General features: G+C 57.8%; 115 protein-coding genes (1 of these 115 only partly in view). 32 read left to right on the forward strand and 83 right to left on the reverse strand.

What is annotated here, in order from left to right; all coding sequences use genetic code 11:
• Window positions 1-112: 112 nt before the first annotated feature.
• Window positions 113-256: a hypothetical protein gene (locus G3574_RS19680; RefSeq protein WP_163967090.1), complete on the reverse strand. Its 144-nt coding sequence runs from the start codon at window positions 254-256 to the stop codon at window positions 113-115.
• 817 nt (window positions 257-1,073) lie between these two features.
• On the opposite strand from G3574_RS19680, the gene G3574_RS19685 reads away from it, so the two are divergent.
• Window positions 1,074-2,501 (forward strand): N,N-dimethylformamidase beta subunit family domain-containing protein, encoded by a 1,428-nt coding sequence (locus G3574_RS19685; protein WP_205609855.1) that lies wholly within the window; start codon window positions 1,074-1,076, stop codon window positions 2,499-2,501.
• Window positions 2,502-2,719: 218 nt separating this feature from the next.
• Here G3574_RS19685 and G3574_RS19690 read toward each other — a convergent pair whose 3' ends face one another.
• A complete protein-coding gene (locus G3574_RS19690) occupies window positions 2,720-2,983 on the reverse strand; it encodes a hypothetical protein (protein ID WP_163967095.1) in 264 nt (87 codons plus the stop codon).
• Window positions 2,984-3,038: 55 nt separating this feature from the next.
• Window positions 3,039-3,317, reverse strand: coding sequence for a hypothetical protein (locus G3574_RS19695; RefSeq protein ID WP_163967097.1), 279 nt, complete (start codon window positions 3,315-3,317; stop codon window positions 3,039-3,041).
• A 166-nt stretch (window positions 3,318-3,483) separates the two neighbouring features.
• Between G3574_RS19695 and G3574_RS19700 the strand changes: the two genes are divergently transcribed.
• Window positions 3,484-3,864 carry a hypothetical protein gene (locus G3574_RS19700; protein WP_163967099.1) on the forward strand — a complete coding sequence of 127 codons (381 nt, stop codon included), beginning with the start codon at window positions 3,484-3,486 and terminating at the stop codon, window positions 3,862-3,864.
• Window positions 3,865-3,867: 3 nt separating this feature from the next.
• Here the strand turns inward: G3574_RS19700 and G3574_RS19705 are convergent, their stop codons facing one another.
• The 17 genes from G3574_RS19705 to G3574_RS19780 form a co-directional block, all read right to left on the reverse strand.
• Window positions 3,868-4,164, reverse strand: coding sequence for a CopK family periplasmic copper-binding protein (locus G3574_RS19705; RefSeq protein WP_163967101.1), 297 nt, complete (start codon window positions 4,162-4,164; stop codon window positions 3,868-3,870).
• 341 nt (window positions 4,165-4,505) lie between these two features.
• On the reverse strand, window positions 4,506-4,868 hold the full coding sequence (locus G3574_RS19710; protein WP_163967326.1) for a TFIIB-type zinc ribbon-containing protein: 363 nt from the start codon (window positions 4,866-4,868) through the stop codon (window positions 4,506-4,508).
• 170 nt (window positions 4,869-5,038) lie between these two features.
• Window positions 5,039-5,170 (reverse strand): hypothetical protein, encoded by a 132-nt coding sequence (locus G3574_RS28705; RefSeq protein WP_268958898.1) that lies wholly within the window; start codon window positions 5,168-5,170, stop codon window positions 5,039-5,041.
• A 134-nt stretch (window positions 5,171-5,304) separates the two neighbouring features.
• Window positions 5,305-5,499 carry a hypothetical protein gene (locus G3574_RS19715; protein WP_163967103.1) on the reverse strand — a complete coding sequence of 65 codons (195 nt, stop codon included), beginning with the start codon at window positions 5,497-5,499 and terminating at the stop codon, window positions 5,305-5,307.
• Between the two features lie 80 nt (window positions 5,500-5,579).
• Window positions 5,580-6,119 carry a DUF2846 domain-containing protein gene (locus G3574_RS19720; RefSeq protein ID WP_163967105.1) on the reverse strand — a complete coding sequence of 180 codons (540 nt, stop codon included), beginning with the start codon at window positions 6,117-6,119 and terminating at the stop codon, window positions 5,580-5,582.
• Window positions 6,112-6,699, reverse strand: a complete 588-nt coding sequence (locus G3574_RS19725; RefSeq protein WP_163967107.1) for an SIS domain-containing protein — start codon at window positions 6,697-6,699, stop codon at window positions 6,112-6,114. The genes G3574_RS19720 and G3574_RS19725 overlap by 8 nt, the downstream gene beginning before the upstream one ends.
• Window positions 6,700-7,354: 655 nt before the next feature.
• Window positions 7,355-8,302, reverse strand: coding sequence for a cation diffusion facilitator family transporter (locus G3574_RS19730; protein WP_163967109.1), 948 nt, complete (start codon window positions 8,300-8,302; stop codon window positions 7,355-7,357).
• Window positions 8,303-8,430: 128 nt separating this feature from the next.
• Window positions 8,431-8,862: a hypothetical protein gene (locus G3574_RS19735; protein ID WP_163967111.1), complete on the reverse strand. Its 432-nt coding sequence runs from the start codon at window positions 8,860-8,862 to the stop codon at window positions 8,431-8,433.
• 64 nt (window positions 8,863-8,926) lie between these two features.
• A complete protein-coding gene (locus G3574_RS19740; RefSeq protein ID WP_163967114.1) occupies window positions 8,927-9,466 on the reverse strand; it encodes a DUF2846 domain-containing protein in 540 nt (179 codons plus the stop codon).
• Between the two features lie 97 nt (window positions 9,467-9,563).
• Window positions 9,564-12,782, reverse strand: coding sequence for a CusA/CzcA family heavy metal efflux RND transporter (locus G3574_RS19745; protein ID WP_163967116.1), 3,219 nt, complete (start codon window positions 12,780-12,782; stop codon window positions 9,564-9,566).
• A gap of 18 nt (window positions 12,783-12,800) precedes the next feature.
• Window positions 12,801-14,381: an efflux RND transporter periplasmic adaptor subunit gene (locus G3574_RS19750; protein WP_163967118.1), complete on the reverse strand. Its 1,581-nt coding sequence runs from the start codon at window positions 14,379-14,381 to the stop codon at window positions 12,801-12,803.
• Window positions 14,378-15,694, reverse strand: coding sequence for a TolC family protein (locus tag G3574_RS19755; protein WP_163967119.1), 1,317 nt, complete (start codon window positions 15,692-15,694; stop codon window positions 14,378-14,380). The genes G3574_RS19750 and G3574_RS19755 overlap by 4 nt, the downstream gene beginning before the upstream one ends.
• A gap of 90 nt (window positions 15,695-15,784) precedes the next feature.
• A complete protein-coding gene (gene czcI, locus G3574_RS19760; RefSeq protein WP_163967120.1) occupies window positions 15,785-16,144 on the reverse strand; it encodes a cation efflux protein, CzcI family in 360 nt (119 codons plus the stop codon).
• Window positions 16,145-16,655: 511 nt separating this feature from the next.
• Entirely contained in the window at window positions 16,656-16,871 is a 216-nt protein-coding gene (locus G3574_RS19765) for a hypothetical protein (RefSeq protein ID WP_163967121.1), read from the reverse strand.
• 244 nt (window positions 16,872-17,115) lie between these two features.
• The gene (locus G3574_RS19770) at window positions 17,116-17,325 is read right to left on the reverse strand and encodes a hypothetical protein (protein ID WP_163967122.1); all 210 of its coding nucleotides are present in this window, start codon (window positions 17,323-17,325) and stop codon (window positions 17,116-17,118) included.
• 142 nt (window positions 17,326-17,467) lie between these two features.
• Window positions 17,468-17,746, reverse strand: coding sequence for a hypothetical protein (locus tag G3574_RS19775; protein ID WP_163967123.1), 279 nt, complete (start codon window positions 17,744-17,746; stop codon window positions 17,468-17,470).
• A gap of 433 nt (window positions 17,747-18,179) precedes the next feature.
• A complete protein-coding gene (locus tag G3574_RS19780; protein ID WP_235953524.1) occupies window positions 18,180-20,666 on the reverse strand; it encodes a heavy metal translocating P-type ATPase in 2,487 nt (828 codons plus the stop codon).
• Window positions 20,667-20,748: 82 nt separating this feature from the next.
• Between G3574_RS19780 and cadR the strand changes: the two genes are divergently transcribed.
• Window positions 20,749-21,183, forward strand: coding sequence for a Cd(II)/Pb(II)-responsive transcriptional regulator (cadR, locus tag G3574_RS19785; protein ID WP_163967124.1), 435 nt, complete (start codon window positions 20,749-20,751; stop codon window positions 21,181-21,183).
• A gap of 53 nt (window positions 21,184-21,236) precedes the next feature.
• Here the strand turns inward: cadR and arsH are convergent, their stop codons facing one another.
• The 5 genes from arsH to G3574_RS19810 are packed head-to-tail and all read right to left on the reverse strand — an operon-like array spanning window position 21,237 to window position 24,074.
• Entirely contained in the window at window positions 21,237-22,001 is a 765-nt protein-coding gene (gene arsH, locus G3574_RS19790; protein WP_163967126.1) for an arsenical resistance protein ArsH, read from the reverse strand.
• Window positions 21,994-22,425 carry an arsenate reductase (glutaredoxin) gene (arsC, locus tag G3574_RS19795; protein WP_163967128.1) on the reverse strand — a complete coding sequence of 144 codons (432 nt, stop codon included), beginning with the start codon at window positions 22,423-22,425 and terminating at the stop codon, window positions 21,994-21,996. Before arsC ends, arsH begins: the two co-directional genes overlap by 8 nt.
• Before the next feature lie 3 nt (window positions 22,426-22,428).
• The gene (locus G3574_RS19800) at window positions 22,429-23,160 is read right to left on the reverse strand and encodes an MIP/aquaporin family protein (RefSeq protein WP_163967130.1); all 732 of its coding nucleotides are present in this window, start codon (window positions 23,158-23,160) and stop codon (window positions 22,429-22,431) included.
• Window positions 23,161-23,197: 37 nt separating this feature from the next.
• Window positions 23,198-23,692 carry an arsenate reductase ArsC gene (locus G3574_RS19805; RefSeq protein ID WP_163967132.1) on the reverse strand — a complete coding sequence of 165 codons (495 nt, stop codon included), beginning with the start codon at window positions 23,690-23,692 and terminating at the stop codon, window positions 23,198-23,200.
• Window positions 23,693-23,735: 43 nt separating this feature from the next.
• On the reverse strand, window positions 23,736-24,074 hold the full coding sequence (locus G3574_RS19810) for an ArsR/SmtB family transcription factor (RefSeq protein ID WP_163967134.1): 339 nt from the start codon (window positions 24,072-24,074) through the stop codon (window positions 23,736-23,738).
• A gap of 119 nt (window positions 24,075-24,193) precedes the next feature.
• On the opposite strand from G3574_RS19810, the gene G3574_RS19815 reads away from it, so the two are divergent.
• From G3574_RS19815 to G3574_RS28965, 5 genes are all read left to right on the forward strand, one after another.
• Window positions 24,194-24,508 (forward strand): ArsR/SmtB family transcription factor, encoded by a 315-nt coding sequence (locus G3574_RS19815; protein WP_163967136.1) that lies wholly within the window; start codon window positions 24,194-24,196, stop codon window positions 24,506-24,508.
• A 48-nt stretch (window positions 24,509-24,556) separates the two neighbouring features.
• Window positions 24,557-26,041 (forward strand): NAD(P)-binding domain-containing protein, encoded by a 1,485-nt coding sequence (locus G3574_RS19820; protein ID WP_163967138.1) that lies wholly within the window; start codon window positions 24,557-24,559, stop codon window positions 26,039-26,041.
• A 33-nt stretch (window positions 26,042-26,074) separates the two neighbouring features.
• Window positions 26,075-26,971, forward strand: coding sequence for a sterol desaturase family protein (locus G3574_RS19825; protein ID WP_163967140.1), 897 nt, complete (start codon window positions 26,075-26,077; stop codon window positions 26,969-26,971).
• 1 nt (window position 26,972) lies between these two features.
• Window positions 26,973-28,211: an MFS transporter gene (locus tag G3574_RS19830; protein ID WP_163967142.1), complete on the forward strand. Its 1,239-nt coding sequence runs from the start codon at window positions 26,973-26,975 to the stop codon at window positions 28,209-28,211.
• Between the two features lie 89 nt (window positions 28,212-28,300).
• Window positions 28,301-28,417 (forward strand): GNAT family N-acetyltransferase, encoded by a 117-nt coding sequence (locus G3574_RS28965; protein ID WP_407941687.1) that lies wholly within the window; start codon window positions 28,301-28,303, stop codon window positions 28,415-28,417.
• A gap of 36 nt (window positions 28,418-28,453) precedes the next feature.
• Here G3574_RS28965 and G3574_RS19835 read toward each other — a convergent pair.
• Window positions 28,454-29,700 (reverse strand): IS3 family transposase gene (locus G3574_RS19835; RefSeq protein WP_235953525.1). Its coding sequence is split into 2 segments (ribosomal slippage): window positions 28,454-29,415 and window positions 29,415-29,700, totalling 1,248 coding nucleotides; the frame shifts between segments, so codons are not numbered across the junction.
• 62 nt (window positions 29,701-29,762) lie between these two features.
• Between G3574_RS19835 and G3574_RS19840 the strand changes: the two genes are divergently transcribed.
• The gene (locus G3574_RS19840; RefSeq protein ID WP_163967145.1) at window positions 29,763-30,137 is read left to right on the forward strand and encodes a GNAT family N-acetyltransferase; all 375 of its coding nucleotides are present in this window, start codon (window positions 29,763-29,765) and stop codon (window positions 30,135-30,137) included.
• 109 nt (window positions 30,138-30,246) lie between these two features.
• Here G3574_RS19840 and G3574_RS19845 read toward each other — a convergent pair whose 3' ends face one another.
• The 10 genes from G3574_RS19845 to G3574_RS19885 all read right to left on the reverse strand — a co-directional run bounded on the left by G3574_RS19845 (window position 30,247) and on the right by G3574_RS19885 (window position 42,439).
• Window positions 30,247-30,618 (reverse strand): copper-binding protein, encoded by a 372-nt coding sequence (locus tag G3574_RS19845; RefSeq protein ID WP_163967147.1) that lies wholly within the window; start codon window positions 30,616-30,618, stop codon window positions 30,247-30,249.
• Window positions 30,599-33,787, reverse strand: a complete 3,189-nt coding sequence (locus G3574_RS19850; RefSeq protein ID WP_163967150.1) for an efflux RND transporter permease subunit — start codon at window positions 33,785-33,787, stop codon at window positions 30,599-30,601. Before G3574_RS19850 ends, G3574_RS19845 begins: the two co-directional genes overlap by 20 nt.
• A complete protein-coding gene (locus G3574_RS19855; RefSeq protein WP_163967152.1) occupies window positions 33,784-35,331 on the reverse strand; it encodes an efflux RND transporter periplasmic adaptor subunit in 1,548 nt (515 codons plus the stop codon). The genes G3574_RS19850 and G3574_RS19855 overlap by 4 nt, the downstream gene beginning before the upstream one ends.
• Window positions 35,328-35,507 carry a hypothetical protein gene (locus G3574_RS28460; protein ID WP_235953526.1) on the reverse strand — a complete coding sequence of 60 codons (180 nt, stop codon included), beginning with the start codon at window positions 35,505-35,507 and terminating at the stop codon, window positions 35,328-35,330. Before G3574_RS28460 ends, G3574_RS19855 begins: the two co-directional genes overlap by 4 nt.
• Before the next feature lie 93 nt (window positions 35,508-35,600).
• Window positions 35,601-36,644 (reverse strand): TolC family protein, encoded by a 1,044-nt coding sequence (locus G3574_RS19860; RefSeq protein ID WP_235953527.1) that lies wholly within the window; start codon window positions 36,642-36,644, stop codon window positions 35,601-35,603.
• Between the two features lie 72 nt (window positions 36,645-36,716).
• Complete coding sequence (locus tag G3574_RS19865; RefSeq protein ID WP_163967153.1) at window positions 36,717-37,100, reverse strand: hypothetical protein; 384 nt, start codon at window positions 37,098-37,100, stop codon at window positions 36,717-36,719.
• A 29-nt stretch (window positions 37,101-37,129) separates the two neighbouring features.
• Window positions 37,130-38,785, reverse strand: coding sequence for a hypothetical protein (locus G3574_RS19870; RefSeq protein WP_163967155.1), 1,656 nt, complete (start codon window positions 38,783-38,785; stop codon window positions 37,130-37,132).
• A 3-nt stretch (window positions 38,786-38,788) separates the two neighbouring features.
• Window positions 38,789-39,781, reverse strand: coding sequence for an ATP-binding protein (locus G3574_RS19875; RefSeq protein WP_163967157.1), 993 nt, complete (start codon window positions 39,779-39,781; stop codon window positions 38,789-38,791).
• Window positions 39,782-39,794: 13 nt separating this feature from the next.
• Complete coding sequence (locus tag G3574_RS19880) at window positions 39,795-41,798, reverse strand: transposase family protein (RefSeq protein WP_163967159.1); 2,004 nt, start codon at window positions 41,796-41,798, stop codon at window positions 39,795-39,797.
• Complete coding sequence (locus tag G3574_RS19885; protein WP_163967160.1) at window positions 41,795-42,439, reverse strand: hypothetical protein; 645 nt, start codon at window positions 42,437-42,439, stop codon at window positions 41,795-41,797. Before G3574_RS19885 ends, G3574_RS19880 begins: the two co-directional genes overlap by 4 nt.
• Before the next feature lie 403 nt (window positions 42,440-42,842).
• Between G3574_RS19885 and G3574_RS19890 the strand changes: the two genes are divergently transcribed.
• The 7 genes from G3574_RS19890 (at window position 42,843) to G3574_RS19920 (ending at window position 52,869) form a co-directional block, all read left to right on the forward strand.
• On the forward strand, window positions 42,843-43,790 hold the full coding sequence (locus G3574_RS19890) for a site-specific integrase (RefSeq protein ID WP_163967161.1): 948 nt from the start codon (window positions 42,843-42,845) through the stop codon (window positions 43,788-43,790).
• Window positions 43,791-44,021: 231 nt separating this feature from the next.
• Complete coding sequence (locus G3574_RS19895) at window positions 44,022-45,251, forward strand: PDDEXK family nuclease (RefSeq protein WP_163967162.1); 1,230 nt, start codon at window positions 44,022-44,024, stop codon at window positions 45,249-45,251.
• 12 nt (window positions 45,252-45,263) lie between these two features.
• Window positions 45,264-46,037, forward strand: a complete 774-nt coding sequence (locus G3574_RS19900) for an endonuclease/exonuclease/phosphatase family protein (protein WP_163967163.1) — start codon at window positions 45,264-45,266, stop codon at window positions 46,035-46,037.
• A gap of 15 nt (window positions 46,038-46,052) precedes the next feature.
• A complete protein-coding gene (locus tag G3574_RS19905; RefSeq protein ID WP_163967164.1) occupies window positions 46,053-47,213 on the forward strand; it encodes an ADP-ribosylglycohydrolase family protein in 1,161 nt (386 codons plus the stop codon).
• 68 nt (window positions 47,214-47,281) lie between these two features.
• The gene (locus tag G3574_RS19910) at window positions 47,282-47,635 is read left to right on the forward strand and encodes a hypothetical protein (protein WP_163967165.1); all 354 of its coding nucleotides are present in this window, start codon (window positions 47,282-47,284) and stop codon (window positions 47,633-47,635) included.
• Between the two features lie 36 nt (window positions 47,636-47,671).
• Window positions 47,672-48,235 (forward strand): site-specific integrase, encoded by a 564-nt coding sequence (locus G3574_RS19915; protein ID WP_163967166.1) that lies wholly within the window; start codon window positions 47,672-47,674, stop codon window positions 48,233-48,235.
• Window positions 48,236-48,465: 230 nt separating this feature from the next.
• The gene (locus tag G3574_RS19920) at window positions 48,466-52,869 is read left to right on the forward strand and encodes an AAA domain-containing protein (RefSeq protein WP_163967167.1); all 4,404 of its coding nucleotides are present in this window, start codon (window positions 48,466-48,468) and stop codon (window positions 52,867-52,869) included.
• Window positions 52,870-53,010: 141 nt separating this feature from the next.
• On the opposite strand, the gene G3574_RS19925 is transcribed toward G3574_RS19920, so the two are convergent.
• The 3 genes from G3574_RS19925 to G3574_RS19935 all read right to left on the reverse strand — a co-directional run bounded on the left by G3574_RS19925 (window position 53,011) and on the right by G3574_RS19935 (window position 55,655).
• A complete protein-coding gene (locus tag G3574_RS19925; RefSeq protein ID WP_163967169.1) occupies window positions 53,011-53,397 on the reverse strand; it encodes a hypothetical protein in 387 nt (128 codons plus the stop codon).
• 349 nt (window positions 53,398-53,746) lie between these two features.
• The gene (locus G3574_RS19930) at window positions 53,747-54,628 is read right to left on the reverse strand and encodes a hypothetical protein (RefSeq protein WP_163967170.1); all 882 of its coding nucleotides are present in this window, start codon (window positions 54,626-54,628) and stop codon (window positions 53,747-53,749) included.
• A gap of 448 nt (window positions 54,629-55,076) precedes the next feature.
• Window positions 55,077-55,655, reverse strand: a complete 579-nt coding sequence (locus tag G3574_RS19935) for a hypothetical protein (RefSeq protein WP_163967172.1) — start codon at window positions 55,653-55,655, stop codon at window positions 55,077-55,079.
• A 671-nt stretch (window positions 55,656-56,326) separates the two neighbouring features.
• Between G3574_RS19935 and G3574_RS28970 the strand changes: the two genes are divergently transcribed.
• From G3574_RS28970 to G3574_RS19945, 3 genes are all read left to right on the forward strand, one after another.
• Window positions 56,327-56,545: a transposase gene (locus tag G3574_RS28970; RefSeq protein ID WP_407941688.1), complete on the forward strand. Its 219-nt coding sequence runs from the start codon at window positions 56,327-56,329 to the stop codon at window positions 56,543-56,545.
• Entirely contained in the window at window positions 56,520-56,765 is a 246-nt protein-coding gene (locus G3574_RS19940; RefSeq protein WP_163967174.1) for a site-specific integrase, read from the forward strand. Before G3574_RS28970 ends, G3574_RS19940 begins: the two co-directional genes overlap by 26 nt.
• A gap of 237 nt (window positions 56,766-57,002) precedes the next feature.
• The gene (locus tag G3574_RS19945) at window positions 57,003-57,623 is read left to right on the forward strand and encodes a hypothetical protein (protein ID WP_163967176.1); all 621 of its coding nucleotides are present in this window, start codon (window positions 57,003-57,005) and stop codon (window positions 57,621-57,623) included.
• Here G3574_RS19945 and G3574_RS19950 read toward each other — a convergent pair.
• Window positions 57,620-58,264, reverse strand: coding sequence for an IS630 family transposase (locus G3574_RS19950; protein WP_163967330.1), 645 nt, complete (start codon window positions 58,262-58,264; stop codon window positions 57,620-57,622). The two genes, G3574_RS19945 and G3574_RS19950, sit on opposite strands and share 4 nt — an antisense overlap.
• A complete protein-coding gene (locus tag G3574_RS19955; protein WP_163967178.1) occupies window positions 58,153-58,578 on the reverse strand; it encodes a helix-turn-helix domain-containing protein in 426 nt (141 codons plus the stop codon). Before G3574_RS19955 ends, G3574_RS19950 begins: the two co-directional genes overlap by 112 nt.
• 83 nt (window positions 58,579-58,661) lie before the next feature.
• On the opposite strand from G3574_RS19955, the gene G3574_RS19960 reads away from it, so the two are divergent.
• Together G3574_RS19960 and G3574_RS19965 are read left to right on the forward strand one after the other, a co-directional pair.
• Window positions 58,662-58,952 carry a hypothetical protein gene (locus G3574_RS19960; protein WP_163967180.1) on the forward strand — a complete coding sequence of 97 codons (291 nt, stop codon included), beginning with the start codon at window positions 58,662-58,664 and terminating at the stop codon, window positions 58,950-58,952.
• Between the two features lie 36 nt (window positions 58,953-58,988).
• Window positions 58,989-59,318 carry a Rap1a/Tai family immunity protein gene (locus G3574_RS19965; protein WP_163967181.1) on the forward strand — a complete coding sequence of 110 codons (330 nt, stop codon included), beginning with the start codon at window positions 58,989-58,991 and terminating at the stop codon, window positions 59,316-59,318.
• A 220-nt stretch (window positions 59,319-59,538) separates the two neighbouring features.
• Here the strand turns inward: G3574_RS19965 and G3574_RS19970 are convergent, their stop codons facing one another.
• The 16 genes from G3574_RS19970 to G3574_RS20060 form a co-directional block, all read right to left on the reverse strand.
• Window positions 59,539-59,985 carry a lytic transglycosylase domain-containing protein gene (locus tag G3574_RS19970; protein ID WP_163967333.1) on the reverse strand — a complete coding sequence of 149 codons (447 nt, stop codon included), beginning with the start codon at window positions 59,983-59,985 and terminating at the stop codon, window positions 59,539-59,541.
• Window positions 59,985-61,034, reverse strand: coding sequence for a type IV pilus twitching motility protein PilT (locus tag G3574_RS19975; protein ID WP_163967182.1), 1,050 nt, complete (start codon window positions 61,032-61,034; stop codon window positions 59,985-59,987). The genes G3574_RS19970 and G3574_RS19975 overlap by 1 nt, the downstream gene beginning before the upstream one ends.
• Window positions 61,035-61,447: 413 nt before the next feature.
• A complete protein-coding gene (locus tag G3574_RS28125; RefSeq protein ID WP_205609856.1) occupies window positions 61,448-62,194 on the reverse strand; it encodes a hypothetical protein in 747 nt (248 codons plus the stop codon).
• Between the two features lie 896 nt (window positions 62,195-63,090).
• Complete coding sequence (locus tag G3574_RS20000; RefSeq protein WP_163967183.1) at window positions 63,091-63,813, reverse strand: hypothetical protein; 723 nt, start codon at window positions 63,811-63,813, stop codon at window positions 63,091-63,093.
• Window positions 63,810-64,259, reverse strand: a complete 450-nt coding sequence (locus G3574_RS20005) for a hypothetical protein (protein WP_163967184.1) — start codon at window positions 64,257-64,259, stop codon at window positions 63,810-63,812. The genes G3574_RS20000 and G3574_RS20005 overlap by 4 nt, the downstream gene beginning before the upstream one ends.
• Window positions 64,260-65,183 carry an ATPase, T2SS/T4P/T4SS family gene (locus G3574_RS20010; protein ID WP_163967185.1) on the reverse strand — a complete coding sequence of 308 codons (924 nt, stop codon included), beginning with the start codon at window positions 65,181-65,183 and terminating at the stop codon, window positions 64,260-64,262. It abuts the gene before it with no gap.
• A gap of 27 nt (window positions 65,184-65,210) precedes the next feature.
• A complete protein-coding gene (locus tag G3574_RS20015; protein ID WP_163967186.1) occupies window positions 65,211-65,798 on the reverse strand; it encodes a prepilin-type N-terminal cleavage/methylation domain-containing protein in 588 nt (195 codons plus the stop codon).
• 31 nt (window positions 65,799-65,829) lie between these two features.
• On the reverse strand, window positions 65,830-66,885 hold the full coding sequence (locus G3574_RS20020; RefSeq protein ID WP_163967187.1) for a type II secretion system F family protein: 1,056 nt from the start codon (window positions 66,883-66,885) through the stop codon (window positions 65,830-65,832).
• On the reverse strand, window positions 66,882-68,654 hold the full coding sequence (locus G3574_RS20025) for a GspE/PulE family protein (protein WP_163967188.1): 1,773 nt from the start codon (window positions 68,652-68,654) through the stop codon (window positions 66,882-66,884). Before G3574_RS20025 ends, G3574_RS20020 begins: the two co-directional genes overlap by 4 nt.
• Window positions 68,626-69,948, reverse strand: coding sequence for a type 4b pilus protein PilO2 (locus G3574_RS20030; protein WP_163967189.1), 1,323 nt, complete (start codon window positions 69,946-69,948; stop codon window positions 68,626-68,628). Before G3574_RS20030 ends, G3574_RS20025 begins: the two co-directional genes overlap by 29 nt.
• 13 nt (window positions 69,949-69,961) lie before the next feature.
• Complete coding sequence (locus G3574_RS20035) at window positions 69,962-70,480, reverse strand: hypothetical protein (RefSeq protein WP_163967190.1); 519 nt, start codon at window positions 70,478-70,480, stop codon at window positions 69,962-69,964.
• Window positions 70,467-72,071, reverse strand: coding sequence for a type II secretion system protein GspD (locus G3574_RS20040; RefSeq protein WP_163967191.1), 1,605 nt, complete (start codon window positions 72,069-72,071; stop codon window positions 70,467-70,469). Before G3574_RS20040 ends, G3574_RS20035 begins: the two co-directional genes overlap by 14 nt.
• A complete protein-coding gene (locus G3574_RS20045) occupies window positions 72,058-72,768 on the reverse strand; it encodes a TcpQ domain-containing protein (protein WP_163967192.1) in 711 nt (236 codons plus the stop codon). The genes G3574_RS20040 and G3574_RS20045 overlap by 14 nt, the downstream gene beginning before the upstream one ends.
• Before the next feature lie 50 nt (window positions 72,769-72,818).
• Window positions 72,819-73,601, reverse strand: coding sequence for a bactofilin family protein (locus G3574_RS20050; protein ID WP_163967193.1), 783 nt, complete (start codon window positions 73,599-73,601; stop codon window positions 72,819-72,821).
• A 12-nt stretch (window positions 73,602-73,613) separates the two neighbouring features.
• The gene (locus G3574_RS20055; protein ID WP_163967194.1) at window positions 73,614-75,278 is read right to left on the reverse strand and encodes a hypothetical protein; all 1,665 of its coding nucleotides are present in this window, start codon (window positions 75,276-75,278) and stop codon (window positions 73,614-73,616) included.
• A 150-nt stretch (window positions 75,279-75,428) separates the two neighbouring features.
• Window positions 75,429-77,519, reverse strand: a complete 2,091-nt coding sequence (locus G3574_RS20060; RefSeq protein WP_163967195.1) for a DNA topoisomerase 3 — start codon at window positions 77,517-77,519, stop codon at window positions 75,429-75,431.
• Between the two features lie 58 nt (window positions 77,520-77,577).
• Here G3574_RS20060 and G3574_RS20065 point away from each other — a divergent pair, with 58 nt between their 5' ends.
• The 3 genes from G3574_RS20065 (at window position 77,578) to G3574_RS20075 (ending at window position 79,732) form a co-directional block, all read left to right on the forward strand.
• Window positions 77,578-78,357: an SAM-dependent methyltransferase gene (locus G3574_RS20065; protein WP_163967196.1), complete on the forward strand. Its 780-nt coding sequence runs from the start codon at window positions 77,578-77,580 to the stop codon at window positions 78,355-78,357.
• Window positions 78,358-78,466: 109 nt separating this feature from the next.
• Entirely contained in the window at window positions 78,467-78,973 is a 507-nt protein-coding gene (locus G3574_RS20070; RefSeq protein WP_163967198.1) for a hypothetical protein, read from the forward strand.
• 420 nt (window positions 78,974-79,393) lie between these two features.
• The gene (locus tag G3574_RS20075; RefSeq protein ID WP_163967199.1) at window positions 79,394-79,732 is read left to right on the forward strand and encodes a hypothetical protein; all 339 of its coding nucleotides are present in this window, start codon (window positions 79,394-79,396) and stop codon (window positions 79,730-79,732) included.
• Between the two features lie 47 nt (window positions 79,733-79,779).
• Here G3574_RS20075 and G3574_RS20080 read toward each other — a convergent pair whose 3' ends face one another.
• Window positions 79,780-81,057, reverse strand: a complete 1,278-nt coding sequence (locus tag G3574_RS20080) for a hypothetical protein (RefSeq protein ID WP_163967200.1) — start codon at window positions 81,055-81,057, stop codon at window positions 79,780-79,782.
• Between the two features lie 264 nt (window positions 81,058-81,321).
• On the opposite strand from G3574_RS20080, the gene G3574_RS20085 reads away from it, so the two are divergent.
• Window positions 81,322-82,905 (forward strand): hypothetical protein, encoded by a 1,584-nt coding sequence (locus tag G3574_RS20085; RefSeq protein ID WP_163967201.1) that lies wholly within the window; start codon window positions 81,322-81,324, stop codon window positions 82,903-82,905.
• 69 nt (window positions 82,906-82,974) lie between these two features.
• Here G3574_RS20085 and G3574_RS20090 read toward each other — a convergent pair whose 3' ends face one another.
• A complete protein-coding gene (locus G3574_RS20090) occupies window positions 82,975-83,535 on the reverse strand; it encodes a helix-turn-helix domain-containing protein (RefSeq protein ID WP_163967202.1) in 561 nt (186 codons plus the stop codon).
• A gap of 32 nt (window positions 83,536-83,567) precedes the next feature.
• Between G3574_RS20090 and G3574_RS20095 the strand changes: the two genes are divergently transcribed.
• The 3 genes from G3574_RS20095 (at window position 83,568) to G3574_RS20105 (ending at window position 87,291) form a co-directional block, all read left to right on the forward strand.
• Window positions 83,568-83,882, forward strand: coding sequence for a hypothetical protein (locus G3574_RS20095; RefSeq protein ID WP_163967203.1), 315 nt, complete (start codon window positions 83,568-83,570; stop codon window positions 83,880-83,882).
• A gap of 96 nt (window positions 83,883-83,978) precedes the next feature.
• Window positions 83,979-84,971 (forward strand): hypothetical protein, encoded by a 993-nt coding sequence (locus G3574_RS20100; protein ID WP_163967204.1) that lies wholly within the window; start codon window positions 83,979-83,981, stop codon window positions 84,969-84,971.
• A gap of 19 nt (window positions 84,972-84,990) precedes the next feature.
• On the forward strand, window positions 84,991-87,291 hold the full coding sequence (locus G3574_RS20105) for an HD domain-containing protein (protein ID WP_163967205.1): 2,301 nt from the start codon (window positions 84,991-84,993) through the stop codon (window positions 87,289-87,291).
• A 24-nt stretch (window positions 87,292-87,315) separates the two neighbouring features.
• Here G3574_RS20105 and G3574_RS28130 read toward each other — a convergent pair whose 3' ends face one another.
• The 21 genes from G3574_RS28130 to G3574_RS20210 all read right to left on the reverse strand — a co-directional run bounded on the left by G3574_RS28130 (window position 87,316) and on the right by G3574_RS20210 (window position 104,934).
• A complete protein-coding gene (locus G3574_RS28130) occupies window positions 87,316-88,623 on the reverse strand; it encodes a hypothetical protein (RefSeq protein ID WP_205609857.1) in 1,308 nt (435 codons plus the stop codon).
• A 201-nt stretch (window positions 88,624-88,824) separates the two neighbouring features.
• Window positions 88,825-89,748, reverse strand: coding sequence for a tetratricopeptide repeat protein (locus G3574_RS20115; RefSeq protein WP_163967206.1), 924 nt, complete (start codon window positions 89,746-89,748; stop codon window positions 88,825-88,827).
• Window positions 89,745-90,206, reverse strand: coding sequence for a hypothetical protein (locus tag G3574_RS20120; protein WP_163967207.1), 462 nt, complete (start codon window positions 90,204-90,206; stop codon window positions 89,745-89,747). The genes G3574_RS20115 and G3574_RS20120 overlap by 4 nt, the downstream gene beginning before the upstream one ends.
• Before the next feature lie 121 nt (window positions 90,207-90,327).
• Window positions 90,328-91,515 carry a TraU family protein gene (locus G3574_RS20125; protein ID WP_163967209.1) on the reverse strand — a complete coding sequence of 396 codons (1,188 nt, stop codon included), beginning with the start codon at window positions 91,513-91,515 and terminating at the stop codon, window positions 90,328-90,330.
• Entirely contained in the window at window positions 91,512-92,675 is a 1,164-nt protein-coding gene (locus G3574_RS20130) for a TrbC family F-type conjugative pilus assembly protein (RefSeq protein ID WP_163967212.1), read from the reverse strand. Before G3574_RS20130 ends, G3574_RS20125 begins: the two co-directional genes overlap by 4 nt.
• Window positions 92,650-93,180 (reverse strand): S26 family signal peptidase, encoded by a 531-nt coding sequence (locus tag G3574_RS20135; protein WP_163967213.1) that lies wholly within the window; start codon window positions 93,178-93,180, stop codon window positions 92,650-92,652. Before G3574_RS20135 ends, G3574_RS20130 begins: the two co-directional genes overlap by 26 nt.
• Window positions 93,155-93,736, reverse strand: coding sequence for a hypothetical protein (locus G3574_RS20140; protein WP_163967214.1), 582 nt, complete (start codon window positions 93,734-93,736; stop codon window positions 93,155-93,157). Before G3574_RS20140 ends, G3574_RS20135 begins: the two co-directional genes overlap by 26 nt.
• A 13-nt stretch (window positions 93,737-93,749) precedes the next feature.
• Window positions 93,750-96,188 (reverse strand): TraC family protein, encoded by a 2,439-nt coding sequence (locus G3574_RS20145; protein ID WP_163967215.1) that lies wholly within the window; start codon window positions 96,186-96,188, stop codon window positions 93,750-93,752.
• Between the two features lie 164 nt (window positions 96,189-96,352).
• Complete coding sequence (locus G3574_RS20150; RefSeq protein ID WP_163967216.1) at window positions 96,353-96,715, reverse strand: hypothetical protein; 363 nt, start codon at window positions 96,713-96,715, stop codon at window positions 96,353-96,355.
• Window positions 96,716-96,776: 61 nt separating this feature from the next.
• Window positions 96,777-97,376: a TraV family lipoprotein gene (locus G3574_RS20155; protein ID WP_163967217.1), complete on the reverse strand. Its 600-nt coding sequence runs from the start codon at window positions 97,374-97,376 to the stop codon at window positions 96,777-96,779.
• Window positions 97,377-97,385: 9 nt separating this feature from the next.
• Entirely contained in the window at window positions 97,386-98,636 is a 1,251-nt protein-coding gene (locus tag G3574_RS20160) for a TrbI/VirB10 family protein (protein ID WP_163967218.1), read from the reverse strand.
• Window positions 98,633-99,631 (reverse strand): TraK domain-containing protein, encoded by a 999-nt coding sequence (locus G3574_RS20165; RefSeq protein WP_163967219.1) that lies wholly within the window; start codon window positions 99,629-99,631, stop codon window positions 98,633-98,635. The genes G3574_RS20160 and G3574_RS20165 overlap by 4 nt, the downstream gene beginning before the upstream one ends.
• Window positions 99,628-100,524: a TraE/TraK family type IV conjugative transfer system protein gene (locus G3574_RS20170; protein WP_163967220.1), complete on the reverse strand. Its 897-nt coding sequence runs from the start codon at window positions 100,522-100,524 to the stop codon at window positions 99,628-99,630. Before G3574_RS20170 ends, G3574_RS20165 begins: the two co-directional genes overlap by 4 nt.
• A complete protein-coding gene (traL, locus tag G3574_RS20175; protein ID WP_163967221.1) occupies window positions 100,521-100,796 on the reverse strand; it encodes a type IV conjugative transfer system protein TraL in 276 nt (91 codons plus the stop codon). The genes G3574_RS20170 and traL overlap by 4 nt, the downstream gene beginning before the upstream one ends.
• A gap of 3 nt (window positions 100,797-100,799) precedes the next feature.
• Window positions 100,800-101,183 (reverse strand): hypothetical protein, encoded by a 384-nt coding sequence (locus G3574_RS20180; RefSeq protein WP_205609858.1) that lies wholly within the window; start codon window positions 101,181-101,183, stop codon window positions 100,800-100,802.
• 2 nt (window positions 101,184-101,185) lie between these two features.
• A complete protein-coding gene (locus G3574_RS20185; RefSeq protein ID WP_163967225.1) occupies window positions 101,186-101,515 on the reverse strand; it encodes a hypothetical protein in 330 nt (109 codons plus the stop codon).
• Complete coding sequence (locus G3574_RS20190) at window positions 101,482-101,949, reverse strand: hypothetical protein (RefSeq protein WP_163967227.1); 468 nt, start codon at window positions 101,947-101,949, stop codon at window positions 101,482-101,484. The genes G3574_RS20185 and G3574_RS20190 overlap by 34 nt, the downstream gene beginning before the upstream one ends.
• Before the next feature lie 2 nt (window positions 101,950-101,951).
• Window positions 101,952-102,599, reverse strand: coding sequence for a thioredoxin domain-containing protein (locus G3574_RS20195; RefSeq protein WP_163967229.1), 648 nt, complete (start codon window positions 102,597-102,599; stop codon window positions 101,952-101,954).
• Window positions 102,600-102,608: 9 nt separating this feature from the next.
• Entirely contained in the window at window positions 102,609-103,892 is a 1,284-nt protein-coding gene (locus tag G3574_RS20200; RefSeq protein WP_163967231.1) for a GspE/PulE family protein, read from the reverse strand.
• Window positions 103,892-104,389: a hypothetical protein gene (locus tag G3574_RS20205; protein ID WP_163967233.1), complete on the reverse strand. Its 498-nt coding sequence runs from the start codon at window positions 104,387-104,389 to the stop codon at window positions 103,892-103,894. The genes G3574_RS20200 and G3574_RS20205 overlap by 1 nt, the downstream gene beginning before the upstream one ends.
• The gene (locus G3574_RS20210) at window positions 104,386-104,934 is read right to left on the reverse strand and encodes a lytic transglycosylase domain-containing protein (RefSeq protein ID WP_163967235.1); all 549 of its coding nucleotides are present in this window, start codon (window positions 104,932-104,934) and stop codon (window positions 104,386-104,388) included. Before G3574_RS20210 ends, G3574_RS20205 begins: the two co-directional genes overlap by 4 nt.
• Window positions 104,935-105,017: 83 nt before the next feature.
• On the opposite strand from G3574_RS20210, the gene traF reads away from it, so the two are divergent.
• From traF to G3574_RS20230, 4 genes are all read left to right on the forward strand, one after another.
• Window positions 105,018-106,046 carry a conjugal transfer protein TraF gene (gene traF / locus G3574_RS20215; protein WP_163967237.1) on the forward strand — a complete coding sequence of 343 codons (1,029 nt, stop codon included), beginning with the start codon at window positions 105,018-105,020 and terminating at the stop codon, window positions 106,044-106,046.
• A gap of 10 nt (window positions 106,047-106,056) precedes the next feature.
• Complete coding sequence (locus G3574_RS20220) at window positions 106,057-107,547, forward strand: conjugal transfer protein TraH (RefSeq protein ID WP_163967239.1); 1,491 nt, start codon at window positions 106,057-106,059, stop codon at window positions 107,545-107,547.
• 51 nt (window positions 107,548-107,598) lie between these two features.
• The gene (locus tag G3574_RS20225; RefSeq protein ID WP_163967241.1) at window positions 107,599-107,997 is read left to right on the forward strand and encodes an SHOCT domain-containing protein; all 399 of its coding nucleotides are present in this window, start codon (window positions 107,599-107,601) and stop codon (window positions 107,995-107,997) included.
• 253 nt (window positions 107,998-108,250) lie between these two features.
• On the forward strand, window positions 108,251-108,508 hold the full coding sequence (locus G3574_RS20230) for a hypothetical protein (protein ID WP_163967243.1): 258 nt from the start codon (window positions 108,251-108,253) through the stop codon (window positions 108,506-108,508).
• Between the two features lie 81 nt (window positions 108,509-108,589).
• Here the strand turns inward: G3574_RS20230 and G3574_RS20235 are convergent, their stop codons facing one another.
• The 3 genes in view from G3574_RS20235 to G3574_RS20245 are tightly spaced (at most 22 nt apart) and all read right to left on the reverse strand, a layout consistent with a single transcriptional unit that may run on beyond the window.
• Window positions 108,590-111,634, reverse strand: coding sequence for a conjugal transfer protein TraG N-terminal domain-containing protein (locus G3574_RS20235; RefSeq protein ID WP_163967245.1), 3,045 nt, complete (start codon window positions 111,632-111,634; stop codon window positions 108,590-108,592).
• Between the two features lie 22 nt (window positions 111,635-111,656).
• On the reverse strand, window positions 111,657-112,604 hold the full coding sequence (locus G3574_RS20240; protein WP_163967247.1) for a hypothetical protein: 948 nt from the start codon (window positions 112,602-112,604) through the stop codon (window positions 111,657-111,659).
• On the reverse strand, window positions 112,594-113,022 hold the end of the coding sequence (locus tag G3574_RS20245) for a type IV secretory system conjugative DNA transfer family protein (RefSeq protein ID WP_163967248.1). It continues 1,413 nt past the right edge of the window; the window shows 429 of its 1,842 coding nt (coding positions 1,414-1,842); its start codon lies off the right edge, out of view — the gene reads right to left on this strand; it ends in the stop codon at window positions 112,594-112,596. Before G3574_RS20245 ends, G3574_RS20240 begins: the two co-directional genes overlap by 11 nt.

Raw genomic sequence — 113,022 nt, forward strand, 5'->3', positions numbered from 1 at the left:
GTGGAAGTGACCGGTCGATCCATTATGTCCATGATGTCGATTGTGGACACAAACCAGGCGTGCCACACCGGTCGAATCATGCCGACGGCACATCACTTCGTCCAGACGGCTCTCAAAGGACGCTTACGGCGAAGCTGACGCTGGGGCCGAAGAAGGCGGGCATGGCAAAGGCTTTGGTGCCGCCGCGAACCGTGCTCATGGCGCGGGTGTCGAGGTCGTGGGAGGCGGTCAGGTCAGAGATGGTGAGAGTAGTCATGGCAATGGTCCTTGAAGAGTGAGGGTGGTTGGGTGCGTCGGCATGTCGCACTTGAACTCTCTATTGCAGGGACTGTGCCAACTCCGCCAAGTGGATGGAGGGTCATGCTAAGTCATTGAAAAGAAATGGAAAGGTTTTTATATTAAGGGCGCAAGGAAGATTCACCGTGGTTACCTTGCCAATAGATTGTGTGGGCCACTAGCAGACGCCCGTGAGAGTGCTGTTGGCTATTCTCCAACACCGATTCGTATGAATTACAAACAAGCGACTTTTTGCATCCGCTTTTAGCCGCTCATCTCTTAGCAAATCACCTAGTCCAAAAACGCCATGCGTTGGTACCCGCCACTTATGCCGGACGGCGATATTTCACGCCCACTGACCACATGGGCAGATCGCCGTCAGCTTGCACGTAGCGATGCATTGCAAATAAAGAGTTCGTTTCCGTGGTGATTTTGTCTGTGTTGATGCAAATCACATAGAGAAGCTTGCTGCGGTTTTTCTCATTGCAACCAATCAAAGTTTCAATCGTGCAAAGCAATATGATTTCGGTAATTCTCTCTCTCAATGTTATCGGGCAAATTACAGAATGAATCAACTTCCCCGGCGCCGGTTTCTAGCCTTCCTTTCGGCAATCTTTACGACAGCTTGCGGTGGCGGGGGCAGCGCAACTCCGAGTCAGGCACCGCTTTCAGGTGGTTCCCCATCGCCTGTTCCTACCCCACCGACTGCTTTGCCTGCGACCTCCAATCCTAGCCCCGTCACCCAACCTCTGCAGCCGGAACAGCACCATTCGCAACCTCCTGCGCCAGTAACGAATGTGATTCAACGAGAAAATGCCAAGACCGAACAACAAGGGGTGACAGACACCTGGTTCGTTACCGATGCGGACTACGCGAATGCAGGACAAATTGAAGGATATGCCTCTGCGACCAGTGTCGGCCGTGGAGAGTCCATTGAGTTGTTCGTCAACACGTCCGAGCCGCACTATTCCATGTCAATCTACCGGATTGGCTGGTATGGCGGCAGAGGTGGCAGGTTAGTCGCTGGACCCATCCAGCGCAGCGGTGTACGCCAGCCGAGCCCCCGCACCGATGCAGCAACCCGGCTTGTGGAGTGCCACTGGATTGACCCCTATGTTCTGACGATCCCCAACAATCCGACAGATCCAACCGACTGGGCCAGCGGCGTCTATCTGGTCAAGCTGACTGCCGGTGTGAGCCGCAAGCAGAGCTATATTATCTTCACGGTGCGTGATGATCTCCGGCAGTCGCCGTTGCTGTTCCAGTGCAGCGTGACGACCTATGCGGCATACAACAACTGGGGTGGCTACGATTTCTATGACATCGACTCCCTCAACCAGAGACCGGCCTACAAGGTTTCCTTCAACCGTCCTTATCGCAATCCCCAGCGGCCGCTGAATGGCAAGGGCGCTGGCGAGTTTCTCACCTGGGAAATCATGATGGTCCGCTTCCTCGAGCGGGAAGGCTACGACGTCAAATACTGCACGAACATTGATGTCGACGCGAACCCGCAAATGCTGACCCGCCAACGCGCATTCCTGTCTGTTGGTCATGACGAGTACTGGACCCGGGAAATGCGCGACGCCATTGAGGGAGCGCGCAATGCAGGCGTGCATTACGGCGTATTCAGCTCCAATACCGGATATTGGCAGGTGCGGTTGGAGGGGTGCAGCCACGGCCACCCGCGACGCACTGTGGTCTGCTATAAGTATGACGCGCCGGTCAGCGACCCTCTGTACAGCACCAACCCTCCACTGGCAACGGGGCTCTGGCGCCACGGCTATCCAGGCAGGCCAGCGCGACCGGAGGCAGCGTTGCTGGGGGTGATGTACGACTACAATTCTGTGGATACGGACATCGTGATCTCCAATGCGTCGCATTGGATTTGCGAAGGCGCCGGACTGGCGAATGGCACGGCACTGAGGGGACTACTCGGCTTTGAAGTTGACCGCGTCGATCCGGCATCTTCACCGGCAAACATACAGATTATTGCATCCTCGCCATACGAGGTGATGCGCCCAGGATGCACTGGGCCTGCATGCAGGATCGAGACGCGCCATTCGAATGTGACGTACTACACGGCGCCAAGCGGTTCAGGTGTGTTTGCCAGTGGATCGAATCAGTGGTGCTGGGGATTGGACTCTTTTGGTGAGGCAAACGGCCGGGTTCATCCTGCGGTCCAGCGCATGACACGCAACGTCCTAAACCGGTTTATTAGCAGCTAATTCCGACTAACCTCAGCTCACCTGATGGCAGCCACCTGTCGGGTTAGCGCTTCCAGAACGCCGCAACCAGTTGTCGCGCTAGGCACAGTACATCGTCTGTGCAGTGTGCTTAACGCTTGCCTGAGAAGAAACAATGCCTGCATCTGAGTGTTGAACCTCCTCCATATGACGATCCAGGCAAGCGTTGACGTCGCGGCATTCCTACGCCCGGAAGCCCATCACAGAGCAAGACCTGCATTTGCCCACTGTGATGGACTGACGTCGAGTTTGAGACCACCGAAGTTGGGGCCGATGACGCCGACGTTGTTCAGGGCATTGACCTGCACGTTTTGCAGCTGGGTGATGTTCTGGTTGACGCCGACATTGACGTTGGCAATCGGTCCCAGGCCCGCCAGCCAGGAATTGCCACCGCGTACAACCGTCATGGCTTCCCGATCGAGTTCCTGACTGTCAGGCAGATCGCCAATCACAAGCTTGGACATGAATTTCTCCTTCGAAGGCCGCGGGGCATCCTGAATGACGCCCCGCGCGGGTGGATTAGAACAGGCTGATGTTGTTGGAGCCGTTCTGGGTCGGCTTGACGTTGGAGGTGATGCCGGAGGCAAAGGCGACGTTGTTGCCGTTGTTGACCATCGTGTTCTGTTCCTGGCCCAGACCTTGCGAAGCGCTGAAGTTGAACTCGTTGCTGGCGAAGCTGACGCTGGGGCCGAAGAAGGCGGGCATGGCAAAGGCTTTGGTGCCGCCGCGAACCGTGCTCATGGCGCGGGTGTCGAGGTCGTGGGAGACGGTCAGGTCAGAGATGGTGAGAGTAGTCATGGCAATGGTCCTTGAAGAGTGAGGGTGGTTGGGTGCGTCGGCATGTCGCACTTGAACTCTCTATTGCAGGGACTGTGCCAGTGCCGCCAAGTCGATAGCGATTCACGCTAAGTCGTTGAACAAAAAACGAATTTTCATTTCGTCATCGATAGTGGAAAGAGGCGATATGATCGCTTCGCTAATGGATACTGCCGGCGTCAAGCCAACATTGGATGGGGCCCAGTCTGAAAAATGCCAACAGAAGCACACTCACCAGTTTTGCGCTGTCACTGCCACTCGCATGTTCCTGATAGTGCTCACTACCGTGCCTGAAGCGGCGTTCATAGACGCTGCCGCAAGTGGCATCCTGGAATGGATGAACAGGTGGCTGCGCAACGGGTACGGATTGGCCCCCGCTCTGCGCAGCCTGTTTAAGAACTGGCTCATCATTGGCATGGATACCTCCGATAATTTTGTCGACTTCGGCCAGCCTATTCAAACTGTGGGGGCCAAGGCAAACATGCTGCTATCCGGACCAGCTCATTGCCACCCACAGCATCCGTCCTAAGCGTTAATCGTTGTGTTCTTGCAGCTTGAGCAGACTAAGCCGCGCAATCTCGTTGCCGACGACGGGAATTTTCTGCCCCTCCGCAGTCTCAACGATCTCGCCCTTGTCCAGATAAACTGGGTTTCCATAGCGGTTTTCTTTTGCCATCTTCCCGTTCTTGAAGACATAGAGGATTGATCCGTCCTTTAGCGTATAGGATTGTTTAATTTCGCCACGAATAGCATGGTCGGCAAATGCCTGAGTTACAAGCGAGGCACAAAGAACAGTACCAATTGCTAAACCTATGATTGGGTTTTTCATGATTCTTCCTTTTAAGAGAAAAAATTTACTCCAGGCAGCATTCCTCTTGCTGACACGACACAATTGAAAGCACTATCTGCTTTCAATTACTTGCTCGTACCGGATATCGAGGTCGGATCCCGCTTACTTGCAGATGCATTCCACAACATGTCGCGGTATATAAATGACACGGCACACGCGATATTCGCCAAATCGTCGTTGCCGAGTAGTCGAACTTCGCCGGCTTTCACGCGGCAGCCCGGGCAACAAGGGGGAGCAATACGCTATTCCCGTGATTACAAGAGTTGCGGTCAGGGGTTTGCATCCGTGTCAAGCAAACTAGACGGTCGAGTTCCAAAAAGTTAATCAAAAAGTCGGCGTAAAAAGGACCCGGCGCCCTTGCTGTGATCGCTGTATCCGCCATGACCGGCACGCTGCTGATCACGATTATGTTCACCACCATGCCCGAAGCGGTGCTCTTCCTGGCCACCGTAAGGAGCGCTCTGAACAGGTTGAAGAGGTGGCAGTGCAGCGGGCGCAGAGTGCCCCCAGCTCTGCTCAGCCTGTCCCGGAAATGACTGATCATCACCATGGGCACGCTCGATGATCTTGTCGAGTTCGCCACGGTCGAGCCATACGCCGCGGCAGTTTGGACAATAGTCGATCTCGATATTCTGCCGCTCCGCCATCACGAGCTGCGTATTCTTACAGACTGGACATTGCATCATCTTCTCCATTCACACTAAAACTTGCAGCGTTGCCGTCACTGCCGCCCACGTGTCGCCAGTACGGCGCACGGATCGCGACGTCTTCTCGTTCAGGCAATCGTCACACGAACATTTTGGCGATGCCAATGGCAAGCAGGACCAATTGGCACCGTCGTGATTGCCAAGGATTAGCGCCCTCCTTCCGGTTCATAGATGCCCTGATGCGTCGTGGTATTTGTCTTGCCACCGGACGAGGTTGAGCCAAAGCCTGCGCAGCCCGCCAGCAGAAGAATCAGGATTGATGCAGTAATCGTTTTCATTTCGTTACTCCTAAAAAGAGGCCGACTTTCGGCCGTTGCAGACAAATGCCAGCCCGGTGCGCAATGGCAGTTTCAGCAGATTCTTGCAGACGAACCTGCGGGACGCCCGTCGCTGGCATTCCCTGAAGATAGAATTATTTCTTACGCTTGCGTTTCAGTTGGGTGATGCGATCGGCACCCTTTGTCATGGAATGCCGTTTCGCATTTCGCTTTCTGTCGGTATACGACAGCCAGGCCATAAAACCAAAGATCAGCGCGCCGACCAGGAGCGCGCCGAATACGAGGGTGAGCATCAGGTCGTCCGTGACCAGCTTGCCTTGAATATTCATTGCCAGAACCATTCAGTCAGTCAGTCGACACTGTCGCGCTGCATACCTCCATCTGCGCCCGTGTCAATTCGATTTGCCGATCAACGCACTCGGCGCAGGCTTTCCAGCTTGCGCATGCCTTCACTCTGCTCCAACACTTTCAGCTTCGGTGTCGATTTGGAAAACAGGATATCGATCTGGTACTGCATAAAATAATTGTTTCCACCTTTCAGATCCAGGTGCAGCGACACCGGTTCGTCGGTGATTACCTCGATACGGTGGAAGCCAGCCGGCACGTCAATCACCGTATAGGTGTACAGCGCCAGTTCACTGATCGGCTTGCCATCGACAACCACAGCCGATCTGCGCAGCGGCTCCTGTGGATAAGGACGCGCCACATAGACCCTGGCGCGGTTTGCAGGCGGCGCCGCAAATGTTTTAGCCTGCGCATCTTCCTCAGCTGGTGCGAGGGGAACCTGTGCACATGGCCGCATCCGTCCTTCCCGCCTGCAGTACGTCGTATTGTCTTGAACCCCGGGGGCGGCGCAACTGGTAATCAGAACAGTGCCACACATCATCACAAGCACGACGACAGCATATCGTCTGACAAAATAGGAGATAGAAAGGCCAGGGTTATTCATACAATTTTGGGTGCTGATGGCGTTCGACAAGTTCGATCAGGATATGGATGACCTTGATATGCAATTCCTGTACACGGTCGGCGTAGGCGCCGCCCGGCGTGCAAATACAAATGTCGCTTAGCGTTGCCAACTCTGAGCTGGACTGTCCGGTCAGGCCGATGACCTGCACTTGCCTGTCTTGCGCCGCACGCACCGCATTGAGTACCGAAGCGCTCCTGCCGCTTGTGCTAATGGCGAGCAGCACATCGCCGGGGCGGGCGTGCGCCTCGATGTACCGGGCGAAGACGGCGTCATAGCCAAAGTCGTTGGCCACGCAGGTAATATGGGAGGCATCGCTGATGGCAGTTGCTGCAATGCCACGGCGGTCTTTCCGGAAGCGACCAGTTAGTTCTTCGGCGAAGTGCATGGCGTCGCACATGGAGCCGCCGTTTCCACATGAAAATGCCCGGCCATCTCGCGCGAACGAGTTCGCCAGTATCGCTGATGCCTGGACTATCTTGGCCAGCGCCGCTTCGTCGGCCAGGAGCTGCTCCAGCAGACCATGTGCTTCAACGAGGGCCGTGCGAACGTGCTCGATCATCTGTACCTCCTGCTGCCGAACTGAATGCAACCGTAGATTGCCTTATGACGCTTGCCATATATCGCGGGGACGTTGCCTACCCATTCTCGGCCACCCCGCGTGCCTGACCAGGGTATTTAGACGTCGCTTTCCTTTGCATGCTTGGCACATTCTGCAGCACATGCTTCACACGCCTGCTGGCAACGCGCGCAATGACTGTGCTTATCCGCATGGGGTGCGCATGCCTGTACGCAGACGCGGCACATGTGTTCACACAGTGCGCAAAAGTCGCCGTGGTGATTGGAGCCACGGGCGAGCGCTTTCATTGTCGCGGCACAGATATCTGCACAATCGAGGTTAATGAGTGCACATTGTGCCGCGCCGCCTTCGCGAATGTCTGCCGCTGCACATTCCAGGCAGGCATGGAGAGCTTCTTCGCATGCCTCAATACAGGCCTGCAGATCTTCAGGGGAGAGAGTTGTCGCCATCATCGTTCCTTTCAGGGATATTGATTGGGTTGACTACTTGTGTTGCGAAGCCGCAGTAGTGACAACGCCTCGCTGCGCCGCCATGTTCCCGTCCGCCCTGCGGCAATGCGGATAGAATTCAGTCATATCCTTTGTATGCACTACACCGTCATGTAACTTTGTTCAACGACGTGCTTCTTTCTAGTCAGTCAATGAGAATGGGGAGCCTTTTCGTCGTGTTCCTGCGCCGCAGGTGCGAACGCGTGCACGTCACTGTCCTGCTCGCAGGGGGTGCTTTCCAACTGTATCGTCGAATGGTGAATGTCAAAGCGCTCTGCGAGCATGCTGCGGATGGCCTCGAGCTGCGAAGGCCAGTCTGCGTTCGCATCGGCACACACGACATGCACAGTGAGGCTGGCCTTGCCGCTGGAAATCGACCACACATGCAAGTCATGCAGACTAGTGACTCCGGGTTGCGCCAGAATAGCCTCCTGCACTTCTGCCAGCCCAATCCCTTCAGGCACGCCTTCGAGAAGCACATTCATGCTTTCCTTGAGCAAGGTCCAGGTGCGCGGCAGCACCCACAATCCGATTCCGACTGCAATCACCGAGTCAATCCAGGTCCAGCCCGTTCCCTGTATAAGCAAGGCGCCGGCGATCACGCCAACTGACCCGAGCATGTCGCTCCACACTTCCAGGTAAGCGCCCTTGACGTTCAGGCTTTTGTCCTTGCCTGCACTTAACAGGCGCATGCTGATCAAGTTGATGACCAAGCCCAGGCAGGCAATGATCAGCATGGCGCGCGACTGGATTTCTGGAGGGTTTTGAAGACGCTGATAAGCTTCGTACAGGATGTACAGGGCGACAAGAAACAGTAGAATCGCATTGAACGCTGCCGCCAGGATCTCGAATCGATAGTAGCCGAAGGTACGCAAATGGTCTGCCGGACGCTTGCCGATACGGATCGCCGCCAACGATATCGCCAGGGCGGCAGCATCCGTAAACATATGGGCGGCATCGGAAATGAGCGCGAGACTATTTGTCAGGATCCCGCCGACCACTTCGGCAATCAGGAAAGCCGTTGTCAGCGACAGCGCAATCCATAATGGTTTTTCGTTCTGGCCGGCAGATATGCCATGCGAATGTCCAGCGCCCATCGTTTGCTCCTCTATGTTATTACGTCTTGATTTGCATTTATAGGAACACCCTCTTGGTAGAGAGACATCCCGGCTTTTTGTTCCCAAATCAGCAACCTATAAGATGCCAATCACTGCTCACCGGTTTGCTACTTCAGTGTGAAGCGCACGTTCTGTGCCGGCTTACCTGCCTGAGTCACTCTGACTAGTGCCTTGGTACCCGCAGAAACGGAAAACGCTCCCTTTGCCTCAAGCTTGTTCTGGCCCGCCGGAGCGAGCGCCACGTCGGCCTTGGCCGATGCGGAAACGAGCGTGGCATTGGCGGACATGCCATGGGTGTCCATGGGCTTTCCATGGTCAGCCACATAAAGAGTCAGCGTGTCAGGCTTGGCGACCAGTTCATAGGCGATATCGTTGACGACCGTAACAACCCCGCCATAAGCGGGCTTGACGTTGTCGGTATGAGAATTTTTACTCTTGCCGCCATGCTCATGTCCTTTATGGTCGTCGGCCGCGTGTGTGGCCGGAACCGCACCCATTGCAGCCAGGCTTGCGATTGCGATAAATGTCTTCAACTGCATGATGATCTCCTTCTAATCAGAAAAATGAGCTGCGTCTTCCATTCACGATCAACCTTCATTCGAATTACTTCGCCTGTGCCGGCAGGCTGGCGACACGCTGCAATGCCACGATCTTGCGTTGCGCCTCGGACGACTCCACCAGCCTGATCCCCGTACCGACGCCGTTGTACAGCCAGTCGAAGCGTTGTTCGACGAAATACAGGCCTCCTGCGCTGGCCTGCAGTTTCAGTAGTGCGGTGTGACCCTGCGTATCAATTGAAATCTGGCGGGCACCAGGTGGCACATCCATGACCACAAACGTCAACGGCGCCAGCTGCGCAATCCGTCGTCCATCCACAAAGACGGTCGATCTTTGGGTCGGCGCCTGGGTATGGGCGCGGGCAAGATAGATGCGTGCCATCCCGTTGGTGGCAGGAGCGAACTGCTTGGCCAGCATATCGTCACTGCGCGATGCCAGTGAGACGGTCACACATTGACTTGACCGCTCCAGCCGCTGACAAGGCACAAAGCCTTCTCTTACTGGAACATTGACGCAGGCGCTGACCATCGCTGCCGCCAACGCAGCCACCGTTATTGTTGCGATGCCCTGTATAAGCAATTGCATGCCTCCTTGATGATGAGACCATTGACAGCGCGCTAGAATGCTTCTATCCCAGCTGCCCCACGGCAGTTGCATGGGGCCACTGGTCCACGCCGACGCCTCAGACGGTCTTTTTCCTCTTCCAGAACAGCACCTGTGGATCCTTGCTTTCCACGAACGAGTCTTCGTCTTCGTCTTCGCCTGCGTCTTCGGGATCACGGCGATGGGCTAGCTGATAGAGCAGTGGCAGCACCAGCAGCGTGAGTACCGTCGACGACAGAATCCCGCCGATGACCACGGTTGCCAGCGGGCGCTGCACTTCGGCGCCCGTACCTGTTGCAATTGCCATCGGCACAAACCCGAGGGACGCCACGAGCGCGGTCATCAACACCGGACGCAAGCGCGTCAAGGCGCCTTCATGCACCGCGTCTGACAGCGAGCGCCCTTCATCGCGCAGGTTGCGGATGAAGGCAATCATCACTAGGCCATTGAGCACGGCCACACCCGATAAGGCGATGAAGCCGACGGCAGCAGAAATTGACAGCGGAATGCCGCGCAGCCAGAGTGCGACGATGCCGCCGGTCAGCGCAAAGGGGATGCCAGTAAAGACCAACAACCCATCCTTGACGTTATTGAACATCGCAAACAGCAGCACGAACACCAGCAGCAGCGATACCGGCACCACAATTTTCAGGCGCTCCGTTGCCGACTGGAGGTTTTCGAATTGACCGCCCCAGACGGTCCAGTAGCCGGACGGGATTTTCACCTGTTGGGCAATCTGCTGCTCGGCTTGCGCAACAAACGAACCCAGGTCACGCCCGCGCACGTTGGCGCTGACGACGATGCGCCTCTTGCCGTTTTCGCGGCTGATCTGGTTGGGCCCGGGTGCGATTTCAAGGCTGGCAACTTCACCCAGTGGAACATAGCTGGTACGGGAGCCATTGCCTTGCGTGTCGGGTAGCGGAATCGGTAGTCGCTTGAGCGCCTCGATATCGTTGCGCTGGTTCTCAGGCAGCCGCACCACGATGTCAAAGCGCCGGTCGCCCTGGAACAGCGTTCCCGCCTCGCGACCACCAGTGGCCGTCGCCAGGGTCTCTTGCACATTGCTGACATTGAGGCCATATCTGGCGGTCTTTTGCCGGTCGATATTGACGGTCAACATCGGCAAGCCGGTCGTCTGTTCGGTCTTGACTTCGGTGGCGCCCGGCACCTTTTCCAGAACAGCCTGGATTTTTGCAGCGGTATCGTTGAGCACATCGTTATCGTCGCCAAACACCTTGACGGCGACGTCGCTGCGCACGCCAGAAATCAGCTCATTGAAGCGAAGCTGAATTGGCTGACTGAACTCGTAGCTATTGCCAGGCTGTTTGGCAGCTTCTTCCTGAACAGCAGCCACCAACTCATTGCGCGTTTTTTTCGGCTCAGGCCACTGGTCCTGTGGTTTCAACATGACGTAGCCGTCCGAGATATTGGGCGGCATCGGGTCGGACGCAACCTCTGCCGTTCCGGTACGTGCAAATATCCGATCAATTTCCGGAAATTTTGCTTTCAATGTTTTTTCAACCTGCTGCTGCATCGCCACTGATTGCGTGAGGCTCGTGCCGGGGATGCGCAAAGTCTGGATCGCAAAGTCGCCCTCGTTGAGGCTAGGCACAAATTCACTGCCCAGCCGCGTGCCGATGAGTACCGACAGTGCAATCATGACCACTGCGAAGGTAAGCACCACCGGCTTGTTCGCCATGGCGCGCACGAGGAGCGGCTCGTAGCCCCGCTTGGCTCCGCGCATTAACGCGTTTTCCCGTTCGTCGACCTTTTTCCCGATGAACAGGGCAACGGCCGCTGGAATGAACGTAATCGACAGGATCATTGCGCCGACCAGTGCAATGACAACGGTAAAGGCCATCGGATGAAACATCTTCCCTTCGACACCGGTCAGCGCAAAGATCGGCAGGTAGACGATCATGATGATCAGCTGACCAAACAGCAGGGGCCGGCGGGCTTCCTTTGAGGCGGCGTAGACCTCGTGAAAGCGTTCCTGCCGTGTCAGGGGCCGTTTGTGATGCTCCTGTGCATGGGCCAGGCGGCGCACACAGTTTTCCACGATAACGACTGCGCCGTCGATGATAATCCCGAAGTCAAGGGCGCCAAGGCTTAAAAGATTCGCGCTGACCTTGTAGCCGACCATGCCGGTAAAAGTAAACAGCATTGCCAGCGGAATAACCATTGCGGTGATTAGGGCGGCACGGATGTTGCCAAGAAAAAGAAAGAGGATGGCGATCACCAGCACCGCGCCTTCGAACAGGTTTTTCTTGACCGTGTTGATGGCTTTGTCGACCAGGATCGTGCGGTCATACACCGTTACCGCTTCCACTCCTTCAGGTAATGTACGATTGATCTCGGCCATCTTCTTGTCGACCGCCTGGGAAACCGTGCGGCTGTTTTCGCCGATGAGCATGAATACCGTGCCCAGCACCACCTCCCGGCCGTTTTCGGTCGCCGCGCCGGTGCGCAGTTCCCGACCGATGTCGACTTCGGCCACATCCTGGATGCGGACCGGAGCACCCTGGACATTGCTGACGACAATGTTGCGCATATCGTCAAGAGATCCGACTTGACCCGGTGCGCGTACCAGGTATTGCTCACCGCGGCGTTCGATATAGCCGGCGCCAACATTGGCATTGTTCTTTTCCAGCGCCGTGACGACACTCTCCAATGACAAGCCGTACGAAGCGAGCTTCTGCGGCGAGGGGGCCACCAGGAATTCCTTCGCAAAACCGCCGATGGAATTGATTTCGGTAACCCCAGCGACATTGCGCAGCTGCGGCTTGATGATCCAGTCCTGGATCTCGCGCAGGTCCGTCGGCGTGTAGGGTGTGCCGTCCGGCTTTTTAGCGCCTTCCTTGGCTTCAACGGTCCATAAATAAATTTCTCCCAGACCGGTCGAGATCGGTCCCATGGTCGGTGCGATCCCGGAAGGCAGCCGATCCCGGGCCTGCTGAATCCGTTCATTAACCAGTTGCCGCGCGAAATAGATATCCGTTCCATCCTTGAAGATGACCGTAATCTGTGACAAGCCATATCGTGACAAGGAGCGCGTCTGCTCTAGGTGAGGCAGCCCGGACATCACCGCCTCCAGAGGGAATGTCACCCGCTGCTCCGCCTCCAGGGGCGAGTATCCGGGTGCCGCCGTATTGATCTGCACCTGGACATTGGTGATGTCGGGAACTGCATCGATGGGCAGTTTTTGATAGCTATAGATGCCATAGGCTGCCATCGCGAGAACCGTCAGGATGACTGTCCAGCGATGTTCAATGGCAAAGCGAATGATACGTTCAAACATGATGATCTCTTCTTTGCCTTAGTGGGAGTGTTCCGCGCTGCCCTTGCCAAGCTCTGCCTTGATGACAAAGCTGCCGGCAGCAGCATACGGCACGCCGGGCTTGAGGCCCTTGACGATCTCGGTTTGCTTGCCGTCATTGCGACCGATGGTCACCGGTTGCGCGACAAACCCGTCGGCTATCTGCATGAACACTACGGGTTTTTCATTCACCGTCTGGATCGCGTTTGTCAGAACTGCGACCGGCACATCTGCTTCTTCGGCAGTCAGTTCCACGTTGACATACAGGCCCGGGCGCCAAGCCATGTTCGGGTTGGGCAGCACGACCCTGGCTTTGGCAGAGCGCGTCTGCTCGCCGATGAGCGAACCCACATAGGACACCTTGCCAGCCGCTTTGGACTCGGCCGAGGTTGCCTTCACCATGGCGCTGGCACCGACGCGCACACGATCAAGGTCCTTGGCGGGGACGACAATTTCAGCCCACACCGTCGAGAGGTCGGACAGGGTAAAAATGCTGGCATCTTCCTTGACCGTTTCGCCAAGGGTGATGTGCTTTTCCACGATCACGCCGTCAAACGGCGCACGAACCTCGAACCGGTTGAGCGCGCCGCCGGTCGTTTTGCCAGCACCGATGGCATTCAGTTTTTGCTGGGCGTTTTGTACAGAAATCTCTGCTTCACGCAATTGTTGCTGTGCTTGCTGGTAATCTTGCTGAGCAGAGATTTTTTCCTCCCATAGCTTTTTTTCACGCGCATACGTGGCACGAGCAAATTCCAGGCGCTTCTGCGCTGCCAGCAGTTCACTGCGTTGCTCCGACAGCGACGTGCTGGTGATAACTGCCAGCACGGCCCCTTTTTTGACAGCCTGGCCAAGGCTGACCGGCACCGACTCCACAATGCCGGTCAGCCTTGGCACCACATGCGCGGTACGGTCTTCATTGAATCGAATTTCTCCCGGCAGCTGCATGCCACTCCTGATCTTGGCAGCCCCAGAGGTCTGGATCGTCACGCCGCCGGCCTTGGCCTGGGCCTCGGTCATTTCGATCTTTCCTTCTTCCTTGGCATAGCTAAAGAGGAAAGAATCGTTGGCGCGCTGGGCGGCGATTGTGGCGTCGAACACATGTGGCTCTTCAATGGGCACCGCGCTCCTTAACGCATCCTTGTCAGGTACCATGGCAATTTCCTCCTTGCTGCCATCAGGCCGATTTAACGTGATGGAGACCTTTGCGGCATTGGGAGGCAAGGGTTTTCCCTGATTACTGAGGAACACCTGGAAACGCGCTTCGCCCTGTGCTTCCGCAAGCACGATTTCAAGACCAAAATCGCCTTCGGTGTAAAGCTGTCCGCCATGAGAGCCTTTGGTGGCCGCTTGTTCATGGTGTTCGGAATCGCCATGCTCCTTGGCGTCGTCGTGCTTTTCACCTGATTTGCCGCCATGATGTTCTTTATCTGCATGGCCCTTGCCATGGCCGTGGCCTCCTTCGGCCTGGGTGCTCGGCGATGCCTTTTCAGGAGAATCACTCCCCTTAAGCATTACGTAGCTTCCAAAAAGTATCCCGACCACGATAATGGCGAGGATAGCGATTAGTTGTTTCTTGTTCATTGTTTCTCCTGCTGCGGGGTATTCGTACTTGGTGCGGTAAACGGGGTGCCAACAAGGCGGTCGATTTCAGCGGTAGCGCGCTGCGTTTCTGCCAGTGCACGCAGGTACTGCGATTTCGCCTGAAAAAAGGTGCGCTGCGCATCCAGCACTTCCAGGAAGCTGAACTTGCCGAGCTCGAAACCCTTGGTCGTAGCGTCATAGGCGCTTTGCGCTCCCGGCAGGACCTCTTTCTGCAGAAGCGTCACTTCATTGAGTGAGGCATTAAGACGCCCATACGCCTGGGCAAGATCGCTGCGAAGGCGTACTTCTGTAGCCGTCAATTCGTCGCGCGCCTTGTCAGTGCGGCGCAATGCCTCAAGGACGTTGCCTTGGTTGCGATCAAATAAGGGCAGTGGTACGGACACACCAACGATGGCCTGGTTACGTCCCAGTTGTTCATCCCGCTTGGCACCGATGCTGACTATGACGTCGGGAGTCCGCCGGCTGCGCTCAACCTGCGTGAGCGCCTGGCGCCGGTCGACTTCGATACGCGCGCGCAAGAGCTCCGGAGACTGATCCAGGCGTTGTGCAAGATCAGACAGCGCAGGCAGTTGGGGAAGTTTTTCCAGGTGATCTTCTGCATGGTCAAACCGCGGCATCGTACTGCCCCAAGTCGCTGCCAACCGGCGGCGGGCACCATCTAGTTCACCGGTTGCCTGCGCCAATTCGACCCGCACGCCGGATTCGGCAACGCGCGCGCGCGTTTCTTCGACTGGAGAGACCTTGCCGGCCTGCACGCGCTTGGAGGCAATTGTTGTGGCCCGTTGTGCCAGATCGACAGTTGCCTGTGCAAGTCGGTAGCGCTCCTGGGCTGCCACAAGATCATAGAATGCGGTGACAACTGCTGCCCGAATCTGGGTCTTGCGTGCATTGAGTTCCATGATGGCTGCATCGCGCCCGCGTTCCGCAGCGGACACACGGGCGGTGCGCTTGCCGCCGAGCTCAATGGGCTGGTTGAGCTGAATGGTGGTGGTTCGCGTCTCGCGGCGGGTGTCTTCAATGGACGCGCTAATGTCGGGATTGCGTATGATCCCGGCCTGCTGTACTGCAGCTTCCGTTGCCTGAACTTCGCGAACCGCAGCAGAGATGTCCGCATTACTGCGAGCAGCCAAGTCCAGTGCCGCCCTCAGAGTGAGGGTGCCAGATGGTTCAACGATTGGCTGGCCTGACGCTATGGCAGCTGAGGTCGCTGCCGAGTCAGTAGACCGCGTTTGCGCGTATGAAATGGGGAAAACCAGCACCGCCAAAGCGAGCGGTAACAACAGCTTTTGCATCGAATCTCCTTAAGTAAAAGAAAGAGACCCGGCAAAGCGCGCTATGAGCTAATCAAGAAATGGAAATAGAAAAGTAAGCTGCGTGCCGGATCAGGAGCCGACACGGTGCCATTGAGGGCGCTCTGGCGGACGCGCACGCCAGGAAGCTAATAGCGGTGAGGCTTCTGACTGCGCAATGGCAGTCGATTCGCCAGCAGGAAGTGAGAACTCTGAGGAGGGGGCGATGCCAACACCAGCTAACACACATGTCGCGCAATCACTGTCATCGCCAAGTTGCACCTTGAGCGTCGCCGCCTTGGATGCCTCGCCGCCAGCAGTATGCTGGTGGACATGATGGCCAAAATGACTGACAGCCGGATTAGTTTCATGTTTGCAATAAGCAGCAGCCTGTCCCCAGCTCAGCTGGAACGGCACTACCATCAACATGAAAATAATCAAAAGACGTCGCACGATGCTGTTGTGACCTAGTGAAACCCAAGAATTGAATCAATGATTCGTGACTGCGGCAATCGCAGTCAAATCGGCCATTACTGTACCACAGAGAGCACATCGGTGACATGCCTGCCTACGCTGGAACAAGGACCAATTCTTTTTGGAGAGACCACCTACATCCTATTAAGGTTCATTGATGGATGGTGCTACTCATGCTTTGTTCCGTACGTATGTAACGTCCTCCACGATCGTATAGTGTCGACGCAGTTTCCCGCAAACGGCACCGGATCCCCTTGTGCAACTTTATACATTGTGCAACTTTACAAGTTGACAAGTCATAAAAAATATTCAAACTTACACATGTCGCCTTTGTATATATTTGTCAATTCGACGCAGAGCATGAGCAACATGGTTTTGCCCCTTTGCGCTACGTTGGGAGCCTTGCCAATGCGCACTGGTTCCACATTGGCTTGAGTACTCAGCTTGACGCTGTCTAACAAGATACAGCCCCCATGACTGCACGCTCTCGCTACTTTGGAATAGGCGTAAATGGAGAATCGTAAGCGACATTGCTGGTCAGTGGATCGGTGGTCTGCACGTTGATCCCGTCGTCATAGATGACCTCGGGTGCGACATATCCCGGGATCACGCCATTGCGCTTGAATCGCCCGCCGATAATCCGGGACGTGGCGTGGTCGTCAAGCTCCTTGTTGAGAGATAAATCATGAATAACGATGCTAGTCATGGCGATGCTCCAATAATGAATAAAGATGGTCGAACTCTTCGTAAGGTGTGCTTCAACGAGGACCTGTAAACCGGCACTGCCAGCGCTCGTACGCCGGCGCCACAATATTCTGGCGTGCAAGCATGTCGGATACCGGGGCATCAATGTGCAAACGTGAAGGCAAGCTACATGCAGCGGCACCCAGTTTTGTGCTCTGTCGTCGGGACCGTGTGGGGCATTTTTGGAACACCCCACACAGCGTGCTTCAGAACAGGCGGATGTTGTTGGTGCCGTTTTGCGTCGGCGAGACATTGGACGTGATGCCGGAGACGAAAGCGGCATTGTTGCCGTTGTTGACGAGCGTGTTCTGCGACTGGCCCAACTGCTGGGTGGCAGCGAAGTTCATGTCGCTCTGCGCGAAGCTCAGGCTCGGGCCGCCGAACGGCATGGCGGCAAAGGGCTTCCGGAAGCGCATTGGTAGCAGCCGCCGGAGATGGTAGCCATGGCGCCGGCATCGAGGTCAGAGGAGATGGTCAGGTCTTGGATGAGCAATGTGGTCATGATGGGTCTCTATAGCTGTCGTGGAAGGATCAATATCGCGTAAGCCGGTATGTTGCTCAGAACAGGCTGATGTTGTTGGAGCCGTTCTGGGTGGGCTTGACGTTGGAGGTGATATCGGAGGCAAAGGCGACGTTGTTGCCGTTGTTGACCATCGTATTCTGTTGCTGAGCCAAACCCTGCGAGGCGCTGAAGTTGAACTCGTTGCTGGCGAAGCTGACGCTGGGGCCGAAGAAGGCGGGCATGGCAAAGGCTTTGGTGCCGCCGCGAACCGTGCTCATGGCGCGGGTGTCGAGGTCGTGGGAGGCGGTCAGGTCAGAGATGGTGAGAGTGGTCATGGCAATGGTCCTTGAAGAGTGAGGGTGGTTGGGTGCGTCGGTATGTCGCACTTGAACTCTCTATTGCAGGGACTGTGCCAGCTCCATCGGCGAGATGAAGGTCGACTCTAAGCGGTTGAAGATAAAGGAAAATGGCAGGATGATACGGACTGCCCGTTGTCCGAACCATCACACCACGTCGGCTTGGCATGTTGGGTCAAGACAGACTGTTGTTTTTGTCTGTGCGATATTTACCTACACGAGAGTCCTGTCATTTGCACGCAAGACGGTTCTATTCAAGTTTTAAAGTTTCACAAAACACAGGTTTAAGTAAAAAGCTTTTGCTGAAACTTTTTCGAATCGCAAACCTTTGGAACAAACCACAGCTTGGGCAGGTTCACTAATTTGAATGTAATACACGATTACTTCTAATGCGGATAAGGATTTCGATGCGTTAAACCTGCCGCTTGAAGCCCAGTAAGCGCAAGCCATTGAACATGACCAGCATACTGGCACCTACATCAGCAAAAACAGCCATCCACAGGGTTGCTACGCCACCGAGGGCCATAGCAAAGAATAGGACCTTGATGCCTAAGGCTACAGCAATGTTCTGCATCAGAATGCGCCGGGTTGCCCGGCTCAATTCGATAAAAACTGGAAGTTTTCCCAGGTCGTCGTCCATGAGCGCCACATCGGCGGTCTCAATGGCGGTGTCACTACCTGCAGCACCCATCGCAAAACCAATCTGTGCCTGGGCTAGCGCGGGAGCATCGTTGACGCCGTCGCCCACCATGCCCACGGTGCCATACTTAGATTGCAGTTGTTTGACTTCCGTAAGTTTGTCCTCGGGGAGGAGCTCTCCCTTAAATTCAGCAATACCGACCAGTTCGGCAATGCGCTTGGCAGTCTTTGCGTTGTCTCCGGTCAACATGACGGTCGCCACGCCCAGATTGTTCAGCGCGTTGATAACCCGAGGAACATTGGGACGCAGGACGTCGGCAATGGCGATAACGCCGAGCGTCGCCTGCTCAGACGAGAGCACAACCGCAGTCTGCGCCTGCACTTCCAGTAAGTCCAACACCGACTCAATCTGCGGCGAACACCTCCCGAGTTCTTCCATCAGGCGATGGTTGCCCAAGTAATACGTCACACCGTCAATCTGCCCCTTTACGCCGCGACCAGGCAGCGCCTCAAAGCCTGTGACCGGTTTCAAAGCAACCTCTGGCGGGCCCGCCTTCACGATAGCGCGAGCCAGCGGATGGTCGGAGTGGGCATTCAAGCTGGCGGCCAACAGCAGTAGTTGCTCAGGTGTGAAGTCGCCAAATGGTTTGACCGAGGTGACGCCTGGCTGGCCTTGTGTCAACGTTCCTGTCTTGTCAACCGCGATGGCCTTGAGCTTGTGGCCTGCTTCCAGGAACTCACCGCCCTTGATAAGGATGCCGCGCCGCGTCGCCGCCGTCAGTCCGCTAACCACGGTGACCGGTGTGGATATCACCAGTGCGCAAGGGCAGGCAATGACCAGCATAACCAGCGCCTTGTATAGCCATTCGGCAAAGGGGGCAGAAAACGCTAGTGGCGGAACTACAGCCACCAGTACGGCGATGGCAACGACGGCTGGGGTGTAATAGTGGGCAAATTTATCAACAAAGCGCTGTGTCGGCGCCTGGTTGCCCTGCGTTTCTTGAATGACGCGCACAATCCTCGACAACGTGCTTCCGCCACTGTTAGCAGTCACCTCGACGTCCAGCAAGCCCTGTTGATTGATAGTCCCGGCATACACGGTATCGCCGACACGCTTGTCGACAGGCATGCTTTCGCCAGTAATTGGAGCCTGATTGACTGTGGACTCACCGACCTTGACGACGCCATCGAGCGGGATGCGCTCGCCCGGCTTGACGCGGAACAGGGCACCTACGGGAACGGAATCGGTGGGCACGACGGGCCAGCTGCCGTCAGGGCTTTGCATGGAGGCCGTTTCGGGCGTGAGCTGCATGAGGCCGTGCACCGCGTTGCGCGCCCGATTGAGCGACAAACTTTCAATTAGCTCGGCCACCGCAAAAAGGAAAATGACCATCGCCGCTTCCGGCCATTGCCCGATTGCAACTGCACCGAAGACTGCCAAACTCATCAGAAAATTGATATTGAGTGTGAACGTCTTCAGCGCAATCCAACCTTTGCGTAAGGTAGGCAAACCACCGGTGACAATCGAAATGATGGCTAGGGCGATGACGAGTGGTGATGAGTCGGAATGGCTGCTCCAGGCAAGTGCCTCTGCGGCTGCTGCCGTCAGGCCAGACACGACAAGCAAGATTTTTTGGGCTGATTTCAGCGGCGAGGCATCGGCGTCATCCGCATTTGCGGGTGCATCGGTTCGCAAGGGCTCGGCCTGCATGCCAATCGCCTTCAGTGCGGCCAGCACACTGGCTTGGCTTTCCAGACGATGGTGCACGCCGAGAACGCGGTTCATCAGGTTGAAATCGAGCTGGACAACACCCGCCAGGCCCTCCAGCTTGTTGCGGATAAGGCGCTCTTCCGTGGGGCAATCCATGTTCTCAATGCGATATTGGGTGAGCTGAGCACCCTCAATGGTGGAGTCAAGAACAAAAGGGGCCGTCGCTGCAGCCGTAGCTGACATTGGCTCTGCGTGCATGCCAATGGTTTTGAGTGCTTGCATTATCGCATCCTGTTGCCCCGGTTGGTGACTCACCGTCAAGACGCGGGTCATCAAGTTGAATCCAAGCTGGCCGATTCCCGACATCCCTTCGAGCTTGTTGCGGATGAGACGCTCCTCGGTCGGGCAATCCATGTTCTGGATGCGGTATTGGGTCGAATGCAGCTCGTCTTTGACATTAGCAGCGACTGTTTGCGCAGCAGGCTTTGCCAGTGAGGAACATTCCCCGCCAGAACAGCAGCTCGACTTGATTTCGATTTCTTTGGGCATAGCGAAAACCTCAATGAATCCTGTATGCTTGCATTAAAAACCCTGTAGCTGCTACAGAGTCAAGCTCTTTATCGAGGATGCTATGCGTATTGGTGAACTGGCAAAAAGAACCGGAACAGATGTCGAGACGGTTCGTTACTACGAGAAAACAGGAATCCTCGCCGAGCCGGCCCGGAATTCTGCCGGTTACCGTGAGTACAAGGAAGAGCACCAGGAACAACTTCAATTCATTCGGCATTGCCGGTCGCTGCAAATGTCGCTCTCTGACATCCGCGTACTGTTGAACTTCAAGAGCAGCCCCACTGCCGGATGCCATGGCGTCAATGAACTTCTGGACCACCATATCGAGCGCATTTGCCACCAAATGGCCAATCTTCAAGTACTGGAGGGGCAACTGACATCACTGCGTCAACAATGTGGCGAGCCAAACTCGGTTCAGGAGTGCGCCATCATGCAAAATCTGTCTGAAGCGTCAGACGCGCATGAGTGCGCTTGTCATACGAGTCAAGTTCAATGAAAAAAGAGAAATGGTAACGAAGAGCGTACGTGCGCTAATAAACGAAATATCGCTCAATCTGAGTCGCTTTTAGTCTCATCCTGATCGGCCTCATGGCTCATGGCCGCAGCAGCCAAAGTAGCGGCCAGTTCAGGAAATGCTTCCTTGCGTTCACTGTACCTGCTGGTGAGATAGTCAGTCCGGTCGCGCACAAGGAGGGTGAATTTGAATAGCTCTTCCATGACGTCAACCAGGCGCTCGTAGTAGGCTGACGGCTTCATCCTGCCATTGTCATCAAATTCCTGATATGCCTTGGCAACCGAACTTTGGTTGGGTATGGTCACCATCCGCATCCAGCGTCCAAGCACACGTAACTGGTTGACGGCATTGAAGGACTGAGAACCGCCCGACACTTGCATTACCGCCAGTGTCCGTCCTTGCGTTGGTCGAATGCTGCCAACTTCCAAAGGAATCCAGTCAATCTGTGACTTGAATATTCCCGTCATTGCGCCATGGCGTTCCGGGCTGCACCAGACCTGTCCCTCCGACCATTCAGACAGCTTCCGCAGTTCCTGGACCTTCGGATGGTCTGCGGAAACGCTGTCGACCATTGGCAGTCCGTGCGGATTGAAAACACGCGTGTCCGCACCGAAGTGCTGCAGGATACGCTCGGCTTCGAGGGTAAGGAGCCGGCTGTAGGACTTCTCTCGCAAGGATCCATAAAGCAGCAGGATGCGTGGTGGGTGAGCCAAGGAGGTAGACGGCGCAAGTTTCTCCAGCGTCGGCACGTCCACATGGGGAGCGCTGATGTTGGGCAGGTCTGATAAATCGTTAGTCATGTTTGCCTACCCTCCGGCCTTTTGCGTCAATCACGGCTTCACCATCTTCCTTGGCAAACGGCCCCTTCTGCGGCATTGGCAGGATATCGAGCAAAACCTCGGAAGGCCGGCACAGGCGCACTCCGGCGGAGGTGATCACGAATGGCCGGTTGATCAGAACGGGAGTGGCAACCATGGCCTCCAATAACTGCTCGTTAGTCAGGTTCGGGTCGTCGAGTCCCAGTTCAGCATACGGTGTTCCTTTCTGGCGAATGGCGTCACGTACTGACACTCCCGCGCGAGTGATGATTTCCTTTAATTCGTCGCGTGTTGGGGGATTGTTCAAGTATTCAATGACAGTCGGTTCGATACCCGCGTTCCGTATCATCGCCAGTGTATTTCGCGAAGTACCGCATGCCGGGTTGTGATAGATCGTGACGTCCATGCTTCACACCTTTTCAATTGTAGAATTCCCGCGCTGGAAGTCGCCGGGGGCAACGGTGCCTCCGACTGTCGCATCCTTCGGCGCTGGTGGATAAAGCCAGCAAAAGAGTCCGGTAGCCGCTGCAGCGCCGAGCAACTGCGCAACGATGAAACCTGGTGCGTCAGCAGGACGGATGCCGGCAAAGGTGTCGCTGGCCGCCCGAGCAAGGGTTACTGCCGGATTTGCGAAAGAAGTCGACGATGTAAACCAGTATGCCGCCGTGATGTATAAGGCCACTGCAAATGGCGTCACAGTCGGTCGGCTACGTGAGCAGCTAATGATCACCGCCAGCAAGCCGAAGGTCGCCACGAATTCGCTCCACCACTGTGCCATGCCAGTGCGCTCGTGCGTCGATGCAAAGAACACCGGTTCGCCGAACATCAGGTGGGCCGCCGCGACACCGGCGAAGGCACCGATGACTTGTACCGCGATATAGGGGAGAACCTGGCTTCCCGGCAGGTTCTTCTGCCATGCTTCGGACAAGGTAACGACCGGGTTGAAATGCGCGCCAGAGATCGTGCCAAACATCAGTATCAGGGCAACCAGTCCAGCACCGGTGGCAATGGCGTTGGCGAGTAAGGCAATGGCCACGTTCCCATCGGCAAGGCGATTGCCCATGATGCCGGAGCCGATTACCACGGCTAGCAGCATCGCTGTCCCCAGTCCTTCGGCAACATATCGTCGTGCTGCAGTCATGCTTCAGTCTCCCAGAACGTAGTCATCATGACTTTCCTCATGCTCCGACCGCCGCGTCATGCAGTTGGCCAATCCTGTCCATTTCCGCTTTCAGGGCGGCCTTGTCGTTCTTTAGCTCGTCCAGCGGCAAGGCGAGGAAGGCTTCAATGCGGGCACGCAGAATGCGATAGGCCTTCATGAAAGCGGCATCGATCTCCTCATCCGTACCGGTAGCATGCGCGGGGTCTTCGACTCCCCAGTGCGTGCGCAACACCGGGCCAAGGTAAGCCGGGCAAGTTTCTCCGGCAGCGCTTGCGCACACCGTAATGACGATGTCCGGGGTGGCAGGCAGGTCATCCCATGATTTGCTGTGGTAACCCTCGGTGGAAATGCCTTCACGCTGCAGCAATGCGATCGAGCGCGGATGCACATAGCCGGTAGGCTTGCTGCCGGCACTCATGGCCTTCCAGCCGGCCGGTGCCAGATGGTTGAAAGTGCCTTCGCCGAGGATGGAGCGGCAGGAATTGCCGGTGCATAGAAAGAGAACGTTCATTTTGGGCCAAATGAGTTGAAGGTCAATGAAGATCTGGAATCGGTTAGGCTGCGGTGGAGCAGTCTGTGCTGCAGATGGGTGCGCAAGGGTTGCCGCCGCAGCAGTTATCCGTCAAAAAAGCCATTAGGTCGTTCATGCGGCCAAAATTGGCGGCGTAATAAATGAAGCGACCATCCTGGCGCGTCGTCACCAGATTGGCATGGGCCAGTTCTTTGAGGTGAAATGACAATGAGGACGCCGGTACGCCGAGTTGTTCGCTGATTTTGGTCGCGGCCATTCCCTCCGGGCCGACCTGGACCAGCATGCGAAAAACAGCAAGACGGGATTCTTGTGCCAGAGCCGCAAGCACGGTCACTGCTTCTTTGGGTTGCAATAAAGACATAATCTTCTCCTGAATGCTTTCGATAATTCTACACTATTCGAATTGTAGAAAAATAGTTTGACATCTTCTTTTTCCGTTTGTATTCTGTATTCGTCGACTAACGAATACCTGTTGCTGCCATGACCAGTTGCTGTGCTCCTGCTACACCCAAAGAAAAAAAGGCCGCTATCGATGCCGACGACCTGGCATTGCTGTGCAAAGCCCTTGGGCATCCTGCCAGGGTCAAGCTGCTTCAGCACCTGACTGACTACGGTGCCTGTTTCTTCGGCAGCCTGGCTGATGTAGTCGGACTGGCACCGTCGACGACGTCGCAGCATGTCACGATCCTGAAGGAAGCGGGACTGATCTTTGGCTCCAGCGATGAAAAGCGCGTGTGCTACTGCATCAACCCCGAGCGATTGGCCCATCTGAAGTCAGTGATTAATCTGCTGTAATTTTTTTGCCGCTTTATTCGTCATTTTACGAACAACGAAGGAGAAACCATGAACACGCATTCATCGCTACCGATCGCCGTTCTCGGCGCTGGCCCAGTCGGTCTTGCGGCCGCCGCCCATCTGGTCCAACGCGGCTTCAAACCAATCATTCTGGAAGCAGGCACAAGTGTCGGCGCTAACCTCAACACGTATCGTCAGGTGCGCCTTTTCTCGCCGTGGCAATACAACATTGACCGCGCGGCCGCCGAATTGCTGACCCGCGCCGGATGGATCGCACCTGCTGCCGACGTGCTGCCGACAGCCGGCGAGATCATCGACGATTACCTGCTGCCGCTCGCCAGCCTGGCTGAAATCGCCGCCGGCCTGCGCCTTCAGCACCGCGTCATCCGTATCACCCGGCAAGGAATCGACAAGGTCAAGACGGCAGGCCGGGAAAGTCTTCCCTTCGTCATCCGGGTTGAGACGCCGGAAGGCGAGCAGGAGATTGTCGCTCATTCAGTGATCGACGCAACAGGTACATGGTCGCAGCCGAACCCGCTTGGGGCGAATGGGTTGCCGGCACTGGGCGAACGGCAAGTTGCCGACCGCATTGCCTATGGCATGCCAGACATCGCGGGTAGCGAACGCGGCCGCTTTACGGGCAAACGGGTGCTGGTGGTAGGCGCGGGTCATTCCGCCGCCGGCAATCTGATTGCACTGGCTCAGCTAGCCGAAGAAGCACCTGGCACCCAGGTCGTGTGGGCAGTACGCGGCAACAACCTTGCCAAGGTCTTTGGCGGCGGCGATGCCGACCAGCTTCCGGCTCGCGGGTTGCTTGGCACGCGTATCCGGCAACTCCAGCAAGCGGGGGGACTGGAGGTGCATCGCAACTTCCGCATCCATGCGCTTAACACCGACGGAGGCCGCCTCAACGTGGTGGGGGAAGCAGTTGATGGACGTGTCCCTGTCATTGAATCCATCGACGAGATTGTCGCAGCGACCGGCGCACGCCCCAACCTGGAGATGTCGCGCGAGCTTCGCGTGCGGCTCGATCCCTGGCTGGAAAGCACCGATGCTCTTGCCCCGCTGATTGACCCGAACCTGCATAGCTGTGGGAGCGTTCGTCCCCATGGGCACCGTGAACTCGCCCACCCCGAACAGGGTTACTACGCAGTCGGCGCGAAAAGCTACGGCCGTGCTCCGAACTTCTTGATGGCAACCGGTTATGAGCAGGTGCGTTCGATCGTTGCGGCGTTGGCTGGCGATATGGCGGCGGCGGACGATGTCCAGCTTGAACTGCCGGAAACTGGTGTGTGCAGTTCACGCCCCATTGTCGGAGATGATGACGGTTCCTGCTGCGGCACAACGCCAGCACAGGCCACCCAGCCCGCTGCCACTTCTGCGGAAGCCGGCTGTTGCGGCGGCAAGGCTCCTGCCGGTGTAGATGCCTGCTGCATGCAAGACGCTGATGAAAAGGCGAAAGGCAATGTCGGCTGCGGATGTGGGCCAATGAAGCCAGCGGCCAAGCCAAAGGTCTCAGCTTGCTGCGCTTGAGTGACCACTACACCGCATAAAAGGAATCTCATCATGCGCTACATCGTTGCAAAATTTTTCCTGCCCACGGCGATCGCTGCCTCGCTCGTGTCATTCCTGATTGCCCGCGAAATTGGTGGCAATCTGGAGATGGCGGTCATCGTACCAAGTGTCGCAGCCACGCTGTGCGCGATGGGGCTGGAACGGATCTGGCCGGCGCGGGCCGAATGGAATCACGCGCAAGACGATCTTCAAACAGATTTGTCGAGCGCGGCGGTCCTATTCGGTCTCATTGATCCGGTTTTAAAATGGTTAGCGCCGATCACTGTGGTAAGCCTTTACCAGGCGGTTGGTGCTTCCGCAGCCTTCAACCTGTTCCCGATCAGCCTGCCGTTTCTACTGCAAATCCTGGTAGCGACCCTCATCGCGGAGTTCGGCGGCTACTGGTCCCACCGCCTACATCACCAGGACCGGCGGTTGTGGTGGTTGCATGCCCTGCATCATGGCAGTGAGCGCCTTCATACCTTGAACAATTTCCGTATGCATCCATTGAACTACGGGATCACCTATGCATTCGGGGTTGTTCCGCTCTTGATGCTTGGCACGCCGGAAGCAGTGATCCTTGGGTACCTTGCTCTAACGCTCCCAGTCGTCATGATTCAACATTCAAATCTTGATCTGCGTAATGGATGGCTGAATTACGTATTCAGTACCAACGAGGTCCACCGCTGGCACCATTCGGCACAGGCAGGCGAAGGCGATAACAATTTTGGGCGTGCGCTGGTAATCTGGGACCAGGTGTTTGGCACTTACCTGTACCGACCCCATGGCAACATGCCGCGCGCCGTTGGTTTGTATGCTTCAAGCCACTATCCGGCGAGACGGTCGTACTGGCGTCAAGTCATTTCCATGCTGGCACCGAACTGCTGTCCGGCAAAGGCAGGGATCTGACATGCATGCAGAACATCTCCCGCACGCAACCAATGACCGCAAGATCATTGGGCTTTTGGCGCTGACCCAGGTCATTTCGTGGGGCACGCTGTACTACGCCTTTAGTGTCCTTGCCCCCGACATGCAGCGCGAATTGGGATGGCGTGCCGAACCACTGTTTGGCGCATTCTCCTGGAGCTTGCTGATCGCGGGCCTGATTGCCACCCCAGCCGGTATTTTGCTGGATCGGCATGGCGGCCGGCCCGTGATGGGCTTGGGGTCGTTGATAGCCGGACTGGGTCTTTTCCTGCTCAGCCAGGTGCAATCAATGGGGTCGTATTTCGTTGCCTGGGGCGTCATCGGGATCGCCATGGCCATGGTCCTGTACGAAGCGGCTTTCGCGACGATCAATCGTGAATTTGATACGGGTGCTCGCAAAGGGATCTCGACATTGACCTTGTTTGGCGGACTAGCCAGCACGGTCTTCTGGCCGGTGACGCTTCATCTCAATGGTGAGGTCGGCTGGCGTGACACCTACCTGTTCTATGCCGCACTTCATATGGTGTTGTGTATGCCGGCACATCTTCTTTTAAGCAACCGAGGAAAGCGGTTGCCGAAAGCGGTGGCTGCAGCCGGCAAGCGCAGCCATACCTTGTCCGAGGCGGTCCGACACCCGATGTTCTGGAAGCTTGCGCTCGCATTTGCAACGAATGCCTTTATCTTTTCGGCATTGTCTGTCCACCTGATTCCCCTGGTGCAGCGACTGGGACATGCGGCCGGAACGGCGGTATTCTTTGCCACTCTGATCGGCCCGATGCAGGTAGTTGGCCGCATCGGTGAAATGGTCTTTGCAGGCAGGACGCAACCGCAATCCGTCGGCAAGATCACCTTTGCGTTGTTGCCAACAGCATTGGGAACGCTGGTCTTGCTAGGTCAGCACGAGTGGGTTGTCGCCTTGTTCTGCATGCTGTACGGACTAAGCAACGGTATCCTGACAATTGTGAAGGGTACGGTGCCACAGGAATTGTTTGGTCGCGAAAACTACGGTGCCATCTCCGGGGCACTGGCCGGTCCGGCCCTGGTTGCAAAGGCAGCGGGGCCGCTGGCAATGGCCGCCATGCTCGAGGGCGTTGAGACAGTACATCATGCACTCCTGATCCTGCTTGCCGCAGCCATTGCTTCTTTCTTGTTTTATCTGGCAGCCGTGCGCCGCCCCGCGCGACAGAACTCTACGGAGGCCATTCTGGAAGAGCAGGCATAATTGCTGCACCAAAGTGTCGAAATTCGGACTACTCAAGTGACCTGTTGAAGGTTGTTCACGGTCCGACTTATCAGGAGAGAAAAGAAGAAATGATCCGCCCCGCAGTCGCTGCCGACGCCGAAATAATTGCGAGCATCTACAATTATTACGTCAAGAACACCACGATCACGTTTGAAGAAACCGAGGTGACCGCCGAGGAGATGTAAAGTGGACCCGTCAGTCAAGACATTGAGCCGGTTAGTTTAAGCTGCGTCCATTTCCACCTCAGCAGCTGCCCGGCGCTGCCCCGTACCACTGCCGCTCCTACACTCCTGTCCTCCACCATCGAACTTGTCGATGATCAGCGCACCTCCGCCAGCGGCGACACGATAGACATGATCTGGCGTTTCGTAGCCCAACGCCTGATGTGGGCGAGCTCCGTTGTAAAACGCGAAGTACTGTGCCAGTCCAACCGTCAGCTCAGCCATGTTGGTGTAGCCCTTCAGATACACGTCTTCGTACTTTACGTTGCGCCACAAGCGTTCAACGAAGATGTTGTCCAGCGCCCGCCCACGCCCATCCATACTGATGGCCACGCCTTCGCGTTTGAGTACGCGGGTGAAGGCGTCGCTGGTGAATTGCGCACCCTGGTCGCTGTTGAACACCTCGGGCTTGCCGTGGTTGCGCATGGCGTCTGCCAGGCAGTCCGCGCAGAACGACGCGTCCATGCTGTTGCTGATGCGCCAAGCCAGCACTTTACGGCTGTACCAGTCGATGATCGCCACCAGGTACGCAAAGCCACGTGCAAGACGGATATACGTCAGATCCGTACTCCACACTTGATTCGGTCGCGTGACCGCCACCCCGCGCAACAGGTAAGGATAGACCTTGTGCTGCGGATGCGGCTTGCTTGTTGCCGGGCCCGGTGCCATGCCTGCCAGACCCATTTCCCGCATCAGGCGCTGCACGCGCTTGCGGTTGACGCAGTGTCCTTCTCCTCGCAGATGGACCACCATGCGCCGGCTGCCGTAAAACGGCCGATTGGTGTACGCTTCGTCAATCAAGGCACGCAGCCGATCTTCCTCTTCCAGACATGGCTGGCGCGCCACCGCTTGCAGTCGCCGATAGACCGACGAGCGCGGCACACCGGCCAGCTCACACTGCATCGTCAGCGGCATGTCGTCCTCCCGCTCAATCCAGCGTTGCCGCTCGGCCGGGCTCATTCCCCCAGCTTTTTTTTGAGCCAGTCCACCTGCATCTTGAGCTTGCCTATCTCGCTGTACAGCTTGTCTTCCGGGCTGCTCTCGTCGACCGGCTTCGGACCGCGTTTGACGTCGAACAGGGCACCGGCGTTCTCCAGGATCTCCTTCTTCCACTGGCCTACCAGCACTGGATGCACGCCGTATTCCTGCGCGATCTCCGTCACCGTCTTTACCCCGCGCACCGCTTCCAGACCGACCTTGGCCTTGAATTCCGCCGTATGCACCCTGCGTTTCTTACCTTCACTCATTCGCTATCATCCTTTCACGGATGACAGCTTAAACCACCGTCTCAAAATTGGGGACCACTATAATGGTCCGGCGAATTGAAAATGTAAAAGCTGCGGGCCTCCCCTGGTACTTGGCTGAGCACGAGGGAGACGTTGTCGGTTATGCCTATGCGACCAAGTGGCGTGAACGCTCCGCATATCGGTTTTCAGTCGAGAGTACGGTCTACCTGCGTCACGGCGAAGGCGGCAAGGGGCTGGCTGGCCCGCTCTATGAAGCATTGATTGATCAGCTGCGTGGGGCAGGCGTGCACGCCGTTATCGGCGGCATTGCGCAACCTAACGAGGCCAGTGTTCGGCTGCATGAGAAACTGGGTTTTGAACGTGTTGCGATGTTTAAGGAAGTCGGGAAAAAGTTTGACCGATGGCTGGACGTAGGCTATTGGGAGCTTCTTCTGTAAATCAAATCAGGAAGGACGTGAGCCATCTGCTTACATGATTGCGGCATGCGGAGTGCGAACGAACACCATGCACGTTCGCACAATTTTTTGCTGCAGATAGCATCCCTTTTTACTTTTTCTGTGGCTCAAGCACCGTTACCATCGCCACACCATTGACATTCTCAACATTGAATTTTACCTTGTCACCAGACTTGACCCCTTTAAGCAGCGCTGGTGACTGAACCGGAAATGTCATGGTCATTGGTCCCATCTGGACACTCTCGGATTTAATCTGACCATGCTTGAGCGTGATGGTTTTGCCGGATTTGTCGATACCTTTTACCTCGCCGCTGGCGAGGGACGTCGCACCTTGCTTCGCGTCGCCCATTTTCATGTCTCCCATGCCCATGCCTTTATGCATGTCAGCCTGCTGGGCAACGACTACGGCAGAAGTGGCGCACAAAATGGCTGCCAACATTGATTTACGAATGAATGTGTTCATGCTGATTCTCCTTTTGAGTGGGGTGCTGCGAAATAGAATTTGTTCGAAGCTTGCGTTCCTGCAGCAGGCGCCAGGCGGCGGGTATGACGAAAAGACTCAACAGCGGTGCCGTGACCATGCCGCCAATCATGGGCGCCGCCAGCCTAGACATGATTTCGTGGCCCGCACCGGAGCCAACCATTAATGGGATGAGGCCGGCCAGAATGACTGCTACCGTCATGGCCTTCGGGCGAACCCGCAGAACCGCGCCTTCCCGAATCGCCTCCATGATGAGTTCCCGGTCAAGGGGACGCCCGGCAACCAGCCGATGATTCAGCGAGTTGCGCAAGTAGACAAGCATTACCACGCCGAACTCGGCTGCCAATCCTGCAAGCGCAATGAAACCGACTGCGGTGGCGACCGACACGGCGTGACCAAGCAACCAGATGAACCAGAACCCGCCAATGAGCGCGAACGGCACCGTCAGCATAAGCAGGACTGCTTCTGGAATTGACCGAAACGCTAGGTAAAGCAGAATGAAAATAACGCCCAGGGTCAGCGGAACAACGGTCTGAAGACGCGTAGTCGCACGTTCCAGATACTCGAATTGCCCGGACCAGCCGACGGCATACCCTGGCGGGAGTTTTACTTCCTTCTGAACCGCCGACTGCATTGCGTTGACCGCCGAGCGGAGATCAGTCCCGCGGACGTCGACATAAACCCAACCGGACAGTCGGGCATTTTCACTTCGCAACATCGGTGGCCCGTCGGTTACTTTTACCGTAGCGACGTCCTGCAGGCGAATTTGTGCACCTTTTGCCGTCACCATTGGCAATTCGCGAAGCGTCTGCACGGAATCCCGGTAGTCCCTTGGATAGCGCACGTTGATCGGAAAGCGCTGCCGCCCCTCTACAACTTCACCAATGTTCTCGCCACCAATGGCTGTGGACACGACCGACTGGATATCCGAGATGGACAAGCCGTAGCGGGCTGCCCGCAACCGGTCAATATCCACGTCGATGTATCGTCCACCGCTAAGACGCTCCGCCAAGGCCGACGTCACGCCCGGAACGCGCTTGACCGTTGCCTCGATTTGACCAGTGACCTTGTCGATCTCACTTAAGTCCGGCCCGGAAACCTTGACGCCGACGGGCGTTTTTATACCGGTGGACAACATGTCGATGCGATTGCGAATAGGCGGTACCCAGACATTTGCCAAGCCTGGCACCCTCACCACGCGGTCGAGCTCTTCCACCAGTTTTGCGGGTGTCATGCCGGGACGCCATTGATCCTTCGGCTTGAACTGGATAGTCGTCTCAAACATCTCCAGCGGCGCCGGGTCGGTCGCGGATTCGGCACGTCCTGCCTTGCCAAAGACCGTCGCGACTTCGGGAACCGTCTTAATAAGCCGGTCTGTTTGCTGCAGCAGCTCACTTGCTTTTGACGCGGACAGACCCGGCAAGGCTGATGGCATGTACAACAGGTCGCCCTCGTCCAGTGGCGGTAGAAATTCTCCCCCTAAACGAGACAACGGTATCGCAGTCAGGGCCAGCGCAACCACGGCAAGCGCGATGGTTGCAACAGGATGGCGCAAGCTGGTTTCCAGCAACGGCCGGTAAAGTGCTATCAGACCGCGATTGAGCGGATTGGAAGCTTCAGGCGGAATTTTTCCACGTATGAGGTACCCCATCAGAACCGGCACGACCGTTATGGAAAGACCGGCGGCAGCGGCCAGCGTATAGGTCTTCGTGTAAGCCAATGGCGAGAATAGTTTGCCTTCCTGAGCCTCGAGTGCAAAAACAGGAACGAAGGACAGGGTCACAATCAACAGGGAGAAAAACAGGGCCGGTCCAACTTCAATCGCAGATTCGGCAATCAGCTTCCATCGTTCCTGGGCCCCAATTTCTCGACCGGGATGCGCATGTTCGTACGCTTCCAGGTGCTTGTGCGCGTTCTCGATCATCACAATGGCGGCATCCACCATCGCCCCGATCGCAATGGCAATCCCGCCGAGTGACATGATGTTGGCATTCACGCCTTGGTAACGCATGACGATAAAGGCGGCCAGCACGCCCAAAGGAAGCGACACGATGGCTACGAACGCGCTGCGCAGATGGAAGAGAAAAATTGCGCAGACGATGGCGACAACGATAAACTCTTCGATGAGCTTGTCCCGAAGATTGGTCACCGCCGCAGTGATAAGCTTCGAGCGGTCATAGGTTGGGACAACTTCAACACCTTTAGGTAGCGATGTCTGGAGACTTGAGAGTTTTTCCTTGACCGCCTTGATGGTCTCCAGCGCATTTTTGCCGGACCGCATGACGACCACGCCGCCTGCGACTTCACCTTCGCCATTGAGTTCAGCGATGCCGCGTCGCATTTCCGGGCCAAGGCGAACGGTCGCGACATCGCGCAGCATGACCGGTGTGCCAGCCTCATTAACCGACAATGGCACATTGCGGAAGTCTTCCAGTGAACGCAAGTAACCGCGTGAACGCACCATGTACTCTGTCTCGGCCATTTCGACAACGGAGCCGCCCGATTCCTGGTTTGCCTTTGCCAACGCTTCCAAGACCATCGCATGAGATATACCGAACGCCCGCAGCTTATCCGGGTCAAGTACCACCTGATACTGCTTGACCATCCCGCCGATACTGGCCACTTCGGCTACGTTCGGCACGGTTTTCAGCTCGAACCGCAGGAACCAGTCGTTCAGCGCACGAAGCTGTGACAAGTCGTTGCCACCCGTGCGGTCAACAAGCGCGTACTCGAAGACCCAGCCCACGCCTGTGCCGTCAGGGCCCAGTTCGGCGCGCACTCCTAGTGGCAGACGGCTTTGGACCTGACTGATGTACTCCAAAACGCGTGAACGAGCCCAGTACAGGTCGGTGGCGTCATCAAACAGGACATAGACGAAGGAGTCCCCAAAAAAGGAATATCCCCGCACCGTCTTGGCTCCCGGGACTGCCAGCAGCGCGGTCGTCAACGGATAGGTAACTTGGTCTTCAACAAGTTGCGGTGCCTTTCCAGGATACGGAGCACGAATGATGGCTTGGGTGTCGGACAAATCCGGGAGCGCGTCGAGCGATGTCCCCTGCAGTGACCAGATTCCCCAGCCGGCAATAACAAGCGCACCCAGCAGCACCCAGAACCGATGGACAATGGACTGGCGAATGATGGATGCAATCATTTCTTGCTCCCGTCCTTGTTCTGTCCAACTGTAGTGACGTTTTCCAGCACGTATCCGTCCTTCCCCTCCTTGAACGAGAATTCAGCATCCTGTCCGGACTGGATGCCTTTGAATGCGTCAGGATTGGGCTTGGAGAAGTCCATGGTCATTGCGGGCCATTGGAGTTCCGGAATGGGTTTATGAGAAAACGTAATGGCTTCAGGCGATACTTTTTCCACCTTGCCGACGCCGCGATAAACCGCCGCGCCACCCTGCTGATTGGGTGACGCCGCAGCGGTCCCTTGAGCTGCCTTCTCTCCCGCCAACTTTGGAAGTACGCCTTTCAGGTTGGCTTCCGAATCAATGAGGAACTGACCGGACGAGACAACCTTTTGCCCTTCGGTCAACCCGCTCAGGATTTCGGTGCTGTCGCCGATGTCGCGCCCCGTTGTTACTTCCACCGGTTGCATCGAGTTGTTGTCACCGGCAACCAGCACGACAGCCCGCTTGCCTGAGGTGATGACCGCCTCGGTCGGCACCAAAAGACGGGATGACGCCTTGTCCGCGACCAGGCGTACCCGCATGAACAGCCCGGGAATCAGGCTGCCATCCCGGTTATCGAGTTCCAGGCGGGCCTGTATCGTACGCGTAGCGGCACTGACGCCCGGCAGCACCTCCCGCACCTTGCCAGAATAGGTTCGCTCTCCGAGCGCATTGGCCTTTGCTTCCACTGTCGTACCGGGCCGGACCTGTCCAGCTGCGGCCTCAGGCACCTCCGCGACCAGCCAAACCTTGCTCAGTCCCGCAATCTTGGCAATGGTCATACCAGGTGACACCATCGCGCCTTCGCGCATTGCCAACTCGGTCACAACGCCATTGACTGGCGAAGCAAGTGTCAGATTCCGCTGTACCTGGCCCGTACGCTCCAATTGCGCAATCCAGCCATCGGGGATGGACATCGCGCGCATGCGCTGCTTCGCAGCCGACGCCAACGAATCATTCCCTGAGCGTTTCAGCGCCAGATACTCCTCTTGAGGCGCAATCCAGTCCGGCACAAACAAGGTGGCGACGGCGTCACCGCGCTTGACGCGTTGCATCGGCGTACGAACCTGGAGTCGCTCGATGTAGCCTGTTACACGGCTTTGTACGACTTCCGCGGCACTTTCGTCAAACTGGGTTGTGCCGACAACTTCCAACGTGTCCCGGGTCTCTTCCCGACGTACGGTCGCAAAGCGGATACCCAGGTTCTGCTGCAAGGTTGGACTGACCTTGACCCCGCCTTGCTCGCCGCCTTCATCGGCATAGACTGGCACCAGCTGCATGTCCATGAAAGGACTCTTGCCCGGCTTGTCAAATTTCTGACCCGGCACCATCGGATCGTGCCAGTACAGCACCTTGCGTCCAGTCTTCGGGTCAATCTTTTCACCGGTGTTCGTCGCGGTTGTCGCTTCAGTCGTAGGAACGTTTTCACCATGTTGCTGGGTGCCAAACCAATAGCCTCCGGCAGCCAGTCCAACGCCTGCCAGAAGTAATACGATGGTCTTGAGCGCATATTGTGTTTTCATTTCTCGATGCTCCCGTTGGTGGCAATGGCGTGCGGAATGACGTGATACTCCAGGCTGGCCCACACCAGGGCAGCTTCCTTTTCCAGGTCGGCAATCATCAACTGCTTCTCGAGCAGCATCTTTCTGGCGCCATAGATGGCGGACAGAGTGCCGCTACCAGCCCGATAGGCAGCCATGGAAAGTTCAACCTGCTGGGTCGCGACTGGAAGTAGTTGTTCCTTCAGGTTCGCCAGGCGCTCCTTCTGGCTCTCCAGGGTCGTTGAGGCGCTCTAGATGTCTGCCTGTAACTCGCGCAAGGTTTCCTGGTACTGGAGGCGTGCCTTGGTTGCCAGGGCAGACTTTTCGGCGATGTCGCGGTCCTGCCGCTGGGAAGGATTGATTGGTATGGGTATGCTGACGCCGAAGGACACCATGTTTCCGTATTGACTGCCGCGTTGGCTGAAGCTGGCTTCGACGGACACGTTGGGACGGCGCTCTCGGGCGGCAACCGTGGTTTCTGCATCGGCCATGGCGACGCTGCGTCGAGCCATCAGCGCCATCGGGTGATACCGTTCGAGCTCCCCGACAGACAATTGCGGCGTATGGGAAACGAGCGGCGGGATAACATCCGTCACCTTCTCTACAGGCTGAACCGTCCAGCGTGAAAGCACGGTGCGGGCCGCCTGCAGGTCCTGTTCGGCTTTGCGAACCGCATCTCCGGCCTGGACCCGTGCGAGCTGCGCCATCGCAATGTCACTGGCTGCCGCTTTTGCGCCACGATGGGCTGCCTGGGCAGCTTGCAGGTCGTCAGTCGCTTCCTTCTCCATCGCTCTGGCAAGCGCGGAAACGCGCTGCCCATGCCAGACATTTATCCATGCCTTGGCGGTTTCCTCGCAGATTTTGGCAACATTGGAAAGATAGGTGGCTTCTTCCATGTCGACGGCGCGTTGCGCTCTTTCCGAACGGGCGACGCGCTTGTCCGATGAGACCCATTCCTGTTCGATGCCGACTCGGCGCATCGTCATGAAATCGCGCGTCAGGCTGAACCTGTCCTCGCCGCTGACAGGCAGGTTATCGACACCAAGCTTGAGCATTGGGTCCGGCAGCTGGTCGGCCTTTGCCGCCGATTCACGACTGGCTGCAACTGATGCGATCGCTGCCTTGTTGGAAGAAGACTGCTGCGTTGCCAAGTGAATGGCTTGTTCAATGGTGAGGCCAGCCGACTGGCTCAATGCAAAGCACGGGGCAGCCGCCAGCGCTGCCATGACGCCAAGACGGCGCCAAGGAGTCCACCGACCGTACCCGGCCAGTGGAATATTTTTCTGTAATGACATGGAAAACCTCTGTGGTAAGGACGAGCACCCGCAACGGCCAAGGGCCGCGCTGTAAACCGACAGAGGGAAAGGTCAAATGCGCAGGCGGAGCGTGCGTAGGTAAGGCGGGTCGATGCCAGAGGTGGGAGGAGTATCGGACCATTCCGCATCCATGACAGCGGACTGATACAGAGCCGGTGCCGGATGGACAGTGGTCACGAGAACGGGAGTCAGCGCAGGAGGCGCCGCAAGATGCTCAAGCGCAAGCTGACCGCCCGACTGGAATTCGGCGCATTGCGCAGGTTTTTCAACATCCATTTCCGCGCAGGGCATGCCGTCCATGGCCATTTCCATAGCCTTCACCGGTTCGGCAATCTTTGGGCACGCATAGGCCGACATGGCAATGCCCGAGCAGAGGACGCTCAGGATCAACAGCCAGCTTAATCGGCGCAACGGTGATGAAAAACGATGGATCATGCCAATACCCTTGTGGGATTGCTTATAGTCTAGCGCAAATTGTCGATGGACGATGGTCGTGCGTATTTCATGATAGGTGGCCTCATGAGACTACTAGACCCATGAAACTTGTTAACTAAGGGTGCAGCGCCTGTCGCCTTTTTTGCATCGCAAATTTGACGCAACGCCGCAGCATGGGCTTGACGATGATCCTTGGTGTCCGACAAGCTCGCTGTCAATTCCCTCAACGTGGGCATATTGCCCGCTTCGCAAAACAGCTTGACCGCTTCGGAAGGCGTGTCCCGTCCAGTGATCGCCCAATATGGAACATGCCGTGCACTGGCAGTGGTGCTTTGCCATGTGATTTGGCCAGTCCGCGCATTCGTGGTCGCCATTTCAAGTAGTTCAAGAAAGCTTGCTAAAGAGGAACGTCCAAGCATATGGTCAGAGACCCACTGTTCAGCTTCGCGCGTCCATTTTGCTGGACAAATGGGGGCTTGTGCTGACACCCACCCGGACAAGCCGGTTGGAGCGATGGGCACAGGACCAAACAGTACTGAGGGCGTTCCTATGCCCTCCCAATGCATGCGCCAGCGTAGAAATGCTTCGGCCACGGGACAAATGGCGATCGTGCGGGTACCTTCCAGGCGCCAGTCCAGTTGGCGCGCTGCGGTAACCATACAAGAACGGTGGGCACGCAGTAGATGACGCCAGAGGTGACGACGCACCGTCCCATAAATCGAGTAACTCGCCAGGAGACGGTCGTCCCATGTCTTTTTAACTTCAGATACTGGCTTTCTTGTATGGGCTGGTTCACTTGCCCGGACTTTTCCAAGCCCGGGCGTGAGCTCAACGGCTGGCGGGGGCCTGCTGTTAATTTCGACCACCAGGGGCAATTGAACATTCCCCGCTTGCGCCTTCCAACGTTTTTCTCCCAAAGCATGCCAGACGCTGTCGAGAAAAACTTTATATTCGTCCACTGGACGCAGCCAATTACCGGATGCAAATATCACTTTGCCAAGTCCCTTACGTCCACGGCGTACGTTGAGGTCCAGCCATGTTGGCAAGGTGCGGTCTTCATACTTGCACAGCGAGGTCAGGTTTAAGGTCCATGTGGCTGGCGGTGGTAATGAAATCAACCCACGCTCCTTTGGGTCTCGCAGCGCTGGTGCGAGATCGGTCTGACATGCCGGGCAGCAAAACGGTCGGGCAAAGACAGCTACCTTCAATTGGTACGGAATGACGCCGCCGCATGCCGGACAACAAGACCGAATGGGATTGTTGTGCACTGGACATGCCCTGACCATATCCGACTGAAATGCCGGGGAATGAAAACCGGCGTACGCGCATTGTGGACACCAGCAAAGCATTTCACGAAACCGTCGTCTTCCATTTGCGAGATGGTGGGGCAAGAAGGCATGCTGGACGTGCTGCGTATCCAGGCGCATTAGCTGGGTGATGTTTTCGATATCAAACAACGTACTGTCGCGCAGATCCACGGCGGGTGCGCTGACGATTACCGTCTTTCTGCCGCAATCTTTACGTATAAAGAGAGTCGCAAGGTCCTTTGCGCCGAGCGCATTGAGCATCGCAAACTTCGATAACAACCCATAAATGGAATCATAGCCATGCGCCCAATCGTCCCGCCAACTCCAACCCTTTGCCAGGTGCAGAGGTTCATCAATGAGGATGCGCGCCGCCTTCATCGTTCAATCCTGTGCCGGCAGGTCATCGGTCATGACGATGCGCAGCTCCTCTTGCGCGGCGACAAAATTGGATTCCTTGATAGCCAGCTGCCAGGTTAAAAGCGGTATCGAGAAGTGGTAATCATCCTGTGCAGCGCTTTCGCCCAAGGCGATTTCGACCGACCGTGCGAAGTACTGCATCGGTATCTGCAGGTCATAAGAGAAACCGGCGGCATCGTGAGCAGTCTTGAAAGTGTCCCACAAGACTGCGGCCTGATTAACCAGGCGAAACCCAGTACTATAGGCAGCCGGCAAGAAAAAGCGCGTGTACGACCACTCACTGTTGACCGGGAAGCACGCTTCGTCATAGCCCGCCAGGCAGGTGGCCACATCATCTGCCGATAGCAGGCCATGGAATTGCAGCTCGTCGATCATGAAGCGCGCAACGATCTGCGTCTCCCGGCTCAAACGAAACGCACTTTTTTGATTCAGTAGCTGTGGCTGGCCCACGAGCAGCGTGATCATGCGAATGCCGTACCGCTCGAGTTCATCATGGACGTCGCGCAGCCATTCATACTCAATGACGTCCAGACGCTGCGCTTCGTCAGCAAAAATGACGAACCAGTTGTGACCTGAGCGATTGACCAGCTCCATGATTCTCTCGTTGAGCCGGGCCCGCTTTTTTGGAACGCTGCCAGTGAATGCGCCTGGGTGACCGACTGCCTGCAGTAACAGTGAAAAGAAGGCGTCCTCTGACTTCGACCTCTTCTTTTGGCAACCGAAACTGAGGACCACTGCCTTGGGGTAATCTTCGCGCAATACGCGCATGACGTAGCGCACACCATAGGTTTTACCGAACCGCGGATGGGCAAAGATGATGCCGCCAGGCGTACGCAACCGAATTAGTTTCTTCACACGCAGGTACATTTCCTCGATCGAGGGGGTGGGCAGGATGTACTTTTGCTCGATGACGGGATGGCAGTCAAAAGAAACAGGACGCTGATAAGTGTCGGCCAAGGTAGTCCCCTGTCTAGAATGTGATCGTGCGTCTGATCTTCAGTTTTCGCGCTTGTGGCGGTTCGGCTGGAACCGTCAACTCCGGCACCGTTTCGCGCAGCAGTGCTCCACCCTCTGCAGTCGGTACTGGAGTGATTTCCCGCGGAGGCACTGATGTTGCTGGTGCATCCTCTGCCATGGCGTTGCTGTGCGAGGTTGCCTTTGCCAAGTCGGTCGCGGCACGCTTGCTGGTTTTTCCCTTGTGTCGCTTGTATTTTGCCCAGCACTCGACAGGGTCATCGCCATCGCGGTATTTCAGCTTTCCTTCCCGCTTGAGTCGGAAAATTTCCTGGCGCACGCGTAATGAGTGTGGGGTATAGCACCATGGACGGGCCGCCTTCAGCACGCCGAGCTCGGTTCCATCCTCAAAAAAAGCTTTCACGCTACGAATGTCACGCACATCAAAGTAAATACGCAGCTTTTTGCCGATCAATGACAGGCTGCTTGCCAGGATCGGGTTGGTATAGCGCACCTCCTGGAAATTGATATGAGGACGCGTCGTCGTATCACCTCTGATGGGTTTGATCCGTGCCTCCTGCAACAGGCAGAGGTTCTGGTGGACAACTCGCGGAAGCGTTCGCAAATAGCCGGGATCGCGTGCAAGCAGCTGCGCCATGGCTTCGAGCGGTGTCCTGTTTGAGACTCCGCTGTGCGGTGTGCCGTTGTAGTCCCCAATCACCACTTCAATCATCTCTTCCAGTTCTTCGAGTTCGACTAACAGGCTGAGATCTCCTTTTGGGTCGTTCAGGAGGCGTTCGATCGAGTCTGGGTTGCTTCCGGTGGTACCGGGCAATTGATGTGCGAAATTGCGCGCCAGAAGGTGGAAAAAACGCTCCACAAATGGACGTTCATTCGGTTCGGCGGGTGGACCGTTGTCGGGCCAGCAACCCACGATTTGGTTTAGGCGTGCGAGCGTGTCGATGGCGAGATGTGATTTGGCACCGTCGAAGCGGAACCATTCCCAGCAGGCATATCGTGTTTGAGGCAAGACCTCCGATGGGAAGCCTCCACCGCTGCGCATTTTCAGGTTCGGGAGCTTGTATTGGCGTGGGCGAAATGGGGTCAATGCCGCTTGCAAGGCTCCGGCAACGTCATCCTTGTTATATTCACTGGACAGTGCGAGCTTGTATCCGATGACAGCACGGCTGGCCACATCGAGCAGCACAAGAATCCAGATACGCGTCAGTTCCAGTAGGGTCTCGAAACCAAGCGGGTCCATGACCCGAACAGTGATCCGCAGATCCAATTTGTGGCCGTCAAACTCGACGACCTCCCATGCACGTGTTGCAGCTGGCGCTCTTGGCTCATCTTCTTGCGTCTGACCTGTTCCCCCGATACCTGAATGTTGCTTGGAAAAGCTACGGGGACGAATTTCGGATTTTTGCAAATAGGCCGCCATCGATCGCAGACCAGCCATGGTTTGGCTGAAGGGATACTCGTGCGGTTTGATGCCCAGCGCTCGGCACTTTTCGAGGAATTTCTTATGGATGCGGGCAAGGGCTTTGTGCGCACGACGCGCTTTGCCATGCTGGCGGTTGCGTAGCTTGACATAGCGCTGCAGAAATTTTTCTAACGCCGGATACTGTTGCAACAGCAGCGTAAAAGCGCCCGCCAGGCCACTCCCTCTTGCCAAATGGGGGCTGTCGAGCGAATGGGTGCGTTCATATTGCTTCAGGCGCGCGTAGGGTATGGCCGCACGCATTCCATAAATCCGCCCGTCGGCATGGCTGGTCAGACATCGATCTATTAGCCGGTAGACCGTCTTTGGTTCGACACCAGTCTGGCTTTTGATGATGGCCAGGGACGCCTCGGGGTTCTCAACGTAGAGCTCAATTGCCCGGCGGCGAGAAAGGAAGGCTGTGCGATCAGTATCATCCAGGGCGCCTATATCGACTGAAGGCCAAGTAGAAAGATCACGCAATTCATCTGGAAATGAGTCACGACTGAAATTGGCTTTGCCGAAGGCATGCGTTTTCATACAGGCTCGAGCACGGACGTGGGACCCAGGGGATTGGTGCCGATGTCTCTGCAGCGCAACTTGCCGTTATGGATAAGGATGAACACTGCTGACTGTACCAGCACGCTATCTTCGTCCTGAAATCTTTGCAGAATGGCTGCTAGCTGCGTAGGAGCGCTGATGCATTGCTCCACTTGTTTCAATAACGAGGGCATTACGTAACGGCGATTTGCTGAGAGCATGCGCACAATTCGTCCCCAGTTATCCAAAAACCATGCGCAAGCCTGGTGATCAATGGGGCAGACCTCGCGCACTAAAAGATGCTGTGATTCAGCCCACGTGCAAAATGCAGGGAAAGTTCTGGCAGTTTCTTCCGGAGGTGAGGCAACCTTGTCAGAAGAAATCAACCACAGTTCCTCGCGGTCGCAAAAGGCAACCCAGAAGTCGACGATTCTCTTGGGCGACGTATCAGGAATGACAACTGGACGTTCGCAATAGCTCAGAACAGCCGGATCAGCTTCCAGTTGGAGCCAAGTATTAAGCGGATTCTGATTAAAAAGGGAGAGATTACGATTAACCTTAAGTCCATGAACGTCGTAACGATGTGACTTAAACGGCCTAGCGTTTGTTATTGCTTTAGGGAAACGCAGATCTGACGCCATCACCCCTCCAGACCGCATAATGCGTATAGAGAAAGTGTAGGAGAGGAAAATTGGGAATTGTCAGATTTACTTCAAACTTTAGTGAAGTAAATCTGCCTAGATCAAAAAGGGGTGGCTAGCAAAATCAAAGACTTGCGCACTTCGTACATTGGCAGTTTTCCTTCACCGTAGGTTTCTCAACGTCGTGTTTGTAGATTCCGGATCTGGCCATGTCGGTCGGCGAATTTGATAAAGATTTACATACAAGCGTATTACATACCATGGAACGCAAAAAGGCAAGTTCATTTGGCGTGCAAATTTGCTTGGGATAATGGGGCGTTATCCGGTATGATCAGCCGGAAATGCAGATTTTTGGACCTTTCCAAGCGTAATGCCCGGTTTGTCAGCGACAGCGCCACACGTAATGACCAAGCTCGACCAGTACCTCGAAGCCGCGACCCGGGAAAACACCCGGCAAAGCTATCAATCCGCGATCCGGCACTTCGAGGTCGAATGGGGCGGCTTTTTGCCGTCAACCGCCGACAGCGTCGCCCGCTATCTCGCCGACCATGCCGAAACCCTGTCGTTGAATACGCTACGTCACAGACTGGCCGCGCTCGCCCAGTGGCACATTGAACAGGGTTTCCCCGATCCGACCAAAGCACCGGTAGTGCGTAAAGCGCTGCGTGGCATCCAGGCATTGCACCCGGCGCAGGAAAGGCGCGCGACACCGTTACAGCTTGACCAACTGGATCAGGTTATTTCCTGGCTCGACGGCACCATTGCGAAAGCGCATGAAGAGCACAACCGCGGCGCCAAACTACGCCACTGCCGGAATCGGGCGCTCTTGCTGCTCGGGTTCTGGCGCGGATTCCGGGGCGATGAACTGACCAGGTTGCGGGTAGAACACGTCCAAGCAGTCCCGGGCGAAGGCATGACCTGCTTTTTCCCGCAAACCAAAGGAGACCGGACTTATCAGGGCACGACATTCCGTGCACCAGCGCTTGCCCGACTATGCCCAGTGGAAGCCTATGTGGAATGGATTCATGTCGCCCAGCTCGACAACGGCCCGGTTTTCCGGGCGATCGACCGCTGGGGGCATGTCAGTGACCAGGGCCTCAATACTGACAGCCTGATACCGATTCTGCGTTCACTGTTGACGGAAGCGGGAATCGCCTCGGCCGAGCGCTACAGCGGCCACTCGTTGCGCAGGGGCTTTGCCAACTGGGCCACCGCCAATGGTTGGGACGTCAAAACGCTGATGGAGTACGTGGGGTGGAAGGACGTTCAGTCGGCTCTGCGGTATGTGGAGGCGGCAGATCCCTTCGCCAACTACCGGCTGCCATCCAGTAAGCACAAGTCAGTGGAATAGACGCAAACTGGAGAAACCGGTGCTGTCAGGAACCCGATTCGGGCACATTTACTTCCGCCCGTTCGGCGAGTGTCATTTTTCCTTCCGAAGTTCGGGTACTTTTACTTCAACGGACGATTAACTGGTGTGAAGTGGGATGTACGAGATAATTAAGTGTTCGTATTCCGTAAGAAAAGCACGATAGTCTCGTAAAAGCCAGTTTGCTCGACAGATAGAACATACAGGAGGCACATGTACACTGAATACATGGTGGTGGAATCATCTGGGTCTTCACCTAAAAGGGCAAAACGCCTACGTCTAGGTGATACATCTTGCCGTAACGAAGCTTGGTTGCGCGATACGCTTCATCAAAATCCTGACATTCTGCCGATCGCAGAAATTGATTCTTCATTTGGTCAGCTCATTCCCCTGTGCACCGAACTGCGCACAGGTAGTGGGCCGATTGACCTTGCGTTCATCAACCAGCATGGGCGCCTGACTCTCGTTGAATGTAAGTTGTGGCGCAATCCTGAAGCTCGTCGTGAGGTCGTGGCTCAAATCCTCGACTACGCACGTTCCATAAGCAGGTGGTCCTACTCAGATCTGCAACGCCAAGTTTCAGCCGCCACAGGCATAACTGGCAACGTTCCTTTTGAGCTGGTGCGGAGCAAGTTTCCTTATCTTGAGGAGCATGCGTTTGTTGATGCAACGGCTGCAGCCATGCGGCAAGGACGATTCATGTTGCTGATTGCTGGAGACGGTATTAGAGAAGATGTGGGCGCGATCGCCGAGCTGATCAACCGTAATGCAGCATCAGCATTTGCATTCGGCATGGTTGAGGTCGCCCTATATGACTTGGAAGGTTCGGCGCTGATTATTCAGCCGCGCGTTGTCGCTCGTACGCAAGTCATACCGCATCATGTGGTCGTTGTCCAATCAGAAACTGGCTCCGTCCCTATTTTGAATGCTGAAGAGACGGGTGATCTGGAAACTGGGAGGGTTGGTCGACCCGACACGGAAGTAAAAGAGGTCAACGCGCAGCATGAGATATACAGGCACTGGTGGAAACCTGTCCTTGCTGCGTCCATAGACGATCCTGATCAAGAACCACCAAAGTTGTACTGGCCGAACAATGTGCGGCTGCCATTGCCTTGGCCGGGTGTCTGGATCCTTCTTTATGCCACACGAAATGGCCAAGGAGAACTGGGAGCCTGCCTTGCAGGCCGAGCTGGCGCTTATGCTGACTTCATCGAACGGCTAAGGCCAAACGTGGACAAAATATTAATGCAGCTACCCGAAAAGAGTGAATTTAGAAAATTTTCAACCGGTGATGACTTTACATTCACTATCACTCGTTCAGGTAGCGACTTCGCATCCGACCAAGAAAAAACTCAATGGCTCGCGAAAATGGCAAACGTTTTTGTCAACGTATTTCGCCCGATAGCCAAGGAACTCATTCGGGACAGCAGCAGCCCCCTATAAGGGTATTCAAGGATGACTATGATCGATTTCCCAAGCCGCCCGCACTTACGTATTGCCACCTGGAATTTAAATCGGCCTAAGTTAGGTAGCACTGAAAAAAACAAGATGCGCAGCGAGGTCATTCAGAAGTGGGATGCCGACATCTGGATACTAACTGAAACAAGTGATGCAATTCAGTTGCCAGGCTTTTCTTTTGCAGCTTCAGATAAAGGTTGCTCAAGCTATGCGGCCGGCGAGAGCTCGGCTACGATCTGGTCTCGGTTCCCAATAAGGCGTGTCCTGCAAACATTTGACGCAACGAGCAGCGTTTGCGCTGAAATACATTCGGATATTGGACAATTGCTGGTATACGGCACCATCATTACCTACGCAAATGACCGCGGGGACGGGACAAAAAAACGGTGGGAAGAACATAGGCGAGCTATCCAAGCACAAGCTTTAGACTGGGTAAAATTACGACGGAATTTTCCTCAGCATCAGCTGATAGTTGCGGGGGATTTCAATCAAAGCCGTGACGGATCTGGGTGGTACGAAGATACTACGTCAGTAAAGCTTCTAACAGAGGCTCTAAAAGAGGCGAGTTTGGCATGTGTAACTGAGGAAGATTTCAGACAAAAAGGTCTCCTTAAATCCCGCGCGACGATCGACCACATCTGTCTCTCTGAATCTTTGCAAGTAGTGCCAGAATCGCTACGAGCTTGGGAGGGCTATACAGAGGGGGGCAATAAGCTAAGCGATCACAATGGGGTATGCATCGACATCGCAAATTCCGCACCGAAGTCCTAGACGCAAAGAGGCAACATGTCAGATCTGTACGATAGCCAAAATCATGCCCCGACTCTGCCTCGTATCTGTAACGATGCTCTGCGTCGGGCACGGTTTCGAGGCTGCCTCCTCGCGGGTGCAGCCGGTGACGCATTGGGTGGAGCAGTAGAATTCAGCAGCCTTTCGGAAATACGCCAGAACCATGGGGCAAATGGCATCAGTAATTATGTGCAAAGCTTCGGTTCCATGGGGGCCATCACCGATGACACCCAGATGACCCTTTATACAGCAGAAGGCTTATTACGGGGATATGTGCGTACGCAGACGCGCGGCCTTGGAACAAGCCTTGTCGCAGTTACTGCCCATGCCTACCTGCGTTGGCTGCTCACTCAAGGCATAAGGTCCCCCTTGCTACGCGACGACGCAATAGACGGCTGGCTTTCTACACATCGGGCGCTGTATTCCCGGCGAGCACCCGGCAGCACCTGTTTGTCGGCCCTCTCTTTGATGTCATCTTTTGGCAATAAAGCTGAAAATGACAGCAAAGGATGCGGAGGAGTGATGCGTGCAGCACCTGTGGGTCTGTTCATGTCATCCAAATTACTAGAAAACAAAAGCTATTACATCGCTGAAACATTCAAGCTCGGCTGTGATGTGGCGGCGATTACGCATGGGCACCCGACGGGGCAGCTGCCATCCGGCACACTCGCGTTACTTGTTGGACTCCTCGTCAACGGCGAATCGCTCGATAACGCATTGAACATTGCACTGCGCGAGTTGCAGCAACACGATAAACATCAAGAATCGTTAGATGCAATTGTTTTGGCGCGGAGCTTATCCAGTTCCGATATCAGCGCTGAAGCTGCTATCCAGAAGATCGGCGAGGGGTGGATTGCCGAAGAAGCACTTGCGATTGCCGTTTTCTCCTGCTTACGTGCAAATGATCTTCAAGAGGGGGTAATAATGGCGGTCAATCATGGAGGAGACAGTGATTCAACAGGGGCGATTGCAGGAAACATCCTCGGGGCGATGTTTTGTGAAGAAGAAATCCCTCAACGTTGGCTAAATGAATTGGAACTGAGGGACGTGATAGGACAAGTCGCCGACGACTTGGCAGTGTTTCACGAATGGCGCCTCGATTGGCAGGACAACCAGGAAGAGTCTACATTTTATTGGACAAGATATCCGGGTTGGTAAGTTGCGAATAAATTTGAGCAATTTCTGCTACTCACAATGTTTCGCCTGATTTGCGCCTTAAAACCGACATGTCCAAGCTCGACCAATACCTTCACGCCGCCACGCGCGAAAACACGCGCCTAGCCTACCAGTCAGCGGTTCGGCACTTCGAGGTCATGTGGGGCGGCCGCCTACCGGCCTCTACCAAAAGCGTGCTCGAGTACTTGGCGCATTACGCTGCCAGCTTATCATTCAGCACGCTGCAGCAGCGTCTGGCGGCACTGGCTCAATGGCACAAAACCCAAGGCTTTGCCGACCCTACCAAGGACGAAAAGGTGCGCAAGCTGATGCGTGGCATACGGGCATCCCATCCCGCGCAGCAGAAACAGGCCAAGCCGCTGGAACTCGACCAGCTTGAGGCGGTGGTGCGTTGGCTTGACTAGCAAACGGCGACTGCCCAGGAAACGGGCAACCGGAAATTGGCACTGCGCAGCCGGCGAGACAAGGCGCTGCTGCTGCTGGGTTTCTGGCGCGGGTTCCGCGGCGACGAGCTCGCTAGCCTACGTGTAGAGCATGTCAACGCGTCTGCCGGCCAGGGCATGTCCTGCTACTTCCCGAAGACTAAGGGAGACCGGGCATACCAGGGATCGACCTTCAAGGTATCGGCGCTGCGCAAATTGTGCCCGGTCGATGCCTATCTGGATTGGATCAGTGCCTCCCAGCTGGTCGAAGGGCCAGTTTTCCGGGGAATTGACCGATGGGGGCATGTGCGCGATGAGGGATCGCGTACGGACAGTCTCATTCCCGTTTTGCGAAGCATGCTGGAAGGCGCGGGGATTGAATCGGCGGAGTTATATAGCGGGCACTCCCTGCGCCGCGGCTTCGCGAACTGGGCGTCGTCCAATGGATGGAACATGAAGACCTTGATGGAGTACATTGGATGGAAAGACGTCAAATCAGCGATGCGTTACGTTGATGCCATCGATCCGTTTGCCAAGAGCGTGCTGAAAGCGCTGCCCGAACCCTCGATTGACAAATTGTAGGGACACACGCTTTACAGCGTACATCAAAGCTGTTTTGGCACGCGCGAATCCGAAAGCCCAGCGTTTCATTGTCACTAAGTCGTTTCAGATGGGGACAAAGGTGGGCGACCATCATGAGAAAAAGGTAGGATCCGTACAAAAGGCATGCCGGCTGCATATGGCAAATAATCAGTTTGCCCTCGAGAGGAAATTGTAAAATCTCAACACGCCGGAAAAACAGGGGTAGGTAGATGACTGACATAACAGAGCAGCCGGATTCGAAGTCGAGAGCACTAACTGAGGATGGCGTGGCAGGATTTGCCAAACACGTGCTGCGCTATTTCCAAGACTTCATCGAAACTGACTTTCGACGTCATCAGGCCCCTCGGCGACGCATCATTTACAAGAGTGATGCTGGGTTTAGGATGGGAATCCCCTTACGAAAGTACAGTACGTTATTCGAGACAGCTTGGAAAACTGTCCGCCAGCCATTAACCCAGCCGCTGGAAATCCGTATCCCCAAGGGGCGTTTCGCCGCTCCGCTCTCCCCTACGCTACGTGACTTAATCGCCAAGCAAGTGGCCGCGCTTCCAGACGAAAGCTTCGCGAGCATTCGCAGCGGTGTTCTCGACTGTGCGATCAAACATCGCAGCGCCGGCGCCCGGGATGCCGAAAAGTATGTGGAAACCGTCGCGGTGCAGTTTGTTGACGATTTTGGGCAAAGAGTCGTGGCAGGATTGCTTTCCACCCTTGAGGAGCCGTTCAAGCAAAGCGCTTATTCGGCAGTGGAGTCCATTTACGATATCGAAGCTGACCTGATCGACACCATCACCAGACCCGTCAGTGACCGGATTGGCGAGCCGCTCAACACGCTGATTGTGACCGGAGAATCTGCTGAACTCGAAGCGTTGTTGGACGAATACTTTGCAACCGTGGATGTGCGCAAGTCCCTGACGGACTTCTTCGAGCAGTTTTCAACGGCCGACGCGTTCCTTGAAATGCGGGACTTGGATAACACGTTACGCACTAGCGAAGGTCAAAGTCTTTACCTTTATTTGTGCGATATCCGGTTCGGGACTGCGACGTTCCCGTTGTTTTACATTCCGCTCGATATCCGGTTCGATGAACAAGCTACAGCGTTTGTGCTCAAGGCCGACCCCCATCTTTACATCAACAAGCGTGCGCTTGACTGGATTGCTCAGGAAATGGCTTCCGACTCTGGCCGCACATTCATCTCCCCGGTGAAAGATCGAATCCTTTACCTGCCTGAAAATGAGTGCTTCTCTGACGCAGCGGTGAAGCAGCTGAACAATATGGCAAAGGCGATTGAAGTCGCAGCCGACCTCGATCTTTCGGGAAACCGCCTAAAAATGGTGGACAGCGCCAGCGTGCGCATGTCGAACGCGGCTTACTTCGCGGTATTCGACAGAGCCGATGAAGCCATTCTTTCCGATTATGAAGCGCTGCTTACTGCTGTGGAAAGCGATAAGCAGGAGGCTGCAAGTATGTTTGAAGGTATCGTGCGCGCCATGATCATGGACGAACCGAAAAATGCGACACCGGCAGTCGAGAAGACGTGGGAAGGCGTCAGCGTTCCGGATCGGCTCGTTGCACCTTCGCCTATTCCAGTTAACGAAGAACAGATAAAGATTCAGATTGCCCTGAATTCGAAGGACTGTCGACACATTATCGTGCAGGGCCCGCCCGGCACGGGCAAAAGCCACACGATTTCGGCAATTGCATTCGACGCCATTCTGTCGGGGAAGAACATTCTGGTTCTCTCGGACAAGCAGGAGGCACTGGACGTGGTCGAAGACAAACTGGCTGCGACCTTGGCGAAGGTTCGGCACGGGGGCGACGATTTTCCCAACCCAATTCTGCGCCTCGGAAAGACCTCGACATACCCGAAGCTTATCGCGTCTTCATCGCTCGAGCGCATCAAGGAACAGGATCGAGCGCAGCGGGCCAATGCAACTCAGCTTGACGAGGAAACCAAATCGGTTCATGAGTCACTGCGTGAAAATGTGGCCAAAACCATTCATGCGTACTCCAGCGTTCGACTCGACGAGGTGCAAAAGCTGACCGTAACCGAACGCATGATCGAGGAAAAGCTGCCCGGCTCAACCGAACGATTGCGTGACCCTCTGTTGCCCGCCCATCTTGAAGTCCTGGCACAGGCAGTAAGTGCTGTGGGGACCGAGCACATTCAGGAAGTAGCTGGTTCTTTGCCTGATGGCGGGAGCAGCAAGCCGGATCTCCAGTCGGGTGTTCGCGCGCTGGTTGTCGCCAAAGCCGTCATGGATGTCGCCAAACGTCCTGAGCTGCTAGGTCTTTTCAAGGACCTCACTCCCAGTCACATTCCGGTACTGACGCGGTTCATTACTGACTATGAAAACGCAAAATGGCCGATTTTCGGTTATTTATTTAGTCGAAAAAAGGCAAAAGCAATCGATCAACAGGTAGGTGCCGCGCTTCCTTGCATCAATTCGCTTGACATGCATCGGAACGTTGACGGGCTTAGGCAAGTCGTGGACACACTCTCCGCAATTCAGCGCGCGGCGTCCGAGTGCAATTTTGCCGAACCCCGTGTCAGCGTGGTGTACAACATACTCGCCATGAACAGGACCGCACCCGGCACCGCAAAACTTGTCGACGGTCTGGTAACAGCGTACACAACGGTCTTCCCGGACCACTGGCCGTTCACTGAGAGCGCAGCACCTGGTGAGGTATTGGTCCAAATCTACCAGTTGGCATCTTACGCGGTCGATTGGCATCGGATCTCCAATACCTTCAACGCCGCTCCGGCATTCGACTACGTAGGCGACAAGTCGCGTCTGGAAACCCTATATGCTGCACGAATGGGACGGGAGATCGATAGCAAGTTTGTTCAGTTTGTACAAGAAAACCGGGCACTTGCCAGATCCATTGGGGACGTCATCAAAGCCAAGAAGCAGTTTCCAACAAACGAATTTGACCGATTTTCCGGGGCTTTCCCTTGCATTATTGCCGGCATCCGCGACTATGCGCAGTATGTTCCGCTCAAAAATCAGTGCTTTCAAATTGTGGTGATCGATGAGGCCAGCCAAGTTTCTCTGGCGCAGGCATTTCCCGCCTTGTTGCGTGCTGAGAAAGTGGTGGTGTTCGGGGATGAGAAGCAGTTTTCGAACGTAAAGTCGCAACAGGCAAGCAAGGAGCGCAACGCGACCTACCTCACTGACATGGAAGCATTTTTTCGTCGGAATGTCTCCAGTGCCGCTGATCGGATCGAGCGTTTGAAACAGTTTGACGTGAAAAAATCGGTGCTGGACTTCTTCAAGCTCATTGCAAACACCGAGATCATGCTGAAGAAGCATTTCCGTGGGTATCAAGAACTAATCAGTTTCTCCTCCGAGCAGTTTTACGGCGGTCAGCTGCAGGCTATCAAGGTGCGAGCCAAGCCATTGACCGACGTGCTTTCATTCAAAGTTTTGGAGCACGACGGACGTGCTGAGAAGCATCGCAACAGTAATAGTGTAGAAGCAGAATTCATTCTGGGCGAACTTCGGCGCCTGATTGACTCTGGCGCAGAAGAGTCTGTAGGCATCATCACGCCGTTTCGGGAGCAGCAGGAGGCGCTTTCTCGGTTGCTGATGAACGACACCTATGCCGATCGCTTTCAAAAGCAGCTTCGGTTGAAGATAATGACTTTTGACACTTGTCAGGGCGAAGAAAGGGATCTCATCATTTATTCCATGGTGGCTACCCGTGCCCATGACGCATTAAACTATATTTTCCCGGTATCCCTGGATGAAGACAAGGAAAGGATCGAGGAAGCATTAAAGGTTCAGCGCCTTAATGTCGGGTTTTCCAGGGCAAAGGAAGGTATTTTGTTCGTCCTATCCAAGCCTACCAACGAGTTCAAAGGCAGTATCGGACGCGCAATCCGTCATTTCGAGTCGGTTTTGTCCCGCCGCTCGATCCCGAACGGAGGCCCGACCGAGTCCCCTATGGAGGCAAAAGTTCTCGATTGGCTCCAGAAGACAGCGTTCTACCAAAACAATGCAGACGTGATCGAGCTGCAAACCCAGTTTAAAGTTGGAGATTACCTCCGTCAGCTAGACCCGTCTTACAGCGACCCTGCCTATCGCGCCGACTTTTTGCTCACTTATTACGGAGACCCAGATGATGACGGCGATGACGTCCGGATCATCATTGAGTATGACGGCTTTGCCGAACACTTCGTACGCCGCGACACAGTGACGGCAGCGAATTGGGAGCGGTGCTATAAAGAATCGGACATTGAACGGCAGCTTGTGATCGAGTCTTACGGGTACAAGTTCTTGCGCGTAAATCGGTTCAACTTAGGGAAAGATCCAATCCAGACGCTTTCAGACCGCTTGTTCCAGCTGGTAAGTCACGCTTCCCAAACATCTGCGCTTCAGAGCGTAACAAGAATTTTGGAAGACACCGAAGGACTGCAGAACGGCAGCGTCAAGCCTTGTCCAAAATGTGAGCGTATTTTGGATATTTCTGCATATTTCGATCCCAAGTTGCGTAGTCATCTGGGTGGAACAGGACGCGTATGCATGGAATGCAAAGGGCAAGTCATTCCATCCAAAAGTAGCCAAGTGCGTAGATCAAATGGAGTGCGAGGAGACTTACGAGGTGGACGTTAAATGATTTACGACTACGCTTTCTCGACGCACAAGATTGGGTAACCTTGTTGGCTGGGATTGATCATAAAAGTATTGCAAACATGTGTTAGAACATGTCCCAACGAGACCAGTGGCCGGTTCTTGGTGTCGCTGAGACTATGGCTACATCTGTTCGATCAAACTCGCTAGACTTTCATCCTTGAGGTTTTCACGCACGTGCAATAGTTGCAGTATCGGGGTCGGCCCCTCCTTCTCCCACTTGATGTTGTTCATTAGCACCATCATCGAGTCCGACATCATTACCGCCATCGGCCAGTCCTTCGGGGGTTGATTGCGGGCGATTGCTGCCATTTCCGGTAGTCCCTCGTCCGACATTTCCAGCGCCGCCCGACCATGATCCGGTTCTGCTGCGAACAAGCGTTCCACCTTGGCGGCCATTGCTTGGCGATACTGCGCCGGGGTGAGAGGCCACGCTGCCGACACGGCCAGGACGGTTTGCAGATTGTTCGGCACTGTCTTGGGCGACCAAACTTTGTTGGAATTGTTCATGAAATTCGCTTCATATAAGTATAGGGGAGCGCCACCGCAAGTTCATGAGCGCTCTTGTCAAAGGTGCCAACCTACTATCGGCTTCATCGTTCATGGGCGGTTTCAATTAACGTCAAACGGATGAAAATGCACACTAAGCAAAAGAACGTTAAAAACACGTAAATTTCGAATCAATGGTTATCGATTTAGATTCGCGATAAACCGTATCATTTTGCACCAAAAGCACGGTAACCCGAACAATGACTATTTGCGGGCTCAATTAGGATGATTTGCCATCGCCGCGGTGGCGCAGCAACACAACGCTGGCCTGTTTATGTGAGTAAGCATATAGCTTGTCTCGCCGCTGCAGTTACACCCTGTAGAGCCCTCCAAGGGCGGCAAACACCTCGCCGCTTTCAGTGACAAGGTAGACCGACACTTTAAGCGCGTGCAGCGAAGTGCGCGTGCCATGAATCAGTCGCCGGTAGGTCATGAAATCCGGAAAACACAGTGCGATTTCTTTGTCCGGGTGCTGTTCAAGCAGCATCAGCATTTTCAGCATCGCATGCGAATACCACTGCCGAGCCTGGCTGCTCGGGGAAGTAATCTTGGCCTGTCCACGGTTCGCGCCATGATCATAGACCGTGGTGGGGAAACCCTTTACTTCAAACAGAACATGCCGACCATTACGCACGGCTTCCAGATCGATGCCTGCCTCCTTGCTTTCGGTGTCGGCAAAGCGCTGAATATGCCAACCCTCGCGATCGAGATACTGTCCTAATAGAATTTGCACGTTGCCCTCCCAGTGCCAAGGCCGGCCCTCTACGAGCGATGAGGGCAGCAACGGCCTCGGCGTCGCGGCCACGCCATGAGCGATGTGTGGCTCGTTCCTACTCAGTTGGGCCAGGGAGGCAGTGGGCGTCGGTGGTGAGACGACTGCGGCTTGCGGGATAACGATTGACGCCGCCGTCTGGGGTGGCTGAATTGGCTGAAAACCATTCGAGGGCGTGGCTAAAGACGCCGGCGTGCCTCCAGAAAGCTTTTCGAACAGCGTGTTGCCAATCTTGATGCGGCCGCAGTCGCAGCAAAGCAGGCCATATTGCCGAAAGATGCGCTTCGCGTGAGAGAGACGGCCAGCCAGAGCATTGACCTGCTGGCGCGGGCTGACATTGGCGATGCGGGATATACAGTCGTCACACAAGGCCCCGGGGGCGGCGCCCAGTGTTTCAATAATGCGATCGATATTTGTCATACGCTCTCCTCGATCATAGCGCCCGCGCTTGTTGATGCCAATCGTCGGTTTGTTTAGTGTAGTAGGGGCGCGGTGCATGCCGTTTGCCCAAGCGCAGTCCTTGTCCAGTCACTTGGCGTTAGGGCAAAGCCTAATGAGATTGCCGAATAGGAAAACCAGTGCTCTAGTGCTCTCTCAATTGAGGCAGCGTACTTTGAGTGCAGAATGATACGTTGTAGTCGCAAATATCATGCAATTTCAGCGACATAGCAGGCCGTTAATTCATCGCGTCACCTCGCCACCCAGTGCTTTGATTTCACGACGCTTTTTCGCTTGAAGCGCATCAATCTGCACTCAAAGCACGCTAATCCCCAGACGTGTTCGGCAGACGTATGGTGTATGCCAAGAACCGGACGAAGCACCAGGACGCCACTGGCTTTCTTGGGCAGAACCTGATGACGACGACCCGTCACTTACGTGAGTTGGCAATGATGAGCGCGCCGATGATGATGGCGACGCTCACGGGCAGCCCAGAGATAGCGCCAAAAGCAGCCCAAACAATGCCGCCGAAAATTGCCACAATTAGCAGTACCCAGAACACTTCGTGCATGCAAGCCAGCGCCATGACTACTGCACCGACAGGGACATACCACTTTGCACCGCTGTCTGCCGTGTACCAAGCTAGATAAATCAGGAAAAACCCCAGAGGGTAGCGTACATACCAAGCCTCAAAAATCTTGTCGATTTTTTCCTGTGCGGCTCGCGAAGCCGCTTCATTCTTGAGTCGCTCTTCTTCCGAGATGACTGGATTTTTCTCGATGATTGACCCTGGACGCCGCTCGATAGTCGTTTGAGCCCGGCCTGCCAAGTAAGCCAGCACCAACCCGATAAGGATGACAGGTATGCCGGCCCAAACGTTGACTTTGGCAGTAAATACTGCGGCAATAACAAGCGAAAGAATGACAACGCCGGTCGCATGGACGACCCGTTCCCGAATTGTCAAAGGGCGATAGATGTACGGGCTAGTGTCTTTGACAGATTGCTCCATAGCTATTCCCCTTTTCTTTTTGCAATTTTACAATAGCCCAGTTTTTGAACCTAGCGAAAAAGCCGGGGAGGCACCCACCCGGCAGACCCGTGTTTAGTTGTTTTCTAGGTTATTTCATGTGCTTTCTTTGTGTAAATTGAATTGAGGCGCTTCAATTTATGCGAGCGACCCGGCGGTTCAGCTCTTTCTGGGGTAAGTGCGCTTTTCATGCATTTTGCTTCGGTGTGGAGCGGAAGTCACTTAAAAATCAACGATCTAGGCAACCAGTAGAAATGAATAAATCGTTCCCCGTAAGTCCTTGAAAATGCAGCAGAACTTCGCTGGAACCGCACGAAATTGCATAGAGAGTACGCTAACCCCGTTTACCAATAGATTGAATTTCAGTTAAGGTTTCTATTTGGCAACTTAAAGGGCAAAGATATGAAAGAACCGATCGTGGCGGCTTCGGTGGCAATCGCAATTGCACTCGTTGTTTGCACCTATCTTTTCATGAGACCAGTTTACTCATGTATGGCTGTGGCAGATGAGGCGCTCAACGCAATGATTATGTGCATTCATGGATTCCGAAATGGCAGTTAGAACTCATTTCATAAATACGGTCTGCAGGAAATCGACGTCCCAGGGAGCGAGCTATGGCGACAGGGCTATTTCTTACGGACGCGTAGTGGAGCATTCTCGCGCCGCTGATTCCACCTCCAATCCGTCGAGCAGACTATCGCGTCAGACCGGTTAAACACGATGACCGTTCCGTGATCGACAGTGTGCTCTGGGTGCTTCGCACTGGCACCGCCTGGGGATTACCGAGGGACGTCGTTTGTCGCAGCAGGGACCGGGAGACACGTCGAGGACATCGCAGGGCAAGGCATGTCCTGCTACTTTCCGAAGACTAAGGGAGACCGAGTCTACCAAGGCTCGACCTTCAAGGTCCCTGCACTGCGCAAGTTGTGCCCGGTCGACGCCTATCTTGACTGGGCGTCGACCAATGGCTGGGATCTGAAGACGCTGATGCAATACGTCGGCTGGAAAGATGTCAAGTCAGCGATGCGGTATGTTGATGCCGCCGATCCGTTTGCCAGAAGCGGCCTGAAGGCGCTGCCCGCTGCTGAGTGATCTCTAGCCTGGTAAGCCTTGATGTACCTTATCGTCTAGCAAAGTGTTTGCACGAGTACCTAGTAGGGCTACCGTTAATACCATGGAACATATATTAGATGGTGCATCGATCCCCGGTGCGTATCAATCCATACCAAGCACAGTTACTTCAATCAACCGGCTGACCAATTCATGTGATTCTATCTGCGTAGTTGGCATGTAGAATGTTAATGATGTCAATCTACCTTGATAAGATTTATGTCCGAGACAATCTCGTCCCACAAAGCCCAGAGACCTGCCACGTTTCTTAATGTTATCGCTGCAGGACTTGTTCTGACGGCCTTTGCAGCTCCGTTCATATTTGTAACGGATGCGGCTGACGATATAGCAGGCCGAGTCGCAGAAACGATGGGAGCAATGCTCATCCCGTTTGGCCTGGCGTGGCACATGACAAAAAATGACTCAAACCGTGCGAAAGCAATCGGGAGAATTTTCGCTGCGGTTGTTGTCTGTTTAGTAGTTGGGAACGGCGTATTTCGGTCTTTGCGCCAAGAAGAACAAGCGAAAAACTTTATAAAATCAGTTCTTGAACATACTGAAAAACAGATAAAGCCGTATCAAGAGCTGGATGCCCGCTTCAATGCTATTAACCTATCTACTGTGCTGACACCCGAGACTGTAATAACTGCCAAAGGACGAGACGCCGCACGACAGGTTGTTCGCCAATTCAGAGACTTGCTGGCCGAGCGCGAAGTCATGATTAAAGTGAACACCGCCTCCAACGAAAACTTTATTCGAGATAATGCGCCAAACGAGCGCCTGCGGAAAGTGGCGCTTTCTGGCTTTGAACGCAATCAATCACTACAGCGGATTACCTAATGGTTTAGGGGGTATCCGCAATGAGCAAACCAGCCCCGGGAGTCCCTATTGCTGATGGTATTGATGGCTTTTCTAATCGCCTCATCGAGCTCCTCACGCGTACGTGCTTTTAAGCTGCGCAGTTTGGTTTTCAGTTTCGACCAGCAGGATTCAATCGGTGAACAGTCCGGAGAGTAAGGCGGCAGGTAAATGAGCTCTGCGCCTCGCCTGGCAATTGTTTCGGCTATGCCAGCCACCTTGTGAGCACCAAGGTTATCCATGACGACAACATCGCCTCGGCGCAGTGTCGGTGCCAGCACCTCCGACACATAGGCCCGAAACACCGCTGCATCGGTAGCACCTTCAACGGTCATCACCGCATCAAGTGCGTAACAGGACAGCGATCCGATGATGGTGACGTTGTGGCCGTAGTTTTTAGGAGTGGCATCATGAACCCGCATGCCTGGTCTGGCCCTGCCGAAGCGACGCGTCATCTTCAGGTTCACGCCGGTTTCGTCAATGAACTTGAGTTTCTTGACCGGGCACTTGGCTATCTTCTTGTAATACCGTCGCCGCTCCTGACATACCCGCGTGGTGTCCCGTTCGCAGGCATGTACGGCCTTTTTTTTCGGCGCAATCCCATCTCCTGCAGCACCCGACAGATTCTCGACGTGCTCACCAGAGGGCCATTGTCGCGCACCAGTTGCTGCCGCAGTTCGGCCAGCGTCATATCGGGTTGTTTTGCCAGGAAGCGGCGCAGTTGCTCTCGGGCTTTGTCATCGATGCGCGCTGGTGGTCCCAGGTGATCCGGCTTGCGGGGCGAAACATCGCCGGTGCGTCGGTACAGTCGCAGAATGTTTTCCACAGTAGCCAGACTGACCTGGAAATACTCGGCTACCTCGCGTTGCGACTGCGTACCACGTTGGCAAGCTTGAACGATTCTCCAACGCAAATCCATCGAATAAGGAACGGGCATGATGGCACCTCTTCTGCAGGCAGGTGACCATATGACTCTCTATCCCAGCAGATGTTCTTTCTCTTTCTTCACCCTAAAGGCACGTGCAATTCGCTGTAAGTCAAGCAGCTGTAAAGGAGTTAGAAAAAGCTCAAAATGACCAGTCCGAAGCCTTAATGGCGTTACTTGATTGGATCAGCACGCAGCAGGGTAAGTTAGGTGCGAAAGACGGCAAGTTTTTGTTTTCAACGGAAGTACAGCGTGCAGAAATGTTGACGTACCTTGCCAGAATAGAGGCCGCTGATAAAGCGGCTGAAAAAGCAGCGAGTGCAGTGCAACTGCAAACCGCACTTCAGGCGCAGGGACGTGAACGAGCGAAACAGATCGCAAACTAGCCGTTGAAATGGTTGCCAATACAAGCGAGGGATGGCATGAAAAAATTGGCGGGACTATTTCTCTTCGTAGCCACTGCAAGCGCTTTTGCAGATACAGGGAATGAGCTTGCAACGGGCTGGGAAGAGTATAAAAAAAGCGAAAATGGACTTTCTGCAAACCATTACCGGATCGGACATTTCTCAGGCTACGTCATTGGCGTTGCAGACGCCAGTTCTTATTGGTGTCCGCCGTCGAAAGGCTTGACGCAAGGCCAGCTCCATAAAATCGTGGGGAAGTACATAGATAACAATCCCCAAAAACTACATATGCCGGCGGCTAGCGTAGTCATGTTAGCGTTTAAAGAGGCGTTTCCTTGCCCTAAATAAGCTAGCGCTACTAGAGCCGGCTTGGTCTCAGCGACGCGTTCCCACCCCTCACGAAACCCTTTTACCCATTCCTGAATCGCCCAGAGACTCGTGTACTTTTCCCGGTAGTACTTTGCTGCTTCTTCACCATATGCCACGCTCATCGCGGCATGGTCGAACGCCCCGGATAGCCGGACGCTGACATCAACAAGAATTTGGGCAAACGTCATGGATATACAGTTTACGGTTGCGTTGGCGTCTGCGGGATCAGTGCCTTCGGCACGTGCTTGTACACCCTGCTGACATACTGGTAGCGTTTGACCGGATCGGCGGCGTTGTACGCGCCGATGGCCCGCCAGTTGTAGCCTAGGTCACGGAAATTTGACGCCAGAATCCATGCTCCCACATGAATGGAAACGCAAGGGTCATAAAGTTGCTGCTCCGTGATGCCATATTTCGCCAGCTTGGGGAAATGCGCCGAATTGATCTGCATGAGGCCCACGTCGTAGGAGCCGTTCTTGTTGCGGTTGATGGCGCGCGGGTTCAGACCGGATTCGGTCTTGGCGATCGCTGCCAGTAGGTAAGGATTGATGCCATACCGGGTCCCCGCCTGCGTCCAGCAGTCCTGTGCATTGGCGCATAGGCAGGCAGCAAGGCCGGCCATGAGCGCGAGGCCGCGGCGGATCATCACGTGAACTGCACCGGCATGGCGCTGAATCCCTTGGCAACGGACTCATCAATGCGCCGCGCAGAGACAAGTGCTTGCAGGGAACGGTTAAACGGAATGCAGTGCGTGCCTTTCCCAGTGGTTAGCAAGTTGCCAGCCTGTTTAATTTGGTCGTACTGCGACAAGTAACTTTGCATCTGCGGATCTCGCGCGTTGAGCACTTCAGATGCCAGCACGAACGATTCTCCGTCCGTGGCGGGTAGAAGCGCCTGCGCGATGATGCCCACCAGGCTGTGGGCAAACGATGCAGCCTTGGACTGCGCCTCCGCGCCATAGAAGCTGAGCATCTTGTATACGGCGCCGATGGTGGTCTGCGAATGGGTGCTGGCCAGCACAAGCCGGCCGGATTCGGCGGCGCGCACGGCGGCAAATGCCGTGTCCTGGTCGCGGATCTCGCCGATCAGGATGACGTCCGGGCACTGGCGCATGGCGGCTTCCATGCCCGAGGAGAACGTCGGTACGTCCGTGGACAATTCCCGCTGTGTGAACACCGACTGCTTGTCCTCGAACACGTATTCGATCGGGTCCTCGATGGTCACGATGTGCGCGGCGCGCATTTCGTTGATGCGCTGAAGCAGTGCGGCCAGTGTCGTGGTCTTGCCAGAGCTTGTCGGTCCTGTCACAAGGATCAGGCCTGACGGCGCGCGCAGGAAGGTCTCGACCACGATCGGCAAGCCAATTCCTTCGATCTTCGGAGCGGCGTCCGGCAGGCGCCGGATGACCATGCACAGGGCGTTCCCGCCCATGACGCGGCAGACATGGCCGCGCAACCGGATGTTATTCAGGAAGGTCGAGAAGTCGACGTGCGAATCCGCCGCCAGCCGCGCCTTCCAGTCCTTTTGCATGGCGTTGAGCAGCATCGTGACATCTTCATGCTCGGGCACATAGTCGGTCGGTTTCCAGCCGACCGGGGTGCGGATCATAACCGGCTTGCGTTCCTCGATGCGAAGGTCGGTAAAGACGATTTCCTTTGCCACGAGATCCAGAATGTGTTGGCCGAGCGTTGACATGCTTTTCCTTGGTTAGTACCAAACTTTTACCCAGCCGTAGCCGCCCGGGTTTCCCGCGCTTGTGCCACCTGATGTGCAGAGAGAGCCGGCACCGCCGCCGCCGCCGCCGCCGGCCATTCCGTTGGAATAGGAGTTTGTGACTAGTGCACCTCCCGTGCCACCGGCGCCGCCGGGATTTCCACCGCCACCGCCACCGCTAGGTGAAGGTCCTGTCTGCCCAGGGTTTCCTCCACCGCCACCACCATAGCCGCTACCGCCGCCGGCTCCACCGGGGCTTCCGGCATTTCCGCCTCCACCCCCACCAGCACCGGCTGTCGGGCCACTGCCGGACCCAGATGCCCCTCCGGACTGGCCTGCGTTACCTCCGCCGCCGCCACCGTTGCCACCGTAGATATTGCCGTTGCCGCCACTATTCATCCCTCCGTTCTGCCCCGAATTGCCGCCGCCACCTCCACCACCAGCGCCAGGACCACCGCCTGCATTCCCGCCTGCATTCCCGCCACCGCTTCCGCCGGACCCGGCAAAATTCGTCGAACTGAAATACGGGCCGTTGGCGCCAGCGGCTGCAGCAGAGCCACCTGCTCCACCGCTGTTATTGCCGCCTGCGCCTCCGTTTGAGCCGTTGGCGTTCGCACCTGCAGTTCCACCCGGTAGACCACCACCACCTCCGCCGCCGCCGCCAGCACCGGTGGAAGCTCCGCACGCGCCCGTACCTGCGCCGGTGCTATAGCCTGACTGACCACCACCACCACCTCCTCCTCCACCAGTGCCGCCAGAACCGCTGCCGCCACATCCGCCTGCCGGCCCATAAGCGCCTGACGCCCAGTAAGCATTGCCGCCGCCGCCACCGCCGCCGCCGCCAGTAGATCCGACGCCGGCTGCTCCGTTACCGCCAGACCCCTGTGCAGAATATCCGGCTCCGTTATAGTAGGCTCCTGCGCCGCCGCCGCCGCCACCACCGCCGCCTGTTGCGCCTGAGGCTGCCGCTCCTGCGCCGCCCGTACCGGGACCGTAGCCGTATGGGGCATTTTGGCCTCCGCCGCCGCCCCCCGCGCCCGGTGTTGACCCGCTTGCCGCTGAGCCGTTACCGCCGGCAGCACCTCCATTGCCGCCACCGCCGCCAGCGCCGCCGCCTCCGCCACCAGACGTGCTGGAGCCATTCCCGCCTGCACCACCGGTGCCGCGCGTTCCTTCCGCGGGGCTCAAATAAGTGCCGTTGCCATTTCCGCCGCCTGGCGCATAGCCTCCGGCGCCGCCGCCGCCGCCCAAGCTGCTCCAGTCCCCGCCTCCCCCGCCGCCGCCTTGCGAGGAAGCGCCAAAGCCGCCTCCATTTGCGGCGGACCCGGCACCTCCACCTCCACAAGCGCCGACCAAGGTTGAAGTACTGCCACTGGTAGCCAGTCCAGAACCGCCGCCACCGCCCGCGCCACCGTAATAACTGCCACCACCGTAGCCACCCCCACCCCCGCCGCCGCCATAACCGCTACCGGCATTTCCGCCACCGCTGCCCGAACTGCTTCCGGATCCACCGGTGCCGCCACCGCCATTACTACCGGCACTCCCCAGCCCACTGCCAGGTGTCCCGCTGCTGTTGCCCGGCTGCCCGACAACAACTTGGAAACTGTAGGATTGCGACCCGTTCAAATTGAAGTACTGCGTCAGCTTCTGTCCTGAATTGCCCGAGTAGCCTGACGAGCTGCTGCCACCACCCGCGCCTGCCATTTCAACCTTCATGCAGTTGACGCCGGTGGGGATGGTGATGGCCTGACTTGTCGTGTACGTTGTGTAGCTGGTGAACAAACGGGACGAATCACACCCCGTGGAGCTTTGCGTGCTGGTCGTGGTTGAAGTCGCGGCAGCACCGGACGCTGCAGGTCCAAAATACATGTACCCCGCGTTGCTACCAGGAGTGACCACAATCGGGGCAGCATTGGCTACCATCGGGTTGTATCCCGACATGAGTGCGGCGATGAATAGAGCAAGGCTGCTACGGTACTTGTTCATGGTAAGGCCCGGTTTCTTGAGTGTCATTCGTTGCATGCGATGGTTCGCGGGGTCAATTCGGTAGTGCGCTGGAGAAGGTACTCAGCTGGGAGGAGCTAATGAATTTGGAAAGATCAACCTGCCACGTTCCCTGCGCTCCGCATACCTGATAGGTACTGGACGAGCGTACCGACTTGCACGTGGCACGGTCCTTGTCAGGAACGACGCCACCATTGCCGCCCATGATTTCGGCGGCAGCCGTCGCTTCGCCGTAGCTGGGGGTGCTGACGGAATTGGTGTCCTGAGCCGCGACGACGAGCATTTCGGCGTACTGCGTCGGCGCATTGGAGGCGTCGTACACGCGCTTGAAAATGCTTACCAGACGCTGCCCGAAGACATTGGTTGCCTTGAATGTCGGCGGCAGCAGGCCCTTGTAGACGAGCCAGTTCGCGTCGAACGCGCAGGTATGCAGCGTCGTGTCGTTTGATTGTGTGCCGCCGGCGCCGGTGGTGACATTGGCCTTGACCATGCAATAGCTGGCCGCACCCGTGCCGTCGGCCATGGCCGCAAGCATGCCGGCCGTGTTGCCCAAGTAGTACTGCGCCGCCGCTTGCTGGAACGACTGGAACTGCTCGGCGACGTTCTTGGCGCGCATATCGGACTGCCATTGCACCATGTAGCGGCCAGCAAACAGCAAGACTGCCATCGACACCGACACGCCAAGCAGGACTTCGGCCATCGAGATGCCGCCTTGTCGCTGACGGCGCTTGTGAGCGGGGAGATGAGAAGCGTTCATAGACATTGGGTCACCTTGGATGACGCTTCGGTCGCGTCACCGACATAGACATAATCCTGCCCGTTGATTGTCAACCGATTCGGGGCCGCGGACGCCGGCATCAACTGGCCAAGGGCACCAGTCGTCTGCTCGGAGAGCTGAGCGCAGATCACGAAATTGCCCGTGCCATCGGCAATTGCCTTCCATGTAGAGTTCAAATTCAGGTTCTTCATGCTGTCCGGCGTCGTGGAAGCCGCCTTCAGCGTGCTCCAGGTCAGCGTGCCGCTATAGCCGGGGTTGGCGATCACGTACTGCTGCACGATCACCATGAAGGCGCGGTACAGGCCGACCTGGGCGGAGGCGATCGCCGCCTCCTGCGGCAACTCGCGCGATTTGTAGCCAGCCTGAATCGCCGCCTGCCCCAGCACGACAGTCATGATCGCCACAAACAATGCGAGGTTGCCCATTTACACCATCTCCAGCGGGTCCTGCCCGTTGCGCATCATGTTCGACTGGAAGTTGATGTCGTTGCTCAGGTGCGGCAACTGACCGGCGCGAATGCGCGCAGCCACCCGCGAATCGGCGCCCGACGATGCCAGGCAGCTGGCCACAAGCGCTCCGTCCATCAAGCGCTGATGCACGACCAGGCGCAACATCGCGGCAATGCCCACCATGCTTTCTTCGCTGCCCAGCCGGATCAACTGATCGATGCCGGTGATGATGTCGGTGCCGAAGCCCGTTGCGATGACCAGAAACCCATTGCTGGCGGCGCGCAGCATCGCTTCCGCGCTGGCGGCGTCACGCACTTCGCCGACATACAGGATGACTGGCGTGGAGGCTGGCTGCGAGCGCAGCACCCCGCGCAACGATTCGGCCCAGTCCGCGGACTGATCGCCCGCCACCCATGTCTGGCTGCAGTAGCCCTTGTCGTGCCAGCCGTTCAGCGGCATTTCCGGGGGATCTTCTACCGTGTAGGACACACCCCCAAAAGCGCGCAGCCGGGAAACGACAGTCGCGGACGCGGTCGTGGTCTTGCCCGAGCCGGGCGATCCGACGATATAGATCAGGCCGCCCGCCTTGAGCTGCTTGGACAGCAACAGCTTGTGAATGCCGCTTGCAATCGGCGACGGCAGTTTCTCCAGGCTTGGCGGCTCCGGCGGCATCTTGCGCAGCCGGAACCACTGGCCGTCCACCGCATTGGCGTCACGCCGGCCGCGCCAGAACCGGCCCTCATGGCTGACCATGAAGTCGGTTTTCTGGAACGTCTGGCACCGGGTGAGCAACTGCTTGGCTTCGTCCAGCTCCGCGTCGTCAATCTTGCGCGGTCCCGGGAACACCAAGGAGTTGTGGAGCTCATCGTTTTTCAGATGGAGATCGGTAATGTGATCCATAAAACCTGCTGAGCGCGTGGAAAGGATTTAGCGTACTTCGATGGCGATTTTCGGAGCCGTGTTGGTTCCGCCGCAGCCGGTCAGCATGTTGGCCTGCGTCGTGGTCGTACCCGCCTTGAAGGCCGATCCACCGGTCACAGTACCCGCGTTGCCGCCAGTGAGTGCCGCCGCGTCGCCGACATTGATGTTGTAGGCTGCGGAAACGAGTTGCGGCGCGATGCGCGCGCAATCATCCTTGCTGTACGGGCCAAGCAGCATGGCAAACTTGGTTGTCGCACCGTCGATGGTCGCGGTATTGCCCAGACCGTCAACGATGTTGGTGCCGTCGTATTTGTAGCTGGAGTTCGACAGCAGGCCGGCGTTATTGAGGTTGGCTGCCGACAGACTGGTGAAGTTGCCAGTGCTGCCCCATGTCTGCTTGATCTTGGCAATCATGGTGACCGTGTCCTGTGCAAGAGCCGCACCGCCGACGTCGCCGGTGGCGGTCTTGTAGCCCGCATAGCCGACCACGGCAACCGCCGCGCCCACTGCCAGCACAAGCAGGGTTTCTGGAAGGGTCATACCCTTGTTCTTATTGGTCAGGCCAAGCATCTTCTGGTTGCTGCGTACTTTCATGTGTCACTCCCTACGACGTTAAAAAGAGGAATCAGGACACCGACCGGGCCGTCATCGTGATTTGCGTGAAGCTGGCATAAATCCACACGATCATCATGGCCACGGCCAGCATCGCGATGGCCTTGATGACGGTGAATGTTCCCTTGACCTTGACCAGCGTGATTTCGGTCAAGCGTTCTGCCAAGCGGTCCAGGCCGCTTGAGAACTCGGTGCTCTGCGAATAGAGGACGATCTGCCACTGGAAGGTGGGATCGAACAACTCGCCGGCGATCGCTTCTCCCTCGTCGCCACCGGCGCGCATGCGTCCTTTGATTCGCTGGAAATGGTTTGTCGCCCAGTCACCGGCGGTATCGCCAAGCTTGTCGAGCGTCTTGGAGAGCGGGATCCCCATGCGCAGCAGGGATGCCATGGACGCCATGATCAGCGCCGCCTTGACGTTGCGTGACATGCTCCACGGAAAGACAAAGCGGTCGAACTTGTCCCGAACGTTTCCCGTCCAGCGGTCGCGGCTATAGATGAAGGCGCCGAACCACACGCCAAGCAGCATGGCCGTGCCGATGATGATGCGTACCGCGTTATCCGCCAGCACACCCAGCGTTGCCGTGGCCGTGGGCCATTGTTCGCGGGGCAGAAGCTGCTCGAACATTGGCATCACCTTCAGCGACAGCACCAGTAGCACGCCCACGGTCATCAGCACAAGCATGCAGGGATAGACCATTTCGCCGGCGATCGCCTTGCCCATGCGCGATGCGTTCGATGCCGCCTTGGCCGCGCGCAGCAATCCCTCATGGAGACTGCCTGCCTGCTCGCCGGCGTCGATCATCATGGCCTCCGACACCGGCACCAGCCCTTCAAGCGCCTCGCCGAAGGTATAAGCGGCCGCCTGGCGCTCGTCGCCGCCCCGCATGCGCTTGATCGCCGTGCTGGTGATGTAGCGGCGCGGATCGCCCAGCTTCTCGAACTGCTTGTCCATGCTACTCAGCGCAACGAACAGCGTGATGCCGTCCTGAACGAAGTTGGCCAGCAACAGGAAGAATTCCTCGCGCGCGCGGGCGCTGATCTGCAAGCGGATCAACAATTCCTTCATTTGGGTCTCCGCATGTAGTTGTCCTTCATGTCGTAGTCATCGGCTTGCTGTTCCGAGGCCACGACGTCCGAGGTCAGCAGGTTGATCTGCGCCTCGACGTCCAGCGGGTCGATCAGGCCGCGCTTGATCTTGGAAATGCCGTGGGCCAGGGCGGTCACGCCGATGCCGTCGACCGACAACAAGCCGCTCGACTGCCAATATTCGTCCGCCTTGATGAATTTCTCGTCCGACAACATCTGCAGCATCCGGTGGTCGGGGACCACGAACTCAGCGCAGACGGTGCGTCCCACATAACCGGTGTGGTTGCAATGCGGGCAGCCGTCGCCGCGCACCTTCACGTCGTCCACCGACAAATCGGTCACTTGCTGCACGCGATGCTCCACGTCCGGCGGCAGGCGGTTGGCGCCGCGCTCGTCGACCAGCGGGATCGCGCATTGCTGGCAAAGCAGCGGGACCAGGCGCTGATAGACGATGCAGCTGATGAAGCCGGGCATGGTGAGCAGGTCCATCGGCACGCCCAGCTCGCGCAGGCGGACAAAGGCGCGCATGGCCGAGTAGGTGTGCAGGGTGGTCAGCAGCTTGCGCCCCGACAGCACCATGTCCTTGACGATGGTGGCGCTCTCGGCGTCGCGAATTTCGCCGACCATCATGACGTCCGGGTCCTGGCGCAGCGCGCCGCGCAGGAACGTCGTGAAAGCGCTGCCGGTATTGGCGTCGATGGACTTCTTCTTGTTGCGCGCCACGCTGGACTGGCAACCGCCGACCAGCCGGTACTCAACCGGGTCTTCGACGGTCTGGATCTTGATCGAGGTGCCCCAGCGCTGGTGGATCATCCGCAATGCCGCCTGCAGGGTCGTGCTCTTGCCCGAGTTGGTCGGGCCGCAGAAGATCACCATGCCGGTGGCGCCGGCCAGAACGGATGCCAGCATCGCCAGCTGGTCACCGGTATATCCCAGACGGTCGGCTTCGATGCCCTCCTCGTCCATCACCAGAACGCGCATGACGATTTCGAAGTTGCCGCTGGGGTGAATGGGCATCGAGGAAAACCGCACCTGCACCTGCTGGCCCTTCGGGGTCGTGTGCTCGTAGGTGCAGTCCGATACCTGCTGATCGTCCCAGGTCACATCTTTCGAGCTATTGTCGCCGTGGACGGTATTGATGACCACGCCGATGCCCTTGGCGGTGTTCTTGGAGATCTGGCGGTGAAATACGCGCACGCCGTTGATGCGGAACATCACATCGGCGTGGGAGTCGCGCGTCTCGATATGGATGTCGCTGGCCTGCTTTTCGACAGCCTGGTTGATCAGATCGCCGGCGATGCGCTCGGTATCGGTGGCATCGGCCGAGTCGAGCGTTTCCATGCTGGCACTGGCGCTGGCCCGCTCGTGGGCCACCTTGATGATTTCCGCGGTGGCGCGCATTAGTCGCTTGCTGTGGAACCCCTTCTGGTCGAGCACGCGCATGACCTCGTGCATTCCGGCCTTGCCGTAGATGCGTTCCGAGCAAACGATGGCCGCGGTCTTGGGACGGTCTTCGATGATTGCAAAATCACCGTTCCATTCGACCGACAGGCCGATCGCCTGATTCAGGATCGGGCCGGGGGGCACGCTCGACATGTCGTTGAGCACCGGTGCGAGAGGAATCGGCGCCGTCGGCGTCGGGCGCGGCTGCGCGACCGGGCGCACGACAGTTCGCGCGCCGGATGCGGTGGGCTGCGCCGCCGGCACCGAATCCTTGCGGCTAATTGGCGCTATCTTCGAGAACCACATATTCGCCTTCCAGTGAAATATTGAGTGATCCCTGCATGCCCAGCCCAGTCATCGTCATGCCGGTCAGCTTGACCGGCAGAGCGTGGGTGTCGATGCTGTGCACGAAATAGTCGGATTGCGACTTCACGCCGACGGCGTCCATCGTCGCGAAGCGCCAGCGCCCGCGCAGGCCTACCGTGACCGGCTTTTCGGAGTCCTTGAGCATCGGCGGCGGCTGCACGACGACCGCATTGGCGTTGTCCGGCTGCACGTTCCAGCGATAGGTTTCGCCAAGCGACTTCAGGGTCAGGCGCACTTCCTCGCTCCTGGACGCGCCGACCGGACGGGTCGGGACGACTTCGATCTCCTTGATCGGCCAGGTCTGCGTGACCTCGGTGTCATTGACACGGGTGGCATTGGGGATGGCAGAGCCGTCGATCGAGCGGCCAAGCGGCGTCATCGTCCAGCGCACCGTGCACTGGCGCTCGTCGCAGCGCAATTCCATCGGCGCCCAGCCGTGAAAGCTGACCGGCAACTGTCGGGAAACGTCGATCCACGCCTGATACAGCGCCTGCGGCACGGCATGCATGCGCATCTGGTTGCGGGCTGTTTCAACCTCGTTCCTGAATTGCTGCTGTGCAGCCTTCACATCGGCTTCGCGCTTGAGCTTGAGCTGGAGCGCCGCCATCAGCTGGTTCTGCTGGGACGCGGCAAGCGAGTCTTTCTGCCGCTGCATGGCGGTGCGGTCAAGGTATTGCTTTGTTGCAAACCCCGCACCGGCAATCGCGACGATAACCGCGGCAGCGCTCGCGCCAATCAGTTTTATCGACGTGGGGCGTTCGAGTCGGGAAGCCTGCCGCTGCTTCTCCGTTGCGCTCTCGAGCACCTGCTCAAAGGTCGCATGGGAGCCGCCGAAGGTGCCGAGCAGGACGGAATTGGGCTGGTAGCTCATCAACTCGGTAATTTCGGCGCGCGCCTCGCCCTCGTCCATGAGGCGGTCCTTGGCCGGCGACGGGATGCCATCGGTAATGGCGCACACCCACCACGCCGTCTCGCCGCCCGGCAGCGTGACGCTTTCGCAGAGCACGGCGTCCGGATGCACCTGGGCGACGATCGCAGCGCCGGCATAGACGGTCTTGGACGGGCAGGCATGCACTCCCAGAACGAGTTCCTTGTCGTGCTGCTGGACAAGATGGCCGTTCTGGCCCCGGCCTTTTGCCGAACGCATGGCCTTGCGCAAGGCGCCCTTGCTCCGATAGACGGACCAATCGACGCCAACGGCTACCTGCGTGTCCTGAAACTGGAGAATCGCCATGGAGGGACCGGGATCAGGGCTTGGCAGGAGTCGGGCGCGGCATGTCCAGTCGCGGCAGTGGGGGGAGCAGAGCTTCAGGCACGGTCGCGGCCCCGTTCGCACCCATCGGCGCTCCGGGCAGACCCGGCATGCCAGCGGCTCCCGGTGCGTTCACCGCGAAGGCCAGCGGAATGGTTTCCTTCTGGTTCTTGATGGCGACCGTGACGCCGCCGCCGGTGATGGCGACGATCTTGAGCGAGTCGCTGACCCACTGGTTTTCGCGGAACACGCGCACCGAGCCATCCGGCATGGAAAGCTTGGCAACCATCGCGTTTTCCACGCCAAAGGCGGAGACGACGCGGGGCAATCCGGTCATCGTGGTGCCGGCTGCAAGCTGCTGACGAAGCGCGTTCACCTCGGAGCGCTTTTTCAGGATGGCGCTTTGGGCATCGAGATTGCTCATGGTTTCCGAAAAGCTTTCTGCGCGCGCGACGCTGCTCACCGCCACGGCGGCCATCAGGGCGGCAAGGACCAACACCTTAGATTTCTTCACGGGAACCTCCAAACACCTGCATCAGGATGACCGTCATCGAGCGCTCCTGGCGGCTGGACACACTGTAGGAACTGGGCGACGCGCTGTTGTCGTTGGATGAGCGCGTCTGGTCAAAGCCGAACAGCACCAGCGTCTGCCCGTCGCGCAGGAAAGCCTGCTGTTGCAAGGACTGGCTCGATACCTTGGGCAGCTGGATCGTTGCGCCGCCGCTGGTGAACTGACTGATCTGCATCGACGAGATCGTCATTTGGTATTCGAGCAGGATGCGGTTGTCGCCGAGGATCTGCGGAATGAAGTTGGCGGTGAAACCCACCACGCGCGAGGCCGGCGTGATCGCCGTGGCCGTACCCGCATTGACGGTTTGCGCAACGGAGGACGTGGCGGCATACGTGATTTCGTCAGCCACCTGCAGCGGAGCCGGATGGCCATTGACGGCGTTGACCGTGCCACTGGTGACCAGGCTGACTTCGCCCAAGCCCTGCAGCGCCTGCGCCAGTACCGTCGAACCATTGAAGCGGTTGTTCGGATCGGTGCTGGAGAGCTGCATCAGGCCCGGCGTCGATTGTGGCTGGAGATTACCCGGGCCCTGCAGCGCAAAGCCATAGCGATTCAGGCGCTGGTAGAGGACATTGGCCGAGAAGCCGGCGTTGGCCTCCTTGGACATGTTGACGTTGTAGACCTTGACGTCGACCAGCACATTGCGGGCATAGCGTTTGTTGATCGCCTCGATGTATTCAGCGATCCGGCGCATGGCGGCGGGACGGGCTGTGACAGTAATCATGCCCAGTTCCGGGTTGGCGATGACCGCACGGTTTTGCATCTGGGGCATGCCAGCCTGCGCATTTGCCGAGGTGCCCTCGTTGATGATGCCCTGGATGCCGGAGACGATCGAGGCATAGGAGTCGATGGTCTGCGACGAGGTGACGCTGACGTTTCCAGTGGGCTGGGATCCGCCGCTTCCACCACCGCCACCGGCCGCGCCGCCTGCTCCACCACCGCCGCCACCGCCACCGGCGCCGGACAGGGAAATCGATGCCGACACGCTGCGTGCCGCCTTGGGCAGGTAGACCTGGAAGAATCGGGTTTCTTCATTGAAGAATTCGACCTGTCCGCCAGCGTAGCGCCACGCGAAGCCGGACTTCTGCGCAATGAAGTCGAGCAGCCCGCGAAGGGTGCCTGCCCATTCCACTTGCATCTGCACGCCCGCCTGTCCAGCAGGCATGTTGGCCTGCATCATGCCGCCTTGCGCGCCGTTGTTTGTTTGAGCGCCGGTCTGGATGACCTTGAAGCCGATGATCCGGCTGATGTCCTCGAAGATCGACGTCATGGATTGGCCGGGCGTGGTATAGGGGAACGTTTTGAGGAAGACGTCAGGCAGCTTTTCTTCGGCAACCACCTTGATTTCCTCGCCGGTCAGCTTCGGCTGCGCTGTTCGCCAGACGGCGCCAGTCGTGGCCTTGCCCTGCATCGAGCTGATCGCCTCAGTTGCGGTATCACGCTTGTCGCGCACGTCCTGCTGGATTTCCTTGACGGTCGAGCAACCGCAAAGGGCCAGTACCAGCGGCGTGGTGATCCATTTATTTGACTTCATTGCTGATGATCTCCGCGACATGATTTCCTTCCCACAGGTTCAGGCGAAGTGCCTTGCCCTGCGCGTACAACTGATTGACGAGCGCCTCCAGCGCGACATCGAACGACCCGGTGTAGGTGACGTCGCTCGGCACGACCCAATCGCGGCTCAGGTTCCACTCCAGCTTCCAATTCGCCTGTTTTGCCCAATCGGTGATTTGCGGGCGGATCGAGCGGCCGGCGCGTAACGTCCAGCTGCTGGGCACATTCGGCGCGGCCGGGACGGCGCTCTCGTTCGCGGGTGCGACACCCGCCGCTGCGGTCACTGCGTCGCATAGGGGCGGATTTGTTGCGATGTCCACGATCAGGCGCTTGCCGCAGACAGCCGCGGTCAACGGGTTCGCGGCCTTCGAATACGCACTGGCGAGGACACGCAGGGTGGCGAAGAAGTCAGCATTGGACGGTTGCGACAATGCCTTGGCGGTCAACGGATAATCCGTATTGGTACGCCAGTCCAGCGAGTAGCCCGCCTGCGCGGCCAGCCTGGTCATCGCGGCCCTGAGCGTCTTGTCGGAAGCGAGCGGGCGATACAACTGGCCGGCATCGGGTGACGTTGCGTCGCTGGCCGCGCGCGCATGCACCGCGCTGGCCAGAACCACTGTTATTGCGAGTGCCGCTCGTATCTTCATCACCGGAGTCCCTAGCTTGATCGAAGTCAATCTTATCGGTTTTCGTTTTTTTGAAATAATACTTTTTGAAGATTTTCAAATTATTTTAAGAAGCCGCCGTACTGGGCGATCGGCTCCTCCACGCGGTCAAGTGTCGGGAACGCGAAAATCTTGCTCGGCTCAGCTTCCGTCGGGGCCACCGGCGTTGCGGTCGGCTGCGCGACCACTTTTGAAATGCGCCCGTCGATCTGTGAACCGGCGACTGCGCCGAACGTGCGGCTGTACTTGATGTCGCCGTTGACCTTGGCGCTCGCGCCCAGGACGATGCGGTCCGCGGTCAAGTCGCCGTTGACGGTTCCCAGTACAAGCAGGTATTGCGCCGTGACGCTGCCGTGAATCACCGCTTCCTGATCGACGATGACCAGCGAGTCCGACGATTGCACAACCGTTCCTTCGACATGGCAGCGGATGCGGATACCGCCTTCGGACAGGACGAGATTGCCAAACAGGGTGGTGCCGGGTGATAACTGGTTGGTGATCTTTCCGACCTTCAGGAGAACGGGGTTGAATGCCGTCATCCGCTTTTCCTCGGCCACCACGCTTTGCTTCGGCGCCTTCGTCAACGCAGGCTTGACCAGGGCTTGCGGCGCTGTCGCCTCGACCACGGGTTCGGGTACCGGGGTCGGCTCGGAAGTCAAAGCAGGCGTGGCTGCCGATTCGGTGATGGCCTCGGTCTGCGCAAGGGCGCCGGCTTCGACTGCCGGGGCCGTTTGTTCCTGCGCGAGCAGTGCTACATCTTCATTAAGCGATTGCAGGTCAACGTTGGAGGTGCGGTTGCGGCGGAAGAATGAACCGATGATGCTGGTAAGGGATGCGCGTGCCATAGAAGTCCTCGCTTACTTGATGGTGATCGGATAGATGATGTCGTCGTCGTGAGTCGGTTGTCCCTGCCCTTCCCTTACCGTGTTCATGCGGCTTTGCTGCTTGGCGTTGGTAGAAGTGGCTGCGGCCGGCGCGGGCAAAGGGCGCGGCGCTGCGCTCGCTTGGGCCTTTGCGTGAGCGCTCGTCTGCTTGATATTGACTGCAGGCGCCTGTGTCGCGGGACGTGCTGCGGCCGGCGCGGCAGCGTTTTGCGTGGGCGGCACGACGGCCGGCGGCACAGCCGTTGGCGCTTGAACCGCCGTGGGCGACGGCGTGACAGGCGCAACAGCCGCTGGAGCCGCTGTTGGTGCTGGCATTGCCGCAGGTTTTGTCACTGCTTGGGGTAATGAGACGGGTGCCGGGGACTGGACCGCGGCAACAGGTGCCGGGGTCGCGGCCATTGGAGCTTGCGGCCCAATGGCAACAGGCTGCGCTGCCTTAACCGAAGGGATTGTCGTAACGGGAGCCTGAGCAACCAATGGCGCCGGATTGACCGGGACCGATGGCGCCACCGCTGCAACGGGAGCAGGGGCAGCAGCGGCAACCGGCATGGCGGGAATTGCCGCTGTCGCCGGTACAGGTGTGGCTGGCTGCAATGGCGCGGGCGCAATCCCCGGGGGATTGGCAATGGCACCGGGCTGCGCCACCGGCAGACTTTGCACGGGTTCGTTAGCGGCAACCGGGGCTGGAACGATCGGGGTGTGCGATAGGGCCGGGAGCGCGGTTGCGTTGTCGCCCGAAAGCTGGACCACGCTGACGTCGTCGCCCGGCGCAGTTGCCCGGCTTGGCGCTTGTGCTGTCGGGGCAGGACGGACGGGTTGAGGGCTGGCAGGCAAGGACGCCCTCGACCCGACCATATTGGTGAAATCAGGCAACGCAACAGGCAATCCCAGCTTCGGCCCGACAAAGACTGCTGCGCCAGCGGTCATTACCGTGCAAAGCGTTGCAATGCGGATCACGGTCATGCGATTGATCTTCGTGCCGGCCGGCCGTGCGGGCTTTGCTGGCTTTGCGGCAGGCGCTTGTTCAACGGGCGAATCTTCGGGCATCGGCGCAGCCGTGCTCATGGCAGGCATGGAAGGCGCTGCAGGCGTCGTTCGGGAAGCCACTGCGCCAGGCGCGGTGCCTTGAGGCATGATCGTCGTGCGGCGCGGGGCTGCGGACTGCACAACGGGCGGCAAAACCGGCTGCGCCACGGGTTCAGGCTGATAGACCGGAAATGGCTCGGCAAGCGGCATCGGTTCCGGTTCAAAGGCCGGATCGATGTCCTGGTAAAGCAGGTCGACATCGGCCTGCATCGGCGCTGGCTCTGCCGCGTCGAGATCATGGTCGATGAAGGGAATCGGCTCCTGCGACACCGGCTTGGCGGTGTTGTGCGCCCGTTCTTCCTCGAGTTCCCGGGAGAGCGTCTCGAAATCAAAGGGAATCAGCCCCGGCTCGGTCCCGGCAACCGGCGCATCCGCCAGGGATGCGACAGCAACAGGTGGAGACGTCACTAAGGCAGGAGGTGAGTTTTCCGCATGGCCGCGCGTCTTTTCGGAACCGACGTCATAGCCATACATGCTGGCATTGGCGGGCTCGATGAGCAGGTCGCCATTGTCGAACAGAGTCTCAAGCAGTGCTGTTGAAGAGGTCGCCATGGGGTTTCCTTAAGGAAGTTTTCGGCTGATCTTAGCAACAAAGCTTTTTTTGAAATAATTATTTCTGCATGAGTTTTTAAAAAAGTTTTTCGGCTTCGCTCGCTTTCCGTTGTGAAATCGGCTGGAAATTGAGAATTTTCAACAGAAATCTTAGAAAAATTCGCCTTTCGTCGACCGTGTTGCTGCCTTCACCGTCCCTTCTGCGCTCTCTGCCATTGCAACCTTTGTATCGCGCTTGGCCGTGGCCGGTTTGCGCGCCCTGGTGCTGCTGCCGGCGCCGCCACGCCTGGTGCCCGTCTTCGCCGTGGACGAACGGCTACGCGACACAATCGCATCCTCAGGGATTTGCTGGGGCGTGGGCATGGCGGCGGCGATGCTGCCATCCTTGAGCTTTGCCATGAGGCGCGTCACCAGGCGGGTGAGCATCGTCTTGAAGGCAGTCTCATCCATGCTGCCTTTCTCCACCTCTTCCAACTGGCCCTCGAAATACGCGGTCAGGTCCACGCGAGACAGGTCGGCATCCAGCGCCTGGTAATAGACACGGGCCTTCTGCGTCGGGCGGTAGACGTTTGCCTTGCCCATTTTTTCTTCAACGATGAAGCCGCCGCTGATGCACTCCGCGATGATAGTGGAGCGCGTTGCGGGCGTGCCGATGCCTTCGGTCTGCTTCAATCGCGCCTTGACCTTGGGGTCTGTGACGAACTTCCACGCCTTTTCCATGGCGTCGAGCAGCGTCGCGCCGTTGTAGCGCGGTGGCGGCTTGGTCTGGTCTTCATGGATTTCGACGGGGTTGGAGCGGCAGGGATCGCCCTTGGACACTAGGGGAAGCGCTTGCTTGTCCTCGTCTTCCGCGCTCTTTTTCAACGGGATCACCGTGCGCCATCCCGTCAGCGCCGGGGTCTGCCCCGTGGCCGTGAAACGTTCTCCTTCTACCAGCGCAGTCAACGTCGTCGTGTCGTACTCGTAGTCCGGGTAGAACTGGGCCAGCCAGTGGGATACGATCAGGCGGTAGACGATCTGTTCCTCGCGCGACAGGCCGGACAGGTCTTTGCGCATGTCAGTCGGAATGATGGCGTAGTGCGCATCGAGCTTGCCATCGTCCCACGCGCCGGATTGCCGAGACGTGTCGGGCGCTCCGTCGAAATCCCACGCCGATCCAAAATTGCCGCGCACCGCCGCCAGCACCTGCGGCGCCTTCTTCCATTCGTCTGTGGGCGCATGGGAACAGGTGGTACGTGGGTAGGTCGTCAGCTTGTGCACATCGTATAGCGCCTGCGCCACCTTCAAGGTCTGGTCCGGCGACAAGCCGAAACTGTGCGCCAGCCGCTGCAGGTCGCCCAGCGACAGCAGAAGCGGCGGCTTTTGCTTGACGCGCTTCTTGTCCGCGACCTCGATGACGCCCATCTTGGTGATCGTCCTGTCCACTACACCCTGCGCGATGCGCCGATCCAGCAACCGGCCCTCGCCATCAAAGCCGGCGCTATCGACCGCATCTTTCGGCGGCACCCACTTGGCAACGAAATTGCCGGCGCGAGTCTTGATCGCGCCCTTTACTATATAAAAGGTCTTCGGTACGAACTGCTCGATGTCCAGTTCGCGCTGCACCACCAGGCCGATTACAGGCGATTTGACGCGCCCGACGTTCATCACCCCGTCGTGGCCGCGAGACTGCCATGCCAGCGTGTAGCCGCGGGTGCAGCTCATGCCGATGACCCAATCGGCCTCGGCGCGGCACTCGGCGGCCAGCGCCAGGCTGCGAAAGGCGGCATCGTCCTTCATCTTCTTGAACGCCTCGCGGATTCCGGCCGGCGTCTGCGCATTGAGCCAAAGCCGCTTGACAGGCAGCCGACAATTCAAATGTTGAAGAATCTCAACAATTATGATTTGTCCCTCGCGATCCGGGTCGCCCGCGTTCACCACGCTTACGGCGCTTTGCATCAGCTGTTTCAGCACCTTCAACTGCGATGTGGCGAACGCATCGGTCTTGCCTGTTTTCTTGTCGGTGCGGACGATTTTCTTCTGCTGCGCCGGGATGATGGGCAGGTCATTCATGCGCCATTTCTTGTATTTCTCGTCGTAGAAGTCGGGATCGGCCTGTTTTAACAGGTGTCCGGAGGCATAGCAGATGTCATATTCGCCGACTTCAAAATAGCCGGAACGGGCTGTCGGACGGCCCAGCGCATTCGCAATATCCTGCGCCAGATTTTTTTTCTCGGCGATGACTAAAACGCGATTTTTCATTAGTTCAAATTTAGAAAATGCTTTACGATGAATTTAATTATCAGAAAAAATTCACAGCTTGGATACTAATATTTTCCTGCATATGCCGATCCAACACCTGCGTTTTGCACCTGCTCCGCCGACGATGTACGTCGATTTCGACGGAATTAAGCTGGTGATTTCCGACGACATGGATCAGCACACGGTCCGAATTCTGGAAGGTCGAAGCGATGTTGCCCAGACCGAATTTCAGGCAATTCGGGATTTTGTTCGCACAGACGATACTGTCATGGATATCGGCGCCGGATCGATGGCCTGTGCGCTCCTGGCGGCACGCCACGCCAGGCGTGTGGTCGCCTTCGAGCCGTCGCCCAAGATGTACGCGCTGGCCTCGGCCAATCTTGACGCCAATCCAAGCCTGAACGTGGAAGCCCATCTGGGATGGGGCGTGGCGCCGGACTACACGCTGACGGCCGCTGAACTGCGCCTGCCCGCCGAGACGCTGGACGAAGCGGCCTTCGACCACGCCTGTCCGGTCGACGAAGGTGCGCGGGTGATGATCCATTCGATGGCCCCGCTGATGGGTTTGTTGCAGCGCGAGCGGCCAAACGTGGTTGTCATCGAGGCACCGGGCATGGCCTCCGCCCTGACCCGTGCGATCGCGTCCTGTCCGGCCAACCTCCTGCCGCGCATCATCATCACGCGTCTGCGCGCGCAGTGGGAATCCTATGACAGCGTGCATCAGACGATTTCCACCATGCGGTTGATGGGCTACCAGCTCTCCCGCTCTTACCTTGGATGCGATGGCTTTGTCTTCCAGGCCGCAATGCCTGGTCGTATTGGTGACGGACTGTCCTGAAAAATGGTCCGCATTTTTATTATTTTTTTCGTTGCATGTCGTCTCGCTAGTTTAAGTCTGCCGGAAAACCGTTCCTAGCTCTGGCTAAACCCTTCATAGGAGAAATACCATGTCTATCACCACCAAGCGTAATTTCAATGCGTCGATCTTCCAGAACAAGAGCGACAAGAACGTGTTCAACAAGTCCAAGACTGAAAAGGTCAAGGCCGATTACCACGGTAACGGCAGCGACAAGGACGGCATGGACAAGGTCGAAATCAACGGCATCAAGGAACTGTCGAAAAACAGTGGCAAGAAACAGATCAGCCTCGTGTTCATCGATCGCACCGTGGAAGGCACCACGTCGTTCTACAACGGCAAGCTGTTCCCGAACGATCGCAAGGAGCAGGACGGCCAGCCGGATTTCACCGGCGTGCTGAACCTGGACAAGGAAACCAACGGCCCGAAACTGCGTCTGGCCGGCTGGCTGAAAAAGACGAAAAAGGACGACGCTTACCTGTCGATCTCCGTTTCCGAGTACAAGAACAAGGAAGAAGCAGCTGAGGATCAAGCTGCTGCCGAAGCCCCTGCGCTCGAGACTGCTGGTGCGCCGGCTGATTCGGATTTCCCCTTCTAACCAAGGGTTCCCTGATCCGCACAACCCCGCTCATGCATTCGCATGGCGGGGTTTTTTCTCGTCTGAATCATTTTGTTTTACTTGCATTTCTGTTTGCTAGGCCGACGCAATCCCGCGCGGTTTCACCAACAGGAGAGCAAACATGGCAAGACAACCTTCAGCACAATCGGGACTGATCGACATGCTGGTCCAGTCGATTCCCGCGACTTCCCAGACGCTGAGCGTCAACACGTCTCCCACGAATCCTCAAACGCCAACCGTTGACCCGTCTCCCACGACATGCAAGCGTTGTGCCCGTTACAAGCCCAACATCTTTGGCGACCACGGCCGCTGCGCGGTTAAGCCTGCGTCCAGCATGATGAAGCCGTGGCACATTTGCACCATTGGCAGTTTCACCGCGTCCGCATGATGGAGGCCGTCATGAGCGCATTCGACTTCTTCGACCTCCCCGCAGTGACCTCAAAACCCGCGCCTGTCCAGAAGAAACACTCCGTTGACCTGGACCGCAAGCCGCGCATTACTGGCGAACTGGTGACATTCCTGAATTATGTGTTCGTCGAGATCCATGGCGGGCACCAGGCCGGGGCGTTGGCGGTTTCCCGTTATCGCGGCCACCGATCAACCATGATCATGGCCGAAGCCGCCGGCGCGGTGAAGACAATCTCGAGCACCAAATACGGCCCGAAGATCAAGCAGTTCTGGGTGCTGACTGACGAAGGCAAGGCTGCTCTCGCCAAATACCGTCAACACCGATTCTGATTTCACCCCGCGCGCCATTGGCCGCGGGGTTGTTTTTTTGTTGGGCGTTACCGTACCGTACCGTTGCTCAGGGCTCGCATCTTTGAATATTGCTGATTCAGTTTCTGAATGGTGGATTGCCGCATCGCTTCCTTTTGCTCGATTGACATATTTGGCATGGCATCGATCTGAGCGTTGATCATGGCCAGCGTCGCCGGCGGAATCAGGGAGGTGTCAACTGCGTCGGGATTCGACTGGGCATGGTTCGCTGGGACGACGGCGTTTACCGATTGCGTGAAACCGGCAGGCATGAATGCCGAGGGGGCTGCGCCAGCCGTAGCGACTGGCGCCGGTGACGCTTGCGGTGCCGGGGCTGCTACAGCGGGAGCCTTGTTTTCCCCACGAATCATACGTGCAATGTCAGGCGAGCCGGATGCCATGGCAATGTCAGCAGGAGCCTTGCCATCCTTGTCCTTGGCGTTAGGATCGATTCCCCCTGCTTCCAGGAACACCTGGACCGCAACATCATCTTTGCGGCGGATCGCGGCAACGAACTGGTCCTGAGAGTGGTACGTCAATCCCATTGCGGCAAGGTTCTTCCGCGCTTCAATCTTTTGCGCAGCGGAACCGGCCGGCGCCGGCTGAGGCGCGGCAGCCGGTGCAACGGGCGCGGCGACTAGGGCAGTACCAACAAGCTGGGGTGCAGGCGGGATGATCGCGGCAACGGCGGCCTTGTCGGGTTCCTGCACTTCCATGCCGGGCACCTCGATCCGTTCAACGAGGACGGTCGGAAGGTTCTCGCGGATCGCCTCGATGCGCTTGTTGATCTGTTGCGTCATGAAGTCGCCGTCCTCGCCACGCACGGCCCGTGTGATACCGTCAAACAGCTTGCCCGTCAGTGGTTCAAGCTTCTTTACCGCCGTCATGAGCACATAGACCTTGACGCCATTCTTGAATGGATAGATACAAGCCTGATAGCGCTCGCCCGTTGCGGCAAAGGCATTTCCGGCCCCGGCCGGCTGCCGAATGATCTCAGCGGACGCTGTCTTGCACTCATATTCGACGACGGGTGTGCCTGACAGGTAGCGTTGCACGCTAATCGGCTCGTCTGGGCGCGCCGGCATGACTGATGGCACGCTGCGCATGTTTGCCGACGCCTTGATGCCCCAGGTAGTGAACGCATCCTTGACCGCGCCTGTGACGCTTTGCGACGTGCCATTGGGGATGACGAGCTCGGCCTTGGCCGTCTGCACTTCAACCTGGGTTCGCACGTCCGCTGCCAGTGCGGCCGACGAAAGAGATACGCCAATTAGGGCGGCGGTCGTTGTCTTAAAAATGGTTTGCATGACTTGTCCTTCTTCTTGTTGGAGCCTGCGCATCCGGGATGCCGATCGGTCTTAATTCCCCAAGTGGATGCCAAGCCGGGCGTGCCATCGGATGAAGCGTCGGGATGGCGCTACAGTTGATCGATTGACATCGATCTGGTTCAAGCCTATCAGAATGCTTTCGTTTGCGAAATTCTTTTTCGTGAATGCTGTTGCGCTTTTCTTTGGTTCTGCATCTCTCCTGCTTTGTCTACCCGTGCGCAAGCACTTCCTTAGGAGAGTCCCATGCAAGTCGACCACGTTAAATCCATGCTGCTCCTGGCACGCATGCTCGCAGCGCGTTACAACATGAAAGTCGTCCTCACCGCTAGCAAGACAGCGTCGGTGACACCGGACACTATCTCGCTTCCACGCAAGTGGGTCGAAGGCACCGCCAAAAGCCGCGAGGCCACGGAAATGCTGGCCGGCGTCCTTGACCACGAATGCGTGGGCCATGCCCGCCACACGGACTTTACCGTGATGCCGAAGTACCGTGCCAAAGGCAGAATGCAGGCGTTCCTGCTCAATGCGCTGGAGGATATTCGCATCGAAACCTGCGCCTCCCGCGTCTATCCCGGCGTTGCGCGCAATCTCGTGTCGATGGTCGATTACCTGTCGAAACAGGGATTTTTCGGTACCGCAAGCCAGGTCGGCGCCAATTCGCCCAAGCACGAACTGGGCAACGCCATCCTTGTGCTGGGTCGGGCCCGGTTGCTGGCCGGTCAGGATGTGCCGCTCGCAGCCGTGGCCAATGCCTATGCGCAGTTCGTCGCTGCGCAATACGGCAGCCTGTGGCCCAAAATCTGGGACCTGGTTTGCAAAGCCCCGGACGCGGAAACCACCGTCGAGGTGGGCCACCTGGTCGATCAGATCTGGAAGCTCATTCGGCAAGTGGCCGGTGAAGATCCCGCCGACGCCAGCGACCCGACAGCAAACCGCGCGGCGCGCCACATCGAGACCGATCCGAACGCCAACATGACCGAGTCCGGCGATATTGGCGAGAAAATCGGGAAGGCGCTTGCCTCCAGCCCGTTGTCACGCGATGCGGGCCAGATTCACCCGTCCAGCCGCAAGGCGCGTGTTGCCCCCATCCCGCAGGAATGGATGGACGTGTCCGCGCGCGTCAAGGCAGCCCTGGGGCGCGACTTTGAGGCGCTGATGGAAGCAAAGACGGAATGCCGCAAATCAGTGGGGCTGACCGGCCGACGCATCCACAGCGGGAGCCTGCATCGGGTGAAGACGCTCGATGCGCGCATCATGATGCATCGCATCATGGCCGAAGGCATCAGCACCGCCGTTTCGATGGTGGTCGATGTGTCGGCTTCCATGAGCGACAAGCTTGACGATGGCACCGGGATTTCCCGCCTGCAGGCCACCGGCGGCGTGATGGTGGCGCTGGCTGATCTTCTGGAGCTGCACGACGTGCCGTTCTCGGCCTGGACGTTTGATGATGGCTACTGCTGCATCAAGCAATTCGATGAGCGATGGGGCAGCCACAAGGGCCGCGACAAGGTGCTCAGTGTGATTGGCGGCTCGACCTACGCCGATCAGGCGCTGGTAGAGTCGTTGGCTGATCTGGCGTGCCGGGACGAGGAGCGCAAGCTGCTTGTGTTTCTGACTGATGGGGACTCGTCCAACATGAAACAGGTTGAGGCCGCGTTCAGGGATGCGGAATACCTGGGCGTCGATATGGCGGTGGTATTGATCGGCAAGGAGTTTGAGCACCATGTCGACCAGTACAAGCGCATTACCGGGCGCCCGCTGTTCGTCACCGATACGATGCAGACCCTGGCAAAGACGGTCATCAACGCGGTGCGCGTATCCATTTAGAGCAGAAAAAAATATCCCCGGCAGGTTCACACCTTGCCGGGGATTTTCTTTTTTAGGACCGTTCAGGAATTAGGAGCCGATTCCCTTTTCGCGGCGAAATTGAGCAAAGCCCAGGCGCGTGCTCAGGCCACGTTCGGTTTCGGCCAGCTTGAGCGAGGTTTCCTGATGGATGACTTCCAGCAGAATCGTCACCATGCTCTTCAGGTCAAGGGCAGCGGCGTTCCAACTCGCCTCGCTGCACATGATGGGGCCGGTATAGGGATCGGACCGCGCACGCTTGAAGACCTCATTGGCTCGCGTTTGGAGATCCTCATCGAAGTGCTGATCTCCCGGCTGCAAAAATCCCGACCAGAAGTAAACCTGCAGGACCGGGACTTCGAGATATTTTGCCAATTTTTCAATAACGTCGCGATCCGTGCCCGCCCACCAGCGGTCGCCGGCCATCAGTGCAGTCATGTGCGGATAGGACACGCCAACGATATCGGCCAGGTCCTTCATGCTGTGGCCATGGCTCGCCATCTTGTTGTGCATCTCGTAAATCAGCCCTGCGCTGCGCTCGCGGAAAGGTGGAACCCGGGAAGCCTTTGGCGTCTTGGCCGATTTGCCCGTCGGGGTAGCTTTTTCGCTCATAGCGTCACTCACTGGTCAAAGTTGCGTCATTGATGTCGGCCATCCGCAGAAAAATCCTATCGGGAAGCGAAAATGGCGTGACCGTGGATATATCTTACGATTATTCAGCAGCAGAAAATTTTCAATGCGCTAAAAAAATAGAGAAAAATTCGAAATTGCCGTCGCATTTTAACCGTCTTGTATACAGGAATAAAGCTATTTCTGTTTGTTCCATAGTAATAGGAGGAAAACGCTGCGTTTGTAAGAAAACATCTGCGTTTTTGCCGGGAATTGAAATTTCTCATCGCATTTGCGATTTTTCGTTGGTGTTGGCACGGCGGCAGCCAGATTTTCGGGAAATTTTTTAAAAAATGAAGGAATAATTATTTCAAATTTAAATATGCGGGTACGATTTTTGAGTCGCATTCTTTCGACAACCAAAAAATCGTGAAAGGGACCCGCACATGGCATCTACAAACCATGTCACATTGCTCTCGCTGAATTCCCGGCGCGAGCCCATCAAGCACCAGTTCTACCGCGGCTTCAAGAACGTCGCCTACCTTGCCGGATACGTCTACGAGATCCGCGCCAACACCATCTACCTGCAAATGACGAACAACGTCAATCTGGTGCTGCCGGTGACGGTGCCGCCGGGCGTGAAGATGCCGTCGAACTTCAAGAAGCGCCAAGCCATCAAGATGGTGTGCCAAGTGCGCAGCATCCCAAACGCGGACGGCTCGCCGGGGTTGGTGATGTATGCGCGCTCGTTCGAGCGTCCCAACGTGCTGGAGCTGCCGCTGCGCTCGGCGTTCGACAAGGCGGTTCCCAAGCAGGCGCACGACGATGTCGAGTTCAAGCCGTATGGCGCGGGATACCGTCAGACCGATGCCTGCAACCAGGTGCATCTGGCCGGGATGGTGGTCGGCGTCAACCAGCGGTCCGTCATGATCAACGAGGACGGCAAATACGTGCAGTCCGCCGCCGTAGACTTCCTGCTGCGCCAGGATGCCGACGAGGCCAACATCGTGCCGGTGCGCTATTACGGCAAGCTCGCCGAGAAGATCGCCAGCCAAGTGCGCCGCGGTGATCTGATCCTCACTCACGGCAAATACCGGGTCAAGCCGATTGAGACCGGCGCGACCGGCGACGACGGCAAGGCCGAAGTCGTGACCCAGCCGTACATTCATATCGACGCGCCGCAACAGCCTTCCGAGTTCGACATCCTCTACATGGCTGAGGACCAGGAGTTCCCGCGCTGGATGATCGAGCTGCACGCGAAGTTCCGCCTGAGCCAGCGCAAGGTTCCGGCACAGCCCGCCGTGGTGGCGCCGGCCGAGGGTGCGCAGCCCGTGGCGGCCAACGATTTGGAAAGCCATCCGAAGTGGGCCAGCTTGACCGAGGAAGAGAAGGAAGCGGCGCGTAGCAGCGAGATTGCGCGCCGCCGCCTGCTGGGTTAATCGATTAGGAGTGCGACCGATGCGCCGACAGCCCATTGTCAAAGCCGCGTTTTGCGTGACGGTATTCTGGTGGTCACTGGCCACCCTCTGGCAAGTCAGTTTCGATGTGCCAGCGTTACTGCGAGGCGAGCGCGTGCTGGATACACACTGGACGCTGTCGGTGCTGGCGGCCATCGCCGGCGGAGTCTTCTGCGGCGTGTTTGCCTCGGTGTTTTCCATCTGGTTCGACCGCCGTGAAACCAGCAAGCGTTTACAAGGCAGCATCCAGCACGGGCTGCAAAGCAGCATCGGCCTGGCTCCCCTGCACTACCATGATCTTCGCCGCGAGGGGGAACCAGCCCAGCGCATCCCCACCGAAGCCGTCGCCACTGTCCCGGAGATCCAGTCCGACGCCACGACCGATTTTCTCGAGCGCTGGCATACGCGGTTTGGCGAGGACTACCCCAAGCACGCGGCGCTCATGGTCGGCATTGAGACGATCCTGATGCAATACCGGCACCTGCCCGCCTCGCACGTGCAAAGCGGCCATGGCGGCAGAACGCTGCTGTCGCACAGCCTGCTGGTGTCGTGGTACATGGACAAGCTCGCGCCGCACCATACCTACGATGGCAAGATTAAATTACCGGAATACACCGTCAACCTGACCCTGCGCAACGAAAGCTACCGCTTCGACCACCTCGACCCGCTTGTTGCGCTGATCGGCCTTGTGCATGACATCGGCAAGATCGAGTGCTATCAGTTCGATGACAAGGGAAAAATCATCGGTTGCCGACCCGATCACGACAGCACCGGCGTGCGCATCCTCGCCCGCATGCCGGAATACTGGGCGCTGCCCTCTGAGGACCGGGAGATACTGAGCGTGGTGGTCAAGTTTTATCATCACCCGCAGGACACGCCGACCGAAGACGGTTTTCTGCCGCTGAGCGACCGGCTCCATGCGCTGCTGGAATTGCTCATCCGGGCAGACACGCTAGCGTCGCGCCGCGAGGCCGGCGAGAACGCACGCATGGCGCAAATGGCGCTGGAGGCTGGCGCCGATCCGATGGGACTGGATGCCGAGCCGGACAAGCGGGAACATGTCTGGAATGCGATTCTCGATGTGCTGTTGCGCAACGAGTCGATCAACGGCAAGGACAAGCACAGCAATGTCGGCATCCGGCGCTTCCATCCGGTGCTCAAGATCGACATGCTGGTGCTGAAGGAGGACGATTTCATTGGTGCGCTATGCGCCGAACTGGGTCGGGAAAACTATACCCCCCAGATTTCCAATGCGGTCAGCGCAATGACCAAGGTTGTATTGCGCATGCTGGACGAAAAGGGCGCGCTGTATACGCAGCAGGAGGCAGGCGGGCGCAACCCGGAAACGGCGCTCTACCGGGTCGAGTTTTATCCACCCGAGAAGTTCTGGGCGGAAAAGAACAAGACGCCAGCCAAGGACGAGGATCGTGGCGACCCGAAGTTCACCTGGGCGTCCTGCATCGTGATCAACCTGTCCGAGCTGATTAATCACTTTGACGACCTTACCTCGCTCGCAAGGCTCGATGACTTCGGGTTCATTCCGGTCATCCGCAACAGCCGTCTGGGCAATGCAGGCAAGAAAAACGCGAACAAGAGTGCCCACGATATCGCGATGGAAAACGAACTGCTCGGGACGGACAATCGAGTGGGACTGGACCTCGCGGATGCGGTGGCCAAGCAAGCCGCGGCGAAGAAAAACACCGAAAAAGCAAACGTCCCGCCGGCCTCTGCGCCCACAGCAGCGCCGACGCCAGTACCGGCACCAGCGCCCAGCGCACCGACAATGCATTCGGTTGCAGGCGGCAATGTGATCAGCATGCGTCGCCTGGCCGTTGCCCCTGAAGCACACTCGCCAGCGCTAACGCCGGTTGCGACTACTGCCCCTACTCCCGCGCCTGTGCCGTCACCGTCGCCTACCCCGGTGCCCACCGAAGCGCCTGTCCCGGTTCTCACTCCAGGCATCACCCCAACGCAAGCGCCGCCGTCTCAAATGTCGCTACTTGGCACGGCCGACACCGATTCGCAGGAAGGCAAGGAGGAAGAGTCTCTTGAATGGCGAATTGAGGATTATCGTTGGCAGCTCAGTGCCCATTTGCCTCGCAAGTGCGCAGACGGCAACGTAAAAACATTAGGCATTGAGAATGGAACCTATGTACTCGAAGTCGAGGCGCTGTGCTCCTGGCTGGCGATGAAATATGACGAGGAACGGATTCAAGAAGTCCTGAGCCTGATCCGGAGCGGCGAGATCAAGGAATGCAAGTTGAAGGCAGGGTTTGCGTTTGTGTCGATCGGTTCGGCTTGACAGGCGGCGAGCTCGCGCCGCCTGTCATTTCACCTTTGCCGTCTTTCTTGCGGCTTTCTTGGCGACTGCCTTCTTTGCCGGCTTCGCAGCCGCTTTCTTCTCCGCGGCTTTGCCGGCACCCATCTTCTTTGCAGCGGGCTTGCTTGAGGTCGTCGCCGACGGCTTCGGCGCAGGGTTGACGGTTGCGATCTTCTTTGCGGCAGGGGTCTTTGCAGAGGTCGCTTTCGTGACCACTGCCTTTTTCGGCACGGCTTGTGCCGCAGGGGCGGCACTGGCAGCGGTCTTGGTGCGAGGAGGCGCCCCGCGTGGCTTGATCCTGAACTGAACCATCCACGCCTCCCCGCCCTCTGCTTGCTCCTTGTGCACTTTCTTCGTCAATGCGCGCACCAGGCGGTCGAGGTCGTACAGATCGAAGATGTTGATCGGTTTGCGGTTCTGGACAAGCCACAGGCGCATCGTCGGATACATCCTGCCCGTGTAGTGGGCGATGGCCCTGATCGTGGAGAATTCATCGGGCATTTGCCACAGCTTCTTCCAGCGCTTGTAGACGGCGGCCATGTCATGCGTGAGCAGCCAGGTCATGTCCGGATCCTTGCGCATGCCTGAAAGCACCGTCTTGGCCCGTTTGGTCAGGGTGCGCGCCAAGTCATCGTCCTTGTGGGCGCCATAGAACAGCGACCGGACCATTTCAGGGCGCTCGTTCACCATTTCCGCGAACTTCGCAATGGGCACCTGGATCTTTTCCCGCATGTCGAACAATTGCTGTGCCGCCTCCGACACCGGCTTGGACGTGGTCCCATCCCGTCGCTGGAAATGGGGAATGGTAGCGGGATCGATTGGTTCGATCTTGAGGTCAGGGTTGATGAGTGATCTGGACACGGGATCTTCCATGGGTTCGGTTGGCATGCCGCGCTGAAGCGGGCGCGATTCCTTCAGCGGCCTGCCGGCGCGGCGGTATGCGGATTCGTCGCGTGGAATGTCCTGCGGCCAGCCAAACGCCGCCAGCTTCTGCTGCACCGCCAACCGGGCCTTGTGCGTGTCGAGGTCAATCTCGATCGTCGCATCCATGCTGTCGCTGACTGCGCCATTGGCTTCGATCAGACGGTGCATCACCTCGTTGACGTCCTCATCGTCGCCCACGGCCAGCGTGGTTTCCCGCACGCCGTTGACCAGGCTGCGCGAACACAACTCGCTGCAGCGGTAGAGCACGGAATACACATTGGCCGGGCTGTCGAGGATGGCAAGCATTTTTTCCTGAAAAACCATCCAGACATCCTGCTTGAGGTCATCCAGGTCAACGCCGAACTTGTCCGCATTGCGTGACAGGATCATCCGTACGCGCGGGCACCGATTATACGCGCCTGCCAGTTCATTGCGCCGGTTGAGCCACTGCGAAGGCTTGATTGAGGCGAGTGCTTTTTCCAGAAATCCGGCCTGCCGCACCGTCGGCGCGGGCATTTCAACGATATTTGTACTCATTTTCAATAAATTTTATTTTATGCGGAGTCCGAAGCGTCCCCGGCGAGACCAACCCTATTGCGTCAAGGTATTGAGTGGTACCCGATAATCTGTCCGGGGCATGGGTCGACCATATGATTTCAGCCACGCCATGGCCATGTTCTTGGCGCTGTTCTGCTTGTCCCGAGGGAGCTTGGACATGGCTTCGTTAGCGAGCTTCTTGAACTGCGGGTTGTTTTCCGACGCGATGAGCAGCCATTTCGCGGCATTGACCGGATTCTTTTCGGTCAGGCCATGGTCGACCATCGACAGGCGCGACAGGATGTACATCGCATCGGTGCTGCCCATCTTGGCGGCGGCTTCGAGCTTGATCTGCGCCTCGAATGGGTTGGCCGCCACGCCAATGCCGTTGGCCAGCATGGCGCCGAGCTTGTAGAGTGCATACGGTTCCTTGTGCGCAGCCGCGGCCCGGTACCAGCGCGCTGACTCGGCCAGGTCCTGCGCCACGTTGCCGAACCCATACTCGAACAGGTTCGCCAGATTCATCGCGGCCGGCACGAACACCTTGGTTTCGTCACCGGCGGCGGCGGAAAACCACTTTGCCGCCTCGTGCGGATCGGACTCGACGCCATCATCGCCGTAGAGATAGATCAGGCCCATGTTGTACGCCGCCAGCGGGTTGCCCGTGATGGCGGCTGAATCGGACGCAATCTTTGCCGCCTTGCGGTAGGCTTTCATCGCGATCTTGATGTCGCGCCCGGCCTTCGGCGCCTTGCCGGTGTGGTGCAGCCAGCCAAACTGCATCGCGCTCCAGCGGTCGCCGTCGTTGGCGCGGGAACGCAATTCCTCCAGCGCGGCCTCGCTTCCGGTGGCGGCGGCTCGGCTAAGGTCATAGGCGCGCTTCTGTCCGCCGTCCAGGAAGGGAATCGTCTGCGCGGTGCCAGGCGCCGCGAGACAGGCGCCAAGCAACCCAAGGAGCAGGATTCGCCGTTTCGTCAATCGCCCGAGCATTCATCCCCCACGCAGTAACCCCGGTCCACCGGCGCCATGCCCTGGCAATTCAGCTGCATGCCGGCTGCGCTGAGCTGGTTCATGATTGCAGGAGTGCAGGCGGTGGTAAATACGGCCTGCCCTTGCGACAGGCGCTGGAATTCGTCGCGCTGCTCCTTTGTCCACTCCTTCTTTGGTGCGAGCCGCATCGGGTTGCTGATGTCGGCCGGCAACTGCGCCGGTGCCTGCATGGTCAAGGCTTCCAGATCGGGGTGGCGCTCATTGCTGCGGTTGGAGAACAGTTCCCCGGTCTGGCCGGAGACTTCGGCGCTGCGCGCGGCGGTTGCCGCGTTGCCCGACATGGAAAAGCCCTCGGCCGTGCCCGTGATTGGCGGCGGCGGCTTCTTCTTGCGGTTGGGATCGGCCTTTTCCGCGTCGGTCAGCGGAATGGGCTCGAATCCATACACGCGCGTTTCCTCATCGGTCCAGCCAATTCCCGCGTAACACGGGTGCATCAGATCCAGAGCGGCGCAAGCGACCAGGCAGGCAAGCACTCGGTGCATATTTTTCCTCTTTGCAAATGTTCGGTTACAACAGGCAGCAGTCCACCCAGCGCCAGATCAGGTAGGCCTGGTCCTCGCCGGTGATCTGCTGCTTGCGATGCGGCCCCCACTTCGCGTCGGACTCGCCTACGCGGTGCGCGCAGCGCGACAGCAGCATGCCGATCGGCGACGATTCGATCATGCCGCCCGACGGCGCCGTCACGGTGGCAACCCCTACCCCGCTTTCCGGGACCGGGAATAGCTGTGCCATCTTGAACTCGGATTTCTGCACGTAGGGGGTGTAATGCGGCGAGCACCCGCCCTGGGCGACGCTATTGCCCATGGTCGTGATGCCGTACTTGGAAAACATGCCGCCGGTCAAGCGCGAGATTGCACCCATTGTGAACATGGCCCGCGCCGCGATGAGCGACGATCCCGTGACCACGTTTTGCGTGCCATAGGAGCCCGTCAGCGGGTAGGTGCGGCCCCAGCATCCCATGCTCCAGAACAGGAAATCGTCCAGGCCGGTGCCGAACCCGGTGGTCGCGGCCGCACAGGACGCCGCGCCCGTCAGGGCGGAAAGCGGCGTGGCGAACGCAAACGCCTCCGGAAACAGCAGGTTAGACAGGTCGGCCCGTGTCCAGAACGGCAGGAGCAGCGAGCTCATCAGCGATTCGTACGATGGCCCCAGCGCTGCGCACTGGGCCATGCCAAGCATCGCGGCAAAGACCGGCCCGAGCGGGAAGTCGTACATCATGAAATGGCGGAAGCCGCCGCCCGGCTCGCCGCCCGTGTTCTTGGCGGACTCGCCGCCGAAGCGGCTCAGCGGCGCCACCGCCTCGCCAAAACTCAGCCCCTCGAGCATGACCACGCACCCCGGCGCGCGCGTGGCTTCGATCACCTGGATCGGTATCCATGCTCCGCGCAGAAAGCCTGGGACCGGCACGCATACCCCAAGAAAGCACTCCCAGCAGAAACAGCCGCCCGGCGGGAAGCTGTAGCTGGCTGCCGCCGGCGGCGGCGGCACATCGGTGACATAGGGCACGTCATACATCCCCATGAGCCGGATCGGGAACATGCTGTCGTAGCAGAAGTCCGTGAACAGACCGGCCGGATTGGCGCTGCTGCAGCCAAGCACCGGCGTGGGTGTCGGCGCCTGCGCCTGCGCCGAGGGGGACGTCAGAGCGGCGCATACCACGAACGCGGCGAGGAAAAGGCGAAGAAGGTGCTTCACTGGAAGCCTCCTTCCACGCGCGGCGCAAATGTTTGCACCAGCAATTGCTGCTTGTCCGCGGTCAGCAGCGCCGGCACTGCGTGCAGCTGGAAGCGCGCCACCGATACCGGATCGAGCATGACCACCTTCACGCCGAGTTCCCGGATGCCCTGTTCCTCGTAGCGCGACACCATGACGATGCCTGCCGGCCATTTCTGCAGCCAAGTCTTGACCATCTTGCGCTGGCGGGCGTCGGCGGGGTCCAGCACCATGATTGCGCCGCCGGGCACCTGCGCGCGCTCGAGCGGGTTGATGCGCGTGCCGGCCTTGACCACGATCTTGTTGTCCTGCCCGCGCACGTCCTGGGGAAAGGTGATCGACAGGTCCACGTAATAGCGCTCGTCCGACAGCGAATAGGGAAGCTGATGGCCGGTCTCGATCTTCTTTTGCATGTCAGTGGCGAGCTCGCGCTGCCAGGCCTGCCAGTCGTGGGTAGCCACGGCCTGCTTCATCCGCTGGGCAATATCCTCCTCGGCAACCGGCCACATCGTGCCGATCTGGTGATTGGCCCGGCCCGCCTGGATTTCCTTCATCGCCATCGCGATGGACGGCGCCCCATTGACCTGGTACCACTGCTTCTTGTGCTGGCCGAACACCACCGGCACCGCGCCAATCCTGTAGTTCGCGAAGGCCTGCGGCAGGATGAACACGTTCGGCGTCTGGCGCACATCCTTCGCCGGCACCAAGTCGACGATCCGCTTCAAGGTGTCCTTCATGTCATTGTTGAACGTGCCGCGAAGCAAGAAAACCACGTCCTTCTTGCCGGCGCCTTCCTGCAGCAGGTAGCGCAGTTCGTCATTGGGCATGCCCAGGCTGATGAATACGATGGACAGGGCGTTCCTGATCTGCTCGCCGGTCGGATTGCCGTCCGGTGCAGTCTGCGGCGCCATGCCCATGGCGGTGATGGCTTCCTTGGCCGCGCGCGGGTCGTGCGCGGACTCCTGCTGTTTCTTCAGGAAATCCATCAACCCCTGATCGGCGGCATTGCCGCTTCCGGAGCGGTAGGTCTCCAGTTGCGCCTTGTGCTGGCGGATGGTGCTCATCAGGTCGGTGTCTACCGTCTGCGCCAGCGCGGGAATGGCTACCAGCAGCGCGCTACAGAACCCAAAGCATTTTTGCAACAATCTGATCCCCTTTGATCAATCCCCAGTAGCGTGAGTCGTAGGAGCGGTACTCACTGCCGAACATGAAATATTCGTTTTTGCCGACCGTGTAATGCGTATCCCATGCCGTGACGGGCTTGTTCAATGTCCGCGCCCCATAGCGCACATCGCCCAACACATTCCCATTGACGCGGACCACGCCCTGCGCAATATCGACGACATCCCCCTCCCGGGCGGCGGCAATCTTGACCACCACCGAGCCGTCCTTCATGGGCGGGATGCCCTTGACCCGGAACGCCACCAGTTCCCCGCGCGCGATCTCGCCAGTGTCATAGGTACCGGCATACAGCCCCCACGGCAGGCAGGCAATGCGTTGCTGATCGAAAAACAGCGAACCGTGCTTCTTGACTTCCGCCAGCCCGGCGCCGGCCGCGACATACAGCAGCGGCGCGGCCAAGAGGACGGCCAGCGCGAGCCGTCTGTTGCGCGGCGGCAGGCTAGTCCAGTTTCGAGCCGGGTTCATTGGCGGCCTTGCCGGTGGGAGCGGGAACGGGCGACATGGCTGCCGGATCCGGGCGGGGCGTCTTGCGGGTGGCAGGCTGGGACAGGTCCAAGCCGATCGCGCGGGCGACATCGGCGGTGATGTCCTTGGCGTCGTTGGCCAATACGACGGCATCGCGGCGCACCAGCAGGCATCCCCCGGCGAGCTTGGCGACTTCCGCGTCCAGCGTACTGACTTTGGCGCGATAAGTGGCGTCAGCGGCGTCCAGGCTGGACGATGCCGTCTTGTCCATCATGTCGGAGATCATGAACCGCGTCAGCTTCGGCATGTCGATCGTGCGCATGCAGGTTGGGCCCGTCGAGCCGGCCGCCCACGCCTTGTACCCCGTCAAGCCGGCAATGACCAACGCCGCCGTTGCCATCGCCAGCGTCAGATAGCCACCATCGCCGGACGACTGCTTGGCGGGTGCTGCGGGAAGTGCCGGTGCGGCAGCCGCAGCAGCGATGGCAGGTGTCGCCTCGGAAGGTGCCGATGGCTGCACAAGTGAGGTTTGCGGTTGGGACGGCGTGTCGCTCATGCGTGTTCCTTTCTTAAACGGATTCTGTGGCGCGGATGGCCGCGGTCTCGGCATCCACAAACTGGCGGACCGCTTCGATCACGTCGTCGCCCCGGTCGAGCGCGTCGAGGATCTGCTGGCGTTCCTGTCCTTCTGTCGAGAAAAGCACCTGGTTAAAGCGCGGCTCCATCAGGCGTGCCACGCCGGATCCACCCGGTGTCTTGAAGTGCAGTTCGGAATACCCGGCTTTTCCCTTGACGGTATGCAGGCCGCTCAATTGCGCCGCCTCGTAGTCGTCCATTTCCGTCCATTCCTGCTTGCGCGCGGCCGAGATTGCCTCGACGTTCTGCTCCATGACGATGCGGGTATCGGACGACGCGGCAATGGACTGCCCGTGCTTGCTGCCATAAAGCTGGGACAGGCTTTGCAGGATCAACCCGACCGAGCCGGATTCCTTGCGCACCTTCGAGTAAAGCGCGGCCAGGAACGCCGAGAATCCCTCGTCGCGCATCAGGTCGCCGCCCTCTTCCACGATCAGCATTTTCCGAACGGCGGTGTCCTTCTGGTACATCATGGCCTCGACCTTGATCATCACTAGCTGCTGGATGACCTGTTGCAAGTGCGGTTTGGTATCGAGGCCTGCCATTTCGATGGTGGTCAGCTGCGCATTGGGACTGAAAGAGTTCGGGCCGCGGAACCAACTACCGTAAGGCCCCTGATTGGTGAACGAATAGAGTCGTTTTGCCAGTTCCTTGGACTGTGCGTCGTCCGCCTGCCGGTTGAGGTACTCCCACAGATGGGTGATCTCCAGCGCCCGGCCCTTCGTGCGGTAGACGCTCTTGATCGCCTCGGTCAACCGGGTATTTTCCGCGTCGGTGGTCGGATGGGTCGGGTTGCACATTTTCGACAGCAGCCGCACCAGCACGCCGATGCTCTCGTCGATGTTGTAGACCTCGGAGAAAGGGTTCAGGCTGCAGAAGACCTCGTCGGTGAACTCAATGTATTCCCCGCCGTGGGCGCGGGTGAATTTCGCGTGGCTGCGCCGCTTGTCGACAATCCAGATTTGCGTCCCCAAGGCGAGGTAGTCCTGAATCATCCGCTGGACCGCAAACGATTTGCCTGCGCCGGATTTGGCGGTGAGCGTCCAGTTATAGTTGACGTTGTAGGGCGAGAACAGGTCGTAGCTGAAGGTGCGGCCGCGTCGCGTGACCAGCAGGTGCGCGTCGCCATAGCCCCGCCACTCGTCAATGACCGGCAAGAACCGCGCCGCCTGGCTCGATGCCATCGTCTTGAAGCGATGGGTATTGCGCACGCTCGCCACCGTCGGGCATAGCGGCATCGCGTTGTAGATGCTTGGCCAGACGATGAAGCGCTCCGGGCGCATGTCGAAGTCGAATGTCTGGTACATGGCCGACAGGTCCTTCATGCGCTTTTTCAGCGCGCGCGGATCCTTGCTGAAGACAGTCACCGTCGTATTGATCTCGACAATGTTGTTGCCTTCATCCACCGCGCCAAGGAGTACGTCAAAGCCTTCCTTCTTGGTGCGCAGCGACGGCACCCATTTCATCATCTGGCCGTACGCTTGTTGCGTGACCAGGACGCTCTTGGCGCGCATCTTGCCGATCTTGGCGTTCTGATCGGGGAAGTGGATAGTGGTCGTCAGGGCATAGGGCATGTTGATCTGCGTGCCCATGCCGTCCGGCGTGCCGCGCATCAGGTCCATCACGGCAATCGAGGCACGCTTGGGATAGCGTTTGACGGTCAGGACGCCCATGTGCTGCCGGCCGCCATCGCCATTGGCGTCCACGCGAACGGAATCGGCGCGCACCTTGATGCGTGCCCCCGGCGCGGCAAGCTGGTCACGCAACAATTCATTGTCGTCGTAGCCGACCTCCCATGTGCCATACATATTGAGGTAGCGCCGCATCAGCGCGAGGTAGCCCTCGATGCCAAGAACCGTCATGCGCATGGAAGCGGCTTCGTACATCGCCATGACGCGGTCGCGCAGTTCACGGAAATCCTTGAGCTCGTCTTCGCGGGGCACCGGAAAACCCTTGATCGGCACCTTGATGGCGACGTAGTGCAGCGTGTCCATGATGGTGGTGCGCACGCCGCTGGTAATGGCGCGGGTGGCGGCGCGTTCGATGAAGTCGGCGCGCTCGAAACACGCCTGCCCGGCGATGGGATTGCCGCCTTCGGCGTACATGCGCGCCGCGCGGTAGGGTTCGAGTGCATTATGCAGGTCGGGGATGCCCAACTGGATGTCCTGCAAAAAGGTGCCCGGCGGGTATGGCTCCGCCAGCAGGTTGTCCAGCATCTTCTGGGTTTTTTCGTTGGCGCCCGTCAGGAAATTCCCGGCCAATACCGAACCGATATGGCCGTCCTCGAAGAAAAAGATATCGCGGTCGACCGCAAGGCAATTGAACAGGTCGGCAACCTTCCGGCGCTCCAGCATTGCCTCAATTCGCTGCATGACACCCATAACGCATCCTCTGAATCAAACGAATGCGATGAGCCTAGCATCAAACAAAAAATTGAAATAATCTTTTTTTCACAAAATGCGACGGGCAGAAAAAAGCCGCCCGAAGGCGGCTCGAAACCCGTTGAAGGGGTGAGGAGACAAAAGGAGCAGGAACGTCAGAACGTCGCGGAGAAGATGCCGACCAGGATGCCCGGTCCATAGGCTGCCGAGAGCGCGAGGCCCAGTCCGAACACGATGCCTGCAATGGAACCCTTGATGAGGCCGGCGGCCAGCGCAATGGCAAAGCCCAGCAGCGCCAGGAACTTACCGGCAGAGCCTTCCATCTGGCCGCGCACCCACGTGACCAGCGTGTCGAAGTCATCGGCGGTAGCGGTAGACGACGACGTGGCGTCAGCCGAATTGAAAAACGTCAACACGGCAAAGACCGCGACGAGGATGCCGAGCGTGATCAAGGCATGCCGTGCGAATTTGCGGATCTTGGCGGCGTCGAGAGTCGGAGCAAGGGTCAGGTGTTGCATGGGCGGGTTCCTTTTGAGTGAGGGTATCGGAAATGTAGCCGATTTTTAAAAAAAGAAATAATTAATTCTGCATGTTTCCAGGCTTTGGCAGGGCGACGGGTGTCGGCTCGCCGTTGCTGCCAGCGCCAGTCGAGCCTGTAGGCAGCGCAGCTGGCTTGGCCGGGACCGGTGCGCCCGGCGCGGCCTTGGAGACGAACGGCTTGCCTGATGATGTCACCATGGTCGCGTCTTCTGTGTTTGGCAAAATCCGGTAGGCGGTCACGATCTGCCCCGGCGGCTGCTTGCTCTGGTTGACGCCAGCCCAGCGGCGCGGGGTGACTTCGGAAAAGACGAGAGAGGGATAGTTCAGGTTGCCCGAGGCGTCCACCCACTTGTTGACCCAGACCCGCATGACTTTGGCCGGCTCCAGCACTGGCATCGGTTGCGCGACCGGCTGCGGCAGGGATACCGCAACGGCCGACACCGGCGCGTCCGCCATCGCCTTGTCCGACTGCCCCTGGGCCGCGAACTGGGTCGTGTGGTTCGACATCGAATAGGCGCTGCGAATGGAGGTGCATGGCACGCCCATGCCGTTGCCGCAGACGGTTTCATTGCTTCCGCCGATCAGCGCGGTGCATCCTGACAGCGTCGTGAGAATGGCGCAAAGTGCTAACAGTCGCATGATGATCCTTTACTTGACCGGGATTTCGAGGCCGCGCACCAACACGATGTCGATCTGGCGAAGCGGGTTGATTTCGACCACAGGAACGATTTCCTTGGCCAGCGATGAGTAGTATTCGGTGATCTTCTCGAAACTCTTGCCAATCGGAGCCGCGCCGCCGTTGCCGCCGGCACCGCCGCCGCCGTTACCTGCTCCACCCAAGTTGACATTGACATTGCCGCTGCTGGCGCTGAGTTCCTGGCTCAACCAGCCGGTCAGCCCTACGCCGACCGCACCGACGATGCCCACGCGCAGCGCCTTGGCAATTGTCTCGGCTTCCTTGGTGACGAGCTTGCCGTACAGGCCGGGTTTGCCGTCCTCGCCGACGACATAGCCGTTCAGCGGCACTTCGACGGATCTGCCGCCATCGAGCACGCAGGACAGGCGCTCGGCGCGCAGCATGGCGCGGGACGCGCTCATGTCGCCGGTACCCGAAATCATGGCAAAGCATTCCTTGACGGACGCGCGGGCATTGTTGGGGAGAATGGCATCCTTCTTGATTCGCACCAGCATGGGCAGGGGATCGCGGCGAGCGGCATTGGAGACCGGGAAGTCGCCGCCGTTCATAGCAACGCCGGAAAGGATCGTGCCCATGGGGAACCACGCGCCTGGAGTGCGTTTTGCCTTGCCGGCGCGGTCGGTGGTGGTCACGGCCACGCCGGTGCTTTCGCGTCCTTCCTCGTCTTCGTCGTCACCGGATAATTGGATGCCGCGCGCCGTGTTGCCGCCGGCGCCAGCATTGGCGCCGGGTGGCGCGCCCGGCAAGGCGGTGCCCAGCGCGGGTGCGGTGCCGGGAGCGGGAAGCGGAAAATTCCCTTCCGGCCCGGTCGATGGCTTGTTGCCGCCGTTTTTCCTGACAGCTTCAGCCACACGGCGATCAATGTCCTCGCTGTTGGGGCCCTTGCCGATCTGGTCCGACAGGGACGAGAGTGCTTCGGCCAGCTTGCCCTCCGCGCTCACCTGCCGCGCCTGGGTTTCCTGAAGCTGGCGCTGCAATGCTGTGATCGACGCGTTGAGGTTTTCAACGTCGATATTGCGCTTGCTGGGCGTTACCACCTCGACCGCTAGCTTGTCGTCTCGCCGCTGGGTGGTCGGTGCCTTGGATGTCAGCATCAGGATGATGGCAAACACCACGGTCCCGACGAGCAGGATGACACCGGTTTTCTTTTGCTTTGGATTGAGCCCCGCCATGCGGCGTTGCCACGCTGCCATCCCGCTCATTCGGCGTCCTCCTTCGCAAACATGATGAAGACCTCAGTGGATTGGCCGGCGTCGATGGCCAGGTTCGGATAGATCGTGACGGCCTTGACGCGGTCGCTGGCGAACGCTTCCTCTGTCAGCGTCACCATTGCCGTTCCCTTGTTGACGAGGCGGTAGCGGTAGATATCGGCGTCCGACCCGGCATAGCGCTTGACCGGCGTGGCGGCGATCGCACCGGAGACTGCCATCGGTGCGGAGAGCGGTCCTTCGGTGAAGCCGGACGGCACTTCGCCCATGACAGCGGATTTCATCGTGGACCGGATACCGTCGATGTAATCCGATGGCTTCGTGCCCCAATCCGTCGTCTCGCGCCGATCTGCGGGAATACCGCCATCCATGACGAGGTTGATCGCGCGCCCGGGACGCCGCTGCGGCACCAGGTGCAGGCCGATGGTCGGGGAATTCGCCTGCGCCGTATCCTTGATGAAGATTGTCGTCTCGCGCGAGGGCAGCACGAAGACGTCCGACCCCAGCGGCCGTGCCTGCGCGATCTTGTCGATGTCGACCACGCGCGGCTTGCGGAAAGGTGTCGAAATCAGGTTCGGCGCACTGTCTGAGACCTCGATCCGGGCGGTTACGCCATGACGCACAGCAATGACCTCTGGCGCTGCCGTGGTGAGTTCCTTGGGCGTGGACGGCTTGGGCGGCGACGGGAACCGGCCTTCGGTGAGCTTCTGCAGTTCTGTTCTTGCCGGGGCGTCGGCCGGGGCGGACGAGCGGTCGCTTGCTGCTGCAGCCGCTGCTGTCGGGGCGGCGGATGCAACGGCGGCACCGGTGGGAAGCGCAGGACGCGTGATCGAGATCGGCTGCGCCGCAGGCTGATTTGCCGGTGCGGCAGTGCCAAAGGTGACAGTGAACGTGGGCTGCGGAGGGGCGGCCGGTGTCTGCGCCTGGGCAAGCCCAAACGCCAGCAGTACCGTCGCCAGCAGGGGGAACCGGAGCTTGGTTGTCTTCATAGGTTATCCGATGTGGTGCGGCCATTCGCGCTCGGCTGCGCGGTCGACTGGGGCGTGCGAACCGGCGCCGGACCTTGAGGCGCGACGCGCGGTGCGGGAGCGCCAATGGCTTGGGGTTTGGCTGCCGGCTTGCCTGTCGGGCTTGCTGGCGTGGTTGCCGCGCCATCCCCTTCTTCCATGATTTCCTGTGCGCTGCCGATGCCCGATTCGATCGCTTTCAGAACCTCGTTCTCCTGCGGCAGGATCTGTGCGGCCTTTTCGTCGGCTGCCCGCTGCAGTTTCTGCGCCTCGGCCGGGTGCTCGCGCTCCCACTTGGCGGTACGCGCCGCTCCGATATAGGACGTGAAGGTCGTGATCTTCGGCGCACCCGCTTCCATGCGCATCGACATCTGGTACGTCACCGGCACGTTGGCCAGCGTCGTGGTGCGTGCGCGGTAGGCGGTCGAGGTCAGTTGACCGGAGACGAACAGCCGGTTGGTCGAGGCTTCCCAGGTCACGGTCTTGGGCGTGAACACGTTGACCGAGCCGGTCCGCGCAAAGCTGGGGTCTTTCTCGATGGACAGCAGCTGCGTGCGTACCGCCTGGAAGATCGACTTGTCAAAGATATATTCGAGATGGCCGGCGACAAACCCCGCGGTCTTGGGCGTGGCCGATCCGATCATCGATGCGGCGTACAGGCCCCATCCCTCGAAGAAATTCTTGGACGCCTCGTTCCAGCCGACCACCGTCTCGGTGGTCATCATCGGCGGCACCAGCACAAGGCGCTCATGCATGGTCGCCAGTTTCGTCGTTAGCGCAAGATTTGCCATCACGGAGGCGGCCAGCGCTCCTGCGAGCAGCAGATTGGCGCTCAGGGTGGCTTTCCAGTTGCGGCCGAGTTTGATCAGGTTCATTGCTCGGCCTCCGTCTCGAGGCCATTGGTGAAGACCGTGTTGAGTCCCGACGTGCCCCACCAGTAGATCATGTGGTGCAACGATCCGGGCAGCGCGTTGCGCTTGTACCGGATGTAGATTCCGCTCAGGACCAGGCCCGCCAGCATCCCGGCGGTAAAGACTTCGAATACCGTGCCGGCGCCCATGCCGACCAGGATCGGCACCAATTCATCCGCCTCCCACCACATCACCTGCGGGAACTCATCGACCATCTGGGGAATACTGACTTCCATGACTTATGACCTTTCCTCACCCGGCTTGCAATCAGCCGGTTTCGCTTTCGGCTTGATTGCCAGCGCTTGTTTTTTGATCTTGGACGCTTTTTTCTTTTCCGGCGGAGTGGACATCAGCGGCTCCGGAGACCCAAGCGTCGCCAACGTGACAGCAGGCGCCATCGGTACTGTCGCCGGCGCAGGAACAACGACTGCCCACGAGTTCGCCCGGATGATCTCAGGAGGATGGTCCCGAATCACGGTCTGCTCCGAAGGTGCGATCACCGCGATCTGCGAACTGGTCTGCACGCGCTCGACGTTCAGGTAACCTCGCTGCGCCACATAGGTGGCCTGCGGCGGCGTCTCGCAAGCGGCCAGCAGCATCGCCGCGCACATGGGTAGGAGCAATCTCACCGTTTTTTCCTTGAAATGCGGTACACAAGGACAAAGGCTATCAGCACTTCCAAAAATGAAATAATTATTTTTGCGTTCTGAAAACTTTTTTCTGCATGTGGCTGGACAAGCGCAAGTCCCGCACGCGTCCATCCCTTTTCCATGAAATCCGAGACTTCCACGAGGTCATTGGCAAATGCCCCCGGCACAAAGCCGAACGTGGTCGCGGAGACGATGGCGGTCGCCACGGGGTGCCGGATCTGCCAGCTGTCGTAGCGCGCCTCGGCGTGGCTGGCTGCGTGGACGAACAGGATCAGCGCGAAAGCCAGGTAACGAAGTCGTTCCATGTGGTGTATCCCGATTTGGTACCGCGGCCGGGCAGGTAGAAGGACGGCGTGCCGGCGGAATCCTGCGCCAGCGCGGTGTTGTAGCGTGCCTGCTCGATGAATTTCTGGTCCGGCATGCTGGTGACAGGGGCGGTCAGCCCCTGGATGCTGTTTCGCTCCAGTGCCCGTGCTGCCGCCAGAATCCCCTGCTCGTCCCATCCCACGGGTATCCAGCGCAAGGGGCGCGCAAGCACCGGCTCCCCGAGCGCCAGCCGGGAAACAATGTCAGTAAAGGCGCGGATGCATGGGGAACACGCCGGATCGATCAGCACGGTCAGTTCCGGCCCGCGTCCCTCCCCCATGTCAATGCTGTAGGCGCGGTTCCATTGGGCGAGCGCGGTGTGTGAAGTCAGCGCAAGCGCAAACACGGCGCCAAGATAGAGTGTGCGGCGCATGCTCAGGCCGAAGTGATGACCTGGGAGACGAGGCCGTTGAGCAGCTGGACGAGCAGGCTGTAGTCGCCGTTGGTGAAATTGGCATTCGTGGCATACCGTCCGCCAATCCCGAAATGCGGCGTGACGTTCGCCTTGTAACGGCGCGAGAGAAGGATCGCTCGGGCAAAGCGGTCCTTCGTCACCTGCTTGTTCAATGCATTCTGTATGGCTTCCCGTGGAAGTTTCATTTTTCGCAAAACGTCTGGGAACGCTTCTGGCGTGTAGGCGTTGGATGCGGCGGCGTACGCAAGTGCATCGAACTCGTCAATCCGCTGCGGCGCCACTTCACGGACCACATAAAAGGCACTAGCTGCGGATTGGGAAACGCGCTCGGTAGTAAGCAGCGGCACGCGAACCAATTGCACGGGCTCCGGTAGAGTCCTTCCCCATTCGACTATGCCGGGGGCGTACTTTTCGCAATAGGGGCACGCGTACGAAAAAAACATGAAGACCCGATCCCGGTCATCGGTATAGTTGCCGATTTCCGTATAGGGACGAAGGTGATCGGTCGGGTTCTGTCCCTGCGCGCGCGGCTGCAGCGCCAGTTCCTGCGCCAGTGTGGGTAACGACAATAGCGCGCCGCCACCAAGTAAAAATTGCCGACGATCCATGGCTCCTCCCTACATATTGATCTTGAGCGCCGCGTGGAAATCAACCAGGCGGTTGGCACTCATTACCGTGCCCGCAACGATGAGCGGCTGATATTGGTGTTGCTCATACGCCCGCTTTACCATCGTTGCCCGGTCGGTTGATTCGATCGCCGCCTTGAGTTCGCGCGTGCCGGCGAGCATTTCCATCACCGGTACCCGGCCGATATACCCGCCCTCGCAAGCGTCGCATCCATCCGGATTTGCCACCCAGTACTGCCCATAGGTGTCAACGAGATGCCCGCCCTCCTCCGCCGCCAGCGCGTCCCGTTCCAAGTCGTCCATTTCGTATGGCATGGAGCAATGCGGGCAAAGCCGTTTCAGCAGCCGCTGCGCCACGATCAGGCGAATCGTATCGGCCAGTTCGTAGTGCTTTACCCCCAGGTCCGCCAGACGGCTGACGGTGGCCAGCGTGCTGCGAGTGTGCAGCGTCGATAACATCAGGTGACCGGTATTGGCCGCAGCAAGCGCGATGTTGGCAGTTTCGGCGTCTCGGATTTCCCCGACTAGTCCGACGTCGAAATCTTGCCGAAGAAAGGATCGCAGGACCTTCGCAAAGGTGCGCTCAGGCGCGCGCACGGTGACCTGGTTGGCGCCGGGAAGCGAATATTCCACCGGATCTTCGACGGTGCATATATGAATGCCCGGCCGGTTCAGATGATTCAGGCAGGCGTACAGGGTCGACGTCTTGCCCGAGCCGGTCGGCCCGACATTGAGGATCAAGCCTTCCTCGAGCGCCAAGGTTTGCAGCAATACCTCGCGCACCGCATCGGGCATCCAGATCGAGTCGAGCGTGCGGCCCGCATTGTTCTGGTCCAGCAGGCGGCAGACGATGGACTGGCCTAGCGAATTGGGCAGGATCGATACGCGCACGTCGACCCGGCGGCCATCGATCAGCATGAAGAAGGAGCCATCCAGCGGCGCCTCGCGCTCACTGGTGGCCAGCATGCAACGGGATCGGATCTTCAGGTCGAGGTCGCGTGCCGCTTCCGAATTGAGAAAATACCGGTCTTCGAGCACGCCATTGATCCGGAACCGCACCCGGAATCCCTTCACATGATGGATGAAATGGATATCGGATGCGCCCTCGTGCAATGCCTGCGGGAAAACATGGTTCAGGAAATACACGACCTCGGTGTCGCCCCGATCGGTCGAGATGAACTCGTCGAGGCCATCGACATAGGCGTAGCCATCTTCCGGCACCAGGATCGATGAGAAGTCTGAAACCGGGTTGTAGTCGTAGCTGGATTCATCCATCACAGTGCCTCGTCTCCCTTTTGCGGCGAAGACTTGCTTGTTTTCGCCTTGATCTTGTTGACTGCATCGTCCAGCGGCGACGGTGACGCAATTGGCGCTGCAGAAGCGCCGGATGCCGCACCTGACGCGCTAGACGCGGCGGGCTGCGCAGTGGCCGGTGTGCCGGACGGCTCTGCCGCCTTTGCGCCATAGGTCTTGTCCGCAAAGGAACCGAATAAGGCATCGTCATTGGGGAAGACCGGTGGGTTGCGGCTGTCTTTGGCCCAGTACCAGACCGCGGTGCGGCAAGCGGACAGCACCTGTTGGGGCTTGCCCTTGGCCATGCTTTCCCCGCTATCCTCGTCGACCAGGCGCACCACCGATCCCAGCAGGCGCGTGGCCGCAGCGGCCGGTATGCACGCACGGTTTGCGCGCGTGGGTTCGTCCGGCGAAATGAAGATATACCCGACGTACGAGATCAGTGCTACGCCGGCGGTATAGGCAATCACGTCTTTCAATTGGTTTCGTCCTCGATGGTGATCGCGGGGCCAGCGGGCGCCCGTGCGGTCTGGACATAGGCTTGTGCCGGGAGCGTCTTGCCCGCCCCGGCGTACCACTTCCAGACGAGATCGGTGTAGCGGCGGCGCGAGTCTTCGCAGGCCTTGCCCTTGAGCTGGCTGCAGGCCGTGTTGTAAGCGCCGACGGCATTCCACGTCGCGCCGTTCCTGCGCACGGAATCCGCGAGAATCCATGCGCCCACGTCGATGTTCAGGCAGCTGTCATTCATCAGCATGTCGCGAGTGATGCCGTACCGCGCCAGCGTGGGCAGGTGGCCGGAATTGATTTGCATGATGCCCAGGTCGACACTGTTGGTGCGCTGGTAATGAGTCAGGTTGATGGCGCTGGCCCGTCCGCGGGACTCGACCATGGCAATCGACCACAGCAGGCGAGGGTCAAGATTGTATTTTTTCGCGGACGCGGCAAAGCAGGCATCGAGCTGCTGGGCGGCGGCGACGCGGGTGACGACAAAAAGAGAAATGAACAGGAAGCGCTTCAAAATCATTATTTCAAAAAATGCTTTGAGGCTATAGTACGGAAAATTCTGTTTTTGAAATAATCATTTTTCTCCCAATGCGAAAAATTCCAATGACGCGGAAAAAAGCGGAAAAGCTGCCCGGGAAAGGCCTGATCGCCCTCTTGGCCGCGATTTGTATGGCAATTCCGGGATTTGCTGCGCAGGTGGATGGCGAAACCAGCACTGCCGCCAATACGGGAAATGGATTTTTCAATCGGAAAACGGAAGGTTGGTTTTTTTACAAGGACCCGCGCGAATTGGACCAGCAGGCACCTGAGCCGGAAAAGCCGGTACCACCGCTACCTCCCCCAATGCCGCAGGTTGCTGCGCCTGCTGAGCCAAAGAAGCCCGAGCCGTTCACGGTTCCGTGGATGCGGCAGAAGATTGAAATCCTTCGTGACAACGCGATTGCCAATCCCACGAAGGAAAATGCACGGGCGTACATGTATATGCAGCGCCTATTGCTGGACATGGGCGACAACTTCGCGGTTGCTGGGATGAAGGCCGTCGAGAACGATCCCTACCTCAATGAGTCCGTTCGGTTTCCAACAGCGACCTCCGCACGGCGCTCGGCGCTATGGCAGGTAGACAAGGCACGGGATGCGATTGTCAAGGAGATGGCCAAGAAGGCAGGTCTATGGTTTTTCTTCGATTCGGCCTGTATTCATTGCCATGCGCAACACCCCGTCATGACGATGCTTGCAAGGGATACGGGCTTTGCCGTGCGCAACATCTCGGAAGACGGCAAGGGGCTGCCCGGCATGACTGCGAAGGATTTTGTGGTGGACAACGGCCGTGCGACGTTCAAGCAGCTGGCGCTGAAGCTGACGCCAGCGGTGGTAATGGTTGTGCCTCCCGATAACGTGATGGTTGTTGCCCACGGCGCGATGGCAGTGGATGAATTAAAGGCGAAGATCGTACAGGCCGCGATTGACCGCGACTTGGTGCCGAAAGAATTGACAGACATGGCTGAACTCGAACGGCGTGGCATTGTGCCGGCGGAAGACATCGCCAAGATCAAGAACACGATGAAAGACACTGACGACCCGAAAGAGCTGGTCAAGATGCTGCAACAGGCAATTGGCAATCGATTGAATTGAGGGAGCAAACATGGCAAAAGCGCGTGTCAAGCTGGTGGCCCTTTTGGTCACAGGGTCGATGATAATGGGCGCCACGCGAGCCGACATCGGCAGTGCACTGGACGGCATGTGGTATTCGTCGGCCGGAGGCGCGATAAATGGAAAGCAGTCGATGGGCCTTTATGGTCCGTCGATATCTCTGCGCTCACCGAATAAGGTGTACCAGGTGGCCTATTTCGACCCGCCGCGGCTGGCAGCAGGCTGCGCAGGCGTCGACATGACATTGGGCAGCTTCACCATGTTCAAGGTCGAGGCCTTCAAGGAGCTGGTCCGCAAGATCATGCAAGGCGCGCCGGGCTTTCTTCTTCAGCTTGCGGTCAAAGCGATGTGTGACGATTGCTCGAGCATCCTGCAGACGTTCCAGAACTTGGCGAACGTCGTCAATTCAGGAACGATGAATTCCTGCCGCATTTCGCAGCAGTTGTATTCCTCGCTGAACAAGGATTTGCAAAGCAAGGACTTCGGCGGCGCCAACACCAAGGATACGCTGGAGAGCTATCAGAATGCGGTAACAGGGTACGTCGAGGACGTGTGGGGCGCGATGAACAACCTGTTCAAGGATTCGAAGGCGAACCGCCAGCAGGCGCAAAATACCTCGACCGACTACGGGAACACGCTTTTCAACACGTTTTATACCAATGGTGGCCCGGACCGGATCGACTTCGCGGTGCTTGGTGGCGAGCAGGAAGGCATGCAGATTGTCCAAAGCTTAATTGGCACGAAAGTCTATAAGTCAGTGAAGCAGTCTGATGACGATTCCACCGCCGCCTCGGTTAATGGCCCCCAGACGATGGATGACGGCTGGTACGCTGAGACCTTGACGTTCGATGACATCGTGCGCGGTTTCGACTCTTCGGCACAGAAGAGTTATCTCAAGTGCGTCGATTTCAAGGCTGACCCGTTCGGTTGCCAGAAAATCGACCCGAACGGCGCATACAACTATCGCGGGATCAAGCGCTACCTGATTGAAAAGTTCGCCGGGCCCCAGGATGGCATTACGATCCAGGACTTCGACGGCGCGGACGGCCCGCGTCTTGCCATGATTGGCGACGGCTCAATCATGGACAAATACATGAAAGGAGACGTGTTGAGCGCGGACGAACTCGCACTGCTCCGCAAGACGCCGCTTCAGGTTCAACGCATGCTGGTCATGCTCGCCGAAAGTGATCCGGCCACGCGTCTTGCGCTACTGGACGAAGCATTCGAAGTGATGTCTTATACGTTGGCCTCTTCCATCGGCATGGCGATCGTGAAGACAGTTGCCGGGATCTACCAGCCGACAACGGGAAGCTCCGAAAAGCGCACCATTGCCATGACAGACCAGCAGCGCGCCAATCTGGGCAAGCTCAACCAGGAGGCACAAGCCTTCGCCAAAGTTGCAGAGCGCAACGAAAAAGTCGAGCGCCTGACGCAGCGCATCTTGACGAGCAAGATCATTAACTCGAAGTTTGTGACGCCGTAGTGTCGATGTGATAAGGTTGCTTTTTTGCAATACATTTTACGAGGCAACCGCATGTCGCATTTGTCAATCTGGCACTGGATGATCGTACTCGTTTTGATTGGGTTGCCAGTCGCCTTGCTTCTTGGGTTGGGCCGTCTTCTCAAGGCAGGGCCGGATGAGGTCGCAAACACGTGGAAAGGTCGCACGTTCTTCTACGCCGCGCTGGCGCTGCTTTTCCCGCTCTGGTTAATCACGCTTCCGCTGTTTTCCTATCTAGCGTACCGGTCTTATAAGGCCGGACGCCCGGCCAGTTCGACACATGCAAGTCCAATCGCGCAAGTCGCGTCTGTTCCCCCTAGTGACGCACGAAGCGTGGCAAGTCAGATCTCGGAGTTGCACGAACTCCTCAAATCAGGCGCGCTCACCCAAGATGAGTTCGAAGAGCAAAAGCGAAAAGTATTGGCAGCATGAGTTGAATGTTTCACTACAAACGCTGATCTGTTGCAAAATTTCAACTCAAATATTAGTTAAAAGGTAAAAATGGGTGTATGGTTAGTTCCATACGCCCTTTTTTGTGCGTTTTGTGGGGAGCGGTCCCCGCCATTTGGTGGCGAAACCTATGTAGGGAGAGATCCCAAGCGCCTTGAGCGCTGAACTCTTAGTCAGGTGCAAACCCTGGCCGCGAAGGACGCGGTGAATACGATGTAATGTAGTAGGTGTAATTATGTTTAAATTTTTGCAACGTGTGTTTAGCTCGACCGACGCGGGCAATGTGCAAGATGACGCCAATGTTATTGGTCAGGATGAAAAGTTTTTCACGGTCATCTTCCAGGACAAAAGTGAAGGTGTCAGTGCAAATGGACTTCCGCTGCACGGTGGTATCGACGACCTAGGCGCAACGGCCGGTCTTGGCGGACTTGGTTTCGGCGCGAGCCATGGCTCCCTTTTCGATCAAGGGTTCACCTTCAACAACGATCTGTGATCTAAGCGGGTGTCTTGTTTCAGACACCTCGCAATTCGAAACGGCAAGCAGCTACTTTGCTTGCCGTTTTCTTTTGCGTATTTACTTGCGTTCGGTCGCTTTCATTGATCGTTCGTGGTGTCCTCTTGTCGTTCCGTACATTGCCGCAGACTCCTGCTTGGCTTGGTTTAGAATTGCCTGTCCGGCCGAACCGGATGGACTAATCCCTTTCTGAACCATTTCGTCGTACACCTTGACCTCTTGTGCGTGCCGGCCGTTTTGCCTAATCTCCGGACGGTTGTAGTAAGCAGCGATCTCTTTATCTTTGACTGGGTCCCCTCCAAATGGATTTCCCCCAATGCCGCGCGGCATGGTTACTGGACCAGGAACACTCGACACGCCAGCTGACTTTGCCGCCTGTTGCAGATTTGAGGATCCCGAAACAACGTTGCCGAGTGCACCGGCCGTGCCTTGAGAGCCGACGGCATTCTCGTGGCTTCGTACAGCAATTTCGTTGCGCATTGCATCAGCCACAGTTTGCTGCCCTGCTGTCTGGGCGAGCGCCGCCGCTGCACCGAGCCCCGCCGAGACATCCTGGCTATTTCCACTCCGCAGAGCTTGGGATACTCCTATTTGCACAGCGTTGGCATTTCCCCATCCGCCATGTTTGTTCACCATGTCATCCAAGCGCTGCGCGCCTTCCATACTCGCAGCGCGGGCGCCCATCTGGGCGGAGGTCACAGCTTGTGCGCGATCTGTAGCGAAAGCATTGGTTGTGAGGGAGCCAATGTTAGCTTTGAGATCAGCCCCGTATGACATTGCCTGTTTCATTTCACGCTGAGCTGATTCTCGCTCAGAGACGTTCTTACTATGCTCTGCTTTTGCCGCTTCATATTCAGCACGTGCTGAAGAAACTTGTCTGTCGTGGGATAGATCTGTGCTTGATTTTACGCCCGATCCCGATTCCGCACTATCTGTCAAAGATGTCGAGGTACCTGCCGCGCGACTATCCCTTGTCTGCTTTTGATTTGCGTCGGTCCAAGTGTCTGATGTGCTAACCGTAGACCCGATCTCGCCACCGGCGCCATAGGATGCCGACGGTATGCCTCCGCCAACAGGTGTCCCCTTGACTGGTAAAGTGGCTGCACCGCCCGTCTTCAGCCCCAACCCAACCTGAGTACTAGCTTTAACGTCGCTGGTGTACGTCTTGATCTGTGCTTTGTCGTTGCTCAGGGAACCTTCGGCGCGCTCTGCACTTTGAGCTGCCGTCTTATGTCCCACGTCGTCATGCGTACCCATTTTGTCTGAACGGGCATATTTTTCAGCCGCTTCAACCGCCGCCTTTTTCTCCTGCACTTTTGACCAGGAACGTGCCTCTGCTGATTCTGCGGAATGAACCCGCGCCGTCGCCATGGAAAGTTGGTTTCCTGCAGACCAGTTCATCGAGCCGTCTAGATCTTTCTGTCGCAACATGCCCGATGCGCTTCCGGCAAGCGCGGTATGCATCCCACCGCCCGCAGTCTGGACTTTGGCGATGTGATCCGAGTTTGTGGCTTCTTGTGATGTTGGTGTAATTCGCTTCTCATCCACGTAGTCACGATCAGTACCGGTGGATTTTCCGGCAAGGTTAGTCATCGCATACATCGACCCTGAAATCAGCGACAAGGTGATGATCGGAACCGCCGACATCAACGTGGATCCGGTATAAAGAACGGTGGTGGCTTGGTCGTAGAACTGATCGATGTATGGCAGCGCCATCTGTCCGCTCAGCTTCAGATCCTGCAGGCGCCGCCAGAAGTCGCTCTCCACGTAGTAGGACACTAGCGCCGCGATCGGCAGCCAGCTTTGGCTCCAGACGCCGAAAAGCAGCCAGCTTCCATAGACCTTGAATCCGGCAAGTCCCATCACCATCGCCACCAATACGATGATCGGCGCCGTGGCTGCAAAGAGGAAGGAAAACGCATTCATGGCCTGGGTCATGAACGAAATGAACAGTGAGGCCTGTCCCGCCTGGTCGGCAGCCGCCTTTCGCTTGGCATTAAGCATCGCATCGACGAATACCCGATTTGCCTGCGCGGGTGAAACTTCCGCTGCGGTATTCAGCGCTGCGCGGACGATGCGATGGAAAGTGGCGTTGGCGACGATGTCATTATTGGCGGCGTCGACGTCGGCTAGGACGTTCTGCAGCTTGGTATTGAGCACCTCGATTTGTTGTTTCATTGCATTGAGATCCTGAGCGCCGCCATTGTCTGCTGACTTGCCACCAGACTGCGAACTGGCGGTCGACCGTAGCACGTCCTTGGCGAAACCGTCTCCATTCAAGTAGGCCTGCATTGCCGCCCAGATCTGTTGGGCGCCCTGTTTGCACGGCAGGTACACGCTGTCATAGCCACCCGTGTCGGTGTTGGCAGGATTGTATGTCCGGTACTCCATATAGCCTGGTACCGATTGTGACTTTTCCTCGAACAGCGTGCGCAGCGTTCCCTGTTCTCGCATCGCTTCCGCGGTTGCCGCCGTGGCCTTGCACTGATTGAAGAACGAAACGGCGTTGTTGCAGATGGTGGCGTGGTCGCTGGAGCAGTCGTACAAGCCATTAAGTCTTGTCAGCAACTTGAGAGGACTCATCAAACCAGACGCACCTTCAGCCAACGCACCGCCCGTCTCGTCCGGGTTGGTAAACCAGGTCATTAACGTGTCGCCCATGGTCTTGCTCGCGTAGCTGGCCATCCCGGCTGGAAAGGCGATTCCGTATGGAACGTTCTCGACGACGATCATGCGCGGCGAGACGGTTGCACTGTTCTCATCGAAGAACGATTTGATGGTTACGGTGGTGGTCGGCGTGAACATCGCCATTGCAATGACGGTACCGACAAACCACTGCCCGACCATGAACTGGGTGCGCAAGGCGCTGGAGACAATCGCTAGGAGCAAACCAACCAGTGCCGCTGCCGTCATTCCGCCTGCCATGATTGACCCGGCCCAGTTGCCGTTCCCGAAGAACGCGGCGACGCCTCGGAACGCATGCGCCACGCCGTTGGGGTCTCCGGCGACCCAGAACACCGGAAAGTCGCTATTGACACTGGCATGCGCCGACGACGCCGCAAGGAGGACGGTCAGGCTTAAGAGACGCAGTAGATTCTTGTGCATAGAGCTCTTTCCGTAACTCAATTCAAAACAGGCGTGACCACCAGATGTTGCTGCGCGACGCGTCCTGGCGGTGTTCCTTCGACCATTCATCAAGCTGCAGCTCCGGGTTCTTGTAAGTCACATACAAGCTGTCGACCTTCTGCGACAGAAGGTACAGGTGTCTAAGGTGATCGATCACCTCGTAGATCTTCTCGTCGGCATGCAGGGCATATTTTCCCGGCAACTCTTCCTTGATGAGCGCGGTCGCTTCGTCGACGGTCATGCCGGGCCGGTACCAGATTTCCCGCGCCAGAATGGTGGCCACATCATCGGCATACAGGGACATGCCTGCGAAGGCGAACTGGTTCATGACCCTGTCCGGCACCGGATAGGCGCTCCAGTCGAACGGCTGGGAAAAGACCATGTAGCGGCGCCAGAACTCGTACTGGAAGCGCAGCAGGATGACGTCGGTGCGGATTGTGGTCGAGATCGCGGCCGCCGCTTCCACGAAGGTGACCTCGGTGTCGGATGCGCAGAAGAAAAACTGGATGCCGCGCGCCATCAGTTCGGGAGTCGTGTCCTTGGCCAGCACGAAGCGGGCATGGTTGTAGATCAGCTGGAAGCATTCGCGCTCGGTGCCTTCCTCAAAGTCCTCGAGCGTGATGTAGTTGGACTTCAGGGCGACTTTTCGTCTTTCTGTTTTTCCAAGCTTGGGAACAGGGTCGATCTCGGCGTCGTCAGGTTGCGAAATAATATCCAGTGGTACCCCACGATCCCCTTCAAACCCGCCCAGCTCCAAAGCGCTGCAAGCTTCAGGATCTCCTTCAGCAGCGGACTCAAATAAGTCGTTAAGAAGTGCGTGAGCACGCTGCGCAGTGGTGGGATTAGCAGCGCGACCAGCCCGACTAAAAATGTCGTCAGAACCACTCCAGTGAAACTCATCGTCGTCCTCCTCTTGGCTGGCCGGAATAATGGCGGGCTTATTCATCATTGTCCTCGTCGTCCTGATCGTCCTTGCGGTCGTACTTTTTGCCTTTGACGGTGCTAAGGAAGCGGTCAAGCTTCTTCAGGTCGCCATAGTCGAGACCGTTGGGCCGGGTCCGGTTGCGCGGCTTGTTCAGCTTGACCTTGCCGATCTTCTCCGCCAGTTCGGGCCGGATGGTCAGCATCGGCACGCGCAGGTTATAGATCTTGCTTCCCTCGTAGAGCATCACGCATTCGCCCTTGTCCAGACTCTTGAGCTGGTCGGGGGTCACGCGGTGCTGTTCTTCTTCGCGCTCGGCAAAGGCGCTGCCGCTGGAGTCGCCGATGCTTGCTGTGGGGGACGCCCGTAACGATTGGGCGGACTCGGATTTGCTGTCCGAATGGGTGAGCGTTTTGGCGACCGCAATGTGCTTGCCGATCAGGTC

It is taken from the genome of Noviherbaspirillum galbum, from assembly GCF_010974945.1.
Taxonomy (GTDB): Bacteria; Pseudomonadota; Gammaproteobacteria; order Burkholderiales; family Burkholderiaceae_D; genus Noviherbaspirillum; species Noviherbaspirillum galbum.

What these genes read in the sequence shown, in the direction of transcription:
- G3574_RS19925 (WP_163967169.1), bottom strand. Translation starts at nt 53,397, where the DNA reads ATGAACAATTCCAACAAAGTTTGGTCGCCCAAGACAGTGCCGAACAAT.
- G3574_RS19965 (WP_163967181.1), top strand. Translation starts at nt 58,989, where the DNA reads ATGAAAAAATTGGCGGGACTATTTCTCTTCGTAGCCACTGCAAGCGCT.
- G3574_RS28125 (WP_205609856.1), bottom strand. Translation starts at nt 62,194, where the DNA reads ATGGCTCCAGCACGTCTGGTGGCGGAGGCGGCGGCGCTGGCGGCGGTG.
- G3574_RS19740 (WP_163967114.1), bottom strand. Translation starts at nt 9,466, where the DNA reads ATGCAATTGCTTATACAGGGCATCGCAACAATAACGGTGGCTGCGTTG.
- G3574_RS20230 (WP_163967243.1), top strand. Translation starts at nt 108,251, where the DNA reads ATGTTTAAATTTTTGCAACGTGTGTTTAGCTCGACCGACGCGGGCAAT.
- G3574_RS19705 (WP_163967101.1), bottom strand. Translation starts at nt 4,164, where the DNA reads ATGAAAAACCCAATCATAGGTTTAGCAATTGGTACTGTTCTTTGTGCC.
- G3574_RS19955 (WP_163967178.1), bottom strand. Translation starts at nt 58,578, where the DNA reads ATGCCCGTTCCTTATTCGATGGATTTGCGTTGGAGAATCGTTCAAGCT.
- traL (WP_163967221.1), bottom strand. Translation starts at nt 100,796, where the DNA reads ATGGAAGTCAGTATTCCCCAGATGGTCGATGAGTTCCCGCAGGTGATG.
- G3574_RS19905 (WP_163967164.1), top strand. Translation starts at nt 46,053, where the DNA reads ATGTCAGATCTGTACGATAGCCAAAATCATGCCCCGACTCTGCCTCGT.
- G3574_RS19855 (WP_163967152.1), bottom strand. Translation starts at nt 35,331, where the DNA reads ATGAAAACACAATATGCGCTCAAGACCATCGTATTACTTCTGGCAGGC.
- G3574_RS20025 (WP_163967188.1), bottom strand. Translation starts at nt 68,654, where the DNA reads ATGTGGTTCTCGAAGATAGCGCCAATTAGCCGCAAGGATTCGGTGCCG.
- G3574_RS20015 (WP_163967186.1), bottom strand. Translation starts at nt 65,798, where the DNA reads ATGAAAGTACGCAGCAACCAGAAGATGCTTGGCCTGACCAATAAGAAC.
- G3574_RS20060 (WP_163967195.1), bottom strand. Translation starts at nt 77,519, where the DNA reads ATGAAAAATCGCGTTTTAGTCATCGCCGAGAAAAAAAATCTGGCGCAG.
- G3574_RS19890 (WP_163967161.1), top strand. Translation starts at nt 42,843, where the DNA reads ATGACCAAGCTCGACCAGTACCTCGAAGCCGCGACCCGGGAAAACACC.
- G3574_RS19830 (WP_163967142.1), top strand. Translation starts at nt 26,973, where the DNA reads ATGCATGCAGAACATCTCCCGCACGCAACCAATGACCGCAAGATCATT.
- G3574_RS19780 (WP_235953524.1), bottom strand. Translation starts at nt 20,666, where the DNA reads ATGCCCAAAGAAATCGAAATCAAGTCGAGCTGCTGTTCTGGCGGGGAA.
- G3574_RS19730 (WP_163967109.1), bottom strand. Translation starts at nt 8,302, where the DNA reads ATGGGCGCTGGACATTCGCATGGCATATCTGCCGGCCAGAACGAAAAA.
- G3574_RS19840 (WP_163967145.1), top strand. Translation starts at nt 29,763, where the DNA reads ATGGTCCGGCGAATTGAAAATGTAAAAGCTGCGGGCCTCCCCTGGTAC.
- G3574_RS19820 (WP_163967138.1), top strand. Translation starts at nt 24,557, where the DNA reads ATGAACACGCATTCATCGCTACCGATCGCCGTTCTCGGCGCTGGCCCA.
- arsC (WP_163967128.1), bottom strand. Translation starts at nt 22,425, where the DNA reads ATGGACGTCACGATCTATCACAACCCGGCATGCGGTACTTCGCGAAAT.
- G3574_RS20085 (WP_163967201.1), top strand. Translation starts at nt 81,322, where the DNA reads ATGCAAGTCGACCACGTTAAATCCATGCTGCTCCTGGCACGCATGCTC.
- cadR (WP_163967124.1), top strand. Translation starts at nt 20,749, where the DNA reads ATGCGTATTGGTGAACTGGCAAAAAGAACCGGAACAGATGTCGAGACG.
- G3574_RS20040 (WP_163967191.1), bottom strand. Translation starts at nt 72,071, where the DNA reads ATGAAGTCAAATAAATGGATCACCACGCCGCTGGTACTGGCCCTTTGC.
- G3574_RS20155 (WP_163967217.1), bottom strand. Translation starts at nt 97,376, where the DNA reads ATGCGACTGTTAGCACTTTGCGCCATTCTCACGACGCTGTCAGGATGC.
- G3574_RS20010 (WP_163967185.1), bottom strand. Translation starts at nt 65,183, where the DNA reads ATGGATCACATTACCGATCTCCATCTGAAAAACGATGAGCTCCACAAC.
- G3574_RS20075 (WP_163967199.1), top strand. Translation starts at nt 79,394, where the DNA reads ATGAGCGCATTCGACTTCTTCGACCTCCCCGCAGTGACCTCAAAACCC.
- G3574_RS20020 (WP_163967187.1), bottom strand. Translation starts at nt 66,885, where the DNA reads ATGAAGGAATTGTTGATCCGCTTGCAGATCAGCGCCCGCGCGCGCGAG.
- G3574_RS19825 (WP_163967140.1), top strand. Translation starts at nt 26,075, where the DNA reads ATGCGCTACATCGTTGCAAAATTTTTCCTGCCCACGGCGATCGCTGCC.
- G3574_RS20195 (WP_163967229.1), bottom strand. Translation starts at nt 102,599, where the DNA reads ATGGATCGTCGGCAATTTTTACTTGGTGGCGGCGCGCTATTGTCGTTA.
- G3574_RS20165 (WP_163967219.1), bottom strand. Translation starts at nt 99,631, where the DNA reads ATGAAGACAACCAAGCTCCGGTTCCCCCTGCTGGCGACGGTACTGCTG.
- G3574_RS19930 (WP_163967170.1), bottom strand. Translation starts at nt 54,628, where the DNA reads ATGACAAATATCGATCGCATTATTGAAACACTGGGCGCCGCCCCCGGG.
- G3574_RS19715 (WP_163967103.1), bottom strand. Translation starts at nt 5,499, where the DNA reads ATGAATATTCAAGGCAAGCTGGTCACGGACGACCTGATGCTCACCCTC.
- G3574_RS20170 (WP_163967220.1), bottom strand. Translation starts at nt 100,524, where the DNA reads ATGAACCTGATCAAACTCGGCCGCAACTGGAAAGCCACCCTGAGCGCC.
- G3574_RS20105 (WP_163967205.1), top strand. Translation starts at nt 84,991, where the DNA reads ATGCGCCGACAGCCCATTGTCAAAGCCGCGTTTTGCGTGACGGTATTC.
- traF (WP_163967237.1), top strand. Translation starts at nt 105,018, where the DNA reads ATGACGCGGAAAAAAGCGGAAAAGCTGCCCGGGAAAGGCCTGATCGCC.
- G3574_RS20220 (WP_163967239.1), top strand. Translation starts at nt 106,057, where the DNA reads ATGGCAAAAGCGCGTGTCAAGCTGGTGGCCCTTTTGGTCACAGGGTCG.
- G3574_RS19910 (WP_163967165.1), top strand. Translation starts at nt 47,282, where the DNA reads ATGTCCAAGCTCGACCAATACCTTCACGCCGCCACGCGCGAAAACACG.
- G3574_RS20050 (WP_163967193.1), bottom strand. Translation starts at nt 73,601, where the DNA reads ATGGCACGCGCATCCCTTACCAGCATCATCGGTTCATTCTTCCGCCGC.
- G3574_RS19815 (WP_163967136.1), top strand. Translation starts at nt 24,194, where the DNA reads ATGACCAGTTGCTGTGCTCCTGCTACACCCAAAGAAAAAAAGGCCGCT.
- G3574_RS20030 (WP_163967189.1), bottom strand. Translation starts at nt 69,948, where the DNA reads ATGGCGATTCTCCAGTTTCAGGACACGCAGGTAGCCGTTGGCGTCGAT.
- G3574_RS19850 (WP_163967150.1), bottom strand. Translation starts at nt 33,787, where the DNA reads ATGATTGCATCCATCATTCGCCAGTCCATTGTCCATCGGTTCTGGGTG.
- G3574_RS19970 (WP_163967333.1), bottom strand. Translation starts at nt 59,985, where the DNA reads ATGATCCGCCGCGGCCTCGCGCTCATGGCCGGCCTTGCTGCCTGCCTA.
- G3574_RS20000 (WP_163967183.1), bottom strand. Translation starts at nt 63,813, where the DNA reads ATGAACGCTTCTCATCTCCCCGCTCACAAGCGCCGTCAGCGACAAGGC.
- G3574_RS19700 (WP_163967099.1), top strand. Translation starts at nt 3,484, where the DNA reads ATGATCGCTTCGCTAATGGATACTGCCGGCGTCAAGCCAACATTGGAT.
- G3574_RS20240 (WP_163967247.1), bottom strand. Translation starts at nt 112,604, where the DNA reads ATGATGAATAAGCCCGCCATTATTCCGGCCAGCCAAGAGGAGGACGAC.
- G3574_RS19920 (WP_163967167.1), top strand. Translation starts at nt 48,466, where the DNA reads ATGACTGACATAACAGAGCAGCCGGATTCGAAGTCGAGAGCACTAACT.
- G3574_RS19725 (WP_163967107.1), bottom strand. Translation starts at nt 6,699, where the DNA reads ATGATCGAGCACGTTCGCACGGCCCTCGTTGAAGCACATGGTCTGCTG.
- G3574_RS28705 (WP_268958898.1), bottom strand. Translation starts at nt 5,170, where the DNA reads ATGAAAACGATTACTGCATCAATCCTGATTCTTCTGCTGGCGGGCTGC.
- G3574_RS19880 (WP_163967159.1), bottom strand. Translation starts at nt 41,798, where the DNA reads ATGAAAACGCATGCCTTCGGCAAAGCCAATTTCAGTCGTGACTCATTT.
- G3574_RS19680 (WP_163967090.1), bottom strand. Translation starts at nt 256, where the DNA reads ATGACTACTCTCACCATCTCTGACCTGACCGCCTCCCACGACCTCGAC.
- G3574_RS19775 (WP_163967123.1), bottom strand. Translation starts at nt 17,746, where the DNA reads ATGACCACTCTCACCATCTCTGACCTGACCGCCTCCCACGACCTCGAC.
- G3574_RS20140 (WP_163967214.1), bottom strand. Translation starts at nt 93,736, where the DNA reads ATGAGCGACACGCCGTCCCAACCGCAAACCTCACTTGTGCAGCCATCG.
- G3574_RS20095 (WP_163967203.1), top strand. Translation starts at nt 83,568, where the DNA reads ATGTCGGCCATCCGCAGAAAAATCCTATCGGGAAGCGAAAATGGCGTG.
- G3574_RS19935 (WP_163967172.1), bottom strand. Translation starts at nt 55,655, where the DNA reads ATGGAGCAATCTGTCAAAGACACTAGCCCGTACATCTATCGCCCTTTG.
- G3574_RS20150 (WP_163967216.1), bottom strand. Translation starts at nt 96,715, where the DNA reads ATGCAACACCTGACCCTTGCTCCGACTCTCGACGCCGCCAAGATCCGC.
- G3574_RS19900 (WP_163967163.1), top strand. Translation starts at nt 45,264, where the DNA reads ATGACTATGATCGATTTCCCAAGCCGCCCGCACTTACGTATTGCCACC.
- G3574_RS28460 (WP_235953526.1), bottom strand. Translation starts at nt 35,507, where the DNA reads ATGGCTGCCTATCGGGCTGGTAGCGGCACTCTGTCCGCCATCTATGGC.
- G3574_RS28130 (WP_205609857.1), bottom strand. Translation starts at nt 88,623, where the DNA reads ATGATCCTGTCACGCAATGCGGACAAGTTCGGCGTTGACCTGGATGAC.
- G3574_RS20210 (WP_163967235.1), bottom strand. Translation starts at nt 104,934, where the DNA reads ATGATTTTGAAGCGCTTCCTGTTCATTTCTCTTTTTGTCGTCACCCGC.
- G3574_RS19770 (WP_163967122.1), bottom strand. Translation starts at nt 17,325, where the DNA reads ATGCGCTTCCGGAAGCCCTTTGCCGCCATGCCGTTCGGCGGCCCGAGC.
- arsH (WP_163967126.1), bottom strand. Translation starts at nt 22,001, where the DNA reads ATGACTAACGATTTATCAGACCTGCCCAACATCAGCGCTCCCCATGTG.
- G3574_RS20090 (WP_163967202.1), bottom strand. Translation starts at nt 83,535, where the DNA reads ATGAGCGAAAAAGCTACCCCGACGGGCAAATCGGCCAAGACGCCAAAG.
- G3574_RS19865 (WP_163967153.1), bottom strand. Translation starts at nt 37,100, where the DNA reads ATGATCCATCGTTTTTCATCACCGTTGCGCCGATTAAGCTGGCTGTTG.
- G3574_RS20055 (WP_163967194.1), bottom strand. Translation starts at nt 75,278, where the DNA reads ATGGCGACCTCTTCAACAGCACTGCTTGAGACTCTGTTCGACAATGGC.
- G3574_RS19720 (WP_163967105.1), bottom strand. Translation starts at nt 6,119, where the DNA reads ATGAATAACCCTGGCCTTTCTATCTCCTATTTTGTCAGACGATATGCT.
- G3574_RS19975 (WP_163967182.1), bottom strand. Translation starts at nt 61,034, where the DNA reads ATGTCAACGCTCGGCCAACACATTCTGGATCTCGTGGCAAAGGAAATC.
- G3574_RS28965 (WP_407941687.1), top strand. Translation starts at nt 28,301, where the DNA reads ATGATCCGCCCCGCAGTCGCTGCCGACGCCGAAATAATTGCGAGCATC.
- G3574_RS19805 (WP_163967132.1), bottom strand. Translation starts at nt 23,692, where the DNA reads ATGAACGTTCTCTTTCTATGCACCGGCAATTCCTGCCGCTCCATCCTC.
- G3574_RS19765 (WP_163967121.1), bottom strand. Translation starts at nt 16,871, where the DNA reads ATGACTAGCATCGTTATTCATGATTTATCTCTCAACAAGGAGCTTGAC.
- G3574_RS20070 (WP_163967198.1), top strand. Translation starts at nt 78,467, where the DNA reads ATGTCTATCACCACCAAGCGTAATTTCAATGCGTCGATCTTCCAGAAC.
- G3574_RS20005 (WP_163967184.1), bottom strand. Translation starts at nt 64,259, where the DNA reads ATGGGCAACCTCGCATTGTTTGTGGCGATCATGACTGTCGTGCTGGGG.
- G3574_RS20160 (WP_163967218.1), bottom strand. Translation starts at nt 98,636, where the DNA reads ATGAGCGGGATGGCAGCGTGGCAACGCCGCATGGCGGGGCTCAATCCA.
- G3574_RS19735 (WP_163967111.1), bottom strand. Translation starts at nt 8,862, where the DNA reads ATGCAGTTGAAGACATTTATCGCAATCGCAAGCCTGGCTGCAATGGGT.
- G3574_RS19945 (WP_163967176.1), top strand. Translation starts at nt 57,003, where the DNA reads ATGTCCGAGACAATCTCGTCCCACAAAGCCCAGAGACCTGCCACGTTT.
- G3574_RS19940 (WP_163967174.1), top strand. Translation starts at nt 56,520, where the DNA reads ATGTCCTGCTACTTTCCGAAGACTAAGGGAGACCGAGTCTACCAAGGC.
- G3574_RS20200 (WP_163967231.1), bottom strand. Translation starts at nt 103,892, where the DNA reads ATGGATGAATCCAGCTACGACTACAACCCGGTTTCAGACTTCTCATCG.
- G3574_RS20190 (WP_163967227.1), bottom strand. Translation starts at nt 101,949, where the DNA reads ATGCGCCGCACACTCTATCTTGGCGCCGTGTTTGCGCTTGCGCTGACT.
- G3574_RS19695 (WP_163967097.1), bottom strand. Translation starts at nt 3,317, where the DNA reads ATGACTACTCTCACCATCTCTGACCTGACCGTCTCCCACGACCTCGAC.
- G3574_RS19755 (WP_163967119.1), bottom strand. Translation starts at nt 15,694, where the DNA reads ATGCAAAAGCTGTTGTTACCGCTCGCTTTGGCGGTGCTGGTTTTCCCC.
- G3574_RS19690 (WP_163967095.1), bottom strand. Translation starts at nt 2,983, where the DNA reads ATGTCCAAGCTTGTGATTGGCGATCTGCCTGACAGTCAGGAACTCGAT.
- G3574_RS19870 (WP_163967155.1), bottom strand. Translation starts at nt 38,785, where the DNA reads ATGAAGGCGGCGCGCATCCTCATTGATGAACCTCTGCACCTGGCAAAG.
- G3574_RS20235 (WP_163967245.1), bottom strand. Translation starts at nt 111,634, where the DNA reads ATGCACAAGAATCTACTGCGTCTCTTAAGCCTGACCGTCCTCCTTGCG.
- G3574_RS20100 (WP_163967204.1), top strand. Translation starts at nt 83,979, where the DNA reads ATGGCATCTACAAACCATGTCACATTGCTCTCGCTGAATTCCCGGCGC.
- G3574_RS19800 (WP_163967130.1), bottom strand. Translation starts at nt 23,160, where the DNA reads ATGACTGCAGCACGACGATATGTTGCCGAAGGACTGGGGACAGCGATG.
- G3574_RS20145 (WP_163967215.1), bottom strand. Translation starts at nt 96,188, where the DNA reads ATGCAGCGAATTGAGGCAATGCTGGAGCGCCGGAAGGTTGCCGACCTG.
- G3574_RS19885 (WP_163967160.1), bottom strand. Translation starts at nt 42,439, where the DNA reads ATGGCGTCAGATCTGCGTTTCCCTAAAGCAATAACAAACGCTAGGCCG.
- G3574_RS20080 (WP_163967200.1), bottom strand. Translation starts at nt 81,057, where the DNA reads ATGCAAACCATTTTTAAGACAACGACCGCCGCCCTAATTGGCGTATCT.
- G3574_RS20225 (WP_163967241.1), top strand. Translation starts at nt 107,599, where the DNA reads ATGTCGCATTTGTCAATCTGGCACTGGATGATCGTACTCGTTTTGATT.
- G3574_RS19860 (WP_235953527.1), bottom strand. Translation starts at nt 36,644, where the DNA reads ATGTCATTACAGAAAAATATTCCACTGGCCGGGTACGGTCGGTGGACT.
- G3574_RS19750 (WP_163967118.1), bottom strand. Translation starts at nt 14,381, where the DNA reads ATGAACAAGAAACAACTAATCGCTATCCTCGCCATTATCGTGGTCGGG.
- G3574_RS20135 (WP_163967213.1), bottom strand. Translation starts at nt 93,180, where the DNA reads ATGAACCCGGCTCGAAACTGGACTAGCCTGCCGCCGCGCAACAGACGG.
- G3574_RS19745 (WP_163967116.1), bottom strand. Translation starts at nt 12,782, where the DNA reads ATGTTTGAACGTATCATTCGCTTTGCCATTGAACATCGCTGGACAGTC.
- G3574_RS19895 (WP_163967162.1), top strand. Translation starts at nt 44,022, where the DNA reads ATGTACACTGAATACATGGTGGTGGAATCATCTGGGTCTTCACCTAAA.
- G3574_RS19810 (WP_163967134.1), bottom strand. Translation starts at nt 24,074, where the DNA reads ATGTCTTTATTGCAACCCAAAGAAGCAGTGACCGTGCTTGCGGCTCTG.
- G3574_RS20185 (WP_163967225.1), bottom strand. Translation starts at nt 101,515, where the DNA reads ATGGAACGACTTCGTTACCTGGCTTTCGCGCTGATCCTGTTCGTCCAC.
- G3574_RS19710 (WP_163967326.1), bottom strand. Translation starts at nt 4,868, where the DNA reads ATGCAATGTCCAGTCTGTAAGAATACGCAGCTCGTGATGGCGGAGCGG.
- G3574_RS19845 (WP_163967147.1), bottom strand. Translation starts at nt 30,618, where the DNA reads ATGAACACATTCATTCGTAAATCAATGTTGGCAGCCATTTTGTGCGCC.